Here is a 113,638-nt window from a genome sequence, read left to right as displayed (position 1 = left end):
AAATATACCCGCCATCTGCAATAGAGATCGGTGGGTGTACGATTGTTCGGTCCCTGCGAAAATATCGCCTGATTATATCTCTGGAATTCAGACTTTATTTCTGTTCGAACAGAAGGAGAATTCCGGAAAGCAACCGGACATTCTGTGGCAGTGCAAAGCAGTCATGCCATTTCTCCCGCCGTTACAGTCTAGCAGGGAGAATATTTCCAAATAGTACAGCTATAGACACCGGATGGCAACCTGCGCGGCCATCGATCGCAATGGGCAACAGGGCGCTCGCAATCTGGTCGGAAAGACGAGGCCCATCGCAAGCGTGCCTTTCCGGCAACCATTCCTGACAACATCATGAAATAACCGGATGACGTGAATTAGTGCCTTCGAAATGTCCCAATGGGGCTGAACCGTAGGCATGTTTGTCGCTTGTGCCCTCCCATGGCACTTCGACAGGCGATGCGAAAAGGATGCCGGTTCCGGATCGTTTTGCGGTTCCGCCGGTTATCTGTAGCCGAATCTGGTGGCGAGTAGCCGGGTATTTTGCTCCCGTCACGATTTGAGAAGGAGACACTTATGAATAAGACTTTTGCGACGGCGTTTGCCGCGGTATCGTTGAGCCTCATCGGCGCGGCGGCGGTCAACGCCGCCGACCCGGTCACCAGGACCTATGAAGAACCGGACCTGCGCAACGGCGTGAAGATCGGTTACCTCACCTGCGATATCGGCGGCGGCACGGGTTATGTGCTCGGTTCCTCCAAGGAGGCCGATTGCATCTTCCAGTCGACCGTCGGCAACGAGCTCACGGATCGTTATACCGGCGAAGTGAGAAAACTCGGCATCGATCTCGGTTTCACCACGCGCAGCCGGCTGATCTGGGCCGTGTTTGCGCCGACGGCCGGTTATCATCGCGGATCGCTCGCCGGCCTTTATGTCGGCGCCACCGCCGAAGCGACACTGGGCGCCGGCGTCGGCGCCAATCTTTTGGTCGGCGGTACCTCGGGCTCGATTCATCTGCAGACGGTCAGCCTGACCGGCCAGCTCGGCCTCAATGTTGCCGCCGGCAGCGCATCGATGACGCTGACGTCAGCGAATTGATCTATCTTTTGACGCTCCCTGCCGCGCCGCGGCGGGGGCGTCACCTCCTCCGAGGTTCGATTTCTCACCTTTCATACCGAGAGCATTTTGCTTTATTCAAGTCATCGAAATGCTCTATCTGTTTGTCTTACGCAAAACGCCGAGCGTTTTTGGCTGCTCCAAGCCGGATTGAGATGATGGATATTCGCATGGCAACGCCCGGCGAGGACGAAGTCCTGGTGGGGCACTATTTGAAGATCTGGGACAGCTACGGCACGCCACCGGAGCACTACCGGCCGGATGCGGCCACGCGGATATTGTCTTTCATCAGAAGCGGCCGCGCAGAGCGCCGCCTGGCCACGTTCCTTGCCGTCGTCGAGGGTGAAATCGCCGGTTCCGTATCCTGCCAGCTGCACCAATCGCCGTTTCCCGAAATCATCCGGGAAGAACAGCGGCTGCACGGTTACATCTGGTCCGTCTATGTTGCGGACGCCTTCCGCCGGCGCGGCATCGCGCAGGCGCTGACCAGCAAGGCGGCCGACTATCTGAAATCGATCGGCTGCACCACCGCTGTCCTCCATGCCTCGGATGCCGGCGAACCAGTCTATCGGACCGTCGGTTTCGAATTGGCGAAGGAAATGCGCCTGCAGTTTCCAACCGAGTAGCGAGCAGCGAATGCCGCCCCGCATGTGGCTTACGCTTTCGCGCGGCCGGGCGCCGTAAAGGCGGCAATCGTCGCCTCGTCATGGCCGGCCTCGCGCAGGAAGCGGCCGGCAAATTCGATGGCCGGGCTTCTCAGCGCATCGTCCGGCCGGATCAGATGAAAGGCCACATGATAGTCGAGTGTGCGCTCCGACACGGCAACAACGCGCCCGGTCGCCAACGCTGCATCCGATAACGGCGGCCGGGCGAGCGCAATGCCGAGCCCTTGCGCGCAGGCATCGATCACCAGATTATAGTCCTCGAAGCGCCGGTCCTGGCCACGCGGAATATAGTCGACGCCCTCGCGGGAAAGCCAGCGGCGCCAGCCTTCGATATTCGAATCGTGGAGGATCGGCAGATCGAGCAGCGAAAGAGCGTCGGAACGCTGGCCGAGCCGTTCCGCCAACACCGGGGCGGCGATCGGAAACGACTTCTCCTGCCAGAGCGGCAGGGCGCGCACGCCGGCCCACGGCCCCTTGCCGCAGCGGATGGCAAGGTCCGTGCCTTCGCCGAAATCCGCCAGCCGGTGTTCGAGCGTCAGTTCGACATGCAACTCGTTCCCTTCGAGCTTCGGCAGACGTTGAAACAGCCACAACGAGGCGACGGAGGGCGTTACCGAAAGACGCACCACCGCCTTGTTGCGACGAGGCAGCCAGCGCTCGCCGCTATTGCCGAGCAGGGCAAGCGCTTCCTCCGCCCGCGCGAAAAACCGCATGCCCTCCGGCGTCAGGCGAACGCCGCGGGGCTCGCGGGCAAACAGGCGCACACCCATCCAGCGCTCGAGGCGCGACACCTGCCGCGACACCGCGCCATGGGTGATGCCGCTTTCCTCGGCCGCGGCAGAAAACGAGCCGAGCCGGGCGGCGCGGGCAAAGGTCTCGAGCGTGTCTAGGGGCGGCAGAACCGGTGAGCTGTGAACCATAGGCACATTTGATCATCGATTGCGATGCTTTTCAAGCACGCATCGAAGGCCTATCCATTGGCGCAGGCACATATGGAGGCGAAAATGAGCATGGCTGCAAGCGCACCGATTTCGGCGAAAGAGCAAGGCAAGTTCGACCTGGTGGCCTTTGCGGCGATCGTCGTCACCATCCTCTTCTGGGCGTCCTCCTTCGTGGTGATCCGCATCTGTCTCGGACCGCTGACGCCGATCGAACTAGCGACGGCGCGTTATGTGGCAGCCGGCGCCATTGCGCTGATCTATCTCGCCATCTACCGGCCGATGCCGGAAAAACGCGATTTCGTCCGCCTTTCCATTGCCGCCGTGCTCTTCATCGCCGCCTATGCGGTTCTGCTAAACACCGGCGAGCAGACTGTTGCGGCGGGGCCGGCGAGCTTCATCATCAACACCATGCCGGTCTTCACCGCTCTCATCGCGACGTTCGCGCTCGGCGAGCGCTTCGGTCGCTGGGGCTGGGCGGGCACTGCGGTTTCCTTCGGCGGCGTGGCGCTGATCGCGGTTGCCTCGGATGACGGCTTCAAGCTCGATCCGAACGCCGTGATGATCCTTGGTGCAGCGCTCTGCTCGGCGATCGCCAGCGTGCTGCAGAAGCCGCTGCTCGGGCGGCTGCCCGCACTGGCCGTCACCGCCTGGATCCTGCTGATCGGTTCCGTGCCGCTGTTTCCGGCCGTTCCCGCGACGATCCTGGCGCTGGCCGCCGCACCGGCTGAAGTGAACTGGGGTGTCGCCTATCTCGTCATCTTCCCGACGGCGATCGGCTATCTCACCTGGGCGATCGCATTGAAGCGGCTGTCGGCCGCCCGCGCTTCGAATTTCCTCTATGGCGTCCCGCCGGTCGCAACGCTGATCGGATTCGTCTGGCTGGGCGAAACGCCGACGGTGCTCGGTGCTGTCGGCGGCGTTATGGCGATCCTCGGCGTGCTCGTCGTCAACGTGATGCGGAAGCGATAGACGCAAATTCGCCGCGGGACGGTATCAGGTCTCGCCCAGACCTAGCGGAGCAGCCCGTCCCGCCCAAACTCTTCCCAACCCCGTAGCTTCGCGGAGGCTTCTTCGGCGAGGTCTGGCGATGCCGCAGTCGTCTTACGGTCCTTCTTCAGTGAACGCGTCAGCTTTGCCTTGTAGGCCGCCCTCCGCCTATTCTCCGTGGCGGCCGCGGTGTCCTTCTCACGCCACTCTTCGACAGCGCCCCGGTCGAGCAGGTCCTCGACCATCCGTGGTTCGAAGACATGGAAGGTGATCTGCCTGGCGCGGCCGCGAAGCTTTACCGTTCGCGTCCCGGCGCTGGGCAGGCGGCCGTCCTCCAGCCAGCGGCGTCTCTCGGTCGTTGAGATCGTGAGGATGTCCTCGATTTCGCGCGGGATGACCGGCAGGCTTTCGATGCCTTCGAGCGATTTCGCAATTACCGCCGAGGCATGACGAAACTCATTCCTCATGCTTTCAGGCATTGTCAGCGTGAAAACCCTCCCGCTGATGTCGAGCGATTTTCGCAGGGACGACGGGAGGCGCGCACGGATTTCCAAGAGGATTCCCTTGGCGCGCACCGAAGAGCCTAGAGTGGCCGCGGGCGGTAGCGTCCACGTTTCCACAAGCGCAGGAGTTTCAGTCTTCTTGTTTTTCGCCATTCGCACATAAATGGGATCAAGACGCGGCCCGGTCAACGATCACGGCGTTTAGACCTCCTCGATACCCGTCAAAACGAACAGCTCCTGCGCACAGCGTGGTACGATGCCGGCGTTCGTGGTATTTTTGAGAACGGTGGAGCGGGATCAACGTCGATGCAGACGATTGAGAATTGGCTAGGTCAACTCGGTCTCGGCAAGTACGCCGACGCCTTCATCGAGAATGACGTCGATCTGAGAGCGCTGCCTCATCTTGCCGAATCCGACCTCCAGGAACTCGGCGTCTCGCTTGGGCATCGGAAGATTATTCTGGCTGCCATAGACCGGCTTGCGCATCAAGGTTCCGACGAACAGCCTCCTGCCTCGGCCACTGCTGTATCCGAAGCTGCGGTTGACCGGCGATTGCTTAGCGTGCTGTTCTGCGACCTGGTCGGGTCGACAGCGCTGTCAGCGCAGTTAGACCCGGAAGACATGCACGAGTTGACCCGCCGCTATCAGGAGAGCGTCGCCGGCGCCGTCACGCGCTTCGGGGGCTACGTCGCCAAATATCTCGGAGATGGCGTGCTTGCCTATTTCGGATGGCCGATGGCCTACGAGGATCATGCCGAGCGTTCAATCCGGGCCGGCCTCGAGGCGATGGCCGCCGTCGACGCCCTGCAGTCGCCCAACGCGCAGCAATTGAAGGCTCGCATCGGCATCGCATCCGGGCGCGTGGTCGTTGGCGACACCGACGGCAGCGCGAAGGAACGTGCATCGATCGCCGGAGACACTCCAAACCTGGCCGCACGCCTGCAGGCGGCGGCCGCCCCAGGTCAGATCGTGGTCTCCGACAGCACCCGACGCCTCGCCGGGCAGTCGTTCGAAATCAATAGCCTTGGCACGCGGGAGCTCAAAGGCTTCACTTCGCCCATTGCGCTGTTCGAAGTTCTCGGTCAGCGAGAGGTGGATAGCCGTTTCGAAGCCGCGCATGCGAGCGGGCTTTCGAAATTTGTTGGCCGCGTCAGTGAGATCGGCATGCTGCTCGACCGGTGGGAGTTGGCGAAGGCCGGGCAAGGCCAGGCGGTCTTCCTGTCGGGGGAGGCTGGTATCGGGAAATCGCGCCTTGTCGAGGCTTTCGAAGAGCAGTTGCAAGAGACACAGCATGAACTCATTCGATTGCAGTGTTCGCCCTATCACGTGACATCGGCCTTTTACCCGATCGTCGAGCGACTGAGCCGTGTCGCGTCGTTTTCGCCGGCTGATGACCGGAACACGCGCGTCGAAAAGTTTCTCACCCTGGTTCGCCGCTACGGCGAAAATCCCTCCGAAGTTGGAGCGATCTATGCCGAGCTGCTGTCGCTCGACGTCGGCGACGAGTTTAGGCCGCCGGATCTGTCAGCCCACCAGCGCAAGGAACTTCTCGTCCGCACATTGGTGAACCGTTTGCTGCGTGCGGCGAGGATCGCACCGGTGCTCATGGTTTTCGAGGATGCGCACTGGATGGACCCGTCCACCAGCGAAGTGCTGAGAGAACTCGTGAGCCGGCTTCACGGCGCCGCCGCCCTTGTCGTTGTCACCCATCGACCGGAATGGACCGCGGCCTGGGCAAGCGGCCTGGCGCAGGCGACGACGCTATCCGTCGGGCGCCTGACCAGACAACAGATGCGCGAGCTGATCAAATCCATGGCTTCCGACATTCCCGAACAGCTCGCCGAAAGGATTGCAGAGCGAACGGACGGAGTGCCGCTGTTCGTCGAGGAGTTGACCCGTTCGGTCGTGGAGAGCGGAAAACCGTCGTCGCTTAACGCAGAGATCCCGGACAGCCTGCAAGGCTCGCTGATGACACGTCTCGATCATTTGGCGACGACCGCCAAGGAAATCGCGCAAATTGCCGCCGTCATAGGCAGGGAATTCGATCGGGGCCTTCTTTCCAAGATCACAGGCGTCGACGACCGGGCGCTCGAAAAGGCACTGTACCAGCTCGAGTCCAGCCAGATCGTCGTCGAAGGCGGCGTCTTGCACGATGCTCTCGTTTTTCGACATGCGCTCATTCAGGATGCGGCCTACCAATCGCTCCTCAAGCGGCGCCGGCGCCATTTCCACGAGAAGATCGCCAGGGTGCTCGCCGAACAGTATGACGATGTCGCTGCCACGCAGCCCGAGCTCATCGCCCAGCACTACGGGAAAGCGCAACGGATCGAGCTCGCGCTCCCCTACTGGATGAAGGCGGGAGAACGCGCCCTCGCACAATCAGCCAACTACGAGGCGGTCGACCATTTCCAGAATGCCTTGGCAATCGCAGAGCAGTTGCCTGAAGGACCTGAGCGGCAAAGGGACCTGCTCACCGCCATCCTGAAACTCGGCGACGCTCTATTCGCTGCGGGTCGCATGACGGATTCGTTGGCGAAATACAGGCTGGCCGCCCCATTGGCACGCAAAGCGGCCGACACGCAAGCCTTTGTGCGCGCGGTGATTGGTCTTGACGGCTCCAAATTCCTCTCCTCGAATTCGCTTGCCGAAACGGTGCCGCTTCTTGAGGAAGCCCTCGAGATGGTCGAACCAGCGGATAAGAGTTCACGGTGTCAGCTTCTCAGCCGCCTTGCACGGGCATACACCTACCTGAGCGACAGCAAGAACGCCGCAAAGTGCCATGGTGAAGGTATCGAACTGGCCCGACGAGTTGGCGACAAGACTGCGCTCGTGGAGCTTTCCGCACTGCCATTCCTGACGCCGGCACCCGTCAAGTCCGTTAGCGAGAGAAACGACCGGATCGCTCGCATAGATGAAATAAGACGCCTCGCGGGTGAGATCGACGACGACGATGTGCAAAGCCGAGCGCTTTCAGTCGACGCCTATGTCTCCACGGAGCTCGGGGATCGCGCTCGCGCCGATCGGGCGGTTGACGCGCTGGACGAACTTGGCACCAAACGGCAGCATCTCAACGTCCAGTTCTACGCTCGCATCGCAAGAGCGATGATGGCCATACTCGATGGAAGGTTCGCGGCTGCGGAAGAGCTTGCTGAAGAAGCGCTGAAGCTCGGCATGCAGACCCTTGGCGCTGCGCCCGAGGGCGTTTACGGCATGCAGATGTTCGCGATCCGACGGGAGCAGAGCCGCCTCTCGGAGGTCGCACCGGTCATGAAACTGTTGATTGAGGAACACCCGGAGGAAAGCACCTGGCTGCCAGGTTTTGCGTTGGTTGCCTTTGACCTGGGCTACCGGGATGCGGCCCAACGAAGGTTGAGCGAACTTGCCCGCACGCGCTTCGCCCTTCCGCTTGACGGAAAGCGGAGTGCGTCCCTCTCGTTCCTGACAGAAGTCGCCGCCGGTCTCGGCGACGCGGACGCTGCCAAAACCCTCTATAAGCTTATGCTCGACTACAAGGAGATGACCGTCACGATCGGTATGGCAACCGTTTGCTTCGGCGCGGCCAGCCGCTATCTGGGCGTGTTGGCAGCGGCGCTGGGTGAATTCGACAAAGCGTCGGAGCACTTTGAGCATGCGCTCGAAATGAACGCGGCGATCGGCTCGCGGCCGTGGCTCGCGCACACACAGGCAGATTATGCAGACTTGCTAATGAAAATAGGTAGCCGGGCCGCGATAAAGAGAGCAATGTTGCTATCCGAGGATGCCCGGTCAACCGCAGCCGAGCTGGGAATGGTCCGGCTGCAACAGCGACTGAAGCCAACGATGCACTAAGACCAACAGTTCGCTGCTTTGGTGGGAGGAAGGTCTCGTCATGCCACGCTACATCATTGAAAGAAACTTTGCAGAACAACTCGATCTATCGAAAGAGGGGGTCGAGGAAATCAACCTGATCAACGATCAGGAAGGAGTGAAGTGGATTTTTTCGTTCCTCAGCGCGGACAGAAAAAAGACTTACTGCCTTTACGAGGCGCCCAGTACGCAGGCCATTCTCGCCGCGGCCCGGAGGAACAATGTCCCTGCGGATGTGATCATAGAAGTTAGCGAGGAGATCGGTCCCAATATGTTTGCTTAGCGCTCCTCGGCCAAGCACAGACGTGAGGCGCTTTTTGCGCATGCTGTCTGGTTGGAAGACGCAAAGCGAGATATGCGCCAAATCATAATGGCCGCTCGGGCGGCGAGCGGTCGCTGCGATTGCCGGCGATCTAGTCCTGCCAGGGGCTCGACCTGCCCTGCCAGGCTTCCGATGGGGCCGCGAACGCTGCCAGAAGGGAGTGTTTGTTGGTCGACATCCCCCAGCGTGCTCTCGCCAGACCACCTTCTCGGGCAGGTGCGCGATCGGGTCCTTCCCTAAAAGCTGCGACAGCCGCCCGAGCTTCCAGGCTATCCGATATCGCGATTTTCGTGTCTGCCGAAATCCTTCGTGGCGATGCCCGTAGAGATTGTTCGTCCGACTTCACGAGATGTCCGGTTCGTACAAAGCGCGAAATCGAAAATTTTCTAATGGCAATCTTGAAACCGAAAATGCGGAAAACCAAATCGATGCCGTCGGCAGCCCAGAAGGGGGCCGAAAGCCGGGGACGCAGGTTTCCGCCGCGTTCCTTTCCATCTCGCTTCTAGGAGGTTTTGGTCATGAGAACCGAGTTTGACTTCGCACCGCTCTACCGGTCCAGCATCGGCTTCGACCGTGTTTTTTCGCTGCTCAACAATCCGCAGCGCCTGCAGGCCGCCGACGCCTGGCCGCCCTACGACATCATCAAGGTTGGCGACAACGAGTACCGCATTGTCATGGCGGTCGCCGGCTTCGAGGATGGCGACCTCGACATCGCGCAGGAACGAAACGTGCTTCTCGTCAAGGGCGGCAAGGCCGACGACGTCAAAGTGGAATACCTGCACCGCGGCATCGCCACGCGCGGCTTCGAGCGCCGTTTTGAGCTTGCGGACCATGTGAGCGTGGAAAACGCTTCTCTGAAGAACGGACTGCTGCACATCGAGCTGAAGCGCGAGATTCCGGAGGCGATGAAGCCACGCAAGATCGCGATTGGCCATGGCGCGCCGACACAGGTGCCCCTGCAGATCGAAGGTGAGAAGCAGATCGCGTAAGCGTCGATCGATGGAGGACGCGGGCGAATCCTATGGCGTCGCCCGCGGAAAAACGATGAAAGCCCCCGATTTCGATAAGTCAGATTACTTCGGCGCTGCCGACCTGCGTGTCTGCCAGAGTGTTTTCGACATCGTCGCGTCAGAAGCAGGAGTGGAGCCGACGTCCGAGGAGGGCGAGCGCATCGCCGCCATTCTCGTGCAGCTCTATCGCCAAGGAGTGAAAGAGCCAGACAGCTTGCGGATTATGGTTGAGGCCGCCCGCGGAATTAATCGTCCAAGAGCTGCGTAAAGGATGGGACGCCGCACGACAGCGGCGTCCTTCGTCCGCCTGATTATATCCGTCACCTTCCTTGGCGGCCCGTCGGAGCGGATACGTCCGGTGGCGTCGATCCTTGCGTTGATCGCAAAGCCGCATATCGTCGTGGCTTGGCTACCCCAGGTTGTCCGTGACGCAAGGTTTAAAGTGATGAGTTTTGCATGACAAAAAGGGCGAGTTCCGCTGAAATGCCGAGAGCAGGTGACAGATAGGCATTGCGCAGGCGTTCACTTTCTTTAAAACGAAAGTAGATCGAAAGGTGCGTGCTCATGTTCTTGACCGACCGGCAAACGGAAATCGTCGCAATAGCGAAATCGAGCGGCAGGGTCCTGGTCGAGGAGCTCGCTTCCCGCTTTTCGGTGACGCCGCAGACGATCCGCAAGGACTTGAACGATCTCTGCGATGCGCAGGTGCTGACACGCATCCATGGCGGCGCCACATTCCCGAGCGGCACCGAAAACGTCAAATACGAGGCGCGCCGTCAGATCGCCGCTTCCGAGAAACAGGCGATCGGCATGGCTGCGGTCGAACTGATCCCGAGCGGCGCCTCGCTTTTCATCAATATCGGGACGACGACCGAGGCGGTGGGCGAGGCGCTCGCCAATCATCACGAGTTGATGGTCATCACCAATAACATCAACGTCGCCAATAGGTTGCGCTTGCTGCCGGCGATCGAGGTGGTGATCGCCGGCGGGGTCGTGCGCGGCTCGGACGGCGGCATTGTCGGCGAGGCGGCCGTCGATTTCATCCGCCAGTTCAAGGTCGATTACGCCGTGATCGGCGCGTCGGCGATCGATATGGACGGCGCGCTGCTCGACTATGATTTTCGTGAGGTCAAGGTCGCCCAGGCGATCATCGCCAATGCCCGGCATGTCATTCTCGTTGCCGATTCGACCAAGTTCGAGCGCACAGCACCGGTCAGGATTGGCCAGCTTTCGCAGGTTCATACCTTCATCACCGATCACTGTCCGGCGCCGTCGATCCGCAATCTCTGCCTCGAAAATAATGTGAAGCTGATCGAAACGAACGCAAGATCACACTAGGTCGCCAAGCCGCGGCAAACATTCGTTTGACATTCGTATCTCTTTCGTTTTAACTGCTGTTACTTTCGCAATTGCGCAAGTTTTGTGCGATGCGAAATCGGCATTGGGCTCGGAGGGGTAATGGGCCGGGAGATTCACGACATATTCGTCATCGGAGGCGGCATCAACGGCTGCGGCATTGCGCGCGATGCCGTCGGCCGCGGTTATTCCGTGGCGCTGGCGGAGATGAACGATTTTGCCTCCGGCACCTCGTCGGGCGCCACCAAGCTGATCCATGGCGGCCTGCGTTATCTCGAGCATTACGAGTTCCGCCTGGTGCGTGAATCGCTGATGGAGCGCGAGATCCTCTGGGCGATGGCGCCGCACATCATCTGGCCGCTGCGCTTCGTGCTGCCCTACCACAAGGGCGGTATCCGCCCGGCCTGGCTGATCCGCCTCGGCCTGTTTCTCTACGACCATCTCGGCGGCCGCAAGCTGCTGCCGGCGACATCGGTGCTCGACATGCGCCGCGATCCGGCCGGCAAGCCGCTGAAGGCGCTGTTTGCCAAAGCTTTCGAATATTCCGACGGCTGGGTCGACGATGCCCGCATGGTGGTGCTGAACGCCCGCGACGCCGCCGACAAGGGGGCGACGATCATGCCCCGCACCAAAGTGGTGTCGGCAAGGCGCGAGAATGGCCTGTGGCAGATCGAGACGACCGATACGGTCACCGGCCATAACGACAGCCATCAGGCAAGGATGCTGGTCAATGCCGCCGGTCCCTGGGTCGATCATGTCATCCGTTCCGCCTTCGGCCAGAACGAAGCCCATCATGTCCGCCTCGTCCAGGGCAGCCACATCATCGTCAAGAAGAAGTTCGACGATCCGCGTGCCTATTTCTTCCAGAATCCCGACAACCGCATCATCTTCGCCATCCCCTATGAGGGCGACTTCACGCTGATCGGCACCACCGACCGCGATTACACCGCCGATCCCAAGGATGTCCGGATCTCCGAGGAGGAGACCGTCTATCTCTGCAATGCGGCGTCGGAATATTTCAAGGAGCCGGTCAGACCTGAGGATATCGTCTGGACCTATTCGGCCGTCAGGCCGCTTTATGACGACGGCGCCTCGAAGGCGCAGGAGGCAACGCGCGATTACGTGCTGAAGCTGGAAGGCGAGGGGAGTGCTGCGCCGCTGCTCAACGTGTTCGGCGGCAAGCTCACCACCTATCGCCGGCTTTCCGAACATGCGCTGGAAAAGATCGGTGCCGCAATCGGCGTCAAGGGCGCCCCGTGGACGGCAAATAGCCATCTGCCGGGCGGCGATTTTCCAGTCAAGGGTTACGAGGCCGAGGTCGCCAGGCTGAAACGGCGTTATCCGTTCCTGACGGATTCGCATGCTCGCCGACTGGTGCGCCGCTACGGCACCAAGGCCGAGATGCTGCTGGGCGACGCCAGCGGGGCCGAGGACCTTGGACGGCTGTTCGGCGGCGATCTCTACGAGGCCGAAGTCAAATACCTCGTCGAACATGAATGGGCCCGGCACGGCGAAGACGTGCTGTGGAGGAGAACAAAGGATGGTCTGCGCCTTTCCAAGGAGCAGGCTCAGTCACTGGAGGAGTACATGGCTGCCATACCGGCAATGGCCGGATAAGGCGACGTGTGGTCCCCGCTGCGTGGAGGCACGGGAATCGGAATGCTGGAACTGCGAAACGCCGCCAAGATGGTGGGCGCGGACTATCATATCTATCCGACCGATCTGGTTCTCGAGCGCGGCACGCTGAACGTGCTGCTCGGGCCGACGCTGTCTGGCAAGACATCGCTGATGCGGCTGATGGCCGGCCTCGATCGTCCCACAGGCGGCTCGGTGCATTTCGACGGCGCCGATGTCACCGGCATGCCGGTGCAGAAGCGCAACGTCGCCATGGTCTACCAGCAATTCATCAACTATCCGGCGCTGACCGTTTATGAGAACATCGCGTCGCCAATGCGCATCTCCGGCAAGGATGCCGCAACGATCGACCGTGACGTGCGCAAGGCGGCAGAGCTTTTGAAGCTGACGCCCTATCTCGATCGCACGCCGCTCAATCTGTCCGGCGGTCAGCAGCAGCGCACCGCGTTGGCGCGCGCCCTTGTCAAGAATGCCAGCCTTGTGCTGATGGACGAGCCGCTCGCCAATCTCGACTACAAGCTGCGCGAGGAACTGCGGCAGGAATTGCCGCGCATCTTCGCCCAGTCCGGCGCGATCTTCGTCTATGCCACGACGGAACCCTCCGAAGCCTTGTTGCTAGGCGGCAATACGGCTGCGCTCAACGAGGGCCGGATCACACAGTTCGGCCCGACGATCGAGGTCTACCGCAATCCAATCGATCTGACGACGGCGAAAACCTTCGCCGATCCGCCGTTGAATTTTATTGATCTGGTCAAATCGGCAGGCAAATTCCTGCGCGACGGCGCTGTGATTTTTGCCGTGCCGCCGCATCTTCAGAACGTGCCGGACGGGCCGGCAACGATCGCTTTTCACCCGCATCATCTTGCACCCACCGCCCAGACGGATGATTCGGCGCGGCTGACAGCACGGACCCAGATTTCGGAGATCACCGGGTCGGAAAGTTTCGTGCATCTGCAATTTGCCGACACCCGCTGGGTCATGCTTGCGCACGGCATTCACAATATCGACCCGGACACGGACATCTCCGTTTTCATCGATACGCGCCATCTGATGGCATTCGGCGCGGACGGCCAGGCGATCACCACTGCCAGGCAGAGGGGCTAGGAGAAGATCATGGCACGTATCACCCTCGATCATATTCGACACGCCTATGGGCCGAACCCGAAGAGCGAGAAGGACTACGCTCTCAAGGAAGTGCATCACGAGTGGAACGATGGCGGCGCCTATGCGCTGCTTGGACCTTCGGGCTGCGGAAAGACCTCGCTGCTTAATATCATTTCCGGCCTTATTCAGCCGTCCGAAGGGCGTATCCTGTTTGATGGACAGGATGTCACGAACCTGCCAACACAGCAGCGAAATATTGCGCAGGTATTCCAGTTTCCGGTCATCTACGACACGATGACCGTCTATGACAATCTGGCTTTCCCCTTGCGCAACCGCGGGGTCGCGGAGGCGGATGTTGATCGTCGTGTCCGCGAAATATTGGAGATGATTGATCTTGCAGACTGGGCGAAGCGGCGCGCCCGCGGTTTGACGGCGGACCAAAAGCAGAAGATTTCGCTCGGCCGCGGCCTGGTGCGCTCGGATGTGAACGCGATTCTCTTCGATGAGCCGCTCACTGTTATCGATCCGCATATGAAATGGGTGCTGCGATCGCAGCTGAAGCGGCTGCACAAGCAGTTCGGTTTTACGATGGTCTATGTCACACATGACCAGACGGAGGCGCTGACCTTCGCCGACAAGGTGGTGGTGATGTACGATGGCGAGATCGTGCAGATCGGCACGCCGGCCGAACTCTTCGAGCGTCCGAGCCATACCTTCGTCGGCTACTTCATCGGTTCGCCGGGCATGAATTTCATGCCGGCAAAGGTAGAAGGCAGCACGGTTCGGGTCGGTGATCACGCGCTGTCGCTCGACTATGCGCCAAAGACTTCGCAGGCGGCCAAGGTAGAGCTTGGAATCCGGCCCGAGTTTATCAGGGTCGGCCGCGAGGGCATGCCTGTGACGGTCAGCAAGGTGGAAGATATCGGCCGGCAGAGGATCGTCCGCGCCCAGTTTGCCGGCCAGCCGATCGCGATCGTCATCCCTGAAGACGGGGAGATTCCGGCTGATCCCAGGGTGACCTTTGAGCCATCGGCGATCAGCATTTATGCAGACTCTTGGCGCGCCGGACGGGAGGCTTGATCATGGAAAAAACCTGGAACAACAAAGCCTGGTTTCTGGTTCTGCCGGTCCTCGTGCTGGTGGCGTTCTCAGCTGTCATTCCCTTGATGACGGTCGTGAATTATTCCGTCCAGGACACTTTCGGAAACAACCAGTTCTTCTGGAACGGAACGGATTGGTTTACCGAAATCCTGCATTCCGACCGGTTCTGGGCCGCCCTGCAGCGAAACCTGATTTTTTCGTTGATCATTCTCGCTCTTGAGATTCCGCTCGGTATCTTCATTGCGCTCAACATGCCGAAATCAGGCATCGGCGTGCCGGTGTGCCTGGTTCTGATGGCACTGCCACTGCTGATCCCGTGGAACGTTGTCGGCACGATCTGGCAGGTGTTCGGCCGCAACGACATTGGGTTGTTCGGCTATTATATCAATGCCATCGGCTTCGATTACAACTATGTGCAGGATCCGCTCGACGCCTGGGTCACGATCATCATCATGGATGTCTGGCACTGGACGAGCCTGGTCGTCTTGCTCTGCTATGCCGGCCTCGTTTCCATTCCGGATGCTTTTTATCAGGCAGCCAAGATCGACGGTGCGTCCCGTTGGGCGGTGTTCCGCTATATCCAGCTGCCGAAGATGAAGCGTGTTCTTCTGATCGCCGTGCTGCTGCGTTTCATGGATAGTTTCATGATCTACACCGAACCGTTTGTCGTCACGGGCGGCGGTCCGGGCAACTCGACCACTTTCCTGTCGATCGATCTGGTCAAGACCGCGCTCGGACAGTTCGACCTCGGTCCGGCCGCTGCCATGTCGCTGATTTATTTCCTGATCATCCTGCTGCTTTCGTGGGTGTTCTACACCGTCATGACAAGCCACGACGCGGAGAATTGAAATGAGCGCCTCCAACGAAACGACAGCGAGCCGAAAGATCTCAGGCGTTACCAGTGTCGCAAGCGGTCTCTCCTCCGATGAAGTCAGCCGTCTGATGCGCCGGCGCGGCGAGGAATCGCGGTGGTGGTGGCTGGTTCCGACGATCTATATCATCGTGCTCCTGCTGCCGATCTATTGGCTCGTCAACATGAGCTTCAAGACCAACGCGGAAATCGTCAATTCTCTGACGCTTTATCCTCATAACCCGACAATCGCTAATTACGTGACGATCTTCACGGAGAAGGCGTGGTATTCCGGCTATATCAATTCCATCACCTATGTCGTCATGAACATGGTGATCTCGGTGGCAGCGGCGCTGCCGGCGGCCTATGCCTTCTCCCGGTATCGGTTCCTCGGCGACAAGCACCTGTTCTTCTGGTTGCTGACGAACCGGATGGCGCCGCCGGCAGTTTTTGCCCTGCCGTTCTTCCAGCTCTACTCGGCCTTTGGACTGATCGACACGCATATCGCGGTGGCGCTTGCCCACTGCTTGTTCAACGTGCCGCTGGCGGTCTGGATCCTTGAAGGCTTCATGTCCGGGGTGCCGAAGGAAATCGACGAGACGGCCTATATCGATGGCTACTCGTTCCCGCGGTTTTTCCTGAAGATATTCACGCCGCTGATTGCGAGCGGCATAGGTGTCGCCTGCTTCTTCTGCTTCATGTTCTCCTGGGTCGAGCTGCTGATCGCACGAACGCTGACGACGACAGACGCGAAGCCGATCGCTGCCACCATGACCCGTACCGTCTCTGCATCCGGCATGGATTGGGGTCTGCTGGCCGCCGCAGGTGTTCTGACCTTGATCCCGGGGGCGCTGGTGATCTGGTTTGTGCGTAATTACATCGCCAAGGGCTTCGCCCTGGGGAGGGTTTGATGAGCTTTTCGCTTCCCGATTTTTCATGGATGGCGTGGACGTGGCCGACGGCTGCTTTCTTCATCGTCATCGTATTGCTGCTGATTGGTATGGGGGCATGGGAGTATGCCGTGCCGGGCGGCAATCCGCGGATCGGAATCCTGCGCTTCGAGACGACGCGCGGGGACCGGCTTTTCCTTTCGCTGCTCGGCAGCGCCTTTATCCATCTTGCCTGGCTCGGTCTCGTTGGATCAAGCCTCTGGTGGGCTCTTGCTCTCTCCGTTGTCTACGCCGTCGGCGTATTCCGTTACGTGTGAGCAAACTGATGCAGATGGCCGGGGGTTTCTGGCCGCCTGATACGTGAAGACTGCAATCGCAAACCCTGGGAGGATATCATGCGAAGGCATTTATTGACGACGACAGCAGCGGTACTGCTGGCCATGACCGGGTCGGCCTATGCCGGCATGGACGAGGCAAAGACGTTCCTGGATAAAGAGATCGGCGACGTGTCGACGCTCTCTCGCGCTGACCAGGAAAAGGAAATGCAGTGGTTCATCGATGCTGCAAAGCCCCTCCAGGGGATGGACATCAAGGTTGTTTCTGAAACCTTGACCACTCACCAGTACGAGTCCCAGGTGCTGGCTCCGGCCTTTACGGCAATCACCGGGATCAAGGTCACGCACGACGTCATTCAGGAAGGTGACGTTGTCGAGAAGATCCAGACCCAGATGCAGACCGGTCAGAACCTTTATGACGGCTGGGTCAACGACTCCGACTTGATCGGTACGCATTGGCGTTATCAGCAGGTGCGCAACCTGACCGACTGGATGGCCGGCGAAGGCAAGGACGTTACCAACCCCGGCCTCGATATCGACGACTTCATTGGCACCAAGTTTACCACGGCACCGGACAAGAAGCTTTATCAACTTCCCGACCAGCAGTTCGCCAACCTCTACTGGTTCCGCTACGACTGGTTCAACGACGAGAAGAACAAGGCCGATTTCAAGGCAAAATACGGCTACGATCTCGGCGTTCCGGTCAACTGGTCGGCCTATGAGGACATTGCCGAATTCTTTACCGGCCGCGATGTGAACGGCAAGAAGGTCTTCGGCCATATGGACTACGGCAAGAAGGACCCGTCGCTCGGCTGGCGCTTCACCGATGCCTGGTTGTCGATGGCCGGCAACGGCGACAAGGGCCTGCCGAACGGTCTTCCGGTCGATGAATGGGGCATCAAGGTCGACGAGAAGTCGCGCCCGGTCGGATCATGCGTTGCCCGTGGTGGTGACACCAACGGCCCAGCGTCCGTCTACTCGATCCAGAAGTATCTCGATTGGTTGAAGGCCTATGCTCCGCCGGAAGCTCAGGGCATGACCTTCTCGGAATCCGGTCCGGTGCCGGCACAGGGTAACGTCGCGCAGCAAATCTTCTGGTACACCGCATTTACCGCAGACATGGTCAAGCCTGGCCTGCCTGTCATGAATGAAGACGGGACGCCGAAATGGCGCATGGCGCCGAGCCCGCATGGCGTTTACTGGAAAGACGGCATGAAGCTCGGTTATCAGGACGTCGGTTCCTGGACGCTGATGAAATCGACGCCGACGGATCGCGCGAAAGCCGCCTGGCTCTATGCACAGTTCGTGACTTCCAAGACGGTCGACGTGAAGAAGAGCCAGCTCGGTCTTACCTTCATCCGCGAATCCACCATTCGCGACAAGAGCTTTACGGAGCGCGCTCCGAAGCTCGGCGGTCTGATCGAGTTCTATCGTTCGCCGGCTCGTGTTCAGTGGTCGCCAACCGGCACCAACGTTCCCGATTATCCGAAGCTGGCTCAGCTTTGGTGGCAGGCTATCGGTGACGCCGCTGCCGGCGCCAAGACGCCGCAGGAAGCCATGGATTCTCTTTGCGGCGAGCAGGAGAAGGTCATGGGTCGCATCGAGAAATCGGGCGTCCAGGGCGATATCGGACCGAAACTCGCCGAAGAGCATGATCTCGACTACTGGAACAAGGATGCTGTTGCAAAGGGCAATCTTGCGCCGCAGCTGAAGATCGAGAACGAGAAGGAAAAGCCGGTCACGGTCAACTACGACGAACTCGTCAAGAGCTGGCAGTCGAAGTAAGGCGGACCTTGGCCGGAGGCAACGAGACTTCCGGCCACCACATCTAGCCACCGGCATCCAGCCGGTGGCACCCACAATCTTTCTCTCATGAAACGTCCGAGTCCTGCCGACCAACTGCAGGCTGAGCGATTTCGTGCGAGCCGGAGACGGATATGAGCGGCTATATTCTTTCAATCGACCAGGGCACGACGTCGTCGCGCGCGATCATTTTCGATGGTGACATGAAAATGGCCGGCTCGGCGCAGACGGAGATCACCCAATATTATCCGCAGCCCGGATGGGTTGAACATGACGCCGCCGAAATCTGGCAGTCGGTTGTCGACACTGCGCGCAAGGCGATCACTGACGCCGGTCTTGATGCCGCCGACATTGCCGCGATCGGCATCACCAATCAGCGCGAAACAGCTGTCGTCTGGGACCGCAGCTCAGGAACGCCGCTTCACCGCGCGATCGTCTGGCAGGATAGGCGCACGGCCGAAATGTGCGAGAGTCTGAAGGCCGACGGATATGAGAAGCTGTTCAGCGCCAAGACCGGCCTGCTGCTCGATCCCTACTTCTCCGGAACCAAGCTGCGCTGGCTGCTCGACAATGTAGGAGGCCTGCGGGAGAAGGCAGAGGCGGGCGAGGTCTGCTTCGGCACGATCGACAGCTGGCTGATCTACAGGCTGACGGATGGTCGCGTGCATGCCACCGATGCGACCAATGCTTCGCGAACGCTGCTCTACAACATCGATGACGGCGCCTGGGACGAAGAGCTTCTCGGCATTCTTGGCATTCCTTCTGCCATGCTTCCGGAGGTCAAGGAATGCGCCGACGATTTCGGCCGCGTTGACAAGGCTCTGCTGGGTGCCGAGCTTCCGATCCTCGGCGTTGCCGGTGACCAGCAGGCGGCCGCCGTCGGCAATGCCTGCTTCGATCCCGGCATGATGAAATCCACTTATGGCACCGGCTGCTTCGCCCTCTTGAACACTGGCAAGGACCGTGTTTCCTCCTCCAACCGGATGCTGACGACCATTGCCTGCCGCCTCGACGGCGAGACGACCTATGCGCTCGAGGGTTCGATCTTTATCGCCGGTGCCGCAGTGCAATGGCTGCGCGACGGCCTCGGCATCATCGATCAGGCGTCGCAGGCTGGGGTGCTTGCGGCCAAGGCCGATCCCGAACAGCAGGTCTATATCGTCCCGGCCTTCACCGGCCTTGGCGCGCCCTATTGGGATCCGGCTGCACGCGGCGCGATCTTCGGCCTGACTAGAAACAGCGGGCCGGCGGAATTTGCCCGCGCCGTGCTCGAATCCGTCGCCTATCAGACGCTCGACCTGCTGGTGGCGATGAAGAAGGACTGGGGCGTCAACCAGCTGGAAACCGTGCTGCGCGTCGATGGCGGTATGGCGGCTTCTGACTGGACGATGCAGTGCCTGGCCGACATGACCGGAAATCCCGTCGACCGCTCGGCGATCCGCGAGACGACGGCGCTGGGAGCCGCCTGGCTTGCCGGCTCGAAAGCCGGCATCTGGCCCGGCAAGCAGGATTTCGCCAAAGCCTGGGCCTGCGACCGCCGCTTCAGTCCCTCGATGGAGGAGACCGAGCGCCAGGCGAAAATCATCGGCTGGAAGAATGCCGTCTCGCGAATGATTTCCGACGCCTCAGTGGGCTGACACGTATCCTCGCTACGGCTTCCTCTTATGCGCTGCCGGCGGCCTTCCTGTTGAGGAAGCTCAGCGCGAGCACGGCGAAGATCAGTGTTCCCGTGCCGACCTGCTGCCAGTAGAAGTTCAGATCGGTGAGCAGCAGCCCGTTGGCGACGATGCTGAGCAGCAGCGCGCCGAGAACGGTCCCGCCGACGTTCGGCCGCCCGAGTGGGCTGAGCGTCGTGCCGATGAAGGTGGCGCCGATGGCGTTCAGCAGAAAGGCATTGCCCGAGGAGGGGATGTAGGTGGTGACCGTCGCAGTCAGGATCAGGCCGGCGATTGCCGCGATCAACCCGACCAGAATGAAGGTCACGGCGACATGGGCTGGTGCGGCAATGCCGGAATAGCGCACGACGCCCGGCTGGATGCCGATCGACAGAATGACGCGGCCGAACCGGGTGCGGGCAAAAACGACCGCGGCGGCGGTGATGACGACAGTAGCAACGGCAAGCGGCACCGGAAAGCCGGCGATGGCGCCGTGGCCGAGAAAACGGAAGGCTTCCGGCACGCCGTTCGGCGGAAGATAGACCGGATTGCCGCCATTGGTCAGCAATTGCTGGACGCTGCGGCCGATGAACAGCGTGCCGAGCGTGGCGAGGAATGGCGACACGCCGATCCCGGAAATCAAAAGCGCGTTGAAGGCGCCGACGAACGCCCCGGCCGCCAGCCCCGCGAGTGCGGCGATCGCCACCGGCTGGCCGGCAAGCACCAGCGAGACGAAGGCGAAACTGGCAAAATCCATCGCGGTTCCCACCGAGAGATCGATGCCACCCGATGCGACGGCAAAGGTCATGGCGATAGACACGATGGCAAGCAGCGTGAAATTATTGACCAGGATGCTTTGCAGGTTCGCAGGCGTCATGAAGGTCGGCGTTGCCACGGAAAAGGCGGCAAAGACCGCGACCAAAGCCAGGATCAGCCCATAGCGCACCAGGCCGCCGGCGATAAGACGCGGCAAGCCGATGGATGCGGGGCTCGGGGTCTGGAGCGACATGATCAGGCCTCCTGTCGGCGCAACAGCGTGGTCGCGGAGACCACGATCAGAATAAGCACGCCCTGGACACCGCTGACCAGCGTGCTCGAAATGTTCAGCAGCTGGAAACCGTTGATGAGGAAGCCGACCAGCAGAGCTGACAGCAGCGTCCCGGGGACCGTCGGAACCAGCCGGCGCGAAAAGACCGAGCCGAGCAGGGCGGTCACGACGACGGGCAACAGCATCTCGCCGGAGCCGGTCGTGCTGCCGCTCAGATAGGAAACGGAGAGGATACCGGCGATGCCACCGGTGACGCCGCTGGCGACGAAGGCGCCGGCGAGCAGGCGGCGAAGCGGCAGACCGGCCGCTCGCGCCGCGTCCGGAAACTCACCGACGGCATAAAGGCGCAGGCCGAGCGGGGTGTGCTGGACGACCGCTGCTGTGATCGCCGTGAAACCCAGGAGCACATAGGCGAGAACAGGAATGCCGAAAGCGTCCGAGGCCGAAAGCAAGGAGAGGAAGGGCGTGGAGGCGGGCAGGACGGTATTTCCGGTCAGCACCAATTCAAGGCCAGCGACGATATTCATCACGGCGAGCGTGGCGAGCAGCGGCACGATGCCGGCATAGACGACGGCAATGGCATTGACCGTGCCGATCAGTGTGCCGGTCAGGATCGCCGCTGCAATTGCTGTCACATCGCCATAGCCGAGTTGCATCACGCTCGCATAGACGGCGGCGCTGAGGCCCATATTGGCGGCCACCGACAGATCGATACCACCGGTGACGACATTGGAGCCGCCGGCAATCAGCACGACCGTCAGCCCGATGGCCAACACGCCCGAGATGGCGGATTGACCGAGCACATTGCCGATATTGCCGATGCTGAGGAAATAGGGTGCGGTCAGCGAGAAGATGATGAGGATGACGGCAAAGGTGACCAGCGATCCGAAACGCAATGCCGTCGCGCCAATATTGCCGGCCGGGCGGTGAGGCGGTTCTGCGGCTGAAAAGCCGGAAGGCGCAAATTCCACTTCAGCCGACATGGCGTTGTCTCTCCGATGATCCCGTCGATTGAGCCAGCACGGCATCCGCAGTGGTCTCCGACGAGATGAATTCCCGCACCACGCGCCCGCGGAAGAGCACCAGGATGCGATCGGTGATGCCGACGAGTTCGGGCAGATCCGAAGACAGCACGATGACGCCGGCGCCGCGCGCCGCGAGTTCGCCGATCAGCGTATAGATCTCGACCTTGGAGCCGATATCGACGCCGACCGTCGGCTCGTCGAGGAGATAGACCTCCGAATGGCGGCTCAGCCATTTGGCGATGGCCACCTTCTGCTGGTTGCCGCCTGAAAGCGTGCGCAGCAAAGCGTCGCGTCCGTTGGTTTTCACCTGAAGCCGGGTGATCAGGGCATCGACCTCGCGCCGCTCGCGTTTGCGATCGAGAAAGCCGAACCGCGTGAAGCGGCCAAGGCTGGAAAGGCTGGTATTTTCTCCAACGCTGAGGTCGAGTGCGACGCCGTGGCGACGTCGATCTTCCGGCACCAGCGCGATCTCGTGGCCGGCAGCCTGCCTCGGATTGGCAAAACGGACAGGTTTGCCGTTGATCTCGATGCGGCCGGACGCTGGTGTCTCCAGACCGAAGAGGGTGCGCACCAGCTCCTTGGCGCCGGAGCCGAGCAGGCCGGTGAGTCCGAGCACCTCGCCGCGGCGGAGCGTGAAACTGATGTGGCTGTATTTTCCCGGCGCCGACAGCTGCTCGACCTTCAGGATTTCTTCGCCCGGGGTGACTTCAGGCTTCGGAAACATGTCCTTGATGCCGCGTTCGACCATCAGCCGGGCAATCGCTGCGGCAGAGGTCTCGCCGATCGGCACGGAGCCAACGTCCTGTCCGTTGCGCAGAACGGTGACGTGGTCGCAGAGCTCTTCGATTTCGTTGAGATAATGCGAGATATAGATGATGGTGACGCCTTCGTCGCGCAGGCGACGGATCAGCCGGAAGAGGATATCGGCCTCGCGGCGCACCAGTGCAGCCGTCGGTTCGTCGAAGACGAGCACCTTGGGCTGATTGAGGAGCGCACGGGTGATCTGGACGATCTGCTTTTCGGCAGTCGACAATTCGCCGATCAGGGCGGCGTTCGGCAATCGGATGCCGAAATAGTCGTTGAGAATGGCAGAGGCGCGGCGCTGCATCAGACGCCGGTCGAGAAACGGCGTGCCCGCAATGCTGGGTTCCCGGCCGAGAAACAGAGCTTCGCCGACGGTGAAGGTCGACACCAGCAACCGGTCCTGGTGAATGAAGTGGATGCCGAGCTCTTCGGCGAGATGCGGCGTCAACCGGTCGAATGCCTGTCCTTCGATCTCGATCCGGCCGCCATCCGGCCGGTGAAGGCCGGCCAGCAGCTTGATCAGCGTCGACTTGCCGGCGCCATTCTGGCCGACAAGTCCGTGGATGGTTCCGCGCCTGACGATCAGCGACGCACCGGCCAGCGCTTGCGCGCCGCCGAAGTGCTTGACGATGCCTTCGAAGCGGATGATGTCGGCTGCCGTCACCGGCTGCGTTAACGAAATGGCCGTCATGTCGATCTCTCCGGGTGGATAGATTGCGAACGATCCAGTCACGACCGGATCGTTCGTAAGTCTTGTCAGCCGATACCGAGTTTCTTGCTGACTTCGCCGACATTGGTCTTGTTGGCGAGCAGAGCCGGCACATAGGTTTCGCGCGGTAGCGTCTGGCCGGCGAGCAGCTTGGCGACGTTGCGGATGGCAGTGCGGCCGATTTCCGCCGGCTGTTGCGCGACGTCGGCGCCGGCAGGCGAATTCGGATCGGCGATAAGCTGCAGGACCTCAGGGCTGCCGTCGACGCCGTAGGTACGGATCTCGGTCCGACCGGCAGCGGCCAGTGCCTGGGTCGCGCCAAGCTGCGGAATATCCCAGGCCGACCAGATCGCCTTGATCGAACCCTTTTCCGGATATTTGTTGAGGATTGCCGTGATCTGCGTGAAGGCGTCCTGCACCGTGTTCGGGATCACGTCGCGCAATTCCGGCTGGAGGATTTTCACCTTCGGGAAATATTTGACGACATTGACCAGCTGATCGTAGCGGATCGCGCAAGGGGTCACGCCGTAGAAGCCGTTGAAGACAACGATATTGCCTTCGCCGCCGATATCGGAAACGAGCTGCAGCGCCAGATCCTTGCCGATACCCCAATTGTCGGAGGTGGTGTTGTTGATCGAGTTGGTCGAGCCGACATCGACGGTCAGAACCGGGATCCCGGCATCGCGCGCCTTCTTCAGCCAGGGGTCGATAACGCTGAGCGTGCCGAGGATCTGAACGATCGCATCCGGCTTCTGGGCGATCAGCGTCTGCAGCTGCGAAACCAGCTTACCGTCGTTGCGTCCGGCATCGACGGCGATTGGCTCGCCCCCGAGGCGCTTTACCTCTTCGATCTGGGCGTTATAGGCCTGCAGGTCGAAGAAGTGATCTGTGCCGGTCGCGCTGATGGCGATGCGTTTGCCCTTCAGCGACTGCTCGTCGCCGGCTGCAAAAACCGGCTTCAGCCCGACGAGCGATGCACCGGCGACGGCGACCCCGGCCGCGGCGGACAGTTTCAGCAGATCTCGTCTTCCAAGACCGTTTCCAGACGTTTCGATACTCATCGTTCTCTCCAATTAATTATGTCTATAGATTAAATGGATTAAGGCGGATGAATAGGAACGAATTTCCAAAAGAACGATCTCCTGGGAAAAGAGTGGACGGAACGAAAGCTCATCCCTGGCCGCGGTTTGCCGCGACTGGGACCGATTTCGGATGCCCCGACGATCTATCGGATATGTCTACCGCCACTGATCAAGAAGAAGGATGCAGTGCATAATTCTTGCGCACGCGGCCAAATTTGCCGAGGATAAATTCCCGCTAAACCGCGGTGCAGTGTGGCGCGACAGCGGGCGTGAAATCACGATTTAGATGGGCACGATCTGGCTTTATGCTGCGACGTTGATATCGAACGCGAAGCTTGGCTTCCACTTGGCGCGCAACTTGCCTCTCGCCTGCCAGGGAGAGTGAAACAATGCCCGATATCGACCCGACGATTTTCTCAATAAGCCGGCCATCCCTTGGAGGCTACAAGGCCTTCGTTCAGCGCGACATGATCGTCGAGAGCTATCGCAGCGCCGCGGGGCAAATGGTTTCGAGGGGCTCCCTTCATAGAATTTCGATCAATCGAACGGCGCATGGCAAATATGCCTATCGGCTTGGAAGCGGGGCATTCCGCAAAGTTGAGCGGCCGCCGTTCACCCTGGGATTTCAACCCGCCGCCACGGTTCTTGAAGTCGATGGTGATGCGGCGGATTATATCTCGATCTTCCAGTCACCTGCGCTCTACAGCAGCATTGGCGGCTCTCGCTTTGATCCCGAGCATTGGGATAATGATGCACTCAGCGCCACGGCTGATTCGACAACACTGCAGGTCGCGCTCTCCCTTGCATTTGTCGCCGGCAAGACCGAGCGCGACGACCCGCTTTTGATGCAGCACCTGGGGATGGCACTCGCCTGTTGCGTTGTAAAGCTTCTGGGCGCCAAACCTGAAGCCGGCGATCGTCCTCTGACGTCAGACAATCTCCGGCGTGTGATCGACTACATCGAGAGCCTGCTTGGCAAATCCGATCTTAGTGTCGAGGAACTGGCCGGGGTGGCCCATATGAGCCCCTTTCACTTCAGCCGGGAATTCAAACGGGCGGCAGGGATGGCTCCGCATCGCTTCGTCCTGGAACGCAGGATAGAGCGGGCGCGACTTTACCTCGCAGATGGCAAGGAAACGCTCGCAAACATCGCTTACGCCACAGGCTTTTCGAGCCAGGCGCATTTCTCCAGCGTCTTCCGCCGTCTGATAGGGGCGACACCGAAGGAATACCGACGATCGGTCCGTCTTTGAGCCGGCGGCGGCCGATCGCAAATCAGCAATTTTTCGAAAGACAACCGCACGAATTTGAAATCTCTTGAGGCTGCGGTCTGCGAGGCTTCTTCCATCAGGAGGCCTATATGACCGCTTTTGCCCAAGCCAATCCGATTACCGACATCTGCTTTTTGGTCGAGGACATCGACCGGGCGTCGGACTTCTATGTCGAACGGCTTGGCTTCAAACCACGCCGCCGGGCTCCCGGCTTTGCCGATTTCAAAGGAGCGGGTGTGACGCTGGCACTCTGGCAGATCGAGCATATTGCCGAGTTTACCGGCGTCTCGGGCTGTCGCGCGCCCCCAGGCGTGCATAAGGCTTGCGCGGCCATCGAGCTCGCCTCGCCGGAGCAGGTCGATGCTGCTTATGCGGAGCTGAAGGCCGCGGGCGTGCTCTTCCAGGCGCCACCACAGGACTATGTCTGGAACGCAAGATGCTGCTATTTCGCCGATCCCGATGACAATCTCTGGGAAATTTATGCGTGGTCCGCAGGCGGCCCGATCGGCGACATCGACCCGCAACAGCGAGCGTAAGCGGCCCGGCCAGCCGTCCAACAATTCAACAACGGGAAGGCAAGCAAATGAACCGGGATGACAAGAAAATCGTGGTCGATAGGCGCGCTGTCCTGAAGGGAGCCTTTGCCCTTGCTGCTGCGTCGGCGGGGATCAGCGTGTTTGTGCCTCGTCATTCGAACGCCGCCGCATCCAAGGTCGTCATCAAATACGATTGGCTGATGAGCAACGGACAGATCGGCGATATCGTCGCAGTCAAGCAAGGTCTGTTCGAGGCCGAGGGGCTCGACGTCGAGTTTTCTCCTGGCGGTCCCAATTCGGCAACGGTGCCGCCCGTGATTACGGGTGATGCGCAGCTCGGCCAATTCTCCGATTCGGCACAGCTTCTTCTTGCCCGGTCATCAGGCGTGCCGATCAAGATCTTCGCCTGCGGTTTCCGCATGGCGCCTTTCGCCTTTTATTCACTGCCCAAGGCGCCGATCCGCACTGTCAAGGATATGGTCGGCAAGCGCATCGGCAAGCCGACGGCCCGTTACGTGCTTGATGCTATCCTGCTGAAGAACAATATCGATCCCTCGAGCCTAACCATCGCCAATATCGGCTTCGACATGACGCCGCTGATGACCGGCCAGGTCGATGCGGTGACCGGATGGATCACCAACACGCAGGCCCTTTCCATCATCGGCCCCGACCGCATCGATCTGATGATGAAGGATACAGGCCTGCCCTCCTACGCGAACGTCTATTTTGCCACCGACGATGCGGTGAGCGGCCATGCGGAGACGCTGGCAAAGGTGCTGCGTGCCGTCGCCAAGGGCTGGGCCTGGACGCATGAACATCCTGAAGAGGCGGTCAAATTGATGGTGGAGGCGTATCCGCAGCTCGACCTTGCCGTGGAGCTGAAGACAGTACCGCGGATATTGTCGCTGAGCTTCGACGCAGCGACCGGTAAGGATGGCTGGGGCAGCTTCGATCCGGCCGCTCTTGCCGAGCAGATTTCGGTCTACGACAAGATCGGCCAGTTCAAGAGCGGCGCGCCGAAGCTGGAGGACTGCTATACGACCAGGATCCTGGACATGACGGCAGACGACCGTCCGAAGATTGCGTGAGAGAGCGGATTTGCCCGAAGCAGTGGCTATCGAAACCAAGGATCTGGCTATCGGCTATGCCGGCGCCGCCGAGACGACCCGCATTCTGTCCGGCGTCGACATCAGCGTCGGCAGGGGCGAATTTCTGACCATTCTGGGTCCTTCCGGCTGCGGCAAGTCGACCTTCCTGCGTGCGGTGGCGGATCTTCTCCCGCCGCTTGACGGGCAGCTGTCGGTGCTCGGCGGGACAGCGTCGGAGGCGCGCCGGCGGCGCGAAGTCGCCTTCGTCTTTCAGGACGCAACGCTGTTGCCCTGGCGGACCGTGAGGGAGAATGTCGAGCTGCCGCTGCAGGTGGGGAAGAAGAATGTCTCGCGATCGGTGGATGCGCGGCCCGACCATTGGATCGAGCTGGTCGGCCTGTCGCATCTGGCCGACCGGTATCCGCATCAACTGTCAGGGGGCCAGCGCCAGCGCGTCGCCATAGCGCGGGCGCTTCAATGCGAGCCGGATATCCTGCTCATGGACGAGCCCTTCGGTGCGCTCGACGAGATAACCCGCGAGCGACTGAACGACGAGCTTCTGGAGGTCTGGCGCCGCACCGGCACGACCATCCTGTTCGTCACCCATAGTGTTGTCGAGGCGATCTATCTCGGCGGACGCGTGCTGGTCCTGGCGGCCAATCCGGGCCGCGTCCAGGCGCTCATCGACCTTACGCCGCTGAAAGACGAGCGCGGGCTCTGTCGGCGCGAGAGCCTGGATGTCCAGGAGACCGCAGCCCATCTACGCCAATTGCTCCAGCAGGGGAGTTCGGCTGCATGAGGCATCGTCCGCTGTCCCTTGCCGAGGCCCTCGGCCTTCCTGTTATTGGCGCCCTTTCGCTGCTCCTTGCCTGGCAATGGCTCGTGCCGGCGCTGGGTATTCCCAGCTATATCGTCCCGACGCCGCTGGCGATCCTGCGTACGCTTGCAAGCGAATGGCGCTTCCTGCTGTCGAACGCCATTCCGACATGGGGCGAGGCGGGCCTCGGTTTCCTGTTGGGCAATAGTCTCGCTGTGATCCTGGCGGTTGCCTTCGTCTATAATCCGCGGTTCCAAGCCGCCTATTTCCCCGTTGTCCTGCTGTTCAATACGATTCCGGTGCTTGCGCTCGCGCCGATCATTATCCTCATCTTCGGCCTCGGCATGCTTCCGAAAGTCATCATCGCTGCTCTCATCTGCTTCTTCCCAACCTTGGTGAATACCGCCCGGGGCCTCAATCTGGCGACTGCGAGCGAGCTCGACCTGATGCATGTGCTTTCGGCGAGCGGCTGGGAGACGTTCTGGCGCCTGCGCGCTCCACGGTCGGCCCCATTGCTCTTTGCGTCGCTGCGCATTTCCGCAACCACCTGTGTGATCGGCGCGATCGTCGGGGAGTGGATCGGCTCGAACCAGGGGCTGGGCGCTGTCATCATCCAGTCGACATTCAATTATCAGGCCGAAAGGCTTTTTGCCGCGGTCGTACTTGCCTCTTTCTCCGGCATCATTTTTTTTGCGGGTGTGGCCCAGATCGAAAGGGTTTTCCGTCGGCTGCAGCTGGGGCCAAGCTGAAAAGCGTTCAATGCGGTCAACACATCTCTATGATTCTAGCTCGTCGTCTGGGGTGCCGTTGGCGACCAGGTCGAGACGTTCGGTGCAGAAGCCGACGTCGATGCAGGTTCCGAGCGGATTGACGATGTTGCCGATCTCGACGCCATGCTTGTAATCCGCCTCCCTCGGCAAGCAAGCAAAGGATGCTCTTGATCGCCGGCCCACTTGAGACCAAATATAACCTCAAGTGATTGGGGCCATTGTCATGATGGGATTTGCTGCCGTTGCCGACGTTCTGGGGCTACCCTCCACGGAGCCGGCGTCGCGCTCGGCCTTCGGGCTGCTCTCCAGCATTGAGGCGGGACTGCCGGTCAAGGCGCTTGACCGCATGGCGCTGCTTCTGGCGCCGAGCGACGCCCAGTTCAAATACCGGCTCGTTCCCAAGGCCACCTATGAGCGGCGCAAGGCCAAGCATCGGCTCTCTTCCGACGAGGGCGTAAGGCTCGCCCGTCTCGCGCGCGTCTGGGGCCTGGCGCTCGATGTCTGGCAGGCCGAGGCCGAGGCGCGTGATTTCCTGTTTCGTCCGCATGCGATGCTGGAGGACAGGCGGCCGATCGATGTCGTCATCCAGAGCGAGATCGGCGGCGAGCTCGTGCTTGATATCCTTGGAAGCCTGAAATACGGCAGCGCTGCGTGAGCGCACAGCTTCTCGACTGCACGCTGATATCCGTCCGTTTCGGTGATCCCGCCGGAACCTACCCGATCTTCGATGCCACCGGCTCGACCATCGCGCCGGGGCGGTGGAATACGTAGGGCAGCCCGATCATCTATACGAGCGAGCACTATTCGACTGCGCTGCTCGAAAAGCTCGTCCACGGCAGCGGCAGCCTGCCGCCCAACCAGCATTACGTCACGATCACCATACCGCGCGGGCTCAGCTACGAGGTCTTGTCAGAGCCGGCGCTCTCAGGCTGGGACGGCATGCCGGCTGGGGTCAGCAAGGCTTTCGGCGAAAAGTGGTGCCAGGAGAAGCGCAGCGCCATCCTGCTGGTGCCAAGCGTCGTCGCCCGCGTCGACCGTAACGTGCTGATCAATCCGGCCCACCCGGAATTCTCATCGATCACGGTCAGCCTCCCCCAGCCGGTCTTCTGGGATCGCCGCCTGTTCGGCCTGTGATGGGCTCGGCCGTTTAGGCCGAGGTTGCCGCATCGGCCCGGAACCGGTCTCGGCGAGCGGCTATCCGATGATTTCTTTGAAGCTGTCTGGACGGGTCGTTGCTGAGCCGGAGCCGGCAGCGTCCGAACCTCATCATCATTTGCTAAGATAAGGTGGTGCGTATCTATGACGCAGTGCAGTGCAATTGACTTGTCGAACTTGGAGATGTAGATCCTGTTCATTTTTTAAAAGACAAGTAGAATATATGCATCATCTCGGTGAAGTTGTACTACGGCGACAACAAGAAAAGTTGATTAGATCGGTAAGGAAATTTATTAGTAGGGGACAGCCCTACATTATAATGGATTTTCCATCAAACAAAGATCCTGGCCATCATGCAAGTTGGTTGGGATTGGCAAAGGTATTGTGGGAGGTAACGGGGCGTCTACCGGTGCTTACCGGTAGCTCTCTTGAAAGTATTAACCAAATAAAAGCCGCTCCCGGCGACGCTCCAATCTTCATTTGCGGGTGGGCGGACTTCGGAGATGCACGGATCGGCAGAGATGATATTCGTTACCGTTTGGCGTGCAAATATCCGGATCGAACCATCATTCAGATGCCTCAAACAATCGATTTCGCGAACGACGCACTGATGGAGTACGCGAAGCGTACGATTGGTAGGCATCGCAAATTTTTCTTCATGACCCGCGATGAGCGGAGTTTCGAACTGGCAAAAGCGAACTTCGATTGCGATGTCGAGGCGGGGCCGGATACGGCATTCGGGATCGAGCTGCTTAAACCGTTCGAAGCTGATCCTCTCCGGGTATTATACGTCATGCAGCCCTCCGGAGAGGACGACGTTGATATCGCTGAAGCCCGAGCGATCGTTGAGGGACCCCTTACCAATTGGATCAACGGTCCGGATAATTTGTCGCACCTGCACAAGTCGAGTGTCGTCAAGGCAGCCATGCGGCGCGGCTTTAGCCGTCCCGAGATGGTTGCCCAGCATCACGAGGATGTCGCTGCTCGGTATGTCGATTATGGCGTGAAGATGCTGTCCGGCGCGCAACGGATAATCACCAACCGTTTACATGGTCATATTCTTTGTCTTTTGCTCAATAAACCGCATGTCGCGGTTGCGAGAAGCGGAAGCAAGCTGCACGACTTCATCAGCAGCTGGAGTAGCGACGCTCTCCTGGTGGAGCAAGCGACAAATGCCAATGAGCTTTTGGCGGCCATGTCCCGCCTTCCGTATGAGATGAACGGCGCTTGGTACAAGTCTAGCAGACCGATCGATCTGCGTCCCGGTCTTCCTGCCCCAGACCTCGTCCCTCATCCCTCTATCGTTTGATTGTCCGTAGGAGTTCAGTTTTGTCGGTTGCACGAGACGATGATATTCTATTCAGCCATGTCAATAAGAACCGATCGGCCGCAGCCGTAACGGGTGCCTTTTGGTCGGCGATGAGTACGCTCATCCCGACGGTCCTCACCTTCGCAGTTTTCGTGGTGACGTCCCGCGTTCTCCAGCCTCAGGATTTCGGTCTTGTCGCCCTGGCATTCAGTATCGTGTCATTTGCAGGTAGTTTTGGACCGACTGCATTTGGTGAAGCAATCATACAGAGAGCCGAAATAAGGCGTAGCCACCTCGATACCATCTTCGCACTTTCCCTTGCCTTCTCGTTTTTGATCTATGGAGTGCTGTGTATCGCCGCCTCGCCAATCGCGGCATACGTGGGGCATAAGGAAGTCACCTCCCTTATCTACATCATGGGGCTGAAGGTCTTCTTCGATTTCACGGCCGTCGTTCCGAATGCGATTGTCAATAGAAAGATGTCATTCCACCTGGTGGCGGTCCGTACCGTGATAGCCACGATCACTTCTGCTTGCATTTGCCTTGTATTGGTTCTGGCGGGCTTCGGCTTGTGGGCGCTCGCGATTGCACAGATCGCGGCCACAGCGGCATCCTGCGGCGCTGCATTCTGGGGTGCTGGCTGGTCGCCCGGCCTTCACTTAAAGAGAGAAAGCCTGAACGACCTTCTTCACTATGGCTTTTTCGCTTCTGGCACTCGGTTTTTACAGACCATGAGCTTGGACAACCTGATCATCGGCGTGCTCTTGAGCCCATCGGCACTCGGTATCTATAACTTTTCGAAGCGCTTGTTCGATATGATCAATAACGTTATTGCGGGGGGCTTAACATCTGTCACGCACGTCTTGCTTTCCTCCTTGCGAAGCGATCCGAAGAAAGTTCGAGAAGCATTCCTGATGGCCACGTTTGGCTGCTCTCTGGTTTCGTATCCGGTATTCATTGGCCTTGCCGCAGTCGCCGGTGATGCGATCACCACCATTTTCGGCGCGCATTGGATCGAGGCCGTTTGGCCAGTTCGTTTCTACTGCGTCATAGGGTTGATGGCTGGGATCGGCTACGTGCAGGCATCCTTGATAAAGAGCCAAGGGGAGATGGATTGGTGGTTTTACTACCAGGTGGCACGCAATCTGCTCACGCTCGTGACCATCGCAGTTCTTTATCCTTACGGCGTCACAACCATTGTTTTCGCCATTATGATCGAAGTTCTGTTGTTTTGGCCGATCACCAGCTGGAAGGTTTCGCGGCATATAGAGTTGAGCGTCGGGGCCTATCTGATGCAATTCCTTCGGCCAAGTCTGGCATGTGCGGGAATGGTTGCTGTCGTTTTGCTCCTGCACGAACCGCTCGTTCATTGGTCGCCTTATCCACGGTTGGCCGTGGAAATCGTTGCGGGCGGGATGGCGTATTGCTGCCTGATATTTGCCCTTTGCAGGGCTCGTTTGAACGTCTTGATCGGCAGCATAAAGCAGGTACGGCAGCGCAAGAAAAATAAGGACGCAATTGTAGACACTATCGCCCAGCAATCGTGATATCGGGCGCTCCTGCGCAGCGACCTGTGCAGCGGTTCAAGCCGACCGCTGCGCACGCCCCTCAGATAAAGTGTCATAGGATGATCGATAGATGACCAGTCTCGACCGCGATTATGCGCCATCGGCAATCGACAACGCGGGAGTCTCGATTTCCGACCGTAGCCGCTACTATTCGCTCGATGCGATGCGCGGCTTTGCCGCCATTTGTGTTGTCGCTACACATTTCCAAGAGAGATACGCCCCGTCAGCCTATCTCGCAGTCGACTTTTTCTTCGTTCTCAGCGGGTTTATTATCGCCGACATTTACGGAAAAAGGCTTTCGCGCGGTCTGCCATTCCAGTCGTTCATGACGGCACGAATCAAGCGTCTTTATCCGCTCTATCTGATCGGAATTTTGGTTGGTCTCGTCCAGATCATTCTGCTGACAAGCTGGGGGCTGCGAGGTCAAAGTGTCATTGACCTGCTGGTGTCGACAGTTGCTAATGGGGCTTTTCTGCCCAGCCCGATGTATTTCCTTCAAGCCAACTCGATGCAGGGGATGTTTCCAATCAACGGCCCAGCGTGGTCGATGTTCTGGGAACTGTTGGTGAACATACTCTTCGCATTGTGGCTGTTTCGGCTCTCCATCCGCGCCCTTTGCCTCGTTGCCTTGGTCTCAGCTGCGCTATTGGTTTGTGTCGGTCTTCACTACGGTCTGTTGAATATTGGCTGGGAGTGGCCTTCCGCGGTCGGGGGACTGCCAAGGGTGATGTTTTCATTTACGGCAGGGGTTGTGATCAGCCGTTTATTCGGTGGCATGCCGGCCTGGAGAAAGGGTTGGATCGCCTTGGTGCCATGCCTGCTTCTGATGATCTGCATCGCGGCGCCGGTTCCGTCCGTGCTGCGGCCTTACTATGATTTGATGTTCGCGATGGCCTTGGCGCCGCTCATTGTGATGCTTGGCCTCTTTTTGGAAATGCCTGCCAAATTAGAGGCGTTGGCGACGTGGGTCGGGTATATCTCCTACCCCGTCTACATCTTGCACCGAGGTGTGATCGGTGTATTCAAGCCGGTTGCCGGGTCGATCGGGGTGAATGGCCCTCTCGCTTTCTTCGTGCTTCTGAGCGCAGTCGTCTGTTTCGCTTATGTAACTGCTCGTTTCGTAGACAAAATTATCGCTGTCCGGACCCGCCCAGCTCACTGACATCCCGCCGCGGCGAGCGCGCCATCAGCCGGGCATAGGCGATGGCCGACAACATGTTGACGTGGTTCGCCTTTCCCGTGCCGGCGATGTCGAAGGCGGTGCCGTGATCGACAGAGACGCGGTCGATCGGCAGGCCGAGCGAGACGTTGACCGCCGTCTCGAAGGCGACGAGCTTGATGGGGATATGGCCCTGGTCATGATACTGGGCGATAACCAGATCGAAGGCGCCGTTATAGGCGCGGGCGAAAACCGTATCGGCCGAGATCGGTCCGACGACGTCGATGCCCTTTGCCTGCGCCTGCTCCACGGCGGGTACCAGGAATTCCGTGTCCTCGGTGCCGAACAGGCCATTTTCGCCGCAATGCGGATTGAGTCCGGCAACGGCGATGCGAGCCTTTTTGCCAAGGCGCAGGAAATGCCTGTGGCCGGCTTCGATGGTGGCCAGCACCCGTTCGGTCTTGGCGCGTTCGATTGCACCTTTCAGGGAGATGTGGGTCGACACATGGATAGTGTTCAGCCGCTCGGAGGCAAGCAGCATGAAGGAACTCTTCGAACCGGTGAGATGGGCGAGAAGCCCGGTGTGGCCGTCATGGTGATGGCCGGCAAGGTTCATCGCCTCCTTGTTGATCGGCGCGGTGACGATCACATCGGCTTCACCCGACATGGCAAGATCGACGGCACGGGTGATATAGCGCACCGAGGCGTCGCCGGCGACGGGGCTGACCTTGCCGATCTCCGGCAGAGCGGCGCCGAGCAGAACTTCGTCGACGGCAATCCTGTCATCGCCGCCGGCATCGGCAGGCGCGAATTTCAGGCCGGTGCCGCAGACGCGATCGGCGCGCTCCAGCGCTTCGACATTGCCGACGATGACGAAATCGCGGCGCTCTTCGCTCGGAAGGGCCGCCAGGGCCTTGACGATCACTTCGGGGCCGACGCCGGAGGGATCGCCGAGCGTCACCGCGACTTTCGCATTCCTGTCCATCATCAAAATCCCTTCTAGAACGCAGCTGTGTAGATCGAGCGAATGTCGGCGCGCGTGAGATCGCGCGGATTGTTATCGAGCAGACGGCGAATGGCAAAGGCGTCGTCGGCCATGGCGTCGAGATCGCTTTCCGGCACACCGAGCCCGGAAAGCTTCATCTCGATCCCGAGGGCGGCGCAGAAAGCGTAAGCCGCATCGAAGACGGATGCTGTTTCCTCCGAAGTCTGACGCCCAAGCGCTTGCATCACTGCTTTCGTCTTTTCCGGGGCCGACGGCGCGTTGAAGGCGAGCACATGCGGGAAGATCAGCGCATTCGCAGCACCATGTGCCACATGCCAGCGCGTGCCGAGGGGATAGGCAAGCGCATGGCCGCCGGCGGTATTGACCGGGCCGAGGCAGAAGCCGCCGTAAAGCGATGCGAGCGACAGGCCAGCGCGTGCCTCCGCATCGTTGCCGTCTTTGACGGCGCGGGCGAGATATTTGCCGACCAGCCGCGTTCCCTCGATCGCATAGATATCGACCATCGGATGGGCCTTGCGGTTGGTGAAGGCCTCGACGCAATGAGCCATCGCGTCGATGCCGGTGGCAGCTGTGGTGCGGGCCGGCACGGTGAAGGTCAGGGCCGGATCGATGACAGCGATGTCGGCCAGCATGTGCAGACTTTCGACGGCAAGCTTCGCCATCGTCTTGGGATCGGTGACGAGCGCGCGGATGCCGGCCTCGCTGCCGGTGCCCGAGGTCGTCGGCACCTGGGCGAGCGCCACCTTGCGCGGCCCATGCACCTTGTTCGGGCCGACAACGTCATGCAGGGTCTGCGCCGAGCCGGCAAGAACTGCGGCAAGTTTTGCCAGATCCATGGCGCTGCCGCCGCCGAAGCCGACGATCAGTTCGGCGTTGGCGCCATTGGCCGCCGCCAGGACTTTTTCGAGGTTGGCGGTATCCGGCTCCGGCGTCACTTCAGAAAAGACGGTGACTTCGCCCGTGAGTTCCAGCACATCGATGCGCGATGCGTTGAAAGCATCGGAGATGACAAGCGTGCGCCGATAGCCTTGGTCTGCAGCCCATTTACCGAGCTTTCCCGCCGTGCCGATGCCGAATTCAATTAGATGCGGCCGGACGATCGTAATTGGCGAATCCAAGCTGGCCATGAACCAGTCCTCCCTGCAAGACCTTGCGGCGATATCGTCTCTCTTTAATGTAAAGTTGTAAGATCAATGTCAAGCCAGCATTCCAGGACAGCGAAATTTTTAGAGCCCAACATGTCCGCCGAATACGCTTTCAAAGCGGTGCCACGTTCCAATATCCCGTTGAAATTCAAATAAATATGATAAATTCAACGATGTAAATCGGCATTCCGAACACGGAGTATAGTGTCATCGCTGCGCCGGCGACGAACGGCCGGGCTGTTGTCAAATCCTCTCGCAACGACGACCAATGCCCTTCCGGCCGACGTCCTTTCGCGCGCGATCGGACGCAGGTTTTTCCACCGGCGGCGCTCTTACGACAGTGATTGCGGGGCAAGCCGCACATATTTGATGGCGCGCCGGTAATAGGTGTAGGCGATATGGAGTGTGCCGTCGTCGCCCTCTATGATCGAGGGATAGGAGAATTCGCGGTTCAGCGAATCCTTCGAGTTGTTGCTGAGGCAGAAGCCGTCGCCGGTATCGAGATCCACGCGATGCGGAAAGCTCCTGCCGCCATCCCTCGAGATCGCCAGGCTCAGCGGCGCCCGCGGAACCCCCCAGACCGCCTTGCGGCCGATATCGGCGGCGACAACAGTGAATTCTTTGGTCTCGCCGCCCTCGATTTCGTCATAGAGAGACTGGCGCCTCGCATCCGATGTGCTTGCATTCGAGTGGTTATAAACCATTGCAATCGCTCCATCATTCAGGATCGTGGCCTGGATCGAGGAGTTGTTGTTCGGCAGTTCGGTCGGCTCGGGCGCGCTCCACGTTTCGCCGCTATCGGACGATCGGCTGGAAAGAATGCTCTCGGCGAAACGATTGCGGTAGAAGGCGACCATTTTGTCGCCTCCGAGCGGCAGGATGTTCATGTGTACGGCGCCGATGCTGTCTGGAATATCGTGCATCCGCCAGCTCGCGCCGCCGTCCCGCGAGATCAGCACCGCTGCCGTATCGGCGTCGCCGCTCCAGCGCTGGCCGTTGCGACCGACGCAGCGGAAGACCGGTAACAGCCAGTCGCCCTTGCCGTTGACGACGAGCGGTTGGCGAACGAAGGTGCCGGGGCTGTCGCAGAGGACGCTGACCGGCCCGAAGCTTTTGCCGCCATCGTCTGATGTGCGGCATTTGACAACGGAACCGTCCTGATTGCCTGAGGTCTGCGAGGTATAGAGCAGCCAAATCTTTCCGTCAGGAGCGTTGAAAATCAACGGGTTCTGCTCTGATTTCTGCGGGTCGTCGCTCATCTTGTCTGGTTCGGACCAGCGCTCGGCGCCGGGGGCCAACCGCGACATGTAAATCGAAATGTCGCCCATGCCCTCCATCGTGCCGCCGAACCAGACGCAGCTGAGCGTGCCGTCGGGCAGAAAGGCGAGATTTGCCGCATGGTTCTGGATGCAGGGTGAGGGCAGATAGGCATCGGCCCGGCCATTCATGGCTGGGCGAGGGGTGATAAGCCCAGTCATCATGGCGGGCACGACTTCCGAAGGCAGGCCGGTAAAACTCATGGGCGATCTCCTCAAGGCAGCTTGGCATAGCTTTCGGCAAGTGCGGCGTAATCCGCCTCGCCGAGCGGCATCAGCGGTGCGCGCGTGCGCTTCCAGGCGGGGTTGCCGGTCTTCAATCCGACCATTGCCTTGATGGTCGGGATCTGGACGTAGGAGTTGGAAAGCGTGCGATAGGCGTTGATACGCGCCTGTGCCGCCTCGACATCGCCAGCGCGCGCCTCATCATGGACATGGTCGTAAACTGTGCGCAGCGAATCCGCCACCAGATTGGAAGTGGCGGTGATGCAGCCAGCGCCGCCGGCCTTCATCAGCGGCAGCAGCAGCGGGTCGGCGCCGGCCAGCACCGAAAAGCCGGGATAGGCGGCGATGATTGCCTGCATGTTGTTGAAATCGCCGGCCGATTCCTTGATGCCGACCACCGTTTCCGGAAAGGCTGCAATCAGCCGGCCGATCAGCGGGATGGACAGTGGAACGCCCGAGACCTGCGGGATATGATAGAGGATCACCTTCAGGCGAGTGTCGGCGACCTTTTCCAGCACTTGCGAATAGGCGGCAAAGAGGCCGTCGTCGGAGACGCCCTTGTAATAGAAGGGCGGCAGCATAACCACCTTGGTGACACCGAGCGACAGCGCGTGCCGGGTCAGTTCCACGGTCTCCGGAATGGCGACGACGCCGGTGCCCGGCAGAAGCCTGTCGGCGGGAATGCCGGCCCTCACAGCCGCTTCCAGAATGGCGCGGCGCTCAGTGCCGGAGAAGGAATTGGCCTCGCCCGTCGTGCCGAGCAGCGCCACGCCATGGCATCCCTCGGCCAGCAACTGCCGGCAATGGTCGGTGAAAAGGACGAAATCAGGCGTATTGTCCGCCGTCAGCGGCGTTGCGGCCGCGCTGAAAACGCCTGTGATCCTATGTTGGCTCATTCCGCCCTCCTCGGCGCGTCGGTCTGCCGATCCATGTTTGAACCGCCCCGCTGCGCATGAATTCTCATCCGTCTGCCGCTATGAAGTGCCAAGAACTTCCATTGCAGGTCTTTTGTCAAGAAGACAAAATGCTGTGACGCGAAGGTGGAAATTTAACTAGTTGATATTATTTGATTATTTTTGCGACGAAATTTTGTTCGAACTAAAACAGTGATTTTTTGTTGACATATTTACAATAACGAGGGAACCATAAGGAACGGATTGTGCTGCGCCTGGCAGGTGCGGGGAGAGCGCTGCCGAATTCACCGTGGGAGGAATGCCATGTCTTTTGATCAATCTGAGAAAACCAATTTATCGCGCCGCAATGCGCTGAAGCTCGGTCTTGCGGCCGGCGTCGGCCTGACCGTATTCGGGATGAATGCCCGCATCGTGATGGCTGATGAGGGCCAGGTCCTGAAAGTCGCACATCCGGCCTTCGACCAGGACTGGTCACCGCTGCGCGGCGGCGGCAGGACATTCCGCTGGAATTCGATCTGGTGGGCCTCACCGATGTATTTCGATAGCGAAGGCAATATCAAGCCCTACGTCTTCACCAGCTGGGAATCGGCCGACAATACCGTCTGGACATTCAAGATCGATCCCAAGGCGGTTTTCTCAGACGGCAGTAAGATCACCTCGGCCGACGTCAAGGGATCGTGGGAAGTCTCCTCGATGCCGAACACCAAGAACCAGCGCGCCGACCAGGTGCTGAGCAAGGTCAAGGGTTATGCCGAAATCGCCGCGGGTTCCGGCAATGAGTTGACCGGTGTCGCAGCACCCGACGAGGGGACGGTGGTCGTGACGCTTGCCGCCGCCGATCCGATCTTCTTCATGCGCCTTGCAAACCACATCGCGCCGATCACCAAGGCGGCGCAGTCGCGCGGCAGCGACGGCGAGGAGATCGTCGACTGGTACAAGCCTGAGAACAAGCCGGTCTTCTCCGGTCCGTTCAAGCTGGCGAGCATCGATATCGATGCCGGCAAGCTCTCTTTCGAGCCGAATGAAAAATTCTTCGGGCCCAAGCCGAAGCTTGCGCGCATCGACATCACCTCGATCGAGGACAATGTGACGGCGACGTCCCTGATCAAATCCGGCGAGTTCAACGCTCACACCGAGCTGATCACCTCGACGATCATCCAGGATCTCGGTCCGGAATTCTCGGCCGGCCCGCTGATCCCGACCAGCCAGCATTTCTGGTTCAATATCTCCCGCGCGCCGATGGACGATCCGAAGGTTCGCCAGGCACTGATCATGGCGGTCGACCGCGACGGCCTGTTCAAGGCGTCCTATCCGGATGGGCCGCACAAGAAGGCCGACCAGATCCTCAACGCAGTTCCAGGTGCCGAAAATTCCGGTTTCGAGCCATATCCCTTTGATCCGGCGGCCGCCAAGAAGCTGCTTTCTGAATCCACCTATGGGGGGCCTGAGCGCCTGCCGAAGATCCTGTTCGTCGGTATCTCGGGACCGGCCATTCAGGCCGCCGCCCAGTTCATCGCCGAGCAGTGGCGCCAGAATCTCGGCATAACAGCCGTCGACATGAAGCCGCAGCAGGACGCCTATGCCGGTCCGGATCAGAATTCCGTCCAGATCTTCCGCGACGACGTCGGCACCCGTGTTCCTGATGCCGTGTCCTATCTCGCGGGCTCCATCGCCTCGACCTCGTCGAACGCTCAAAACAAGCTCGGCGGATACAAGAACGACAAGGTCGACAGCGCCCTTGCCGAAGCGACGACCAAAGCTGCGGATGATCCGCAGCGCGTTGCTCTCGCCCAGCAAGCCCAGAAGGCGTTCCGCGACGATTGGGCGTTCATCCCGTGGTATTCTCAGGCGATGTCGCGCTGGGCCACCAAGGAGGTCAAGGGCCTGGACAAGAACCTCGACTGGCAGGTCGTCGAGCCCTGGAACATTTCCATCGGTTGATCCGGGGAAGGTCGTTCCAATTGCCAATAAGCGCGCGGAGGCTGCAAGGCCTTCGCGCAAGTTTCAAGAAGAAGAGATGCGATCTGCCGGGCTTCTGAGAGAGGCGGACCGCATCGAACAACAGGTGAGAGGTGGCCATGCTGCGCTACGTGCTAACCCGGTTTGTCATCTGGATTCCGTCCGTCCTTGTGGTGATGCTGGCCGTCTATGCGCTGGCCTTCTATGGCGCCGGCGATCCGATAAAACTCATTTTCCTGCGCGCGCCGGGCGATGTCGCCTATAATCCGCAGCGCATCGAAGCCATCCGCGAAAGCGCCGGCCTCAACAGACCCTTCATCGAGCAGTTCGGTCTTTACATCTGGAACCTGCTGCACGGCCGGTTCGGCAATTCGCTGACCTCGGGCCGCGCCGTCTGGGCGATGGTCTCGGCCGCTGCCCCCGTCTCCTTTCAGCTCGCCCTCTGTTCCATCATCCTGACGACCGTCGTCGCGATCCCGCTCGGCATGATCGCCGCGCTGAACCAGAATTCCCGGCTCGACTACGCCATTCTGGGGTCGGCGCTTTTCCTCTGGGCGATCCCGGCCTATGTTGCAGGTCCCTTGCTGATGGTCGGCCTGATCGTACTGCTACCGGGCGCAAGCGTACCCTATGGCTGGGGCGGCATTTTCGATGTGCGGATCCTGCTGCCGCTGCTCGTGCTTTCCTTCCAGCCGATCGCGCTGATCGTGCGCCAGACCCGTGCGGCCGTCATCGAGGTGCTATCGGAGGATTTCGTGCGGACCGCACGCGCCAAGGGCGTGCCCGAGATCATCGTGGCGCTCCGCCATATCCTGAGGCCGGTGCTGACGCCTGTCGTGACCCAGCTCGGTCTGATCATGATCACCATCGTCAATGGCGCGATCTTCGTCGAACTGGTTTTCGGCCTGCCTGGCCTCGGCCGCCTGACGGTGCAGGCGCTGATCAATTCCGATTATCCGGTCATTCTGGCGATTACGCTGATCGGGTCGTTCCTGGTGATGGTGTCGAACCTTTTGGTCGACGTGCTTTATCCGCTGCTCGATCCGCGCGCCAATGATGCAAGACGGAGCCGCTGACCATGTCCGCAATTCCTCTTTCCACCCCTGAAACCATCGAGGAACAGCCGGTCAGCCTGTGGCGTGATGCCTGGTATCGGTTGAAGCGCAACAAGCTCGCCATCTTCGGGCTCGTCGTCGTGCTGATCCTCGCCTTCACGGCAATCTTCGGGCCTTACCTGACGCCTTACGACTATCTGAGCCAGGATCTCAACGCCCGCAACGCGCTGCCGTCGATGAGCCATCTCTTCGGAACCGACGACCTTGGCCGCGATGTCTTCAGCCGCGTGGTCTTCGGCACGCGGACCGCCTTTCTCGTCGCCGTCATCGTCACCTTCTTCGCGGTGCTGATCGGCCTCACGCTCGGTGCCGTGGCCGGCTTCTTCGGCAATCCCTTCGACCGCATCATCATGTGGCTGACCGACGTGACGATGTCGGTTCCGAACCTTCTGCTCGTCGTCGTCATCAATGCATCGCTGAAAACGCCGATCACCCGATGGATGGAGGCGCGTTACCTCGAGACCCTCAATCCCTTCTACCGACAGACGATATGGGTGGATTTCATCCTCGTCTTCGGATCGATGGCGCTGATCTCCTGGCCGCCCTATGCCCGCCTGGTGCGCGCCCAGGTGCTGTCGATCCGCAGCCGGCCCTATATCACCGCGGCACAGGCGCTCGGCCTGTCGAACTGGGTCATCATCAAGCGGTATGTCGTGCCGAATGCGCTCGGGCCGCTGATCGTCTCGGTCAGCGCCGGTCTCGGCACGGCGATGGTGCTGGAAAGCGCCTTCAGCTTTCTGGGCGTCGGCGTCAATCCGCCGACACCGAGCTGGGGCAACATGATTTCGGACGGCCTTCGCGTCTGGCAGCATTATCCGCATCTTCTCGCCGCTCCGGCGGCGGTGCTCGGCCTTGCCTCGGTTGCCTTCAGCTTCCTCGGCGACGGCCTCAACGACGCGCTCAATCCGCGGGGCAACAAATGATCGACACGCAAAACACCGAACGCCTGCTCGATGTCAGGGGCCTCACCGTCGAGATCGACGGCCGCAACGGCCCCGCCGTCGTCGTCGACGGCATCGATCTCCATGTCGACAGGGGCGAGACGCTGGGTATCGTCGGCGAATCCGGCTGCGGCAAAAGCCTCACCATGCTGAGCCTGATGCGGCTGCTGCCGAACAAGATCAAGGTCACCAAGGGAACGGCAACCTTCAATGGTCGCGACCTGCAGACGATGTCGAATGCCGAACTGCGCAAGGTGCGCGGCGGCGATATCGGCTTCGTCTTCCAGGATCCGATGACCTCGCTCAATCCCGTCATGCGGGTCGGCGCCCAGATCTGCGAGCCGCTGATCTATCACCGCGGGATGAAAAAGGCAGAAGCGCGCGCCCGCGCTGTCGAGCTTCTGCGCCTCGTCGGCATTCCAGGCCCGGAAGAGCGGCTGCAGGCCTTTCCGCACGAACTATCAGGCGGCATGCGCCAGCGGGTGATGATCGCCATCGGTCTTGCCTGCAATCCGAAACTGCTGATCGCCGATGAGCCGACGACGGCGCTCGACGTCACCATCCAGGCCCAGATCGTCGATCTGGTGAAGCATCTCAGAACCAAGCTCGGCATGTCGGTCGTCTGGATCACCCACGACCTGGCGTTGATCGCCGGCCTCGTCGATCGCGTCGCCGTTCTCTATGCCGGTATGGTCGTCGAAGACGCGCCGGTCGATGATCTCTATGCCCGTCCGAGCCATCCCTATACACGCGGTCTGCTCTCCTCGATCCCGAAACTATCAGATCCGCCGGCAAGCCGGCTGAGCTCGATCGGCGGCACGCCGCCGGAGCCCGGCCGCCGGCCGAAGGGCTGCCCGTTTGCACCACGCTGCCCATTGGTTGAAGCGATCTGTCACGAGAACGTGCCGCAGCTTGAACCTTTGAGCGGCAGCAGCAATCACCGCGCCGCCTGTTTCGTCGTCCAGAGAATGCAGGAGGCGGCATGATGGGTGCTCAACCGCTGCTCAAGATCGAAAACCTGGTCAAGCATTTCCACGTCAAGCTCGGCGCCTTCGGTGAGCGCTCGGCGACCGTCTATGCGCTCGACAATGTCAACCTCGATATCATGGAAGGCGAGACGCTGAGCCTCGTCGGCGAATCCGGCTGCGGCAAATCGACGACCGGCTTCACCATCCTCAATCTCTACAAGGCGACCAGCGGCAAGGTCGTCTACAAGGGCCAGGATCTGGCCACGCTCGACGAAAAGCAGATGCGGCCGTTCCGCCGCGACCTGCAGATCGTCTTCCAGGATCCCTATTCGACGCTCAATCCGCGCATGACGGTGGGCGAGGCGATCGGCGAGCCGATCCTCTTCCACAAGCTCTGCGCAAAAACTGAACTCAAGGACCGGGTGGCCGCGCTGCTGACCGATGTCGGCTTGTCGACCCGCTTTGCCCAGCGTTACCCGCATGAGCTTTCCGGCGGCCAGCGCCAGCGCGTCGTTATTGCCCGCGCACTCGCCTGCCAGCCGAAATTCATCGTCTGCGACGAGGCGATCTCGGCGCTCGACGTGTCGATTCAGGCGCAGATCATCAACCTGCTCCTCGATCTGCAGGAAAAATACGGGCTGACCTATCTCTTCATCGCTCATGATCTGGCGGTGGTGCGACACATCAGCACCCGCGTCGGCGTCATGTATCTCGGGCGGCTCGCCGAACTTGCCAGCCGTGAGGAACTCTTCGACAATCCGCTGCATCCCTATACCAGGGCGCTTCTGTCGGCCGTTCCGGAGACCGATCCGGAGCATGAGCGCACCCGGCAGCGGCAGATCCTGCAGGGCGACGTGCCGAGCCCCCTGAACCCACCGTCGGGCTGCCGTTTCCACACGCGCTGCCCGATCGCCATGGATGTCTGCAGCAAGGTCATCCCGGAGTGGAAAACGGCCAAACCCGGCCATCTTGTCGCCTGCCACGCCGTGAATACGGAGCAGATCGCATGACGCTGAAGGCCGCGATCATCGCCGATGACCTGACGGGTGCGCTCGATACCGGCACGCCATTCGTCACGGCCGGCCTTTCGGTTGCGGTCGCCGTTAGTGTCGAGGCGACGCGGGATGCGATCGCCACCGGCTGCGATGTCGTCGTCGTCAACACCGCTTCGCGCGCGCTGAACGAGCGCGAGGCTGCCGAAAGGATTCGACTGGCTGTGGAAATGCTTGGCGGCGCGAAGCCCGCCATCGTCATGAAGAAGATCGACTCCCGGCTGAAGGGCAATGTCGCTGCGGAAAGCCTGGCACTGGCAGGTGCGCTCGGCCTGAAGAACATTCTTGTCGCGCCTGCCATTCCCGATCAGGAGCGCCTGACCTACCGCGGCTGCGTCGTCGGCCGCGGTGTCGACAGGCCGTTGCCGATCGCCGATCTTTTCACGGGCGTGGACAATGTTGCCGTCGCGGATGCCGAAGACGATACCGATCTCGATCAAATCGTCGAGGGTCATGTCTGGCGGACGACGCTTGGGGTCGGTGCGCGCGGCCTTGGTGCTGCATTCGCCCGTCGGCTCGGTGAAACAGGGGGGCGGACGGTAACTGAATTTACGCCAACCCGGCGCACGCTGTTTGCCTTCGGCTCGCGCGATCCGATCACCTCAGCCCAGATGAACCGGCTCGAAGCCTCGGGCGCCTTACGTATGGTGGTGGATGCGCCGATGGGCGAGATCGAATGCGGAGAGGGCCTGGCGCTGCCGGTGCTGTTGCGCTGCAGCGGCGACATGGCAGCCGATGCGGCGCTCGTCGCCGTTGATTTTGCCGCGGGCGTCAAAAGGGTGATCGACGATACCAGGCCCGATATGCTGATGGTCGGCGGCGGTGATACCGCGCTTGCGGTTTTCCGTGCATTGGGGGTGAGGGTGCTCACGCCAAAGGGCGAGATCGAGGCCGGCATTCCATGGTTCGACGTTGCGGCCGAAGGCGGACGGCATTTTCGGTGCGCCGTCAAGTCGGGGGGCTTCGGGAACCCGGATAGTTTGTTAAAACTGGTTCTTCGGAATCAGGCGGCATAAGATACCGCCGGGGAGAATGACGTGGTTGAAGTGAATGGCGAATCTTTGAACGCGGAAGCCGGCCCGCCGGGCAAGCCCGAACGCGGCAAGGCCGTCAAGCTGGTCGACCGCGTCTTCGACCAACTGCTCGAGCGTATCCGCGGCGGCAACTATCCGCCGGATTCACGCCTTCCCGGCGAACATGAGCTTGCTTCGATGCTGGGTGTTTCGAGGCCGATCGTCCGCGACGCGCTGGCGCGCCTGCGCGATCAGGGCATGGTCTATGCCCGCCAAGGTGCCGGCACCTTCGTCAGTGCGCATGGGTCGCCAACGACACAGCTGGCCTATTCGCCTGTTAAGACCATTGCCGACATTCAGCGCTGCTACGAATTCCGCCTGACCATCGAGCCGGCCGCCGCCTATTTTGCAGCCAAGCGCCGCAATGAGCAGGCGATCCAGAAGATCGCCAGCGCGCTTGCCGATCTGCGCGAGGCGACCAGCCATCAGCTTCACCGCACGGATGCCGATTTCATCTTTCACCGCGCGGTCACGGAGGCTGCCAACAATCATTATTACACGGCCTCGATCGATGCGCTGAAAGCCCATATCGCCGTCGGTATGCATCTCCATGGCCTTTCCCTGCTTGGCCCACGGCAGGGGCTGGAACAGGTCTATGAAGAGCATAACGCCATCTACAAGGCGATCGCCGATGGCCAGGCTGACGATGCGCAAAGGCTGATGAAGGCGCATCTCGAAGGCTCCCGTGACCGTCTGTTCGAAGGCAGGGCACTCGACCTTTCCTTCTGACCGCTTCCCGAGGAGCTATGCGCGCGACCTCACGGATCGCGCTGAAACTCAAACCATGGGATGCAACAGTGGCCGAGGAGCCGCCACAGACGTCACAGCCGGTCGATAGCCGTTGACCTGACGACGATCTCGTCTTGCTTAAAACGGATCTGCAACGCCTTTCGATAGGATCTCCACCATTCGCGGTCGATATCGTCCGCCATCACTTCGACGACAACGATACGGTCTTCCTCGATGGCGCCGCCATCGTTCCAAAGGCCCTCCGCCGGGGCGTTGGTAAAAAGGGTCGCGCCTCCGAACTTGTCGGTCAGCTCGCTGCGGACCGCATCGAACCGACTATGGGCGTCGTCCGTTAGCGGGAGTAGGATCTCGATCAAGAAAGCCATGTCGCTGCTTTCGTTCGCGTTCGAACCGAGTTTGGATCGGACGGTTTCCCGGCGACAAGAGATACCGACACTGAGTTCGGAACGCGATGCCGGGCCCTGCTACCTCGGCATCGCGGCTTCGAAACCGAGGCGCTGTCGTTCTATTTGTTGAGATCCTTGGCCATCTGAAGATGATGTTCCAGTGCGGGCCGGGTGCTTGCTGCCCATGCCTTCAGCTGGGGATCGTCCCCTTCGTCGCCGTAGCGCTTGAAGAGATCGACGGCGTCTTCATGGGCGGATTCCTGGTCGGAATGATATTGCTTGTTAAAATCGGCTCCCTGCAGGCCGTTCAGCTTGTCGAGCATGCTCTGCTGAGCCGACGTCATGGCCCCCGGAAGGGTCGCTTTGACCTTGCCGCCGGAGACCAGTGCCTTCAACTCCTCGCTGGTCTTCTGATGGTCGGTGACCATCTGCTGGGCAAAGGCCTTGGTCGCATCGTCGCCGCGCTCGACAGCGAGCTTGCTGGAGGCGATTTCGAACATATCGCTGGTGGCTGCTTCCTTGACGAAATCCTCGGTTTTCGGCGGGACGCCCATCAGGGAATTGACACCGGTCTTTTCGGCCGCGGATTGGGCGAAGGCCGGGACGGCAAGCGAGAGGGCGAGCGAGGCGATAACAAGGCGTTTCATGGGGATCTCCTGGGTTGATCGTCCGCTAACTCCAGGACAGGCTGAGAGTTCCCCTTTTTGTCAGCCGGATTTCTGCTTCTTGATGATGCTGATGTTGCCGCTCACTTCGACGATGGCAAATTTTATCTCCGTCACGCTCTCGATGCCCTCCTGGCTTCGAGCCGCTTGCATGACATCTTCCTTCTGCAGGCGGGCTCCTTTGAGCGCGCCTTCGTCGTAGACGCCATCCGTCACCAGGACGGTCGGAACGCCATCGATGATATGAGCTGCGCGAGGCCACCACCGCTTCACATAGGAGAGGCCGATGTCGGTCGTAAACAGCGTCAGGATCAGAATGACGGCGTTGGTCAGAGAGAAGTCGTCGCCAAGCATTGCCTGCTGCGTGGTTTCGGAGATCACCAGCACGATGACCAGGTCGAAAGGCGTCATCTGGGCCAACGTCCGCCTTCCCGAGAGACGGATGATCAGGAGAAGCGTGAAATAGATTGCCAGTCCGCGTAAAACTGCATCCACGGCGACGCCCTCATGGAAAAATGAAAGTGGATTGCGCGCGGGTCTCACCGCCGATGCCGATGGTGGTGCGGCAAAGGCCGGGGAGCTGCGTCTGCAGACGAAACACGATCTGCGTCGCCCTTGCCGGATCGCTGTGGAATACGTAGCCTATCCGCCCCTCCCGGGCGAAGGTCGCCTTCTGAGGCGGATCGATGCCTTGAACCGAAAAGGTTTGAAGAAAGGCGGCATCGATTGTGAAGACCCGGTCCTCGGGCGAAGGCGCAAAGTTCACTGTCAGATTTTCGGGAGCATTCCATCGGGAGATGAGGGGAAAGTCCACGGCGCCTTCGGGAAACAAGACAGTTTGCCGCGAAAACGGACCGCCTCTTCCAAGGAGACCCAGCAAGCAGGTGGCCAGAAGTAGCGTGAACATGATCCAGGACAGACGTTGCACTGCCCAGAACTTTCTCTGGAACCCGTCATGATCGAGCACGCCTTCTGGCAGGGCAGGCAAATTTTGCGCTTTTTCCATGACCTCTCCGTCGGTGTTTGGCAGAGAACTCGGGCCGGACGCAACGGTTCCCCGCGACGGGGCGGCCTCTGTGTACATCGAATGTGCAGCAGTCCAGGCGGCTTCGCCGATCAAGGGAACGAAGACCACTCCCCCGAGATCTTCTTCCTCGAACGTAGTAGCTCCGGTGCGGGTAACGCGTATCAGGCGCTGCGTATCGCCATGGCCGACCGGGATGATAAGCCGCCCCCCGACGTCCAGCTGCTCCTTCAACGCGGGAGGAACCTCAGGTGCCGCCGCAGAGACGATAATGGCATCGAACGGAGCTGCGTTTGCCCAGCCCTTGCTGCCGTCGCCAATTCGGACGTCGATGTTATGATATCCGAGCGTTTCGAACCGTTCCCGGGCCCGAAGCGCCAACCGCTCATGGCGCTCAATGGAATAGACGTGCTTGACGATCAGGCTGATGAGAGCAGAAGCATAGCCGGAGCCCGTTCCGACCTCGAGCACTTTGTCGCCGGCTTTCAGATCGGCCTTTTCGAGCATCAGGGCCACAATGAACGGCTGCGAAATCGTTTGGCCCTCGCCGATCGACAGCGGCGCATCCTCATAGGCGAATTCCTCGAAGCCTAGAGCGACGAATTTTTCGCGAGGCACCGTGCGCATCGCCTCGATGACGCTTCGATCGCCAATGCCACGTCGCGTCAGCTGATGCTCAACCATGCGATCTCGGATGCCCGTCATATCCATGGATCGGTTCCATTGTCGGCGGTTGTAGCTTGGCTTATGGGCCGGGCAGTGGAAAACAAGGGGAGAGCCTCGTCATTCCGATCGTTGCCGGTCTCCATTTGGGAACTTAGTGTGAAGAGCGAAGTTCGACAGGCATATGCAAACAGAAAATACCATTCACCTGAGGCGTCAGTGTCCACGAACCCACTCATCAACGAACCCGTCGAAGACCTTTCTTCCCGCCTCGGGGCGATGACCGACGACGAAGTGTTCGCGACCATGACCGAGTTGGAAAAGGCCAGCGACGCTGCCGGGGACGACGCGGCAGAAGAGATCCTTGCCCGGATTGCTTTGACCGAAAGCGAGATCGAGCGGCGCTATCCAGGCGAACTGCTCGCGCCCTATCGCAATTGGAAGCAACGACAGCCGCTGCTCTGAGGACTTCGCCACGGACGATCTTCCGCCGACTACGAAACAGAGATTGGAGGTTTCAATGAGCAGTTCCGAGACGACGACGGACCACAAGGTGATCCAGAAATGGGCGGAGAAAAGGGACGGTAAACCGGCGGTGATCCGCGCCGGCGGTAAAGGCGGCGGCGTGTTGCGCATCGATTTCGGAGAAAAGGAAGAGGAGTTCGACGAGATCGGCTGGGACGAATTCTTCAAGATCTTCGACGACAACAAGCTGGCTTTTCTCTACCAGGACAAGACCAAGGACGGAAAGACGAGCCGTTTCAACAAATTCGTCGAGCGCAGTTAACCGCTGGACGCGGCTGTAGAGATCCGATCGCCGCGGCGCCGTCGCTTTCTCTCCTTATCCCGCGCGTCATAGCCGATCCCTGCGATGTCGTCGGCTTCGTCTTCCCTGCCAGCCGATCGCCATGCCCATGAAATCGAGCGGGATGGCGCCGGATCATGGCGTCGCGCCCGTCGGCGCTTTCACGACGCTTCTCCTCGCCAGCCGTCGATGGCGCCTCAACCTCAGCTATGAAGAAATGCTCCGTCAAGAGAGCGACATCAAAGTGTCGCGGGATTTATCGCTCGGAAGGACGAGAGGACCGTGTTTCCGACCGCCCCGATGCGGATGGGCCGTGTCGAAACGTTTGTAAATCACGCTCCCGCGACTACCTTATGTGAAGTTCCCTTCTCTCCGCAGGAGAGAGGAGACGAACCGGGAGCAAGTCATGTGCAGAAATATCAAGCCTCTCTTCAATTTCGATCCGCCAGCGACGCACGTGGAGATTCATGACGCGGCGCTTCAATTCGTGCGCAAGTTGAGCGGAACCACTAAGCCGTCGAAACGCAATGAGGCGGCGTTTGACCAGGCGGTTATCTCAATCGCCAAGTGCGCCCACGAGCTGCTCAGTTCGCTTGAGACCTCCCAACCTCCTCGTGATCGAGAGGAAGTTGCCGCAAAGGCGCGCGCGAGAACAGCGATCCGCTTCGCGTAAGAGCTCCGGCTTACCCTGCCGCATAGCCCGAGCAGATGAGGGCTGCGCTTCAACGTCCTTCGGTCGTTAACGGTCCACCGTTTTGCGTTTTGAACGAGAGCATATAAAGCCCGCTGTGCACCCAGCGCCCTCGCTCTGGTCCCGACTTCCCGTAGAATGGCTGACGAGAAAACGCCCGCATGAAAGCGCCGCGTCGATTGTCTGCCTGACGTCCATGGTTCTGGCCTTTAGGGAGCTTCAAGGCAGATAAGGCGTCGAAACGAACTTTGGTCAAATGCATCCGAGCGGGGATCGAGCGGCGGCTGGAGGACTACCGCCATTTCTCGATGAGAAATCCCGACAGGCCCTGAACGGGATCGCTGTGGGGTATAGGTACGGACGAGATTTTCACCAGCATTTCGCTTGAAGCAGCCGAGGTCTGAATGTCGGCTTGCTGTCCCTTAGGATAAGCGCCGACCACCTGGAAGTCCGAAGTGCACCCGAGATTTTGGTGCCCCGTTCCGGCTGGAAGCACCAGACAGTCTCCCGCCGCGACCTTTAGTGCTTGACCGCCGGGACCGCCGATCAGCAGGGTGGCGGTACCAACTGAAATTCCAAGCACCTCATGGGCGCCGGAATGGTAGTGCTGATAATCGAATACACCGTTTGTCCAGATGCCTGTCCAACCGTTGGCTGCGAAGCGACTTTTAAAATCAGTTGCTTCACCGTCGGCAAAAAGCCCCCTGTAAACCACTACAGGAAGACGCTGATTGTTCGGAACCCAATCACTCGGCTCGAACATTATCGTCTCGGCGTTCATGTTGAATGCGCCGGTGATGACGGCGAGGCCTTTGCCCGATTGACTGTGCGCCATGACGCGTCTCCTTACGGTTTCAAAACGACCTTGATGCATCCGTCCTGCTTATCTCGAAAGGTCTTGTAGAGAGCCGGACCGTCTTCGAGCGTACCGCGATGGGTGATGACGAAGGAGGGATCGATTTCCCCCGTTTGAATGCGCTCCAGCAGTATCGGCAGGTAATGCTGGACCGGCGTCTGGGCCATCTTGAAGGTCAGGCCGCGATTTATCGCCGAGCCCATTGGGATCTTGTCCAGGAAACCACCATAAACTCCGACGATCGAGACCGTGCCGAAATTGCGGCAGCAATGGATGGCCTGGCGCAACACGTGCGGACGGTCGGTTCCCATGAACATCGCGACCTTGATGCGGTCGAGGCGCGAATCCCAGCTGGCAGCCGCCTCTGCTTCGGTCCCGACGGCATCGATGCAGGCGTCGGCGCCACGACCGTCGGTCAAATCCATGATCTGGTCGTAGATATCCTTGTCCATGAAATCGAGCGGTATGGCGCCGGCCGCTTTCGCGAGCGCCATGCGCTCAGGCACGGCATCGATGGCAATCACCCGCGCGGCACCGAGCAGGAAAGCCGAACGAATGGCCATCTGGCCGACCGGTCCGCAGCCCCAGATCGCGATCGTATCGCCCGGCTGGATGTTGCAAAACTCCGCGGCCATGTAGCCGGTCGGGAAAATATCCGACAGGAAGAGCACTTGCTCGTCGGAAAGCCCGTCAGGCACCTTGATCGGTCCGACGTCGGCATAGGGCACTCGCAGATATTCCGCCTGCCCGCCGGCATAACCGCCGAGCAGATGTGAATAGCCGAAAAGGCCGGCCGGTGAATTGCCCCATAATTTGGCGACTTTCGCGCGATCAGGGTTGGAGCGTTCGCACCCCGAATAGAAGCCGCGCTTGCAAAAGAAACATTCGCCGCAGGAGATGGTAAAGGGGACGACGACGCGATCACCAACCTTGAGCTTGGTATTGTCCTTGCCGACCTCTACAACCTCGCCCATGGTCTCGTGGCCCATGACGTCGCCGCTGTGCATCTCCGGCATAACGCCGTCGTAAAGATGCAGATCCGATCCGCAGATTGCGCAGGCGGTAACCTTGATGATGGCGTCTCGCCCGTCCTCAATGCGAGGATCCGGGACGCTGTCGCAACGGATATCATGCTTGCCATGCCAGGTAAGGGCTCTCACAATGGTTTCTCCTCAGCAATCCTCAACGGCGCCCCAACCCCAGCTTTCCGCAAAAGTTCCAATGGGGAAGGTGGCGTGCCGGATCAAAGAGGTGCACGCCAACTGGCAGCCTCGACGAGTTGGATATTGCGACCATTGCCGTCGACGGATGCCTGCTGCTGCGAAGCCCTAAAGCTGCTGGCGGCCGGAACATTCACGGTCGTCCGTTGTTTGGCGACGTGGTTTCGCGTTGAAAAGTAACCTTCCCTTGGGCATTGATTGGAGAATGCCGTGCACAGACGAGCGAAGATCTCGGCCGGCGCCAACGGCAGGCCGGGACACGAGACACAAGAAAACGGTCCTGATGATGGTGATCGTTTGGTTGAGCTGCAGGCTGTGGAAATCCAACGCGCGAAAACAAGGCTGTTGGTGCGTTGGCGCGACGTACTGAACGACAAGCTGGATGAGATCGGTCTTGTGCAACGGGGACTGTCTCGCCACCACCGGAAGCCGACAGAACCGCAAGGCGCGGGCGCACAAGGTGCCGGTCGAGGCGCGCAGGTCCGGCTCTTTGGTGGAGGCTCTATTCTGCGCGAGACCTTTACTTTTGCCGCGGCGGACGGGGCCCGTCTATCGTCGAGCCTCCGCCAGCTCGAAAGGATCTTTCAACAACCTGCTGGTTCGAAATGCTGAAAGGTACTGTCCGGCTATTTTCGATTACCATTGCCGCCGTCGTGGTAGTCTCTTCGGTGACTTGGCTGGTGACAAGGCCCCACCCGCCGTTCGCTGCCGGAGATCCGAGGCTGACTCCGGGCGATGTTGAGCGCGGCCGGCTGGTATTTGCCGCGGGCGGTTGCGCGTCGTGCCATGCCTCTCCCGGCCAGTCGGATCGCCTGAAACTAGGGGGCGATCTCGCCTTAGCCTCGCCTTACGGAACGTTCAGGACTCCCAATATTTCGCCCGACCGCCAAGCCGGCATAGGCTCGTGGTCGGTGGTCGACCTGGCCAACGCGCTGATTGCAGGCGTGTCGCCGGAAGGGCAGCATTATTATCCAGTCTTTCCCTACGCGAGCTATACCGGAATGACACTCGACGACGTAAAGGATCTCTACGCCTTTCTGCATACGCTCGAGCCGGTCGCCGATCGACCGCAACCGCATGACATCAACCTGTTGTTCCGCATCCGGCGGTTCGTCGGCCTCTGGAAGTTTCTGTTCTTTTACGAGGGCCAGTCCGAGGGGATGCTCAACGTAAATCCCGAGCATCATCGAGGCGCTTATCTTGTCGAGGTACTCGGCCATTGCGCCGAATGCCATGCCTCCCGCAACGTCTTTGGGGCGATAAAGCCGAAAACACGGCTCGCGGGCGGGGTAAGCTCGGAAGGTGTCGGCTTCAACCCGAATATCACGCCGGCGGGTATCGGCTCCTGGTCGGAGAATGATATCGTGGAGATGCTGAAAAGCGGCAAAACGCGGGATCATGGTTATGTCGGCTGGTCGATGGCGGATGTCGTCAAAAATACGGCCGAACTTCCTGAGGAGGACCGTATTGCCATCGCTCGATACCTAAAGTCGCTGCCGCCGCGCCCGACACCCCATCCCTAGCTTCTTATGGCTATCGAAACCAAGGAATGGGGGCCCTCGATGATGCTGTGGGGGTCGCGTTGGAACCGGTGGATAAGCCAAACGTTTCCTAATGGAACAGAAATCTCGGGACGCAAATGGCATGAATACGGCTTTTAACAAGCCCGCGCCAAGGGTGGCCCTGGTCGTCGAGGACGATTACCTCCTGGCCAGCGACCTTGCGTCAAAGCTGTCGGAAGTCGGAGTGAAAGTCATCGGGCCGGCATCCAACGTTCCGCAAGCGCTGAAGTATATTGAAGATTTTTCCCAAATCGACGTCGCCATCTTGGATATCAATCTCAGTGGAACGATGGTGTTCCCGGTCGCCGATGAGCTATCAAGGCGCAATATTCCGTTTTTCTTTGCAACGGGCTATAGCCGGGACGTCGTTCCGCCCCGTTTCGCCGATCGGATTTTCGTGCAAAAGCCGCTGGATGACGGCGCGATCTACGGAGCGCTTTCCCAATGCCGGGGTCGAGCGGAAAGGGCATCGGCCGACCATGAAAATCTCATTCTTTCCGCGCTTTCGCCCCGCGAGCACGACCTCCTCCAGCCGCATCTGAAATCGGTTCGACTGGTACAAGGCGATATCCTCGAGCATCAGTTTGGAGAGATTACGGCAGTCTCCTTTGTCGAAACCGGAATTGTATCTTTGGTCGCCGTATCTCTCGATGGCTCACAGGCAGAAGCGGGCCTGATTGGGCGGGAAGGGATGACGGGAACCGGATTGCTCGACGGAGATTGGCGCACGCCTTACAAACTGGTTGTACAGATCGAAGGAACCGCTCAGCGCATCGACGTCGACAGGCTCCTTCGTCTTATGCAGAGAGCGCCGCAATTGCGCTCTCTTGCATCATCGTTTTCGAGGTCGCTCGCAATTCAGATCAGTTATACGGCCTTGGCCAACGGGCGGTATTCGATAGAGCAAAGGCTGGCGCGTTGGCTTCTTATGCTCAATGATCGCGTCGGCGGCAAAGTGCTGCACATCACCCACCAATATATGTCTTTCATGCTGGGCGTGCGACGTCCGGGCGTGACGGGAGCACTTCACGTCCTGGAAGGTGAGAAGCTCATCAGATCCACGCGAGGAACGGTCGTGGTGCTCGATCGGGACGGCCTCATTCTGAAGGCCCATGGTTCTTACGGCATCCCGGAGGCGGAATACGAGCGTTTGATGGGTTTTTCCTTGCGCGCCCGGAGCATCGAGATCAGCACGGCCGATCGTTCTTCACTTTTGGAGCCGCGCAATTCCAGGGACGATAGTAAAGCCGTTAATTCTCCGTAAACGGTCAACACCTCGTCGCAGCATTTAATCCAGCCGAGGGTCGCAACTTTTGCCTTTAGCGATAGTTCGAGAGGCAAAGGAGCCAGATCATGCATAAACCTCTCGCGCTCGCTCAACGTTGTATCAGCTGGCGCGGCTAGCATGATAGCGCATTTGAGCGAAGCCATCACCCCCAACCGAATATTGTCGCTGGTTTTGGAGTTCGGCCTGTCAACCTGGGTCTAACACCGACGGGGCGCGGAACGATGGATTCCAATTCGTTTGGCCGGCGGCTATGGGTGTTGTGCGGTGACAGCGGCCTGATGCATCCGGTGACTTAAAGCCCAATGACGCCCGCCTCGAAAGGTGCCCGGTGAAAAAAAGCGATCAAACGAGACTGTTTTCTGGAAAGCACATCCTGATCGTTGAAGACGAGTACTTCCTCGCCGATGAGACCCGCCGTAAGCTTGAGGATCTCGGGGCGATCGTCATCGGCCCAACGTCAAGCGCTCGCCGTGCCCTCGAGCTTCTCGACCACGAACACGTCGACGCGGCAATCCTCGACGTTTCTCTTGGCGACCAGCTTTTGTTGGCCCTTGCCGATGGACTGGATGCCAGAGATATCAATTTCGTCTTTGCCACTCGCTACGACCCCACCCTCATCCCCGTCAGGTACAAGGGATTTGTGCTCTGCGAAAAACTGTCCAGTCTCGGGCAGATCGCCCTTGCTCTTTTTGGCCCGGAAGATGGTTTGGAGCGGCTCAACTGATCGACGGCCCGACCCGTTGGCGCCGCGTGGACCATTGGGGCCTCCGATAACGGGAAAACCGGACGCGCATCAATGAGCGTAGAGATAAGCCGCCAAGTCCCGCGCTTCCTTTTCCGATATTCCGGTGGCCGGCATTGCGGTCTTGGGAGAATAGGCCTGGGGGGCGACGATCCAGCCGACGAGATTGTCGGCGGAGTTGTTGAGGACGCCGGCGATATAGACCCGCTCGCGCAGACCGGAAAGATCGCCGCCAACCTTGCCGTCGGCACCTTCGATGCCCGGAATTGTATGACATCCACTGCATCCATATCGGCGAAAGATTACCGCCGCGCGGGATGGGTTACCTTTCGTCATGGCGATCGCACTGGCTTGCCTTTCGGACCGCCCACGATAGAAGTCTGTCAATGCCAATGCCGCCGTCAGGCTGAGCGCACAGGCGCCGACGACGACGAAGGGGCGAAGGGAGTTACGGGGCGACGATGCGGGTTCCACTTGCGCCTCCCTTGCCTGAATCCCTGATCCAGAGAGCGGTCAACGCCAGCGCGACGGCGGCATAGATGACCCCTGCAGGCACCCACATCACCAGGCCTGCCATCTGCTGGTCTTCGAGCGGTAACAGCCCCCAATCCCCTGAGACTCGCGTCTGCAATCCGTAGAGCACGTTCGGCGAAAGTGCGATCAAGGCGCCGAGAATGCTCATATGCAGCATGGTCACGAAGAGATGCAAGGCAGCAAGTCCCCTGTTGGTCTTCCAGAAGACCGACCACCAGAACAGGATGGCGGTCGAAAAAAAGCAAAGATGCTGCAGGCGATGCAGGGACGTGTATTCGACAGCGGCGTCGAAGAGCACGGGTGCGTGCCATGCCCAGATCGCCATGCCGTGCAGCAGTGTAGTGATGGTGCCGTTGCTGAGAAACGCCCAGGTCCTGCGCACACCGTTTGCGGCAAGGGCCCCTCCTGTCCGACGCCTGATGGTCTTCGGAAGGCCCCAGAGCAGCACCGCCGACGGGCGCGCCAACACGAGAAGCGGTGCGGAAACCGCCATGACAAGTTCGTGCTCGATCATATGGACGGTAAAAAGCTGTTCCCCCAACCAATGCAGCGGCGAGACAAGGGCGCTGGCAAGGACGAGCCACCCGGTCCAGAAGGTCAAGCTCCGGCGCGCGAAGGCAACACGGCTTGCAGCTGATCGCGGTCGGAAGCGAATATTGCCGCAGCCATAGAGGATTGCGATGAGACCGAGCGGCACAAGTATCCAGGGATCGGCCGTCCATGGAAGGGAAGTCAAATGGGCATGGTGATCATGCGCCACCGCCGGGTTGCTCCTTGCAATGGCCAGAAGAAAGACGAGCGCGTTTCCTGTTTTCATAGCCGCGGCACCCAATAGATGCATCCGTAAAGGGGAAGCCAGGCAAGCACGACAAAGTTCCAGTAGAGCGCGTTGTCCTCGACGTCGCCGTATCGCCGCGCATTGTCTCCGTGTTTTGAAAACATCACGCAGGCAAGGACGACGGTATCAACGAGATCGGTGACGATATGGGTCGTATGCAGGCCGAGCATGGTCCAGACGATGGATCCATACGCGTCGTCGTCCCAACCTATGTGAAGGCCAGGAAATTCGAAGGCGCGGGGTATAAGCGGAAGGACCCCCAAAATGGTCATGACGATCAGGCCCGCCCGCACCTTGCGAAGGTCCCGCTGCTTCGCCCATCGCGAGACCAGCATGTTCGGCACAACGCTGGCAAGAAGCAAAACAGTCAGGATGGTGCCGGCAAGAAGGTCCGGAGGAGGGGCTTCAATCGGCCACCGCGGCGCCAGGCTCATCAGATAGAAGTAGACGGCGATCGCCAGAGCAAATCCCGTGCCTTCGATAAGCATGAAGGCGCTGGTACCCCAAAAGGTCAGGCTGGCACTGCCCATCCCATGCGGGGGAAGTTTCGACAGATCCAGCGCTATGCGTTCCTTCACGATTCGTCCTCCGGCGTATGCTTCGGCCAGAACCATCCGGTCAACGTAATCGCCACTGGTATCGCTCCCCAGATGACCGCCCAGGGGCTGAAGATCGAGGCGATCAACATGATGCTTGTGGCGATGGCTGCCAGAAACGGCCATATGGAATCGGCGGGCGAAGATTCCCTGGCTTCAGGATCGCCTGATGTGACGGTGCTGACGATGAGTTCGCGCCGGTCAAGCCGCAATCCCGTTGCGACCGGCAACGTCTCGCCCGACGTCCAGAGCGGCTCCCGGGACTCGACCACGGGAATATGCCGGAAATTATAGGGAGGCGGGGGCGAGGCCATCGCCCATTCCAATGTCGACGCGTTCCAAGGATTCGAGCCGGCTGGTGGGCCGTGCCGGAAACTGCGCAGGACATCGATGAAGAACACCAGGAAGCCGGCGGCGAGGATGACCGCGCTGAGGCTGACAAACAGGTTCAAGCCCGCCCAGGGCAGTTCTGGCGGATAGGTGTAGACGCGCCGCGGCATGCCTTGCAAGCCGAGGATGTGCATCGGGAAAAAGGTGAGGTGGAAGCCGGTGAAGATCAGCCCGAAAGCCCAGCGGCCGAGCCTCTCGCTCATCATCCGGCCGGTCATCTTCGGAAACCAGTAGTAGATCGCGCCGATGAGCGGGAAGACGGAACCGCCGATCAGCACGTAGTGAAAATGGGCCACCACGAAATAGGTGTCGTGGACCTGGGTATCGAACGGTACCGATGCGACCATGACGCCGGTCAGCCCGCCGATGACGAAGGTAATGAGGAAGCCGATGATGAAAAGCATCGGCGTCTTGAAGACGGGGCGTCCATCCCAAAGCGTTGCCAGCCAGCAGAAAATCTGCGTTCCGGCAGGAATAGCGATTGCCATGCTTGATGCGGTGAAGAAGCTGCTGCCCAAGCGCGGTAGGCCCGCCACGAACATGTGGTGCACCCACAGGCCGAATGCGAGAATACCGGTTGCAATCATCGCCAGCACCAGCGGCAAATAGCCGAAGGTCGGGCGCTGCGTGAATGTGGAGATCATGGCGGAGACCATGCCGACGGCAGGCAGGAAGATGATATAGACTTCCGGGTGCCCGAAAAACCAGAACAGATGCTGCCAGAGGAGGGCATCGCCGCCTTCTGCAGGGTTGAAAAATTGCGTGCCGACCAGGCGATCGAGAATGAGCGATGAACTGGCGAGCATGATCGCCGGCATTGCCATGATGACCAGAAAGGCGGTGATCAGCATCGACCAGACGAAGATCGGGATACGGTCGAGCGACATGCCAGGGGCTCGAAGCTTGAAGACGGTTACGACGATTTCGACGGCAACGGCAAGGGCAGAAACCTCGGTGAAGGTTATCATCTGGGCCCAGATGTCTACACGCTTGCCGGCCCCATATTGCGGGCCGGAAAGCGGCACGTAAGCGAACCATCCGACATCGGGCGCGCTATCAAGAGCAAGCGAGATCCACAGAACCAACCCTCCGGCGACAAACATCCAGTAGGAGAAGGCGTTCAGCCTGGGAAAGGCGATGTTGCGGGTTCCCACCATCAGGGGAACGAGATAGACCGCCATCGCCTCCATCACCGGCACGGCGAAGAGGAACATCATGTTGCTCCCATGCACGGTAAAGATCTGGTTATATCGGTCCGCGCTGATAAAGCGCGCCTCCGGGAAGGCGAGCTGCAAACGCATCGCGAGCGCCAGCATGCCGCCGAGCATCAGGAAGACGAAGGCTGTGGCGATGTAGCGACGGCCGATGATCTTGTGATCGACCGTGGAGAACGCCCCGAGCAGCCCGGATGGCGTCGACCAGGTGCGACGCAGAAAGCCCTCGGCCTTTTCGTCGCCGGCAGCCAGATCAGCGGGGGAGGGAGTTTTACCGTGCCATGTCATTGGAGCTCCCTCATATAGGCACTCAATTGGCGCAGCTCTTCGCTGGTGACGGGGACCAACGGCATGTTGTTCCCGGGCTTCAGCGTTTGCGGATCGGCGATCCATGCGGCAACTGAGCCCCGCGTATTTTCGAGCAGTCCCGCGCCGATCGTGCTTCGGCTGCCGACATGGGTGAGATCCGGGCCTGTGGTGCCAGATGCTTCGGTGCCGCGGATCGTGTGGCATGCGGCGCAGGGCTTGCTCATGAAGACCAGCTTCCCGGCGGCCGCATCGCCATCTACTGGTGCGGCTGCGGCACCCCTTTGCGCTTCCAGCCATCGGGCGTAGTCCTCCGGCGCTTCGGCGACAACCAGCAATGCCATGTGGCTATGCTGCAAGCCGCAGAATTCCGCACACTGCCCGCGGTAGACGCCGGGCCTGCTGGCATGAAGCGTCAGCGCATTTTCGCGTCCGGGCACCAGATCCTGTTTCCCGGTGAGGTTGGGCACCCAAAAGGAATGGATGACGTCACTTGCCTCCAGCCGCAGGCGGACGTCAGCCCCGACTGGGATATGCAGCTCGTTGGCCGTCTGGAAGGTCTTTGCAGGGTTGGCATCGAGATAGGTGAACTGCCACCACCATTGCTGGCCCCGAACGACGATCATCGCAGGATTGGCCTTCGCGCGATCGAGGCTCGCCGTTGCGTAAAAGCTGGCGGCGGTCAGGAAGGTTATGACGGCGAAAGTCGCAACGACTGCGCCGGCTACGACCCTGCCCATGGAACGCTCGGTCTGGAGCCCGCCGGGGGGCCGCGTCGCCCGACGAAGCAGAGCCCATGTCATGACGCCCATGACCAGTACGAAGACGATGCCGCAGACAGCGACGAAAAGAAATATGAGGTTTTCCAGGGCCAAAGCGGACGGCCCGTTCGCATCGAGCGCCGATTGCGGACCCGCACAACCGGAAAGAAACAGGATACATGCCAGGGCGACTTTCAAGGCTGGACACCTCGATCGGAGCGGACGCCGGCCGGTCCGACCTGGAAAAGACCTGCGGCGGGTGCGCGGTTTTCCGCCGGCCGCGTATGCTTGTCGTCGTTCCGGCTGGGCGCTGTATAGGGAGCGGAATAAGCGCCGATCGACCTCACATAGCCGGCAAGCTGCCAGATCTGGTCGCTCGTCATGTTGTTTTTGTAAGACGGCATGCCGTGAGGCCGCCCGTCCCGAATGGATGCCACGACCGATACCATTTCGGAGCCATAGAACCACCAGCCGTCGAGGAAGGATGGACCTGTTCCACCGCGTCCATCTCCATGACAAGTAGGACAGCCGAACCAGGAATAAAGGCGCTTGCCCTGGCTCAAGTCATAAGCCGTCGTCTCATAGGGTTTGCTGAGCGCGAAATAGACATCCGGCGGCGTGCCGCCGATGCGGTCGGGCAGCAGGCGGAACTGGTCGAGCGCTGAAGTGACCGGCGGATCGGCCCGGTATTGGCGTGGATGTCTTGCCCATCCGAGGGCGACCCCGATCAGCGACATGCAGAGGAGCAGCGTTCCTGCCGCAAGCCAACTGAAATGTCTGGTCGCGCTCATTGTCGTCGCCCTTGGATTAGGATGGCGCGCCCGTGGGGCTGAGGCTCACCGGCAACAGCTTGTAGGATGGGGTCTTGGCTTTGGCGTCGTGATGGGCGAGCGGAAAGAGTGGGTTCGCCTCTGGGTAATAGGCAGCGCAACATCCCTTGGGCATGTCGTGCCGTGCGATCCTGAAGCCCGTGACACGGCGCGTCGTGGCGAAATCGATGGCAGTCGTCAGATCGACGAAGTCGCCGTCCTTAAAGCCCAGCCGCTCGATATCCTCCTCGTTCATGAAGACGACTTTCCTGGTGCCGTCCACGCCGCGGTAGCGATCGCCATAGCCGTAGATTGTCGTGTTGAACTGATCGTTCGAGCGCAGTGTCGCAAGATTGAGTACCTCGCCGGCGGCTGGGTCGATGTCGAACTCCGGAAAGAGCCGCGGCGGCGTTATGAAATTGGCCTTCTTGTTGGAGGTCGCCCATTTGCGCTGCCGTGCCGGGACTGGTCTTGGAATGCCGCCAGGCTGGAACAGACGCTTGTTGAAATCCCTGAAGGTTTCAGGGTAGGTCCCTTCGATCGCATCGCGGATTTTCGAATAGTCGCCGACCCATTCATCCCAGGGCACACGGCCATTTGTCAGCGTCGCCTTGGCAAGGCCTGCGATGATCGCGGGCTCTGACAGGAGTTCCTTGCTGGCGGGCTTTGCCCTTCCGCGTGATCCGTGGAAATGGGCCACCGAGCTTTCGATCGACACGGCTTGCGGACCGCTTGCCTGTTCATCGATTTCGAGGCGGCCGAGACAGGGTAGGAGATAGGCAATCTCGCCATGGATGACATGGCTGCGGTTGAGCTTCGTGGCGATCTGAACGCTCAGTCGCAGCTTCCGCCATGCTTCTTCCATCGCGTCAGTTTCCGGGATGGCGCGCAGGAAATTGCCGCCGAGGCTGATAAAAGCCTTGGCTTCGCCTTCCATGATCGCCTTGCAGGTATCGACCGTCGAGCGGCCCTCCCAGGTCGGCGGCTCGAACTGATAGAGCTCCGACAACTTGCCGAGCGGCGCCAGGCCCGGCTTTTCGGTTATTCCGACCGTGCGTTGGCCCTGAACGTTCGAGTGACCTCGCACGGCACAGATATTGGCGCCGGGTTTGCCGATATTTCCCCGCAAAAGAGCGAGATTGACAACCATATGAACATTATGAACACCCATCACATGCTGGGTCAGCCCCATGCCGTAGATCATCAGGACGGATTCCGCCTTGGCATACGTGTCTGCGGCCTGGGTCATCTGTTGGCGGGTCAGACCCGAAACCCGCTCCAGTTCGGCCCAGTCATGTCGGCGCGCGGCATTGGCAAATTCCTCAAAGCCCGCCGTGTGGGTCTGGATGAAATCGTGGTCCAGCACATGCCTCCTGTCGGCCGCCGCCATCGAGGCGGCGAAGGCGACCATTGCAGCATTCGATGGATCTTTGGGCACGGCATCACTCCCCGCGACCTTGCTCGTTCCAGATGCCTTCAGCGCATCGTCAGCTTCGATCAGCGCCTTGCACACGCCGAAGAGTGCAGCAATGTCGCCACCGTTCCTGACCTGATAATACTCCGATGAGATCGGTGTCGAGCGGCCGGTCAGCATTTGGCTCGGCAGTTGCGGATTGATGAAATGTTCAAGACCGGGTTCGCGCAACGGATTGAAGGTGACGATCTTCACGCCCCTGTCGACGGCATCTTGCAGGTCGTGAAGCATCCGCGGCGAAGAGGTGTTGACGTTCTGGGCCATATAGAAAATGCAATCGCAATTTTCGAAATCGGAAAGTATAGCGGTGCCGACGGAAGAGCCGATACTTTCCGGGAGAGCTACCGACGAGCTTTCGTGGCACATGTTGGAGGAGTCGGGCAGATTGTTGCTGCCGAAGATGCGGGCAAAGAGCTGATACATATAAGCGGTTTCGAGAGACGCGCGGCCGGAGGTATAAAAATCGACCTGCTGCGGAGGGGTGGCTCGTAGCTCCCTGCCGATTTCCTCGAAGGCTTCGTCCCAGCTGACCGGTTCGTACTTATCGGTCGCGCTGTTCCAGCGCATCGGGTGAGTGAGACGGCCCTGCTCTTCGAGATCGTGATCGCTCCACTCTTCCAGTTCATGCAGCGTATGGCCTGAAAAAAATGCGCGGTCTGCACGGCGGGTGGTGATTTCCCAGGCGGTCGCCTTTGCGCCGTTCTCGCAAAATTCCATCGGATGGGGTTTGGCAGGCTTGGCCCAGGCGCAGCTGACGCACATATAGCCGTCAGCCTTGTTTTGATGGGCAAGTAGTGAGGGCCCGGACCCCGGTACGTGCTCGCGCAGAAGAATTTCTCCGAGCGCTCTCGCAGCGCCCCATCCGCCCGCTACATGGCTGCCTTCACCGATTTTCGGATTTTTTCTCGATCTAGCTGACATTTTCGCCTCGCGACATTTCTCTGCAGGATTTCCGGGCCGATGCTTCGCCACGCCGAACTCCGACAGGGACAAACTGTTCCACGCGGAGAGGTGTGCTCGCCTTTGGCGTCCATCTACGAGCGCTCGCCTTGACGAGTGGCTTTCGGTCCAATGCCGCGGATCTCCCTTCAGCATGTGCAACGCCAGCTTGCACCCACTTGCGCATAGATGATCAGTCGATGGGGTTGGGTCCGAGGAGCGACAACAAGGACCCGCGTGCTCGGTTGACCCGGCTTTTCAATGTGCCGATCCTGCACCCGCACAGCCTTGCAGCGTCCTCGTAACTCGTTCCGGTCGCCACCAGTATCAGCGCGCGGCGCCTGTCGTCCGGAAGTTTCGCCATTGCTTTTTGTATCTCGCGCTCCCGCAGCACCCACTCCTGGGCAGGTGCAACTGCGATTTGTCCCACCGTCGCGTCCATTCCGGTCGGTTCGCGTTGCTGCCGGCGATAGTTGGAGCAGAATGTGTTTCGTAGGATTGTAAACAGCCACGACCGGAGCGAGGTGCCGGGCTGGTAATGATGGATCGACTTCAACGCCTTCAGCAGCGTTTCCTGCACGAGATCATCGATGTCATCCTTGCTTCGTAAGAACCTCCGGGCAAAGCAATGCAACGCAGGCGTTAATTGGATGATCTCCATCTGGATGATGGATGTATCCTTGGTATCCAAGTCGGAGTGTACTGAGAAAGAGGACGTCATTTTTTCTCTCCTGTAATGGGAAGAAAAGCCGAACGCGTGCTCTTCGTTGCTGTACGATACCGGACAGATGGATCGTTTTGCTCCGCCCCCTCGTTTTCCACGGAGGTGCGCGTAAAGGCTTGGCACCTGCCGGAACAACAGAGATCATGAGCCAGAATGAGGAGCCCGAAGCGCTGAGGCGGCTCGTCGTCAGCGGACGACGTGCCTTTCAACCATCTGGCAAATTGGTCGGATCCAATCAAATCCAATCGGTGTTTACCTAGATTGGGTGGCGAAGGATTGGTGTATAAGCCTTTCAACTGCGAGGTCCTCAACCACTCCGGCGCCGCCTCGTCGTGTTGCTGACAACCAGCCGGCGCAAGTGCGGACTATCGCACGCTGCGCCATTTCGGCTTTATCCTTCCACTTCGCCATAGAGCTGGCCGCACATCGTCAGCGATCGCCGCATCGCCGCCACGCGCTCTTCGGCATCTTTGACAGAATAGGCCCAGACGTCTGTCGCCCAGCTCTTGCCGTCCATGTCGTATTGCAGAGCGAACCTATAGAGCTTCCGATGATCACTGTCGGTCGTGACGAAACCAGCATCCGGATCGTCGCGATCGTTTCTCACTCTGCTGAATATCAGGACGTTCACGACATACTCCTCCCCTAGTGTCATCGGCAGCGCCCTGAATCAGACGCCGCGTACCGAGGCTTAAACCAAGGGCCATGGCTTTCGTTCCCTCCGACCAGCAGTCCTTGCAACCGCGACCGGCCATCCCGCCGTTCTCATCGGTCGCCTCTGCGAGGGAACGATCTGGCGTTCGCGGACGTCATGGCGGAGCTAATCGATGGGCAAAGCGTCTGGGCGAAGGAAGCTGATGTTGAGGCTCCCCGAGATCCGTCGACCCCGACTGCTACCGCGTCAACCGTCTGCAGTTCGCATCACCAGAAACCGTCGGAAGGCCTCGCAGTCGCTGGGGTCTTTTTGCCGCTGCCAGGGGGACCTTTTTGCACCGCCAACGTTGTCTTCCTACGAGAAGAGGAGAACGAGATGTCATCGAAAGCCACCAGCGCGAAGCAGCGCGATATCCAGGGTCAGGTCGAAAAGGCCGACGAGAAAGCGAAATCGAAGGCGACCGGTGCGATGCAGGCTGGCGCTCGGCACTATCCCGAACCACCGTTTCCGAAAGTTCATCAGGACAAGCCCGGCTCGGAAGCCGATCTTCCGCTCCCCCCAATGTACGACGCACCGTTCTACAAGGGCTCCGGAAAGCTTAAAGACAAGGTCGCCCTTATAACAGGTGGCGATTCCGGCATCGGCCGTTCCGTGGCGATCCTCTTCGCAAGGGAGGGCGCCGACATCGCCATCGTTCATCTCGACGAGGATCAGGATGCGGCGGACACGAAGGCGGCTGTCGAAAAGGAGGGCCGCCAATGCCTCGTCATCAAGGGCGACGTCAAGGATCCGAAGTTCTGCCGCGACGCTGTCCAAAGGACTACCAAGCAGTTCTCGCGCCTCGATGTACTCGTAAACAATGCCGCGTTCCAGGTTCACACCGCGGACATCCAGGACCTGACCGACGAGCACTTCGATGAGACGCTGAAAACCAACCTTTACGGCTACTTCTACATGGCGAAGGCGGCCATACCTCACTTGACGAACGGGTCGGCGATCATCAACACCGGATCGGTCACAGGACTGGAAGGTTCGAAGGATCTGCTGGACTACTCGATGACGAAGGGTGGAATCCACGCTTTCACAAAGGCTCTCTCAAGCCAACTCGTTGCAAAGGGAATTCGCGTTAACGCCGTGGCGCCGGGACCCGTCTGGACACCATTAAATCCTTCGGACAAGCAGGCCGATGACGTTGCGAAGTTCGGCAGTCAGACGCCAATGAAGCGTGCGGCGCAGCCCGAGGAGATCGCGCCCGCATACGTCTTCCTCGCGTCCCCGCAGATGTCGAGTTACATCACCGGCGAGATTTTGCCGATCGTCGGCGGATATTGAGAGGGTGGGCAGACGAGTTTCCGGCCGCGGTGTTTGAAACGTCGGCGATCAGACGCATTCGTTGCAGATCTCGTTACGCCGGCGTGTTTAGTCGAAATTTATTCGGGAACTCGATCTTCTAATCAAAGTTCATTCCCCGAGGTCATCAAGATCTCTCGAGAGGAGTACAATCATGGCATCCACTGGAACAGATACATCGCATTCCAAAGGCGGCTCGAAGTCGGGCGCAGCCAAGGGTGCTTCGTCGGCAAAGACAGGCACCTCGTCAGGCAAGCAGGGTGGCTCGCACGAGCAGCACGTCAAGGCCGGCGAGCAGAGCCACAAGAACTCGAAGTAACTTCGAATTCTTCATTCGAATGTCGACGGGCGCGGATCACTCCGCGCCCGAACTGTATCAGGCGGTTGTCGGAGACGCCTTGCCGGTCTTGCTGGACAGGCTCACTCATCACTGCGAGATCATCGAAACCGGAAACGATTCCTGGCGCTTCAAGAACCGATCTCAAAGCTAACCAACAACCTCATCACCCGCACTTGGCCCACCCTCTGCAACCTCGACCAGCGCCGGGCGTGCCAGGTAGGCTTGCCTTGATCCGCGAGGCGGGCGGGGTCATGCTACCCTATCGTGCCGGCGGCTGGCTGCTTGCTTCCGGCGGGCTGGGGCAGGCAAGCGCCCCTCGCTTTTTCCGGCGCTGAACGATATGCACGATCTTGCCTGATCAAACATGAGGAGCATCCGGTGATCCACGAGTTGCGCATCTATACATGTCTGCCGGGGAGGCTGCCGGCACTGCAGCAGCGTTTCGAGACCGCAACGCTGGCGATCTGGGAACGCCTCGGCATCCGCTCACTAGGCTTCTGGACGACGATGATCGGTTCTTGCAGCAACGACCTGACCTACCTGCTGGAATGGCGGTCGCTGGCGGAGCGCGAGCAGAAATGGGCCGAGTTCATAGCCGATTGCGAGTGGCAGGAAGCGAGGGCCAAGAGCGAGGCGGATGGGCCGATCGTCGCCAACATCGTCAGTTCACTGCTCCAGCCGACACGCTTCTACCGCGGCTTCTCCAAGCCATCGGAGTAACGGCCAGAAACTCCGCACGCAATTGATTGAGCAGGGATTTCGGTTGTGTTTCGGCGCAGAATATTGATCGGTGTCCCTTTTTGACCCCTCTCAGATTTCGTCCGACCATCCGTCTTTCGGCGGCGGAAACGCCCGCTCTGATGGACAGGCTCAGTCATCCCGCGAGATCATTGAGACCGCAAACGATTCCTGGCCCTTCAAGAACCGATCTCGGAGCCAAAGCCGTCAGTCCCCATCACCTGCACTTGATCCACCCTCTGCAACCCCGGCCAGCATGGAGCGCGCCCAAATGCTGATCGCTTACAAAGGGAATACTGGACGCCAATAGGCGGTCGGTTTCTGTTCGCCGTTGACACGCATCGCTACTTCAGCCCGATGCCGGGCGATCACTTCCTCATAAGCTCGGGGGCGCCCGTCCCTCTAGCGAAAGCGGAGGTCGACAAGCACGCCCGTGGCTGGAACATAGGAGCGATCATGTGCCGGTCTGGATCGAGCGAGAAACCGGAGCCGCTACCGGATCTATCGCCTGGTAAACGACTAAGCATCCAAGAAATTCGTCAGATTGGAGTCGTGGTATCTCGACTATTTGCTCCGCTTTTCAACGCGTCAACTTGCTCCGCAAGACGATCCTTGATCTCGTCGTGAGCGTCCGGTGCCACTCCGACAGCGCGCTCATAAACGTCCGATGCAGCGGCTTTCCCGCGGTCGACGAGTTGGGAGGTCTGAGCGCCCAACGCTTCCTTGGCGGCATCTGAGGCTTCTCCTGCGAATTCATCTTCCGCTTCAGTGCTCGGGAGCACTGCACCGATAGCAGCCCCGACCGCAAAGGCCAGGGCGCCTCCAACCAGCGGCTGATCGCGAAACTGTCTGAGGATCAACGTGTTGAGCCTGGTAGTCTGTTCGCTCAGGTTTGCCGCAGCGTAAGAGGTTTGGTTGGTCAATGAACTGGCAGTTCCCGCCGCGCGGTCGGCAATCTCTTTCGCAGCATTCTTGGCCTGTTCCCACTTTTCGGCGGCCCAGCCAGACGCTGCGTCAAACATCGCCCCGGTCTCGTCGAGGATTTGATCGACCTGCTTGCCGCTCGCATCAACGAAACCGCGATATGTCTTGCCTGATTCGTCCATGAAATGGCCGGCTCGGCGTCCTGTCTCGTCGGTCAGGGCCCTCAGTTGTTTGCCAGACCCGTCGCCAAAATGGCTATAACGCACTCCCCCGATCGACGTCGGCGGGCCTAGGCGGCGCACCGGTCCTTGAACGGGATAAAGCGCATAGTCGGGCTCCACCGAAGCCGGTGAAGTAGACGATGAGGGAGCGCCCTTGGCCATCAACCAAGCCAGGCTAACACCCATCAACGCGACAGGAAGCGGATTTTCCTTTAGCGCCAGGCCAAGGTTTCCAACGAACTCGTTGCCGCCGCTGTTCTTGGCATAGGCCAGAACCTCATCGACCAATTGCCCTGGCGACATTCGCTCCTGGATGGCGTCGATGCGATCTCCAAGGCGTTGTCGATCATGCTCGATTTCTCGCTGAAGCTCGGCGGATGTTCTGTCTGTAGACGTTTCCATCAGAGTTTATCCTTCACGGTTTGCACGTCACTGCGGAGCGATGTTGTCGTCCGTGCGAGTGTCAGATTGCTGCGTCTGAAGGCGGCCAGGCCCCGTGCGATCAACGCCCACGCAATGATGCCGATCATCGCCCCGACGATAATCGAAGCAAGCGCATTGGCGGTCGGCTCGGCAAATCCTTGTGCTACGAGCAACGCGGCCAGACCACTCACGATGGCGCCCAACAGGACGCCGACAGCTCCGATCGCCATGACCAATCCGATAAGAAGGATTTCAGCGCCGCTTAAAACATCCGATAGTTTTTCGGATGCTTCGGTTTTGGCTAAATCGATCTCCTTGCGCAAAAGACCGGTGACATCACGTAGAAGTCCGCCGATCAATTCGGAAAGAGGCGCATTCTCTGGGGTTTTAGTCATTTGAGGCGCCCCCGCTTGCAGAAGCAGCTCTCATCTTGGCCGATGTTTCGATTGGGCGAACTTCATCGCCTCGTTTGGCGGAAGCGATCAAAAATCGACTTGCTGATAGTCCGGCAAGCGCCGCGATTGCGAGGAAGGCGATCGGCTGCTTGCGTCCGAAGTTCTCGGCCAGAGTGGCAATCTCGCCAAGGTCCTTGCCCTCGATCTTTTCGGCGACAGCTGCGACGCTTCGGCCGATCTCGCGGGCGTAGCGGCCGACCTGTCGCTGATCAGAGCTTTCGAGCTCTGCCCCGACCTTCTCCAAGGCGGCCGCGACGCCACTAACCTGATGACCGACAAAGTGGGTTTGTTCGGAAACCACCTCGTCCACCTGCTGAATAACGGCTCCGGAGCCCTCCTTGATTATCTGCCTCGTCGAGCTGATGTCTTCGCTCAGCTTGTTTTTAAAGTCAGTGACGGGTGAGGTGTCTGGAGAAGGACTGGGTTCCGCTGATGGAAGGGAAAATTCGTTAGTCATCGAGGGCCTCCATAGATGATTGTGGTGCCGAACCTCGATCTTGTAGTTTTGTTCCCGATGACAAACTTTGTGTGGGAAAGAGCTTCGGTGCCGACCGCCTGGGGCGTGTGATCACTCACTGGCGGCGGAGGTCGCGTCTCCAGTTGGAACGAGTATTGTCAGATTCGGAGATAGTTGAGTTTGCACCCCTGGCAAATTTGTCCTCCGGGCATCCGACCTCTTTTGCGAGCTTCGCGAGGGCGGATGGCCTAGGAGCCTTGCCATGTTCTGGCGACCGCGGTGCCGGCGGAAATCCTGGGTTCTCGGCGTCCTGCCACATCACTCGAAGCCGCTCGCCTGCAGGTTGGTTTCTGCCTTCGTTTTGCTATCTAACTGGTCTTTGACACCTATGGGCCCATTTGCCCTCATTAGAGGGTCACGGCGACGTCCCTCAGAGACGCCGCCATGACTGACCTTTAGCTCTTGATTGCGATGCGCTTGACCTGCGACTGCGCTTTCTCGCTCTTCGGCAAGGTCACGGTGAGCACACCATTCTTGAAGATGGCATCGACTTGATCTTCCTTGACCTCGACGCCGAGCGGAATGCGGCGCTCGAAGCGGCCGTAGTAGCGCTCAGAAAATTGGCGGTCCTTGTCCTCGGTTTCCGACTGCTTTTCGCCTTTCAGCGTCAGCACGCCATCATTGAGCAGGACTTCGATGTCCTTCTCCTGAAGGCCGGGGACCTCGGCCGTCACCTTAATCTCCTTTTCGTTATTGGAGACCTCGACGCTCGGCCATCCGCCACCGAAGGTATTGGCGCTACTCAATGACGGCAGGCCCGAACCGAAGCCACGCAACACGTCGTCGAACAACCGGTTTACCTCGCGATGCAATGACAGGAACGTATCCCGGTCGTCATCACGCAAAAGGCTTGGAACCTGATGGCCGTTGGTCCGGCTCCAAGGTATTAGATCACGGACACCCATGTCTTTACTCCTTTCTATTGGCTCGGCCTCTTCCATCGGTGCCGGGCATCGCCCGCACCTTTGCCTTTCCCGGAAGGCTTACGCCGCTTGTTTCTCTGCTTCGATCTGCTTCGTCTCGACCTTGGGCAGCGCCTGATCTGTCTTGATCTCGATCTGACGCGGCTTCATCTCCTCGGGGATTTCGCGCTTGAGATCGATGCTCAAGAGACCGTTTGCGAGACCGGCACCCACGACCCAGACGTGGTCGGCAAGCTCAAACCGGCGCTCGAAGCTCCGGCCGGCGATGCCATGGTGCAGATACTGGACGTCTTCGGCGCTCGGCTTCTGCCCCGCAACGACAAGCATGTTCTGCTCCTGAGTCATCGTCAGTTCGTCCTGGGAGAAGCCTGCTACCGCCATTGTGACGCGGTAGGCGTCATCGCCGGTTTTTACGATGTCATAGGCTGGCCAATTATCCCTGGTCTCGATGCGACTTGCCGGTTCGAGGGCGTTCAACATTCGCTCAAAGCCGATGCTTGAGCGAAACAGGGGCGAGAAGTCGAGGTTTGTCCTCATAGCCATATCCTCCTTTGAAGCAACATGGATACAAGGAGGCGCCAAAAAGCATTAGCGCCTCCTGGACTTTTTGCCGATTCTTTCGGAATTGATTAATATAATTCAGCTGGTTACGGATTCAAGAGGAGCGGAATTCCGCCCAAAAAAAATGGACGTTTTTGCCTTCTCCTCCATATGAACCAGATCAATGCTTTTCGCGAGAAAGGAGCCAATCAGACATGACCATGACTTTGCAAGACGTCGTCGCTGTCCTTGGTCCAGTCGACGAAACTCTCGTGAGCGCGGTTATCGCGACCGGTGCCACTCAAGCCGAACTGGCGGAGGCGTGGGCCTGGATTAGCAACGACGAGGCCTTAATGGGAGAAGGGCGCCGTCTGCCCACGGGAAGGGTCGCTACGCTTGCCGATCTACTGAAGGATGACGAAGACGAAGAAATAGAATAGCTCGCTGGATCGGAGCAATAATCGTAAGGCAGGCCAGCCAAGATCAAGCGGTTCGCATCCACATGCGTTGGCGATCGTCAGCTCGGATAGAGTTGCCGGCCGAGGTGGTTGACGAGCGATTGAAGATCTGGCGGCAATGTTGCAACGTTTTTTCTTTCACGGGCCGCCTGCAGCCGGATCATGTCGAACGCGAGGACATGAATAGTCGAAATCTCGCGGTTTCCGGATTCCAACTGCTGGATTTCCACCAACGGCAGGCCAAGCCGGTTCGCGAGCTCCGCCTGCGTAAAATCCAGTTGCTCACGGGCTTGGATAAGTTCTGACGCTTTCATCGCGGCACCTCCGTCATTACCGCTTCTGGGTGTTTCAGTGCCTCAGCTCAAGGTTTGGCTTTTAGCGCTGAAACCTGATGAAGCTCTCGGAGCAGATCTTGAATCACATCATTTGAATCCCCCGGGACCGCGAAGGCAGGCAGCCTGCGCAACTGCCGCTTGACAACGGGATGGGACGCGTACCGGATCACGAGATGTGTCAGTGCTTCATGGTGCTTCTCTGTCATGGCTTGGCAACGCGGCAAAGGCAAGACTGTTCCACATCTCACGAACCATCCGCCTCACAAGATGAGGGTGATCTCCGAGGGCGCCGTTTGAGAAGAGCCGCAAGTCAATGTCTGTTGACCGCGCCAGCCGGCCGTCGTCGCTCGCAATTGCGAGACGATAGGGCCAACCGAACATTACCAAACGTTAGGTGGCCGTCTGAATTCGGATATCGCCCCGACGATCGATTACCTCCACGACGACATTTCGGCCGGAGCGGCGGAGGCTAACATCGGCCGAACCCGATCCGATCAGCAGGTGTCGCAATGTCACCTCGTCGAGGAAGGTTGGAAGCCGCGGTTCCCTAAAGCTGATCTGCAGCGCATTTGGATCGAAATCGAGACCAAGGCAGGATTGCAGGAGTGATAGGGAAGCTGCCGCCGCCCATGCCTGCGGAGAGCAGGCGACCGGATAGAAAGTCGGTCCCTGCGCCCGCTGACGTGGCATCCCGCAGAAGAGTTCGGGAAGACGCCGCAGGTCGATATAGGTCGAAGCTGCAAACAGTCCTTCGAATATCCGTGCCGCTTCCGCCCGATAGCCGTAGCGCGCAAGGCCGCTGGCAATCAGAGCATTATCATGCGGCCAGATCGAGCCGTTGTGGTAGCTCATGGGATTGAAGCGCGTCTCTGTGGCGGCGATGGTGCGGATGCCCCAGCCGCAGAATGAGGAACCGCTCATCAACGTGCGGGCGACCTGTTTTGCGCGCTCCGGATAGGAAATACCAGTGAAGAGGGCATGTCCTGCGTTGGAGGAGCGGACCCGGCACGGCCTCTTGTCGCCATCGAGTGCCAAAACGTAGGTTCCGAGCTCCTCGTCGAAAAAGGCAGCATCGAATGCTTGGCGCAGACCTTCTGCCCTTGCGATGAACCTTGCAGCACGGTCCGGCCGGCCGAGCCGACGGAAGATCTCGGCGGCGCACTGCCAGGCGCCGTACACATAGGCCTGCACCTCGGCGATGGCGATCGGCCCGCTGGCGAGCGTTCCATCAGCATGAAAAACGGAATCGTGGCTGTCTTTCCAAGCTTGGTTAATCAGTCCTTCTGCGGTCAGTCGTCCATATTCAACGAAGCCGTCGCCGTCGCGATCGCCATGCTCGTCAATCCATGTCAGCGCCGCCTCGACATGCGGCAAAAGACGACTGGTGGTAGCAAGATCACCGGTCCTTTTGAGATATTCGCCAGCCAGCACGACAAACAGAGGGGTCGAATCGACGCTGCCGTAATAGCGCCGAAAGGGCACCTCTCCGAGTTCGGCCATCTCCCCACACCGGACTTCATGAAGGATCTTGCCTGGTTCGGCATCTGACGCTGGATCCACCTCCGTCGCCTGATTGGCAGCCAAATGACCAAGAACGCCGCGAGCAATCTCGGGATCCAGCCAAAGGGTTTCGAGCGCGGTGATGAGCGCGTCGCGTCCGAACACTGTGCTGAACCAGGGGATGCCGGCATAAGGATAAGGCCCCTCAGGTTTATCGGTCATCAGCATATAGAGGTCGGAGATGCTGCGGCGCGCAACTTCATTGAAGATTTCATTTGACGTTATGACCGACGCCGCACGCGAGGAAGATTTCTGTAACGCCCTACGCGCATCCCGCAGTGCAACGAAAAAGGAGCGAAAGCTCGGGCTCAGTGCTTCGCCTTGGTCACAGCCAATTTCGATGAACAGCGAGCGGGTCTCATGGGGCGCGAGATCGAGTTCATAGGTTAGCAGATCGCTTCGAACCGCATCCGGCTGTGGATCGAAGGACAGGCGCGTCGACCGTTTGCGCCCGTCCAGGCCAATATAGGAGAGAAGGACGCGGTCCTGCTCAATAACAGTTGGAAAACGGCGTCCTTTTTTTGCCCTGACGGTTCCTCGAACCTCGAATAGATCGGCGAAGTCTGCGCCGAACGCGATATCGATGCGGATACGTTGCGGTCGCTCGTCAAAGTTCTTCACAGTCAGTCGCTCGTAGCAATGGGCCTGCCAAAGAAAGCGGGTCCTGCGCAGATGAACAAGGTCGTGGCCGAGGAGGAGCTTGCCGTTGTCGTCGAAGAGATCGGGGTTGGTGAGGTCGCAGGTCAGGGTGGCGTTGTCATCGCGCAACGTCGACGACAAAAGCATCGGCCGCTTACCGTTGACCGTCAGATAGAGGTGCGAGAGATAACGCGTATCCCGATGGAACAGGCCCTCCGGGCTGCCAGGCCCGGAAAGCGCGTCCCCATTGTGGTCGAAGACAGCAAAGGTGTCGCCGTGCTTCAGCGTGCGTGGCCGGCGTTCCTGCAACGACGCGGCAGCCGGAATGAAGAACTGCGCGATGGGCGCTGCCGGACCTGCCGACGCGGCGGGCGGATCGTTCGTGGAGGCGGTCGACATAGTTTCTCCTCAAGGCTCAGGCGACGATCTGAAGGTCGGGCGCGCGACGGTTTGGCCGGTGAAGCGGAGCTGCGTTGGCACGAACCCCCGGCAGGCTGCGGTAGATGTCGAGATAGTCCCGCGCCATCCGTTCCGCCGTAAAGCGCTTCTCGAAGGTCGCCCGGACCTTTCGCCGATCAAGCCGAAGCGCCCATTCAACGTTCTCGACCGCCTCGGTAACACTGTCGACCAGTATGCCGGACAACCCATTGTCGATAACTTCCGGGGCCGATCCACAATTGAAGGCGATGACCGGTGTGCCGCAGGCCATTGCCTCGATCATCACCAGTCCGAAGGGTTCGGGCCAGTCGATCGGGAATAGCAGCGCGCCGGCATTGCCGAGGAATTCAGCCTTTTCGAGCTCATTGATCTCGCCGATAAATTCGACATTCGCGTGGCTGTTCACCATCGGTTCGATCACTGTCTCCCAATAGGCTTTGTCCGCATTGTCTATTTTGGCCGCCATTTTCAGCGGCATGCCGACCTTTGCGGCGATCTCGATCGCCCGATCCGGACGCTTTTCCGGCGAGATGCGCCCAAGGAACGCAAGGTAGTTGCCTGTGGGTTTCGCGGTAAAGGGGAGGATATCGCTGGCAAGCCCGTGGTAGACCGTTCCTACCCACTTGACCGGTGGCATCGGTCGGCGCTGATCGTTCGAGATCGAAACCAGCGGAATATCAGGGAAGGCTTTGTAGAACGGCTTGAGGTCGGGTAGGTCGAGCCGCCCATGCAGCGTCGTGACCGTGCGGTCCGCAAACTCCCCAATCAACGGGAAATGCAGGAGGTCCGTGTGGAAATGGAGGACATCGAACTGATGCGCCTCCCGGCGGACTTGCTCGAGCATCACGACGTGGTGCGGCAGATGTTCCTTGACCGCAGGGTCAAGCCGCAGCGCGACGTCCGAACATGTCACCAGTCTGGCATTGGTGACGGAATCGCCGCTGGCAAAGAGTGTGACCTCGTGGCCTTGGGCGACAAGTTCTTGGGTAAGGTAGGAAACGATACGCTCGGTTCCCCCATAAAGCTTCGGTGGAACACTTTCAGCAAGCGGTGCGATCTGGGCGATCTTCATCGGCAAAACCTCCTCAGTTGAGCAAAGAGTCGACGGCAAAAATCATGCATTTGGAGCGGTCAGGTTTCAAATCGGTGTGGGCGACGTCCTCCTTTCCAGTAGCTGCACAGCCCACTGCCTCCAAAGCGGAGCGCCTGCGGTCTGCGGCGAGTTCTGTGGTTTTTGAAAGACTCGAAAGGACATTGATCCTGCGACTGCGGACCGTCCTTGTCCAACATCTTCAGTGCTTGGATGATCTCATCATATGACACCGGTTTATCCGTTCCCGGATAAAGGCGAAGCGCTGGCGTTGACTCGATGGCAAAGCAGTCGGATGCCCACGAAGCCAGGATCGCCCGCTTCTCGTCAACGCTGATGTCGTTGATCGCCAGCACGTCAAGGGGGTGATCGAAATGTTCAGCCGGATGGAGCAACTGCGCGGCAGCGATCGCCGCCGGCGCTTGCTCCGAATTGATGACATTTTCCTTTCTCATAGCTTGCTCCATTGATCTTGACCGATGGAACTGATGGATTGGTGAAGGGGAGGCCGGCAGTCGTCGGACCGCGCGGACCTCTCCCCTGTTAGCCTTAGAAGTCCATACCGGCACCTGCAGGCATGACCGGAGCGGGTTCCTTCTTTGGCTTTTCAGCAATCATTGCTTCCGTCGTCACCAGAAGGCCGGCGACCGAAGCCGCATCTTGAAGAGCAGTGCGAACGACCTTGGCCGGATCGATGACACCGTCAGCATAGAGATCACCATAGTTGCCGGTTTGGGCGTTCCAGCCATACGAGTAGTCGCTCTTCTCGCGCAGCTTGCCCACGATCACCGAGCCTTCGGCCCCGGCATTCTCAGCGATCTGGCGCACCGGGGCTTCGATTGCACGGCGGACGATCTCGACGCCGACCCTTTGATCCTCGTTCGGCGTATCGAGATGGTCGAGCGCTTTAACAGCACGCAGCAGCGCAACGCCGCCGCCAGGGAGGATGCCTTCCTCGACGGCTGCGCGCGTCGCATGCAGTGCATCGTCCACCCGATCCTTCCGTTCCTTGACTTCCACTTCCGTCGAGCCACCGACACGGATCACGGCAACGCCGCCGGCGAGCTTGGCAAGGCGTTCCTGCAGCTTCTCGCGGTCGTAGTCGGAGGTCGTTTCTTCAATCTGGGCCCGGATCTGCGCGACGCGGCCATCAATCTCGCTTTTCGAACCAACACCATCGATGATGGTGGTATTCTCCTTCTCGATCGACACCTTCTTTGCCCGGCCGAGCATGTTCAACGTCACATTCTCGAGCTTGATGCCGAGGTCCTCCGAGATGACAGTGCCGCCCGTCAAGATGGCGATGTCTTCGAGCATTGCCTTGCGGCGATCGCCAAAGCCGGGTGCCTTGACGGCAGCGATTTTAAGCCCGCCGCGCAGCTTGTTGACGACAAGGGTCGCAAGCGCTTCTCCTTCGACGTCCTCAGCAATGATCAGGAGCGGCTTGGCCGACTGCACGACAGCTTCCAGGACGGGCAGCATCGACTGCAGGTTGGAGAGCTTCTTCTCGTGGATGAGGATATAAGGGTCCTCGAACTCGACGCGCATCTTCTCCGCATTTGTAACGAAGTAGGGGCTAAGATAACCGCGATCGAACTGCATGCCTTCGACCACTTCGAGTTCCGTCTCCGCCGTCTTGGCTTCCTCGACGGTGATGACACCTTCGTTGCCGACCTTTTCCATCGCTTCTGCAAGATAACGGCCGATCTCGGAATCGCCGTTGGCCGAAATGGTGCCGACCTGAGCGATTTCGGAATTGTTGGAGACTTTGCGGGCGTTGGTCCTTAGTTCCTTGACGACGGCGTCGACGGCAAGGTCGATGCCGCGTTTCAGATCCATCGGATTCATGCCCGCCGCCACGGCTTTGGCGCCTTCTTTGACGATCGCCTGGGCCAGAACCGTGGCGGTCGTGGTGCCGTCGCCGGCAAGATCGTTGGTTTTTGAGGCGACCTCGCGCAACATCTGTGCGCCCATGTTTTCGAACTTGTCTTCAAGCTCGACTTCTTTTGCCACGGTAACGCCATCCTTTGTGATGCGCGGAGCACCAAAGGACTTGTCGATGACGACGTTGCGACCTTTCGGGCCGAGCGTCACCTTGACCGCATTGGCGAGTATGTCGACGCCGCGAAGCATCTTATCCCGGGCTTCAGCATTAAACTTGACTTCCTTGGCAGCCATTTCGGCACTCCTTTCTCGGCAGCTCTTGACTGTTTAAGTCGCTTACGCGGCTTTCTTCTCCGTGGCCTGGGCTTCGATAACGCCCATCACATCGCTCTCCTTCATGATCAGAAGGTCCTCACCGTTGATCTTGATCTCGGTCCCCGACCATTTGCCAAAAAGGATGCGATCACCGGTTTTCACGTCGAGCGCCTCGATTTGACCTGCATCATTGCGCGCGCCGGGGCCGACGGCGATGACCTCGCCTTGCTGAGGTTTTTCCTTTGCAGTATCGGGAATGATGATGCCGCCTTTGGTCTTCTCTGCGGATTCGACCCGGCGGACGAGAATGCGGTCATGAAGCGGTCGGAACGACATGTTTCCTCCAACGGCAAAACAATGATGATGTTGTTCCCCTACCGAACCGGATGACCAGTCCGGGCGGGTGCCAATCCTCATCTTCGGAGCAATCGGCGCGATCGATTTGGTTTCGAATAAATCCGGTTTCAAGAGGGTAGCCAGAAAAAATTAGCACTCCCAGTTATTGACTGCTAAGTTCCTGTAATTAAATAATGATTTCAATTTTGGGCCAAGAAGGCGGGCGCAGTCAAGGAAGCAACCGCATGGGAGTCATCCGGTTTTGCGGGGTGTTTTGCGGAGACAACCGAAGCTGGTTTGCCGTTGCACCCAGGATGATGCCGGCAGGTCTAAGGTCCGAGAAAATATTCAGATAGCTTGTCGGCGCCGTCGCGGCAGGGAAACTTGAATGGTCGCGTTGGCTTCGTTGGCGAAGATCAGCTGCCGGTTTCGGCGTCTACACCGGTTACATGAACCCCCCACAAGAGCCGGATGCTTCGCCGGCGGGCTCGTCGATCGCCATCTGCACATCTCCCAAATGGCACTCGCTGGGAGCGTCACATTTCGGCTTTCAATTGTCGGTTTGATGTTCTTTTTATGTTCGCCCATGGCAGGAAGTCACTCATCAAGAGTGCACAACAGCTTTTAGCATGGCTGCGGACCGCAACAAAAAAGCCCCGCGACACGGGTAGTTAGGGAAGTGAGACCACGCGGGGGAACGGACAGAAGTGAGAGGCTTGCGAACAGGCCCCTCTCGCATGGTCCCAGCGCGATAACGATAGGCGATGCGTCTGGTTCCGCAATTGCGGACATGGCTTCGTCAGAGGGTTACGCGTTGCTTATCCGGGCCGTTGTTCCCGTATGCCGCAGCCCCTCATACGTACGCTTCCGTACTCGCGGTTGAAATCGCAGGTTCGCCGGTTAGGATCGGCTGACCCAATCGGGAGGAATGCGGATGACCCAGCATTCGGGGATTACGAAGCCGGCGCTGCAGCCTGATGACGTCGCCATGCTGAAAGCTGTTCTCAGGCAGTGGTGTCAGGAAAATTCATGTGACATTGACAGTTCGGCGGCGCAGCACGTCGCAAGGGAGCTCGTTTCCTGGTTCGAATGTGGTATTCGCAGTCAGCATAAACTCAGCGGCCTGATGCGGCACATGCATCTGGAGTCGAGAAGTTCCCCGATTTCCACGCGTTAGTGGGTCAGCGGCCAGCCATGCAATGGCGAGTTGATGGCTATAATGGAAAAAGCCGGCGCAATTCTTCGATCGCTGCCGCATGTGGTACGGCCGCGCCTGCCACTTTACCACGGCGGTGGTCGTCCTCAGTTGAAGGCAATCGCGCCGACCCTGACGTGGGCTATCTGCGCAATAGAGCGACAAGCGATGTCGGTATCTCGACTGAAAAAAAATTCATTGCCGCACCGATGATCACCGCCCACACGACTATCAGGAAAATGAGCGCCGCAATCCTGATTTCGACTGGTTGCATGTATTGCTCCATCCCAGCATATGCGTCCCCCCGGACCAATCCTTTTATCCCTCGCGCAAATTCGCTATGCCCGAGGATGATGCGCGACCGCAGAGCGCGCCGGCGCGTGCGGCGCCGAAGTCTTGGCCTTCCCCAAGCTGATGTCGCTTTGACCGGTCAGATCGCCGGACATCGCCCTGTTGCTGCGTTCGAGATAATGCCCATCAAGGAAGGAGCTGTAGGCGTCTGCGATGCCCTCCTTCAGACCGATCTTGGGAGACCAGCCGAGACTGCGAAGCTTGTCGACGCTCAAGAGTTTACGCGGCGTGCCATCTGGCTTGGTAAGGTCGCGCGTGATCTTGCCTTCGAAACCAACGACCTTGGAAACGAGGTGTGCCAAATCAAGGATGGCAATGTCTTCGCCAGAACCGACGTTGACATGACTTTCGGCAGAATAGGTCTTCATGAGATGGAGGCAGGCGTCGGCGCAATCGTCGACATGCAGGAATTCGCGGCGCGGCGTGCCAGTACCCCAGATGCATATCTCTCGCTGCCTGTTGATCTTGGCCTCATGCGCCTTGCGTATGAGCGCCGGCATGACGTGGCTTGAGTCGAGGTCAAAATTGTCGCCTGGACCATAGAGATTGGTCGGCATGGCCGAGACGAAATCCTTGCCGTGCTGTTTGCGATAGGCAGCGCAGAGCTTTAAGCCGGCGATCTTGGCGATCGCATACCATTCATTCGTCGCCTCCAGCGATCCCGTCAGCAGTGCCTCTTCAACGATCGGCTGATCGGCCAATTTCGGATAGATACAGGACGAGCCGAGAAACATCAGTTTTTCGACGTCAGCATTATGGGCCGCGTGGATGACGTTCGCTTGAAGAACCAGGTTGTCGTAAAGGAAGTCGGCCGGATAGGTCGCGTTGGCAAGAATACCGCCCACCCGCGCAGCCGCCAGGAAGACGGCGTCGGGACGATTCGTGCTCATCCAGGCCTCTACCTGCTCTTGACGTCTGAGATCGACCTCGGCGCGGGTGGCAGTCAAAATCTCGCAGCCCTCGGAGGCGAGACGCCGCACGATCGCAGAGCCCACCATGCCGCGGTGGCCCGCGACATAGACCCTTTTTCCGGCAAGGCTGTAGATCACCTCAGGCATAGGCAAATCCCCTGGTGACACCGACCGACGGGACATTTCGTGCCATGACTTTCAGATCCTCGCGAACCATCTCCGCCACCAGCTGATCAAGACTGGTCTCATGTTTCCAGCCAAGCTTCGTGTGCGCCTTCGTCGGATCGCCGATCAGAAGATCAACTTCTGTCGGACGGAAATAAGCGGGATCGATCTCCACCACACATCGGCCGGATGTCTTGTCGTACCCCTTTTCCTCGACCCCCAGGCCACGCCAATCGATCGGCATGCCCACCCTGGCGAAGGCCTTGTCGACAAAGGAACGAACCGAGTGCGTTTCGCCGGTCGCAAGGACGTAGTCCTCCGGTTCGTCCTGTTGCAGCATCAGCCACATGCCGCGGACATATTCACGTGCATGTCCCCAGTCGCGCTTGGCATCCAGATTGCCGAGATAGAGCCGTTCCTGCAGTCCGAGATGGATCGCAGCCGCCGCCCTGGTGATCTTGCGGGTCACGAATGTTTCGCCGCGGATCGGGCTTTCATGATTGAACAGAATGCCGTTCGAGGCGTGCATGCCATAGGCCTCGCGATAATTGACCACGATCCAATAGGCGTAGAGCTTGGCCGCCGCATAGGGTGAGCGAGGGTAAAAAGGCGTCGTTTCGCTCTGCGGGACTTCCTGGACTTTGCCGTAGAGCTCTGAGGTGGACGCCTGATAGAAGCGGGTCTTCCTGGTCAGGCCCAGGAGGCGAATGGCTTCAAGCAGTCGAAGGGTGCCGGTTCCATCGGCGTTCGCCGTATATTCCGGCGTCTCGAAGGAGACTTGAACGTGGCTTTGTGCGGCAAGATTATAGATCTCGTCGGGCTGCGTTTCCTGAACGACCCGGATAAGATTGGTTGAATCCGTCATGTCCCCGAAATGCAGGATAAAGCGGGGGTTCTCGATATGCGGATCCTCGTAGAGATGCTCGATGCGGCTGGTATTGAAGGACGACGAACGCCGCTTCAGGCCGTGAACGATATAGCCTTTCTCCAAGAGCAATTCGGCCAGATACGCACCGTCCTGACCTGTTATGCCCGTAATCAGTGCAACTTTTCGATTGTCTCTCATTCCTGTATCCATGATTGCCCTCTAACTCGAATACCAATGCAGAAGAAAATGATGTTTCACGGTTCGGACAATCTCAAGAATTGAGAGATTACCTTTATGTGTGTTGTATTCAGGCTTTTGATCGTAGTATTTCATCAGAGATTTCGAAAAAAGCTCCGAGTCACTGAAGTTATACAATGCGTGAGTTTTGGGATTTACGTTGTTGATCGCGACAAGGATTTCCGAGTTTCGCGAGCTTTTCATTTGCTGGAGGCCGAATTCGAACGCGCGGCGGCTCGTCCTTCCCCATCTGACAACTGCCAATGTTCTTTCCGTCAGGGCAGTCAAATGCACGGTATCTGTCGAGACGAGCACAGGCGCGCTGTCGAAGATGACAATATGGCCGGCCGCGCCTGCCATCTCGATGATTTCTGCCATGCCATTCGAACGGGTGCGCCGCTGGAGACGGGATTTGCCCGATGGAATGAAGTGGATACCGCTTGGATGGCGGTAGACGATGTCGCGGATATCCGCCTGCCCATTCAGGAATTCGCTCAATCCGTGCGTTAGTTCCGACCGGAAAAACGAATCGAGCTTTCCCCGGCGAAAATCGGCATCAACCAGGAGCACCGGAATTGCTGCTGCGGCAAGTTCAATAGCCAGCGATCTCGCGACAAGCGACTTGCCTTCTCCGCTGTGAGCCGACGTAACGACGATACTGTTCGGCAACTTGCCGCCACTGGACTGTTTGAGTGAAAGTACCACGGTACGGATTGCTTCGTCGAACATCGGGACCGGCATATGGTCGAACATCGTTTTCGAATTTTCCCTCCGTGCCAGACGCGGGATAAGTCCAGCCGGTATCGTGCGCGGTGTTCGAGCGATTTGGTCGAAACTCCGGACCGTCCGGTCCCACATTTCGATCACGAAAGCAGCCGTTACGGCTGCTGAGATGGCAGCCAGGAGGGCGCCCACCAGATAGAAAAGCCGTCCACGTCCCTGTGACACGAGCGGCACTGAAGCCGGTGAGAAAACCTCCAATTCCGCCCCAGGCAGCTTGGCCTTGGCGGCAAGGTCACGGCGCTGGTCCTCAAGCTTGTCGAGAGCCGCTTGCTCCTTTTCGGCAATACGCTGCAGGCGCGTCAATTCCGTCTGCGCCAGAGCGTCGCGTGTGCGTTTTTCCTGGGCGACTGCCAAGATGGATTGCACTGCGTTGGCTTCACGATCAAGCGCGACCAGCTTGGCACGCATTGTTTGAAGATATTGCTTGTTCGCAAGGTCGAGATCGAGACGGGATTGTTGGATCTTCTCGCGTAAATCCACCACGGCCTCGGCGTTGCCGTCATACGTCTGAAGAAGACGGGCGAGATCTTGCTCCTGAGCGTGCAGATCGCGCTGCTTTGTGGCAATGCTGTCTGGGACGACGATATTCTGCACTGCGACCGAAGCGTCATTCGCTGCTGCCAGCATGGATATCGTCGCCTTTACCTCCATCCGGCTTTCCTCGATTTTCCCTTGGCGGCCAGTGACTTCCAGCAGTGTTTTTATACGTTCATCCTGAGCGTCTTCTCTCGATACGATGTCCATCGATTCTTGATAGTTGCGGGCAGTGTCGCGAGCAATATCCGAGCGAACCTGCTGTTCGGTGATGCGCTGTCGAATCCATTCTTCCGCTGCATCGAGGCGGCCACTGACACTGTCCTTGCGCTCATCGAGGTAAATGCTGACGACCCGATTCGGAACCGCGGCTGCGAGTTCAGCATCAGTCGCAGTGAAGCTGATCTGGATAACTTCACTCTTCTCTTCGTGCCAGACGCCGAGCGCTTGATAAAATTCCGGGATAGTGGCTTCGAGGCCGTCTCCCACCGGAGCGGATTTTTTCGTGTCGAACAGGCCGCGCAACTTCGCCCGGATCCTCTCAATGAACGAGATTTTCCGCAGCGCTGGATTGAATTCCGGTAGCGCGTTAAGCCGCATTTCGCGGACGACTCGCTCTGCGATGCTTCTGGATAGAAGCCGCTCAGTCTCCGACTTCACGTCAAGGAGATCACCGCGGCTGGTGTCGTCTGCACCAAGCGCGTTCGCGAGGGGCTGGTGGACAATCAATCGGGCCCAGGCCTGATAGGTGGGCTTCAACCCAGAGATCATATTCACCGCGGGCACCATCAGCAGCACGGTTATCGTGATGATCATGATCATTCTGCGCCGGACGAGGCCAATAGCGGATGCCAGATCGAAGTGGTCTGCCTTGGTCTCGGCCTGAAAGCGAGGATCATAGCGCATCGGTGAGATCGGAAGGTTGCGGTCCGGTGGAACAGTTGAAATCGTCATCGTGCGCCAACCATTGCTTGAGGTTTGGCGGAAACGGTTTCGTAAAGTTTCTCGAGTGACCGCATATATGCCCTCATGCTGAAATGGTTGAGATAATGCGTGCGCCCCTGGACGGCGAGGCGGATGCAGATTTCAGGATCGGAAACCAGCTTGGCCAGGGCCGAAGCCAGGGCATTCTGGTCTCCGACGGGGACGAAGATCCCGGTTTCACCGTCGGTTATGACTTCATCATGTGCCCCAACCCGCGTGGTAACGACCGCGAGCCCGTGGGACAGCCCTTCGAGCACCGCCATCGCCAGACCTTCGGCGTGCGAGGGCAAAACCAGGATATCTGCGCGCGCGCACAGGGCCCGTGCCTCACCGGCGTCAAGCCAGCCGGGCATCTCTACCAGATCTGAAAGCGCCATAGCGTCGGCCTGACGGCGATAATCCTCGACAGGGCCGTCACCTGCCAGCACAGCCCGCCACTGAAGTTCCTTCATGACCGGGTGGCTCAGGGCCGATAGAAGCTCGGGGACACCTTTGCGTTCGCTCAACCGGCCTAGGAATACGATCAACGGCGTCTGGCCGACGCGAATATTGTGCGCCCCGGGGTCGGGAACGCAATTATGGGCCACAAGCGTGCGAGCTTCGTCAACGCCAAGAAGTGCCGTCAGCGTCATGCGGTCGCGCTTGCCCAGGGCCACAACGCAATCGGCTTTCTGAAACATCCGACGAATAAGTCGCTTTTGACGGGGCGAGCGTTGCGCAAAGTCGCCGGCGTAATCGTAGTCGTGCAGGTGCAATATGTGGCTGCACCCGAACAAGCGGGCAGCCTCCGTCAGGATCAGTTTTCGCGACGTGCTGCCGCGGCCAGCGATATGGACATGGTGAATGCGGGCTGGCGCAACAATCCGGTCCTTTGCCATCGTCAGGATGGCGCCGAGCAGGCGGGCGGGGGACGTCAGCTTGGACCATCGAGCCCCTCTGGTATCGGTCACGAAATGTTTCGTGCCGGTCTCTTTCGCTGTCTCTGTTATATAGCCGACCAGCCTGCCAATGCCGCCGCCGTTCTCGCAGCCGCCTGGAACATAGTGGCGGACGCTAGCCGCGCTCCGTGCAGCCATTCGATTTCTGTCCGTAAGGGCCTCCGTCAGCATGAACCGACCACCTCCCGATAAACCGCCGCAGCCTGAGCGCCGACCCGTTCGGGCGAATTCGGTCCGTTGGCCCATTTGAGCGCCCGGTCACCGAAGCGATTTCTAAGCTCGCCGTTGTCCGCCAATGTCCTGATCGCTGCCGCAAGCTCTGTGGCATCGCCTGGAGGCACCACCAATCCCAACCCGTTGGGCTCAACGGTGCTCCGCAACTCGCCGACATCCGTAACGATGACCGGTTTGCCAAACGCGGCGGCAAGGTTGAGCACTCCGCTTTGCGACGCTTCCGTGTAGGGAAGCACGACGATGTCGGTGTCCAGGAAAAGCTGGGCGACCTCTGCATCCTCGATAAAGCGATTGCGAATATCATAGCGGCCGGGATCCCCCATAAGCGGCTTGAATATCGCCGGATCGTCGCCGCGGCCTGCGACCGTGATGCGCAGGTCGGGAAGCGCGTCCTTTAGCATCGCCTCGGCCCTGACCAGATGTTCCAGGCCCTTGTAGGCAAAAATCCGTCCGAAGAGCAGGACGCGCGTAGTTCCATCGGCTTCACGCGGCGTCATCTTCTGTCGCCGGGCGATTTCCGCATAACGAAGGATGGAGGGATGAGACAGGACATGGACGTGATCTGCGGATTTCGCGTATCGATCGAGAAGCAGCTGCTTCAGTCCCTCGCCGTGGACGACAAGATGTCCGGATTGCTTCACCATCAATTCGGGAGCCCAGACGGGCAGCGTACGCGTATCGGAATCGCCGGGATGGACTTCCACATCATGAACGGTTGTCACGAGCGGAATCGGGCGCCAGAACGGCACGGCAAGGTTCAGCCAAAGTGTAGAATTGCTGAGGAGGTGAATGAGATTCGGCTGCTCTCTCCGGATCAGAAGCGTAAGCTGGTACAGAAACCAGGGATTGGAGAGAGAACGGTGTCTCGGCCAGTCCAGAAGGTGCAGGTCGACAGCCGGATCGATGGAAGAGGCGAGATGCGCATAGCGCCGGCGTGGCACTGCCAGCACAACGTCCAGGTGTTGAGCAACGCCGCTGGCGAAGGCGATGGTATAGTCTTCCAATTCTGAAACCAGTAACAGCGCCTTCATTTCGCTGCCTCCGACAAGCCGGCGTCGAGGGCGAGCCGTGACAGGCCGCGTGCCGAGCGGAAACTATCGCGGATCCGCCTGAGCAGGTTCGGTTCGCCGGCAAAGAAAAGGCCTTCGACGGCAAGCTTGAGCCGGGTGCGTGCATCGGCTCCCTGCAGCTTTGCCGACGCAATGCGATAGGGATGGTGATCCGTCAGATGTAGTCTTGCCGGCAGTTCATGGGCTGAGAGAAACTGGTTCGTTGCTTCAACGGTATGCTGCCAGTGCGTCATCCGCCTCCTTAGTGTGGCGGCGTCTTCGGTCGATCGATACCAGTTGTTGTTGTGGATGCGATAGAATCCAAGCGGATCCGGCATGGCAATGACGTCCCCCAGAAACGGATAGATCCCCACGAGCCAGGCGTCGGCCGATATGCGGAATTGTTCGGGAATGTTCCCTGCAAAATTCCATGCGCTGCGGCGTACCGCGACGGCTGACGTCATCGGAAAAGGCCACCAGCCGGCCGAGCTGGTCAGGAGCGGCGACAAGGCGCCCGAGCACAGGGTTCGAGGGATCGGCTTAGACGTCGGCGTGCCATCGAGAAGCGTTGGCTGCAGTCGGTGATAAACGAGCGATGCTTGAGGGTTTGCCCGGAATGCTGCAGCAGTCGCCGACAGCTTGCCCGGAGCCCACCAGTCGTCGGCATCCAGAAAACAGAGGATCTCCCCTGTGCTTGATTCCACAGCGGTATTGATCGCAGCCGCCTGTCCTGCGTTCTCCTGAAAGATCACCTTCACTCGGCGGTCATACGCTTCCAGAACGGACCGCGACTGGTCGGTAGAGCCGTCATCGACGACGATTATCTCGACGTTACCTGCGTCTTGACTCAACACGCTATCTATCGCCCGCCCAACGAAGCGCGCGTAGTTGTAATTATTGATCAGGACACTGAGGGCCGATATCTCCATGACGCGCTCAGGCAGTTTGCCGCGATGCACCGCTGTAGAGCAGTGCAAAGTTGCTTAAGGGGTCGAGCTTTACGCAGCCAGTGAGCTTTGAAGCCAAAATACCTTGTCGGCCGAACAGGATCTTGCGAAGAGCCGATGAGATCGCTGCTGACAATGTCACGACGAGTAGAGCGCCCGTTGTGTTGCGCAGAGAACTAGGATTATGACGCAGAAACATAGAAATCCTAACCTTCCAGGCTTCGACTGCAGAGATCGCCTCTGTCAGAATTGTTGCCCCATTCCAGTGAAACCGCGGTTTACCCACCACGCTGCACAAGACATTCATCGGCACGGTAGCGGTGAACGGACACGCGCAACATCTGCTCTTAAGGGCAATTAGCGGACATGAAGACCCGTCTTTTGGGTACATGCCGGCTGAAAGTTTAGGTGCAACATCGTCTTTGGGTGTAGCCAGGGTGCATTGGGCTTAGCCCGCACCTCCCTAGGATAGGTTGACTGCGGATGTGGCTGAGTGATTGCTTGAGAGTATCGCAGCCATAAAGGCCGACACTTGTTTTTGATGTGCCGCGATCAACGGTCGCTTGTCTGTTCAATTCAGTCGGGACGGATAATGAGAGTAGATAGCCTCACAACTGCCAGCGGACCAACCATCAGTTGGCGGGCTATAGAATGCTGGGGTGCCGGGATATCCCTTTTTGTTCAGGCAGGCGCCTTTCTGCCTCTTATTCTTGCAAATGCCGACGGAGCGCTCAGCGATTCTGCCAGATCTATACTGCGCCTTACTTGCTTTCCGGTGTACTTATTTACAATTGTAATTTTGATACGAAATTTTCCGCAATTTATACTGGCAATAAAGCGAAATTTTATTATTCCCCTGATCCTCGCCGCGCCATTTCTGTCTACGTTGTGGTCAATAGATCCTACAACGAGCTTGCGGCGCGCAATCGGCCTTCTGTTTTGCCTGCTTCTTTCCTATGTCCTGGCGATACGTTTCACGCCTAGGCAGTTGCTGTTCCTGTTATTCGTGACCTTCGGAGCCTGTATCGTCCTCAGTGTGATTATGTCCGTGGTGTCACCAAACCTCGCCAACATGCCAGATGGTGCTATGCGGGGCGTCTTCATCCATAAGAACGTCCTAGGCTGGTACGCGTGTTTAATGATTTTGGTGGCGACGGCTGTGCTGATCGACGGGACGCTCGGTCTGCGGCGAACCGCATTCGTCTTGTTGGCTGCGGGTATCATCTGCCTTGCAAGCTCTGGATCGATGACCGCTATCATTGCAACGTCAGCGGCGTTTTGCCTGAGCGGCTTTTATTCCCTCCTGCAACGAAGCAGCAGCATCGGCCGCGTCGTCGTCGTCCTGCTTTTCGTTCAACTGTCTATCGGCATACTGATTTCGCTGCACGAGTTCCTGGTTCCAGCCCTCGAAGCGCTCGGCAAGGATGCGACTTTGACGGGCCGGGTGCCATTGTGGGAACTGGTTGATCGCGAAATATCCGATCGTTGGATGCTTGGCTATGGTTACCAGGCTTTCTGGACAACTGAGAATCCCGAAGCGACGCACATATGGTTAAAGTTGGGGTGGGCAGCACCCCACGCGCATAATGGATATCGCGATATCTTGTTGAGCTTTGGAATAATGGGAATGATCCCGTTTGCTCTGATGCTTCTCCATGCAATCCACCAGGGCGCGGTTCTTCAATGTCATGACCCGCAGTACGGGTGGCTGTGGCTCAATGTCCTTACGATCATGATCCTGGTGATGAATCTGACCGAGAGTTTTTTTCTGGTTCAGAATGACACCATCTTCATCCTCTTTACCGCAACCATCATTATGTTTTCGCTATACGCGCCCGTCGTTTCGAGCAGACATTCTCCACTTTGGCAGGCGCCCTCGCGAGACGTGACGAGCGGGGTGCAGATGTCATGAGGCGGTGGCGTTTTGGAGTGATCCTCAACTTTTTGCCTGTCCTGATCTTTCCGCAGCCCGCCAATCCGGCTTCAGTCGGGACAGAAATAGATGCGCCGGAGCGCCTTCAGATTCTTGTCAGGGAGGCGACTTGTGCGGAAGCTTCCGCGACCTTGCCAGCCAGGTTGAATGAGACTTCTTTAAGCGGCGTATTGAGCGGCGGCACCGGGGCGCGGACGGTATTTTACGTCTCTCCCGATGGCAAAGACACCTGGAGCGGCCTTCTTCCCGCAGCAAATCAGCAAGGGGGCGATGGCCCTTTCGCCAGCATTGAAAAAGCTCGTGACGCTGCCCGCGCGAAGGGCGGCACCAACACAATCGCGCTGGGTAAAGGCGATTACTACTTGACTCAGCCGATCGTCTTTGACTCTCGCGATACGGGCTTGATCCTCACGGCAAGATGCAATGAAGCGCCGATTTTGCATGGGGGACTACGCGTGGGCGACTGGGTGCAGCAGGCCGATGGTCGCTGGATGGCGCCTCTGAAATTGCCACCGGGTGAAGGGGTCGGTGACCTTTTCGTCAATGGGATACGACAAACCAGGGCTCGATTCCCGAACGCCCCCGCTGATGGCGATCCACGCAAGGGATGGTTGTTTGCTGCAAAGTGCCAGCCTGCCATCGACGTGTCGACAGCAAACACGCGCTTTTGTTTCCATGCCGGCGATCTGCCGGCAGTGAATGATATAAGTGGACTGGTCGCAGACATCGTTGGAGGGTATCAACCCGGAAGCCAGTGGGGCAATGATACGCTCCCAGTTGTCTCCATCGATGACGCCGGCCGGACCATCCATACCAAAGGCACAGGCTATTTCTTTACCGCAGAAGGCAGCCGCTATTTCCTTACCGGGGCCGAGGTCTTGCTCGATGCTCCTGAAGAGTGGTGGTACGACCTTGCCGCGGGCCAGCTTCACTATATCCCTGTCGATGGGTCGCTACCCAATTCCGTCGTCGTTGCTGGCATTCTGCCGACATTCTTCAAGCTGGATGGGGCTAATGGGATGGTCGTATCCGGGCTCGAGTTTAGAGATGGAGCGCCTGACGGCAGCGGCAAGTTCTATACCGAAACCAGAGGATTTGGCGCCATACGGATCGAACACGCTGACGGCGTCAAGATAGTCGGCAACAGCATCCAGAATGTTGGGGTCGGAGTCCATGTGACGGAGAGCAAGGATGCATTGATTGCCGGCAATGTGATTGCGGAAGTGGCTGGCAACGGGATCTACGTCGGCACAAACTATGGCACGTTCCTTAAGTCGAACGGCGCCAGGATCCTTTCAAACCATATCCATGACATCGGAAAGGTTTACATTGAAACCGCCGGAATATGGTTCCAGGCGGCCGACAATGTAAGGATCGCCGACAACCTGATCGAAAACACGGCGCAATTCGGAATCGCCGGCGGTTCGCTGTGGGGTTCCAGTGACGCCGTCTATAACGCTGTCATTGAGCACAACATCATCCGTAATGCCAATCGGCAGACGGCAGATGGCGGCGCCATCAAGATGATGGGCGAGCAGGCCGACTCTCTGAACAGCACCATCCGCTCCAATCTCGTGACCGGGACCGGTCATCTGATGAACAGGGCCGATGGGACCTTCTGGCCTTCCGGTTATGAGAATACCAGGGAGTGGCCGTCTCCAGTCAGCTGGGCGATCTATACGGATGGGAAGGCAAGCGGGATTCGTATCGAGGGAAATACGCTCTCGGGTAATGTCACGGCGATCGGTATCAACGGCGGTTGGAGCAACCTGGTGACAGGAAACGTCATCACACACGGATCGGGCGCGGCTTTTCGTGTTGATGATGGCACCGGCAGGGGTTGGCGTCCGCCATGGGCACGCCCCAATCGTATTGAGGAGAATATTGTATCGGTTGACAGTGACAGCGGCATGGCCGCGTATGTCAACGCTCCCGATCTTGGGCTTGGATTTGTGCAATTCGCGCGCAACCGCTACAGCGGCAACTTGAACAACCAGAGCTTTCGAATAGATCCGAGGATCATGCGTTCGGGAGAATTTGGTAGTCTAGGTGATCTTCAAAAGGCTGGGGCGGACACCGGAAGCATGGTCGCGCCCTCCGAGCAATAAAAGGCGCCGGGACGAGGGGTGTTCTGCGGCTATAAAGTCCGCAGAAGCCCTGCCGATCCGCGAATGAACGATCGCGTCAAGGTGAAAGTCATCTGAGGGTCAGGCGAAGTTGCAGCCAGATCGCTTTGGAGATCTTCTGGCTCCTGTCAACCAGCGTCGGCATTTGCCCGCATGTTCGTTCCGCACATTAAATGATGGCATTGCCGCGCGCACGCGCGGGCCCCTTTCGGACATGCTCTTTACCAGGCAGTGGAGATGAGATTTCGGTCGAAGCTTCAATTCGCGGGCGGCCCTTCATTCCGATATTGGTGCGTAATTTCCTTGAGATGATTGAGGATTGTATCGGAGTCAGAATCTAGCGACTTCCTCGGCGGCATGCTGGGCATGACGCTGTAATTTTTCACCGTGCTGATACCGACTTCCGTCCTCAGCGATTGTTCGTCGACCAACTCCAAGCGTTCATCTGCTCAGGGGGCAGGGCTTCCGTGATCTATACATAGCCCTCAAGACTTCGGTCTTTCCGTAGCTGATTGGGGCATCTCTTAAGGTTTGCCGGCCGGGGCCTTCATTTCGCGATTGGTTTGAACATGTCTCTCTTCCGGCTTTGTCCGCGCTAAACCTCACGAGCTTTGTTCGAGCCATGGCGAATATCTTCTGCGGCTCTGCAGTCATCAAAAAGAGCAGCATGGCAGGTGGTGGGGTACATACACTTACTTCGAATATCGTACGCCATCCCGGCGTAAGACGTAAATGTGAAGTCTCTTCTACGTCCAATAGCTGGAGCCGCAAGTATGGAGGCAATCGACCTGCCGGGATATTCTGATGACAGTTTCAGTCGCGAGAGCGCAGGTCATGAGAAAACAACCAGTAGGCAGAATTCCAACTTCACTTCTTCATCCGGGTGGCTCTTCAGGATGGACGAATGTCCTTGGTGTTCGCGTCTCGGCAGTAAATCTCAAAAGCGCGACCGGATTTATTCAAGCAGCGATCGAAGACGGCAGGAAGGAATATGTGTGCGTTCGCGACGCGCACGGCATCGTCCGATGCCAGGATGACCCCGAGCTGCGGTCGATACATAACCGGGCGTTCCTCGTGACCCCCGATGGCATGCCGTTGGTATGGGCATTGAAACGTGCTGGTCATTTGGAGAGCGACAGGGTCTACGGACCGGATCTGATGTTATCCGTTTTCGATGCCGGCAGATCAACAGGCGTGCGCCACTTCCTTTATGGCGCAACAGCCGAGACATTGGAGCAGTTGCAGGCACGCCTTCTCGCAAAATTTCCGCAGGCTCGGATCGTCGGCTCCTATGCGCCGCCTTTTCATAAACTGTCGCTGCAAGAGGAAACGGATATTGCCGACCGGCTCAATCGGTCGGGCGCCGATATCATCTGGGTCGGGCTGAGTAGTCCCAAGCAGGAACTCTGGATGGCGCGCATGCGCGATCGTCTGGAAGCATCGATGCTCATCGGTGTCGGAGCCGCATTCGATTTCCACGCCGGCCTCAAGCGGCAGGCTCCGAGATTCATTCAAAGAAGCGGCTTCGAATGGGCGTTTCGTCTTCTGTGCGAGCCGCGGCGGCTGTGGCGGCGTTATGCGCTCGTCGTGCCGACCTTCATCTCGCTGACAGCGTTCCAGAGACTGGGACTTCGGAAGTTTCCGATTGAAGACGCGATTTCTGGATCGGGTGCGTCGGGACAAATGCAGTAGGGGGTAAAAGCGTCATGTCCTTATTTATGCCGTCAGCGATGACACCGGGTCCGTCGAAGGCATCCACATCAAATGACATGACATCGCGGGCGATTTCGGCAGGGTCCGTGCCGCCCATAGGAGCCAGGACTGCCGATGCCTCCGTACCGGCAGGGCTGACTGTGCCCGTCGCATTGCGGCGCCGGCTTCCACGGCTTGCAACGTCGTCCTTGCTGATCGCCGGCGACGCCGCCAGCTATTTGATTGCCTATTTCGTTCTCCTGTCCTTTCTTCCCGGTGGTTCGGAAGGCACGATTATGGAGCGTGCGTTCGCGGTCGCCGCACTGGCTGCGATTGTTCTTTACGCATCGGCCGGCCTCTATCCTGGATATCGGCTGCATGATCACGAACATCTGCGGCGGCGCACGATAGCTACCGTCAAGGTGGCCGTCCTTGCGGCATTTGGAGCGGTTATCCTGCCGGAGGGGGAAGGACTGCTGCTTGCCATTATTGTGTTCCTCGGTCTCGGGCTGGTTGCTCAGCCGCTTGTGCATTGGTTTGCACGAGGCCTTTGCTGGAGACTTGGAATTTGGGGGGAGCGCGCGGTTGTCGTAGGGGCTGGCAACCTTGCTCCAGCGATCGTGGCACATTTCACCGACCGCTGGCAGTATGGCATCAGGCCCGAGCCATTTGCCCCCGATACTTTGGACGCATTGCCGGGTGGCGGGCCATCCATTGCGCTGATTGCCGGTGACAAAGGCTCGCTTGTGTCCGACCTGGCGGCGATGCGCGGCAAGTTCGCCGAAGTCATTTTGCTTTCCGACACGCCGAGCCTCAAGGTCAGTGGATTGCGACCTGCCGATATCGGCGGAGAGATCGGCATTCGCCTCACCACCGGAGGGGGTTCGGTCAACTCGGATCCGGTTCGCCGGATCCTCGATCTCGCAATCGCCGTTCCTGCAACGATCGTGGTCGCGCCATTCGTCGCAATTGCAGCGGCCGCAATCTATGCCATCGATCCAGGTCCTGTCTTTTTTCGCCATGCCAGGGAAGGACGGTCCGGCAAGACGGTGCGCGTCCTGAAATTGCGGACGATGTACCAAGATGCAGAACAGCGCCTCGAAGCACTCTTCCGAGACAACCCCACTATGCGCGCCGAGTGGTTGAGCCACTTCAAGCTCAAGGACGATCCGCGCATTCTTCCGGTTATAGGACATATGTTGCGCTCTTCGAGTATCGACGAGCTCCCGCAATTGGCCAACATCATTGCGGGCGAGATGGCCATCGTCGGACCGCGTCCGTTTCCGGAATATCACCTCCTGGCTATGGACAGCGAATTTCGAGACAAGCGCCGTTCCGTCACGCCGGGGCTCACGGGCCTTTGGCAGATATCCGAACGAAGCGATGCGGATATCGAGCTGCAGCAGCAACTCGACGAGTTCTACATCGACAACCGGTCCCTGTGGTTCGACTGCCAAATTCTTCTCGGCACAATCCCTGCGGTCTTCAAGCGCAGGGGAGCCTGCTGACCACTTCCACGAGCCAACCATCAACAACGGAGCACATCAATGCACGGACACAAGCGAATTATGGTTACCGGCGGCACCGGGTTTCTGGGATCATTCCTGTGCGAAAGGCTTTTGCGAGAGGGCAATGACGTCCTCTGCGTGGACAACTACTACACCGGTTCGCGCGACAATGTGCTGCACCTCCTCGACGACCCACGCTTTGAGATTCTTCGCCATGACATTACCTTCCCGCTTTATGTGGAGGTCGACGAGATCTATAACCTCGCTTGCCCGGCATCTCCCGTCCACTATCAGCACGACCCCGTGCAGACGGTGAAGACCAATGTGCACGGGGCCATCAATATGCTCGGCTTGGCTAAACGCACCAAGGCGAAGATCTTTCAGGCCTCCACCAGCGAAGTTTATGGCGATCCGGCAGTCCATCCTCAGCCCGAAGAGTATCGAGGCAGCGTCAACCCCATTGGCCCGCGGGCATGTTATGACGAAGGCAAGCGGTGTGCCGAAACATTGTTCTTCGACTATCATCGTCAATACGGTGTGGAAATCCGGGTGGCGCGGATCTTCAATACTTATGGGCCGCGCATGCAGACCAATGACGGTCGCGTCGTCTCGAACTTCATCGTTCAGGCTCTTCAAAACGAACCGATCACTATCTTCGGCAACGGCACGCAGACGCGTTCCTTCTGCTATGTAGACGATCTGATCGAGGGCTTCATCCGCCTGATGGGGGCGCCGGCCGGCGTTACGGGTCCTATCAATCTCGGTAACCCGGGAGAATTCCAGGTCCGGGAACTCGCCGAAATGGTCATCGAGATGACGGGATCGAAATCAAGCATCGTATACAATCCTCTGCCGATTGACGATCCGACACAGCGCAAGCCCGACATCCGCCGTGCAAAGGAGGACCTGGGCTGGCAGCCGACGGTGAACCTGCGAGAGGGGCTCGAGAAAACGATCGCGTATTTCGAGTGGAAGCTTGCCGCCGGAGCCAAGACCACGCCCGCAATCCGGTCCTCGCGAACGCCTTACACCTATCTGCCTACTCCGGCTGTCGGCCTTCCCGTTCAGGAAACCGCACGATAGGGACATGGATAGGATCGAACACCGCAAACCAAGGCTGGTATTCTTCCAGTGGGACCATCAGCCCAATGCGAAGGCGGCCGGTTACCTGCTGCTGCACATGCAGCAGCAGGTCAAATGCCTCGCCACCCACTTCGATGTTGTCGTCGTCAACCGCGACTGTGATTATGCGGAAATATGCGATCGCTATGAGCCGGATCTGACGCTGTTTGAAAGCGGCTACCGGTCACATGGATCACAGCGGATAAAAATCACCAACATCAATGCCCAAGTTCCCAAGCTTGGCCTTCACAACGCCGATCCATGGTGCGACCGGCGCAGTGGCTTCCTTTCCGATATGGAGCAGTGGGGCATCGAGACATATTTCTCGATTGGAACCATGACTCCTGAATATATGCCGGAGCTCAAGGATAGCCTGTTCGTCTGGCCAAACTTCATCGACCCCGAAGTCTATCACGACTATGGTCAGCAGAAGATCATACCGGTCACGCTTACGGGCCAAGTCTACGGTCTTTATCCGTGGCGGCAGAATGTCTTTCCAATAATTCGCGACCGCTATCCCTGCCTGGTCTCGCCGCAACACAGCTATGAGAGCAAGCTTGCTTCTCAATTGTTGTCGGGAGAGGCTTATGCGCGCGTGCTCAACGCAAGCTTCGTCGTCCCCACATGTGGCACCGCGGGAGGCGAGATCGTGCGAAAGCACTTCGAGATCCCCGGTGCAAACGCCTGTCTATTGACGGAACGTACGGCAGCAGTGGAGGCCGCCGGCTTTGCAGACATGGAGAGCTGTATCTTTGCCGACCACCACAACGTGGTTGATCGATTGGAATATCTCTTTGCTCATCCCGACGAAATACAGCGCATCGCGACAGCCGGTTATAATTTGGTCCACTCGCGTCATACGCTGAAGCACAGAGCGCAGATATATCAATGGTTCATGCTGAACCGAGGCCTGCAATTCGGCGAAAAGATCATCCAACCCGGGCCTTTCGACGATCTCATAAAGGTCGACCGTATCTCACAGCAGGGGAGCATCCACGTTGTCGGTGAGGCGAGAGATCGCGCTTTGCTGAAGCAGGGCGATTTGTTTCTTGAGCAGGGCAGGGTTGAGGAGGCCAAGCACTGTTATGTCCGCTGCCTGGACTATGTGTCCTACCTGCCTGAAGCCAAACTGCGTCTTGCCATCTGCGCATTGCGTGACGGCGATGCCGATCGCGCCTATGACCTTTTAGTGAACTTGGTCAAGATAACGATGATCGACTATGGTGCAACCGACCCGGATCCGGTCGAATGGGCATATTTTCTGCTTGCTTCGGTCTGCAAGGGGGATTTCGAGCAGGGGCGGAGGTTACGGTACTTTTATCCATCTTTGTCTCATGAGGAACTCAGGCGCGTGTGCCTCATCCTCGATCTACCGCGTCGAGAAGGCAATCCGGCTGCCTCGGAACGGCACTCCAGCGATCGAAAAAGCATTCACCAGCTTCCTAAGCGGAGCGATCACGAGTGGCTTTCATGGGTTGCCGATATTCTTGAGCGTTGTCAGAAGTCAGATCTTGCGAATGCCGTTCGTTATGTCCCACTTCCCGTGAACAAGACGGGCGAGCGTGAGGCACCTTTACGCGTTGAACGTCATCTTCGTTGGCGCCTGCGATTTTATCTGGGCATTGATAGCCTATTGATGAAAATGCGTCTGACCAGCGTAAGGCCGAACGTGCCACCTCTGCCGGAGTTCGAATATTTTCGGCACCTTGCACGGGGTCTGGTTCCCCGTTCGCGAAGAGGTCAGTTGCGCAGGATCCGAATGGCGCTCTCCAGGCCAACGTTTGGACGTTAGCGATTGCCACATGTGTGCGAGGCCTTGCAGCCGAAGGCGCTCGTCAAAATTTCCGCAGATTTCGGCGGCTACCGCACGGCCTGAGGTGCCGTGTGACGAAATCGCTGCGTCGATGGCCGATTTGCTTTGCGGCCACCAACGAGAATTTAAGGCAGTTTCGCTTGTGCAATGAAGAGAAAGATTTGCCCCAACAATGATGTCAGAACAACACCTTACTCACGCTCATGCCGGAATACCTGTTTGGAACAAGTCGTTGAGCTTGAACACAACTTCCGTCCTGTTGGTTGCCTTGACCTTTTTCATGATGTTGCGAACATGCACCTTGACGGTACTCTCCCGCAGATTGAGCTCATAGGCAATGATCTTGTTTGCCTTTCCGCGCCGCAGTGCTGCTACGACTTCGGCCTGGCGATCCGTGAATATCCCGGCGAGCGGGTGCGTTGTCGGGTTGTTCGACTGCAGCAAGTGACGCATGGCGAACAGAGCGCTTGCGGGCACGAAAAGTCCTCCTGCTACCGATAGCGCAATCAGTTCCATGCAGACGCTAATGCTGACGGAGGCCGGTATGTAACCCTTTGCTCCGTAATCGATAGCCCTGACGATCTGGGTAAAGTCGTCACTATCGGACAATATGACGACCGGTGTCGACACGAATTCCGACGAAAGACTCTTGATCTGTTCCGAAACGACAGGGTCGTCGACCGTCTTGCCACCGACGTTCAAGAGGATTGCCGAAAGCGGAGGATATTCTTCACGCTTTTGCTTCCACTCTTCAATCGATCCGAACGCCAGAATAACAAAATCCGCCGTATGGGCGGCCATGCATTGCGCAAGGCAGTGCCGATCAAGTTCCCTCTTGTCAAGAATGACCAGCGAATGCTTTGATTTTGATGGTCCGGCAAATGCCGGCGAACCGTCTTCTATCTCCAACGGAAGAGATACGTTTTCCTGCCTGTGGCTTATATTTATTGTATCCAAAGCCTTGTCCTCCCAGCCTTTTTTTACGCGGTACTTCAAAGTCGAATATTAAACTCCTCTGTAAATAAGGGAGTTTAATTACCAGAAGTGCTAATTTAATACCACAGTTCCGAGGATGTTAAACTAATTAATAGTGGTTACCCCAGTACATAAGTTCCATCGGCAGATACAAATGGTTACATCGCCGAAACTGATCAATCTGCAGCTAATTCATTTGTATATCGGACCACCAGGTTGCTGCATATATTCGGCCGAACTCGCTAAACCCATGTAAACTATGCCGTCTTCAACGTGGAGAGTCAGGATGAGTCGGCGCATGGTCTGCCGCTGCTGACGAGCGATGACCTTAGACGTTCGCATGCGATCGTCATCCTATTTTCGTAAGCAGATACTCCTTTAGGTGGATGAGCTTCAACGTTTTGTCCCTTTACTCAGATGAAGAAAACAATTCTTTTTGAAGGGGAAGAAATATTTGCTCTGGTGAAACGAAACCTTGGATCCAATCTTGCGATTGCCGGTTTCACCCACATCAGGGTCTGTTCAAGAGTAGGGGGCGAGTTGGGATGATTGCATCGAACGTCAACCTGGGTGACGGTTGCGTTATCCACCATCGGGATCTTGTGAATCTCTACGGCTGCACGATCGGTGCGGGAACGCGCATCGGCACCTTTGTTGAAATCCAGAAAAACGTCCTTGTCGGAAAAGACTGCAAGATCTCCAGCCATTCCTTCCTCTGTGAAGGCGTGACGCTGGAAGACGGCGTTTTTATCGGCCACGGGGTGATGTTCACCAATGATACCTACCCGCGCGCCGTCAATTCGGATGGCAGCCTGCAGACGGAGGCCGACTGGGTCGTCATCCCCACTCTGGTCAAGCGCCATGCGTCGATCGGCAGCAACGCCACCATTCTGCCGGGCGTGACCGTCGGAGTGGCTGCACAAGTCGGCGCCGGCGCGGTTGTAACCAAAGATGTGCCTGACGGCGCCATTGTTGCCGGCGTTCCGGCGAGAATCACCGGTCGCGTTCATGACCGGACAGTTGACATACAAGCGTTGGGAGGAATGCGATGATCGGCATTGCTGTTGTTGGGTATGGGTATTGGGGTCCAAACCTGGTTCGTAACATCTCGGAAGCGGCCGGCGCGCAGCTCCTTTCAGTCTGTGATCTGAATGTCGAACGGTTGGCGGCGGTTAAAAGCCGGTACCCCGCGGTAACCATCACCGACAATTTCGAGGAAGTTCTGCGCGATCCGAGAGTGGATGCAATCGCCATTGCAACGCCGGTCTCGACCCATTTCAAACTCGCAATGCAGGCTATGATGGCCGGAAAGCATGTCTTTGTCGAAAAGCCCATGGCATCGACGACGGAGGAAGCTTCGCGGATGGTCGAGGAAGCCGCCCGCCGCCGCCTGGTGTTGGCCGTGGACCACACCTTCGTTCACACCGGGGCCGTGCGCAAGATGTGCGAACTGGTCGAAAGCGGCCTGGGCGACATGTATTATTACGACTCGGTTCGGGTCAATCTCGGGCTCTTCCAGCACGATGTCAGCGTCATCTGGGACCTCGCGGTGCATGATCTCTCCATCCTGGACCATGTTGTGCAGGAAAGGCCGGTGGCTGTTTCTGCGACGGGCATGAGCCACGTGCTCGGCGAGCCGGAGAACATCGCCTATCTGACGCTCTTCTTCGAAAGCAAGCTTATCGCCCACATCCACGTCAACTGGCTGGCGCCGGTCAAGGTGCGCCGCACATTGATCGGTGGCAGCAACAAGATGGTCGTCTACGACGATCTCGAACCCAGCGAAAAAATCAAGGTTTACGACAAAGGCATCACACTGAACCCGAATTCCCACGCCTACGGCGAGAAGGTGCACCAGATGATGGTCGGCTATCGCAGCGGCGATATGTGGGCACCCAAGCTCGATATGACCGAAGCATTGAAACGCGAACTGGATCAGTTCGTCGATTGCATCGACCAGGGTACGCGTCCCATTACCGATGGCCAAGCCGGGCTGCGTGTCGTTCGTATCCTTGAAGCAGCAAGCCGGTCGCTCGCCCAGCGCGGTCGCATCATCGAGCTGGAAGAGGCGAGGCGCATCGCATGATCCCGTTCCTGGACCTCAAAGCACAATATCAATCCATCAAGAGCGAAATCGACGCCGCAGTTCTCGGCGTGCTCGCCTCGGGGCAATACATACTGGGCGAGGAAGTCGCCCGCCTCGAGCAGGAATTCGCGGAATATTGCAACGTCAAACATGCGATAGCGGTCAACACCGGGACGAGTGCTCTGCACCTGTCGCTGCTTGCGGCAGGCGTCGGCCCCGGCGATGAAGTCATCACCGTGCCGTTTACCTTTGTCGCGACCGTATCGGCAATCTGCTACGCAGGTGCACGACCGGTCTTCGTCGATGTCGAGCCCGTGACGCTGACAATGGATCCGGCTCAACTCGAGGCAAAGATTACGCCGCGAACCAAGGCCATTATTCCCGTCCATCTCTATGGTCAGATGGCCGATATGGACGCGATCAAGACGATTGCCGACCACTACCGGATACCGGTCATCGAGGACGCCTGCCAGGCGCACGGAGCGCAGTACAGAGGCGCGCGCGCCGGCAGCATCGGCGCATCCGGCTGCTTCAGCTTCTATCCCGGCAAAAATCTCGGCGCCTGCGGCGAGGGCGGTATCGTCGTCACAAACAGCGACGATCAGGCCAAGACGATGCGCATGCTGCGCGACTGGGGCCAGGAACAGCGTTATCACCATCTGCTGAAGGGCTTCAACTACCGGATGGATGCCATTCAGGGTGCGATCCTGCGCATCAAGCTCCGCCATCTCGAAGCCTGGACCGAAGCGCGGCGCGCCCATGGCCGCCGCTACTCATTGCTGCTGGGCGGTTCGCCGAATTTGACGATGCCTGTCGAAATCGCCGACCGGCGCCACGTCTACCATGTTTATGCCATCAGAAGCCGCGATCGCGACGAGCTTCAGCGCCTGCTGACCGCAGAGGGCATTCAGTCCGGGCTGCACTATCCGATCCCTGTTCACCTGCAGAAGGCGCATGCCGATCTCGGCCACCGGGCCGGCGACTTTCCGGTCTCTGAAGTTGCAGCACGGGAGGTCCTCTCACTGCCGATCTATCCCGAGATGCCGGCTTGGCATGTCGATCAGGTGGCCGCAGCGCTGGAATACGCCTATGTCAGTTGATCGTGTGGGCGAGGTCCGGATCGTGCAAGCGGTCCACGGCCGTCATGAAAGGCCGGCAGATCCAGCATACCAGGCCGGTCTGGCCGAAGAGCTCAGGCAATCATACGGGCGCGCCGGCCTGATCGAACTCTACGGTCGTTTCGCGACGGGCGACGGGGTTGTCGACACGATGATGCGCAAAGCCATTTGGCAAGCGATCACGCGGAGTTGCGGCACAGGACTGCAGGTCGCAGGCGGCGCCGGCTTCAAACATCCGGAGACGTTCGAGATCGGCAATGGCGTGTTCATCGGGTCTCAGGCTTATATCCAGGGACGCTTCGACGGGCGATGCAGGATCGGCGACAATGTTTGGATCGGGCCGATGGCCTATTTCGACGCGCGCGACTTGGTGATCGAGGATTCTGTCGGCTGGGGGCCAGGCGCTAAGGTGCTTGGCTCGACCCACACGGCACTGCCGGTGGATGTGCCGATCATCCGCACCGATCTCGAAATCAAGCCGGTCCGTATCGGCGCATGGGCCGACATTGGCACGAACGCCACAATCCTTCCCGGCGTGAGCATAGGCAAAGGCGCGATCGTCGGTGCGGGCGCCGTTGTCGTCTCAGATGTCGAGCCGTTTTCAGTTGTCGCCGGCGTGCCGGCGAAGTTCATACGCTGGCGCACGGAAGCCGATCCTGTGCTGGATATATCGCATGGAGGAAGAGCGTGAGAAATCAACGGGTGCTCATTACCGGCGGCGCCGGTCTGATCGGGTCGCATATTGCCGATCTTGTCGCATTGGAAAAACCGCGCGAGATCATCATCCTCGACAATTTCGTGCGCGGAGGCCGGGATAATCTCAGCACGGCAATAGCCAGCGGGTCCGTTAATATCATCGAGGGAGATATCCGCGACAGGGCGCTTCTGGCAAAAGTCTTTGAAGGCGTCGATATCGTGTTTCATCAGGCCGCCATCCGCATCACGCAATGCGCGGAAGAGCCACGATTGGCTTTTGAGGTTCTGGCAGAGGGGACGTTCAACGTTCTCGAATCTGCCGTCAAGGCAGGTGTCTCGAAGGTGGTTGCTGCGTCCTCGGCTTCCGTTCTGGGGCTGGCCGAGAGCTTCCCGACGACCGAAGAGCATCATCCCTACAATAACCGGACGATTTACGGTGCGGCAAAGACCTTCAACGAGGGGCTGCTGCGCAGCTTTGCGGAAATGTATGGCTTGCGTTACGTCGCGCTGCGTTATTTCAACGTCTATGGGCCGCGCATGGATGTTTACGGCGCCTATACGGAAGTTTTGATCCGTTGGATGGAGCGTCTTATGGCCGGAATGCCGCCGCTGATCTATGGGGACGGCAGCCAGACGATGGACTTCGTCGATGCACGCGACATCGCCCGCGCAAACATTCTGGCCGCCAAAAGCGATGTCACGGACGAGGTGTTCAACGTTGCCAGCGGCAAGGAAATAAGCCTGCTGGAACTCGCCAAGTTGCTGAGCGACATTATGGGTTCTTCACTCGAGCCGGAGCACAAGGAAGCCCGCACGGTCAACGGCGTGACTCGTCGTCTTGCCGACATCAGCAAGGCCGAACGGCTGCTCGGCTTCAAGGCGGAGATCTCCATGGAGCAAGGGCTTCGTGATCTCGTTGCCTGGTGGCAAAAGCAGACCGACGCCGGAGGGCGGGCAGCATGAGCTCGTCTCAATCCACAATTCTGGCTACAATTCCGGTCGCCAAACCCGTTCTTGGTGAAGAAGAGGCTGAGGCTGCACGCCGCGTCATTCTGTCGGGATGGGTGACGCAGGGGCCGGAAGTCGCCGCTTTCGAGCGTGAATTCGCGGCCTTTGTCGGCGCCGCACATGCCTGCGCCATGTCCAACTGCACGACCGCGTTGCATCTGGCGCTGAAGGCGGTCGGCGTAACCGCTGGTGATGAAGTCGTCACTGTCAGCCATTCTTTCATCGCGACCGCAAACGCGGTTCGATACTGCGATGCGGTGCCCGTTTTCGTCGATATAGAAGACGATGGTTACAACATCGACGCCAATCTGATCGAACGGGCAATCACGCCCCGCACCAAGGCAATTCTCTGCGTGCACCAACTCGGCATGCCTTGCGATCTCCGCGCCATCGTCGGAATCGGCAAGCGCCATCAGATACCGGTTATCGAGGATGCGGCCTGTGCGACGGGAAGCGAAATCCTGTGGGACGGGCGTTGGGAAAAGATCGGCAAAGCGCATGGCGACATCGCCTGCTTCTCCTTCCACCCGAGAAAGGTGGTCACGACAGGCGATGGCGGGATGTTGACCACGGCCAATCCCGAATATGACCGAAAGTTCCGGCTCTGGCGCCAGCATGGCATGAGCGTCACCGATGCCGTTCGTCACGGCTCGAAACAGGTCATCTTCGAAGACTATGACGAGTTGGGTTACAATTACCGCATGACCGATCTCCAGGCCGCCGTCGGACGCGAGCAGTTGCGTCGGCTGCCGGAACTGGTTGCCCAGCGCAGGATGCTTGCCGAGCAATATTGCGAACGTCTGTCGACCATTGCCGGGCTTTCTCTGCCGGCCGAGCCCCGCTGGGCTCGCAGCAACTGGCAGAGCTTCTGTGTGAGATTGCCTGCTACGGTCGACCAGCGGGCCGTCATGCAGACCCTGCTCGATCAGGGCATCTCGACCCGGCGTGGTGTGATGAACATCCATCTGGAGGGCGCCTATTCGGGTGAGAGCTCCCACCGCGCTGCCACGAGCCTGATGCGGAGCGTATCTGCGCAGCAACAAACGATCATCCTGCCGCTTTATGCCCAGATGACGGAGGTTGATATCGTCCGGGTGGTCGAGACATTGCGCCAGGCCATTGCTGAGGCCACCACCGGGCGTGTCGTCCATCAGCCCGAGCAGGACGTCGTCCCTGCCTGAAGAGACACCGTGCGGCATGTGGACCCAACATCATTGAGCGCGCATCATCTGATGCGCGCTCAATTCGTTGACAAAGTCTCCGCTCTCCTGGGTAGTGCCGAGCCTCTAATCACTGCATCAGGTAAAAAATCGTTTCAGTGGTTTAGTCTGTGCTCGTAGATCGTCGGCAAAAGGCGCAAAAGGCCGGGGGTGACGTTGCGAGTTTTGCAGTGGTTTGTCTGCGGTTTCAGCCCGCCTCATCTTGCGCGCTTTTTCTTATGCGGATTTCACGATCCATCCTCTGACGATTGCGGGCACCGACTCCGGCGGAAGCAGGTCGACCAGCATGCGCAGCGAGTAAAGCCCGGTCACGACCACGGCGAGGCAGCCAATCACCATCGCCGACCATTCCGGTAAGAGGAAAAAGGCCGAGACTACCAATCCTGAAGCAGGCAGAAAAAGAAGCGCGTGCCTGCGATTGGCGGGCGACCAGCGAAATCCGGTGAGCCGACGCACGATCACGTAAATCAGAATACTATGCCAGACGTAAAGGCCGAAGAACGCCATGCCGGCCCCTGGCGTGCCGAGCTTCGATACGAAGAGCCACGCCAGCCCCACATGCACCAGCGTTGCTGCGACCTCCGTCCAAAAGAAGATCGTCTGCGCACCCTTCGCCAGGACGATGAAACCCATCGGCCAGGCGACGATCCTGAGCATCATCCCAAGGCAGATCCAGCGCAGAAGATCCACGGCGCCATGGAATTGCGCGGAATAGAACAAACTCATCACGAGTGGCGCCAGGGTCAACGTGGCAATCAGACCAGGGCCGGCCAGCAATATGCTAATTTCCGCCTGCTCATTGACCAGCCGGTTGCACTCGGCATTGTTGTTGGCGATTGCGGTCAAGCGCGGATAGAAGTCCGTTCCCATCGCCTGCAGGATGAAGCCGGCGTAAAGACCGCCAAGCGCCCAGGCTGCCTGATACAATCCCGCCGCTACGACGCCCCCTTCATTCAGCACGATAATGCGGATGGCATAGGCCGCGCCGAAAGTCAGAAGTCCGCTTGCCATGAAAGCAACACCCAGCCTGAACAGAGCTGTCGCTTCCCGGCCGAACTGGCGCGCCGACATCGCCGGCGGCTGCGTGGATATTTGTTTGCTGTACCACCAGGTGGGAAGGAGCGAGACGGCTGCGATCGCCACGAGAGAGGGTGCAATCGCCTTTTCGCCGAACAGATAGATCAGCGGGATGCTGACGATCGTGCCGAACAGTCCTGAAAGCACGTTGATGCGGGCAAGATTTGCAATGCCCCGCAAGCCCTGGATCAACGCAGCCTGTCCGGCAGCGACAAGCCGAAAGAATACGGCCAGGGAGAGCAGCACAATGCCGCCGGAGTGCTGGTAGTCGCCGAAGGTGAATTTCGAGACCGGAAACGCCAGCGCCGCAAGCAAAAGCCCGCCAAGCAACCCGAGCACCAATGAGATGCGTCTGAGCGCTGTCGCCGACCGGGCGATCTTTTCGTCGTCGCCGGCGCCCGCCGCCTCAGCGACCCGGCGCACACCGCTGCTGCTCACGCCGAGACCGGCAATCGCTTGCGCGATGTCGAGGATTGCCCCGTAAAGGCCGAGAAGCCCCACGCCTTCCGGACCGAGCAGAACGGCGAGCGCCTTGTTGCGAATGATGCTCAGGGCGACATTGATCAGCGAGGAACCGCCCATCAGCATCGTCGATTTCAGGATTTGGGTATAAGTCTGATCGCTGGGGGGGATCATGCGCAAGGTCATCACTCAACCCTAGCTGCCAGGTGAGATACAGGCTGGTCCATATCAAGGGCGATTTCTTTGGGGCAGGCGGCCTGAGCGCCTCGATGGCGCTCGAACCTCCGCTTCAATTTTGTTGAGAACACGCGCACCTCGCGGGTCACTGGCCGGCTCGATCTGCGAGCGCTTGGGTCTCGAAAGACGGGCTTGTGTTGGCCTGAGGCGTATTATCCAAAATGTGCGGCTGAACGACTCTCACCACATCGCCTGGTGCCAGCATCGTCGTTTCCGAGGCTTGGAACTGATTGATTTGTCCATCGTTGCGACGGGTCACGCTAAAGGTAAGCGGGAGGTCCTCGACGAGGGTCTTGACGCCGTCATTGCTCCCCAGGTCTGCGATGAGTAGCTTCTGAAGTGTTTCGCGCTTCAGCTTGAATTGATCGAGACTTGCCCGTTCGGACTGTGCTTCGGTTGCCACTTCGCTCCGGCGTGCGTCGTAAAGTCCCTCAAGGTTCCGCGTCGTCTCACTGACCGCCTGCCGGCCGCGCATGACGGCGGTGAGAAGGTCGAGCTTGTCGGAGCGGTAAGTCGTCAGCAACCGTTCCAGATCCATCTGCCTCGACGAGATCGTCAGGCCTTTCTGGACCAGGGACTTGACGCTGACCAGTTGGTCCTCGACGGATTTGATATTGTCGTCGGCGCCCGTCAGTTTCTCTTCCAACGTCGATATCTCAGTGGTCAAAAGATCGCGTAATTCCGTGAACGCCCTCGATTGCCTCTCCAACGCATTGGCGCGAGCCCGAAAGATTATCCTCTCCTCATTGTATATGCCGGCGGCAAATTGCTGATCGGCGCCGGTCATCTGATCGAAGGTAATCGCGTCGGCTCCGTCCATCTCCGCCTGCAGCCGCGCCAGCCTCGCAGTGCTGCGCAGGATCGAGTGATCGATTTCGCGCAATTCTCCGACGATCTGGATCGAGTGCGTTTGCTGCTCATCTTTGGCGCGACGCGGCCCGCCGCTCATTGCCAGGGATTTCAGGACGGTCAATCCGGGGCGGAAACTGTACTGCCCAGGCGTGGTGACGTCTCCCACGACGTAGATTGGCGGGTATTCTAGAATTTCGATGTTGACCGCCGGTGCCTGAACCAAACCGATCTTTTCCTGCAGACGCTTGCCAATCTCGTTTGTGAGGTCGGCGTTTGTCCGATTGCCGACGGAAAGGGATCCAAGAAACGGCAGAAAGACCGTGCCGTCATCCGAGACGGTGTATTCGCCGCCGAGCGCATCCCATCGTTCATATTGGCCCCTGGACTGCATCCATTGGACGATCGTCAGGCGGATTTTCGTTTGTGGAGCTAAGGTTTGTGAAGCCGGGGGGACGCTGTTGGCGAGAGCCGGCGGCACGGCTCCGGCGAGAAAGACGAGGGCGCCGATGACAGCCGTCGCGCGGAAGAACAGGTAAGCGGCCCGGTGCGATGAATTCATATACATATCTCGCCTGCAAAACATCCTTAAACGGATGCCAGTCCAATGCCTTGATTCTGTTCGACGGCCGGACGACAGGTCCGAAGCCGCATCGCTAGTGTGCAGTCTGGCGAAGCCTTGAGGAAGGTGGAGCTCGCTTGCTTTGCCTCATCATTATTGATGAGGTGGGGGCGGGGGCCTCAGCCCAATCGGGCAGGAGCGCATATCCCCGCGGCCCAGAAGTAACATACCGGAAGATCAAAGGTTTGCACGGAGGAATAGGCGCGCTGGGCGAGAAGGACGGCGACCGGCTCCGGCGTGAAACCAGCTCGTGTCCGATCGAAGATGTCGCAATTCCAACGGCCTTTGCCATGCCTCGAATAGTCCAGTGCGCGGCTTCCGCCCAGGCAACACGGCCGCTTGCCCAAAGGATGCCGCCAGTAGGGCGAAAGGCGTAGGATATACTCTGCTCATTTTCGATTATACTTGAGAACTTCGTGTTTAAGCGATCCTCATAGACGATCCTGACAATCTCGCGAGAGGTACCTGCCATGTATCGCAACGCTCGCCGCTGGACTGCGCGCTCACTCCTGGTGGATACGTTGATCCCCCGATGGTTCACTGTCGGCGCGGGCGGAAAGGGAAGGCCGCGCAAGCCTGCCGAAGGACACTGGGATAGCGCCCAACTTGCGGCATCGGTGCAAACTGCGGCAGGAAACAATCAAAGCGCCCTTGTCGACGATCCCCATAAGGACGCGGTGCTCAGCGAGCATGATGTGGGACAGAAAGAGGCCTTGAACGGCGACGCGGACGGTCGGGTCGACGATAGGCTCGCAGCGCCGCCCTTGCCTGACGCTTTCACAACCAATCTCGAAATGGGATCGCGAAGTGGTGATCTGGCCGCAATTGTACCCTCCGCTTATACGCCAAGTTTTGTGAATTTCGTGCCGGATGCGGACGGAGTTGCATTCAGGGCCGCATCGACCCTTCCGCACACCTACGCTGGAATGAGCGTCATAGGCGACGATCCTCTGGCTCCGTATTTGCCGCAAAGCCCTGCACCAACCGCTTCGGGGCCAGATTCCGCTACCGTGGGGGGCGAGCGTTCTCACTCGGGCAAGGTCGTCATTCTCGAGTCGACGCCGTCAGCGCAGTCGACTGCGCATCATGCTGGGCCGAATGCACTGGCGGTTGGCATGCCCTTTGGCGTGTGCGGATGCGGCTACTATACCTCCCCGACGCGGATTCTCGATTGGGCCCATGGCAGCGGCCTGCTTCAGCAGGACGGTCAGTTGCCGGGAACCAAATTTACCGACGGGCCGGACTATGTGTCGACGATCAAGAAGGCCATCGGCGCCTCGGTCAGCGATCCGCTTCTCGATCGTGACGTATCGTCGTTCGCGGGCTGGCGCGCAACCGCAGACCTGATGAACTCGGCGATGACAGACGGATCATTGCCCGGCGGCGGAGAGTTGGGAACGGGAACCGGCACCAAGGGTATCGCTGTCCTTTCCGGCTCGGTGACGAAGCCACCCCAACCTTCTGCGCAGCGGTCGTTGGCAACGCAAGATCTGGCAGCCGCCGCGGCGGTGGCGAGCAACGCGATCGTGCTGGAAAACCAGAAGCAGGGCAATCCGGAGAGTGAGTGGGGCCTCAGCGGCTCCGGCAGCACCAACATCGAGGGGTTTGCGACCGACATCAGCGTTGACAACGGCGCGACCGTCAGCTTCAAGATCAATACCAATTCCACCAACTACCGGATCGATATCTATCGGCTCGGCTATTATGGCGGCATGGGCGCCCGCAAGGTCACGACCATACAGCATACCGGATTGCAGACGCAGCCCAATCCGCTGCGCAATGCTACGACCGGCACGGTGGACGCCGGCAACTGGGCCGTCTCGGCGTCGTGGGCCGTACCGGATGATGCCGTCTCCGGCGTGTATATCGCCAAGCTCGTGCGTCAGGACGGCACCTTCGGCGAAAATCAAATTCCGTTCATCGTGCGCGACGACGCTAGTCACAGCGACATCGTCTTCCAGACCGCAGACGAGACCTGGCAAGCTTACAACGGCTGGGGTGGCGCAAACTTCTATGGCGGCAACGGCCCAGCGACGGGGCAGGGGGCAGGCCGTGCCTATGCGGTCAGCTACAACAGGCCGATTGCGACCCGCGACGGGGTCGGCACCTATGCCGGCCCGCAGGACTATCTGTTCGGCGCCGAATATGCAGGCATCTACTGGCTGGAACAGAACGGTTATGACGTCTCCTATCTGTCGGGCGTCGACGCCGACCGCTATGGCAGTCTGTTGCTCAATCACAAGACCTATGTCGATGCCGGGCACGACGAGTACTGGTCGGGACAGCAGCGGACCAATGTCGAAGCCGCACGCGATGCGGGCGTCAACCTGATGTTTTGGAGCGGTAACGAGGTCTATTGGCGTACCCGTTGGGGCAATGCCTACAGCGCCGACGGAACGCCCTATCGCACTCTCATCTCCTACAAGGAGACGTGGGCCAACAGCGGCATCGATCCTTCCAACGAATGGACCGGCACATTCCGTGATCCGCGTTTCAGTCCACCCGCTATCGGCGGCGGCAATCCTGAGAACTCGCTAACCGGCCAATTATTCAAGGTCGACGACGTCGGCGGCAATCTTGGTGCGATCAAGGTCGCTTATGATGACGCCAATCTGCGCTTCTGGCGCAATACGAGCGTCGCAAACCTTCAGCCTGGCCAGACGGCAACGCTTACCAAGAATTATCTTGGCTACGAGTGGGATGAAGCGCCTGACAATGGCTTCGATCCGGCCGGCCTCGTCAAGCTGTCGTCGACGACGCTGCCCGTCACCACCTACTTGCTCGACTACGGAAACACGACTGGGGATGCCACCGCGACCCACAATCTGACACTCTATCGCGCCCCCAGCGGTGCGCTGGTGTTCGGCGCCGGCACGGTCTATTGGACATGGGGCCTGAGCGATAATCACGATAACGAGGCGACCCCGACCGATCCTCGCGTACAGCAGGCAATGGTCAATTTGCTTGCCGATATGGGCATTCAGCCGGGAACGCTGCAATCCGGGCTTACCGCGGCGACCGCTTCGTCGGACCATGCTGCACCGACCTCCGTCATCACGGTACCCGCCACGGTGACCGCTGGGTCCACCGTGACGATTTCAGGCACCGCTGCCGACACGGGCGGCGGGGTCATTGCCAGCGTCGAGGTCTCGACCGACAACGGTGCGAGCTGGCATCCGGCGACGGGCGACGAGAACTGGACCTATACATGGCAGCCGTCGATTGCAGGCACTTATACAATCCGGTCGCGGGCGGTGGACGACAACATCAATCTCGAGACACCCTCAGCGGGACGCACTGTCACCGTCACCGGGCCGACTTTTACATCACTCTTCGGTGGCGCGACGCCCGCGGTCGTCAACACCAACGATACTGCAGCAGTCGAACTCGGGGTCAAATTCCAATCCTCCGCGGCGGGCACGGTGAGCGGTATCCGGTTTTACAAGGGCAGCCTGGATACCGGCACACATACCGGATCGCTCTGGTCAAGCACGGGGACGCGACTTGCGACCCTCACCTTTACCAACGAAACTGCCAGCGGCTGGCAGACCGCCTATTTCACCAGCCCGGTGTCGTTGACCCCCGGGCAGACCTATACGGCATCTTACCATACGAATGTCGGCAACTATTCGACGACCGCCAACTACTTCCTGTCCAATGTGACCAGTGGCCCGCTGACGGCACCGGCAAGCGGCAACGGCGTCTATAATTATGGCGCCTCCAGCGCATTCCCGACGAGCAGCTTCGACCAGACGAACTATTGGGTCGATGTGATGTTCAACCCCTCGAATGCAAACAACACGGCGCCGACGGCAGTTGCCGATACGGGGAATGCGACCGAGAAGGGCGGTGTTGCCAATGGTTCGGGCGGTGTGGTTGCCAGCGGCAACGTACTGACCAACGACACCGATCCGGATGCCGGCGACACCAAGACGGTGACGGCAATCAGCTTCGGTGCCACATCGGGCACCCTCGGCTCGGCGCTGAACGGCACCTATGGCAGTCTCGTTCTCAATGCAGCTGGTGCTTATACCTATACGATCAACGAGAACAATTCCGCCGTCCAGGCGCTGCGCCTGTCGACCAACACGCTGAACGATGTCTTCAGCTATACGATGCGTGATGCCGCCGGGGCCACCTCCACGACAAACCTGACCGTCACCATCCATGGCGCCAATGACGCACCGGTGCTCGCCGTCCAGACGGCGACGCAGAACGCCACCCTCGGCTCGGCCTTCTCCTTCGTGCTGCCGACGACCACCTTCACCGATGTCGATAGCGGCGAGACGCTGACCTATTCGGCAACGGCTGCCGACGGCACGGCGCTTCCGAGCTGGCTCGCCTTCAACGCCTCG

At 59.1% G+C, this 113,638-nt stretch carries 102 protein-coding genes and 2 pseudogenes; 58 read left to right on the top strand and 46 right to left on the bottom strand.

What is annotated here, in order from left to right:
- Positions 1–567: 567 nt before the first annotated feature.
- On the top strand, positions 568–1,089 hold the full coding sequence (locus tag RLEG4DRAFT_RS60440) for a DUF992 domain-containing protein (RefSeq protein WP_003576659.1): 522 nt from the start codon (positions 568–570) through the stop codon (positions 1,087–1,089).
- A 176-nt stretch (positions 1,090–1,265) separates the two neighbouring features.
- On the top strand, positions 1,266–1,733 hold the full coding sequence (locus RLEG4DRAFT_RS60435; protein WP_003576661.1) for a GNAT family N-acetyltransferase: 468 nt from the start codon (positions 1,266–1,268) through the stop codon (positions 1,731–1,733).
- A 29-nt stretch (positions 1,734–1,762) separates the two neighbouring features.
- Here RLEG4DRAFT_RS60435 and RLEG4DRAFT_RS60430 read toward each other — a convergent pair whose 3' ends face one another.
- Positions 1,763–2,692 (bottom strand): LysR family transcriptional regulator, encoded by a 930-nt coding sequence (locus tag RLEG4DRAFT_RS60430; RefSeq protein ID WP_003576663.1) that lies wholly within the window; start codon positions 2,690–2,692, stop codon positions 1,763–1,765.
- A gap of 72 nt (positions 2,693–2,764) precedes the next feature.
- On the opposite strand from RLEG4DRAFT_RS60430, the gene RLEG4DRAFT_RS60425 reads away from it, so the two are divergent.
- Entirely contained in the window at positions 2,765–3,682 is a 918-nt protein-coding gene (locus RLEG4DRAFT_RS60425; protein WP_171898196.1) for a DMT family transporter, read from the top strand.
- A gap of 41 nt (positions 3,683–3,723) precedes the next feature.
- Here RLEG4DRAFT_RS60425 and RLEG4DRAFT_RS60420 read toward each other — a convergent pair whose 3' ends face one another.
- Complete coding sequence (locus RLEG4DRAFT_RS60420) at positions 3,724–4,356, bottom strand: hypothetical protein (RefSeq protein WP_003576666.1); 633 nt, start codon at positions 4,354–4,356, stop codon at positions 3,724–3,726.
- A gap of 153 nt (positions 4,357–4,509) precedes the next feature.
- Here RLEG4DRAFT_RS60420 and RLEG4DRAFT_RS60415 point away from each other — a divergent pair, with 153 nt between their 5' ends.
- The 13 genes from RLEG4DRAFT_RS60415 (at position 4,510) to glpK (ending at position 20,092) form a co-directional block, all read left to right on the top strand.
- The gene (locus tag RLEG4DRAFT_RS60415; RefSeq protein WP_003576667.1) at positions 4,510–8,031 is read left to right on the top strand and encodes an ATP-binding protein; all 3,522 of its coding nucleotides are present in this window, start codon (positions 4,510–4,512) and stop codon (positions 8,029–8,031) included.
- Between the two features lie 40 nt (positions 8,032–8,071).
- Positions 8,072–8,332, top strand: coding sequence for a DUF4242 domain-containing protein (locus RLEG4DRAFT_RS60410; RefSeq protein ID WP_003571824.1), 261 nt, complete (start codon positions 8,072–8,074; stop codon positions 8,330–8,332).
- Between the two features lie 557 nt (positions 8,333–8,889).
- The gene (locus tag RLEG4DRAFT_RS60405; RefSeq protein WP_003576668.1) at positions 8,890–9,360 is read left to right on the top strand and encodes an Hsp20 family protein; all 471 of its coding nucleotides are present in this window, start codon (positions 8,890–8,892) and stop codon (positions 9,358–9,360) included.
- A gap of 55 nt (positions 9,361–9,415) precedes the next feature.
- Complete coding sequence (locus RLEG4DRAFT_RS60400) at positions 9,416–9,649, top strand: hypothetical protein (RefSeq protein ID WP_037093469.1); 234 nt, start codon at positions 9,416–9,418, stop codon at positions 9,647–9,649.
- Positions 9,650–9,945: 296 nt separating this feature from the next.
- Positions 9,946–10,719, top strand: a complete 774-nt coding sequence (locus RLEG4DRAFT_RS60395; RefSeq protein WP_003576671.1) for a DeoR/GlpR family DNA-binding transcription regulator — start codon at positions 9,946–9,948, stop codon at positions 10,717–10,719.
- 120 nt (positions 10,720–10,839) lie between these two features.
- Positions 10,840–12,354, top strand: a complete 1,515-nt coding sequence (glpD, locus tag RLEG4DRAFT_RS60390) for a glycerol-3-phosphate dehydrogenase (RefSeq protein WP_003576672.1) — start codon at positions 10,840–10,842, stop codon at positions 12,352–12,354.
- A gap of 42 nt (positions 12,355–12,396) precedes the next feature.
- The gene (locus tag RLEG4DRAFT_RS60385; RefSeq protein WP_003576673.1) at positions 12,397–13,476 is read left to right on the top strand and encodes an ABC transporter ATP-binding protein; all 1,080 of its coding nucleotides are present in this window, start codon (positions 12,397–12,399) and stop codon (positions 13,474–13,476) included.
- Between the two features lie 9 nt (positions 13,477–13,485).
- Entirely contained in the window at positions 13,486–14,556 is a 1,071-nt protein-coding gene (locus RLEG4DRAFT_RS60380; protein ID WP_003576674.1) for an ABC transporter ATP-binding protein, read from the top strand.
- A gap of 2 nt (positions 14,557–14,558) precedes the next feature.
- Entirely contained in the window at positions 14,559–15,425 is an 867-nt protein-coding gene (locus tag RLEG4DRAFT_RS60375; protein WP_003571814.1) for a carbohydrate ABC transporter permease, read from the top strand.
- 1 nt (position 15,426) lies between these two features.
- Positions 15,427–16,338, top strand: coding sequence for a carbohydrate ABC transporter permease (locus RLEG4DRAFT_RS60370; RefSeq protein WP_003576675.1), 912 nt, complete (start codon positions 15,427–15,429; stop codon positions 16,336–16,338).
- A complete protein-coding gene (locus RLEG4DRAFT_RS60365) occupies positions 16,338–16,634 on the top strand; it encodes a DUF2160 domain-containing protein (protein WP_003576676.1) in 297 nt (98 codons plus the stop codon). The genes RLEG4DRAFT_RS60370 and RLEG4DRAFT_RS60365 overlap by 1 nt, the downstream gene beginning before the upstream one ends.
- Positions 16,635–16,712: 78 nt before the next feature.
- Entirely contained in the window at positions 16,713–18,437 is a 1,725-nt protein-coding gene (locus RLEG4DRAFT_RS60360; protein ID WP_003571810.1) for an ABC transporter substrate-binding protein, read from the top strand.
- A 152-nt stretch (positions 18,438–18,589) separates the two neighbouring features.
- On the top strand, positions 18,590–20,092 hold the full coding sequence (glpK, locus tag RLEG4DRAFT_RS60355; RefSeq protein ID WP_003576677.1) for a glycerol kinase GlpK: 1,503 nt from the start codon (positions 18,590–18,592) through the stop codon (positions 20,090–20,092).
- A 25-nt stretch (positions 20,093–20,117) separates the two neighbouring features.
- Here the strand turns inward: glpK and RLEG4DRAFT_RS60350 are convergent, their stop codons facing one another.
- The 4 genes from RLEG4DRAFT_RS60350 to RLEG4DRAFT_RS60335 form a co-directional block, all read right to left on the bottom strand.
- Positions 20,118–21,119 carry an ABC transporter permease gene (locus RLEG4DRAFT_RS60350; protein ID WP_003576678.1) on the bottom strand — a complete coding sequence of 334 codons (1,002 nt, stop codon included), beginning with the start codon at positions 21,117–21,119 and terminating at the stop codon, positions 20,118–20,120.
- A gap of 2 nt (positions 21,120–21,121) precedes the next feature.
- The gene (locus RLEG4DRAFT_RS60345; RefSeq protein ID WP_003576679.1) at positions 21,122–22,141 is read right to left on the bottom strand and encodes an ABC transporter permease; all 1,020 of its coding nucleotides are present in this window, start codon (positions 22,139–22,141) and stop codon (positions 21,122–21,124) included.
- Entirely contained in the window at positions 22,131–23,678 is a 1,548-nt protein-coding gene (locus RLEG4DRAFT_RS60340; protein ID WP_003576681.1) for a sugar ABC transporter ATP-binding protein, read from the bottom strand. Before RLEG4DRAFT_RS60340 ends, RLEG4DRAFT_RS60345 begins: the two co-directional genes overlap by 11 nt.
- 65 nt (positions 23,679–23,743) lie before the next feature.
- On the bottom strand, positions 23,744–24,757 hold the full coding sequence (locus tag RLEG4DRAFT_RS60335) for a sugar ABC transporter substrate-binding protein (RefSeq protein WP_003576683.1): 1,014 nt from the start codon (positions 24,755–24,757) through the stop codon (positions 23,744–23,746).
- 410 nt (positions 24,758–25,167) lie between these two features.
- On the opposite strand from RLEG4DRAFT_RS60335, the gene RLEG4DRAFT_RS60330 reads away from it, so the two are divergent.
- The 5 genes from RLEG4DRAFT_RS60330 to RLEG4DRAFT_RS60310 all read left to right on the top strand — a co-directional run bounded on the left by RLEG4DRAFT_RS60330 (position 25,168) and on the right by RLEG4DRAFT_RS60310 (position 29,239).
- The gene (locus tag RLEG4DRAFT_RS60330) at positions 25,168–26,031 is read left to right on the top strand and encodes a helix-turn-helix domain-containing protein (RefSeq protein ID WP_003576684.1); all 864 of its coding nucleotides are present in this window, start codon (positions 25,168–25,170) and stop codon (positions 26,029–26,031) included.
- A 107-nt stretch (positions 26,032–26,138) separates the two neighbouring features.
- On the top strand, positions 26,139–26,585 hold the full coding sequence (locus tag RLEG4DRAFT_RS60325) for a VOC family protein (protein WP_003576686.1): 447 nt from the start codon (positions 26,139–26,141) through the stop codon (positions 26,583–26,585).
- A gap of 47 nt (positions 26,586–26,632) precedes the next feature.
- On the top strand, positions 26,633–27,673 hold the full coding sequence (locus tag RLEG4DRAFT_RS60320; RefSeq protein WP_003576688.1) for an ABC transporter substrate-binding protein: 1,041 nt from the start codon (positions 26,633–26,635) through the stop codon (positions 27,671–27,673).
- Between the two features lie 10 nt (positions 27,674–27,683).
- Positions 27,684–28,472 carry an ABC transporter ATP-binding protein gene (locus RLEG4DRAFT_RS60315; protein WP_003576690.1) on the top strand — a complete coding sequence of 263 codons (789 nt, stop codon included), beginning with the start codon at positions 27,684–27,686 and terminating at the stop codon, positions 28,470–28,472.
- Positions 28,469–29,239, top strand: coding sequence for an ABC transporter permease (locus tag RLEG4DRAFT_RS60310; protein ID WP_003576692.1), 771 nt, complete (start codon positions 28,469–28,471; stop codon positions 29,237–29,239). The genes RLEG4DRAFT_RS60315 and RLEG4DRAFT_RS60310 overlap by 4 nt, the downstream gene beginning before the upstream one ends.
- A gap of 27 nt (positions 29,240–29,266) precedes the next feature.
- On the opposite strand, the gene RLEG4DRAFT_RS60305 is transcribed toward RLEG4DRAFT_RS60310, so the two are convergent.
- Positions 29,267–29,410 (bottom strand): hypothetical protein, encoded by a 144-nt coding sequence (locus RLEG4DRAFT_RS60305; protein ID WP_171898176.1) that lies wholly within the window; start codon positions 29,408–29,410, stop codon positions 29,267–29,269.
- Positions 29,411–29,483: 73 nt separating this feature from the next.
- Between RLEG4DRAFT_RS60305 and RLEG4DRAFT_RS60300 the strand changes: the two genes are divergently transcribed.
- The 5 genes and pseudogenes from RLEG4DRAFT_RS60300 to RLEG4DRAFT_RS60280 all read left to right on the top strand — a co-directional run bounded on the left by RLEG4DRAFT_RS60300 (position 29,484) and on the right by RLEG4DRAFT_RS60280 (position 34,454).
- The gene (locus RLEG4DRAFT_RS60300; RefSeq protein WP_003576694.1) at positions 29,484–29,915 is read left to right on the top strand and encodes an antitoxin Xre-like helix-turn-helix domain-containing protein; all 432 of its coding nucleotides are present in this window, start codon (positions 29,484–29,486) and stop codon (positions 29,913–29,915) included.
- Positions 29,912–30,394 (top strand): annotated as a pseudogene (locus tag RLEG4DRAFT_RS60295) (RES family NAD+ phosphorylase). Before RLEG4DRAFT_RS60300 ends, RLEG4DRAFT_RS60295 begins: the two are co-directional and overlap by 4 nt.
- A gap of 244 nt (positions 30,395–30,638) precedes the next feature.
- Positions 30,639–31,724 (top strand): polysaccharide pyruvyl transferase family protein, encoded by a 1,086-nt coding sequence (locus RLEG4DRAFT_RS60290; RefSeq protein ID WP_003576698.1) that lies wholly within the window; start codon positions 30,639–30,641, stop codon positions 31,722–31,724.
- A 20-nt stretch (positions 31,725–31,744) separates the two neighbouring features.
- The gene (locus RLEG4DRAFT_RS60285; protein ID WP_003576700.1) at positions 31,745–33,271 is read left to right on the top strand and encodes a lipopolysaccharide biosynthesis protein; all 1,527 of its coding nucleotides are present in this window, start codon (positions 31,745–31,747) and stop codon (positions 33,269–33,271) included.
- A 91-nt stretch (positions 33,272–33,362) separates the two neighbouring features.
- On the top strand, positions 33,363–34,454 hold the full coding sequence (locus RLEG4DRAFT_RS60280) for an acyltransferase family protein (protein ID WP_003576702.1): 1,092 nt from the start codon (positions 33,363–33,365) through the stop codon (positions 34,452–34,454).
- On the opposite strand, the gene pdxA is transcribed toward RLEG4DRAFT_RS60280, so the two are convergent.
- The 4 genes from pdxA to RLEG4DRAFT_RS60260 all read right to left on the bottom strand — a co-directional run bounded on the left by pdxA (position 34,423) and on the right by RLEG4DRAFT_RS60260 (position 39,039).
- Complete coding sequence (gene pdxA, locus RLEG4DRAFT_RS60275; protein ID WP_037093339.1) at positions 34,423–35,436, bottom strand: 4-hydroxythreonine-4-phosphate dehydrogenase PdxA; 1,014 nt, start codon at positions 35,434–35,436, stop codon at positions 34,423–34,425. The two genes, RLEG4DRAFT_RS60280 and pdxA, sit on opposite strands and share 32 nt — an antisense overlap.
- A gap of 14 nt (positions 35,437–35,450) precedes the next feature.
- Positions 35,451–36,584: an iron-containing alcohol dehydrogenase gene (locus RLEG4DRAFT_RS60270; protein ID WP_003576707.1), complete on the bottom strand. Its 1,134-nt coding sequence runs from the start codon at positions 36,582–36,584 to the stop codon at positions 35,451–35,453.
- 350 nt (positions 36,585–36,934) lie between these two features.
- Positions 36,935–38,122 (bottom strand): sialidase family protein, encoded by a 1,188-nt coding sequence (locus tag RLEG4DRAFT_RS60265; RefSeq protein ID WP_003576708.1) that lies wholly within the window; start codon positions 38,120–38,122, stop codon positions 36,935–36,937.
- 11 nt (positions 38,123–38,133) lie between these two features.
- A complete protein-coding gene (locus RLEG4DRAFT_RS60260) occupies positions 38,134–39,039 on the bottom strand; it encodes a dihydrodipicolinate synthase family protein (RefSeq protein WP_003576710.1) in 906 nt (301 codons plus the stop codon).
- 321 nt (positions 39,040–39,360) lie between these two features.
- Here RLEG4DRAFT_RS60260 and RLEG4DRAFT_RS60255 point away from each other — a divergent pair, with 321 nt between their 5' ends.
- From RLEG4DRAFT_RS60255 to RLEG4DRAFT_RS60225, 7 genes are all read left to right on the top strand, one after another.
- Positions 39,361–40,998: an ABC transporter substrate-binding protein gene (locus RLEG4DRAFT_RS60255; RefSeq protein ID WP_003576712.1), complete on the top strand. Its 1,638-nt coding sequence runs from the start codon at positions 39,361–39,363 to the stop codon at positions 40,996–40,998.
- Between the two features lie 137 nt (positions 40,999–41,135).
- On the top strand, positions 41,136–42,092 hold the full coding sequence (locus tag RLEG4DRAFT_RS60250) for an ABC transporter permease (protein ID WP_003576714.1): 957 nt from the start codon (positions 41,136–41,138) through the stop codon (positions 42,090–42,092).
- A gap of 2 nt (positions 42,093–42,094) precedes the next feature.
- Positions 42,095–43,054: an ABC transporter permease gene (locus RLEG4DRAFT_RS60245; protein ID WP_003576716.1), complete on the top strand. Its 960-nt coding sequence runs from the start codon at positions 42,095–42,097 to the stop codon at positions 43,052–43,054.
- A complete protein-coding gene (locus tag RLEG4DRAFT_RS60240; protein ID WP_003576718.1) occupies positions 43,051–44,058 on the top strand; it encodes an ABC transporter ATP-binding protein in 1,008 nt (335 codons plus the stop codon). Before RLEG4DRAFT_RS60245 ends, RLEG4DRAFT_RS60240 begins: the two co-directional genes overlap by 4 nt.
- Entirely contained in the window at positions 44,058–45,050 is a 993-nt protein-coding gene (locus RLEG4DRAFT_RS60235; RefSeq protein WP_037093342.1) for an ABC transporter ATP-binding protein, read from the top strand. Before RLEG4DRAFT_RS60240 ends, RLEG4DRAFT_RS60235 begins: the two co-directional genes overlap by 1 nt.
- Complete coding sequence (locus RLEG4DRAFT_RS60230; RefSeq protein WP_003576722.1) at positions 45,047–46,108, top strand: four-carbon acid sugar kinase family protein; 1,062 nt, start codon at positions 45,047–45,049, stop codon at positions 46,106–46,108. Before RLEG4DRAFT_RS60235 ends, RLEG4DRAFT_RS60230 begins: the two co-directional genes overlap by 4 nt.
- 21 nt (positions 46,109–46,129) lie before the next feature.
- Complete coding sequence (locus RLEG4DRAFT_RS60225; protein WP_003576724.1) at positions 46,130–46,894, top strand: FadR/GntR family transcriptional regulator; 765 nt, start codon at positions 46,130–46,132, stop codon at positions 46,892–46,894.
- A gap of 92 nt (positions 46,895–46,986) precedes the next feature.
- Here the strand turns inward: RLEG4DRAFT_RS60225 and RLEG4DRAFT_RS60220 are convergent, their stop codons facing one another.
- The 4 genes from RLEG4DRAFT_RS60220 to RLEG4DRAFT_RS60205 all read right to left on the bottom strand — a co-directional run bounded on the left by RLEG4DRAFT_RS60220 (position 46,987) and on the right by RLEG4DRAFT_RS60205 (position 49,701).
- On the bottom strand, positions 46,987–47,280 hold the full coding sequence (locus tag RLEG4DRAFT_RS60220) for a hypothetical protein (RefSeq protein ID WP_003576726.1): 294 nt from the start codon (positions 47,278–47,280) through the stop codon (positions 46,987–46,989).
- Between the two features lie 140 nt (positions 47,281–47,420).
- Positions 47,421–47,948, bottom strand: a complete 528-nt coding sequence (locus RLEG4DRAFT_RS60215; RefSeq protein WP_003576728.1) for a DUF4142 domain-containing protein — start codon at positions 47,946–47,948, stop codon at positions 47,421–47,423.
- Between the two features lie 60 nt (positions 47,949–48,008).
- Complete coding sequence (locus RLEG4DRAFT_RS60210; RefSeq protein WP_003576729.1) at positions 48,009–48,461, bottom strand: DUF421 domain-containing protein; 453 nt, start codon at positions 48,459–48,461, stop codon at positions 48,009–48,011.
- Between the two features lie 10 nt (positions 48,462–48,471).
- Positions 48,472–49,701 carry a protein-L-isoaspartate(D-aspartate) O-methyltransferase gene (locus tag RLEG4DRAFT_RS60205; RefSeq protein ID WP_003576730.1) on the bottom strand — a complete coding sequence of 410 codons (1,230 nt, stop codon included), beginning with the start codon at positions 49,699–49,701 and terminating at the stop codon, positions 48,472–48,474.
- Positions 49,702–49,872: 171 nt separating this feature from the next.
- Here RLEG4DRAFT_RS60205 and RLEG4DRAFT_RS60200 point away from each other — a divergent pair, with 171 nt between their 5' ends.
- The 3 genes from RLEG4DRAFT_RS60200 (at position 49,873) to RLEG4DRAFT_RS60190 (ending at position 51,131) form a co-directional block, all read left to right on the top strand.
- Positions 49,873–50,118, top strand: a complete 246-nt coding sequence (locus RLEG4DRAFT_RS60200) for a hypothetical protein (RefSeq protein ID WP_003576731.1) — start codon at positions 49,873–49,875, stop codon at positions 50,116–50,118.
- 55 nt (positions 50,119–50,173) lie between these two features.
- Positions 50,174–50,440, top strand: a complete 267-nt coding sequence (locus RLEG4DRAFT_RS60195; protein ID WP_003576733.1) for a hypothetical protein — start codon at positions 50,174–50,176, stop codon at positions 50,438–50,440.
- 424 nt (positions 50,441–50,864) lie between these two features.
- A complete protein-coding gene (locus RLEG4DRAFT_RS60190) occupies positions 50,865–51,131 on the top strand; it encodes a DUF2277 domain-containing protein (protein WP_003576735.1) in 267 nt (88 codons plus the stop codon).
- A gap of 310 nt (positions 51,132–51,441) precedes the next feature.
- Here the strand turns inward: RLEG4DRAFT_RS60190 and RLEG4DRAFT_RS60185 are convergent, their stop codons facing one another.
- Together RLEG4DRAFT_RS60185 and RLEG4DRAFT_RS60180 are read right to left on the bottom strand one after the other, a co-directional pair.
- Positions 51,442–51,930 carry a cupin gene (locus RLEG4DRAFT_RS60185; RefSeq protein WP_037093471.1) on the bottom strand — a complete coding sequence of 163 codons (489 nt, stop codon included), beginning with the start codon at positions 51,928–51,930 and terminating at the stop codon, positions 51,442–51,444.
- A 65-nt stretch (positions 51,931–51,995) separates the two neighbouring features.
- Positions 51,996–53,165 (bottom strand): zinc-dependent alcohol dehydrogenase, encoded by a 1,170-nt coding sequence (locus tag RLEG4DRAFT_RS60180; RefSeq protein WP_003576739.1) that lies wholly within the window; start codon positions 53,163–53,165, stop codon positions 51,996–51,998.
- 270 nt (positions 53,166–53,435) lie between these two features.
- On the opposite strand from RLEG4DRAFT_RS60180, the gene RLEG4DRAFT_RS60175 reads away from it, so the two are divergent.
- From RLEG4DRAFT_RS60175 to RLEG4DRAFT_RS60160, 4 genes are all read left to right on the top strand, one after another.
- Positions 53,436–53,837: a hypothetical protein gene (locus RLEG4DRAFT_RS60175; protein ID WP_210161324.1), complete on the top strand. Its 402-nt coding sequence runs from the start codon at positions 53,436–53,438 to the stop codon at positions 53,835–53,837.
- Positions 53,831–54,748: a c-type cytochrome gene (locus tag RLEG4DRAFT_RS60170; RefSeq protein ID WP_003576740.1), complete on the top strand. Its 918-nt coding sequence runs from the start codon at positions 53,831–53,833 to the stop codon at positions 54,746–54,748. Before RLEG4DRAFT_RS60175 ends, RLEG4DRAFT_RS60170 begins: the two co-directional genes overlap by 7 nt.
- Before the next feature lie 121 nt (positions 54,749–54,869).
- Positions 54,870–56,051, top strand: a complete 1,182-nt coding sequence (locus RLEG4DRAFT_RS60165; protein WP_003576742.1) for a helix-turn-helix domain-containing protein — start codon at positions 54,870–54,872, stop codon at positions 56,049–56,051.
- A 352-nt stretch (positions 56,052–56,403) separates the two neighbouring features.
- On the top strand, positions 56,404–56,799 hold the full coding sequence (locus RLEG4DRAFT_RS60160; protein ID WP_003576745.1) for a response regulator: 396 nt from the start codon (positions 56,404–56,406) through the stop codon (positions 56,797–56,799).
- Between the two features lie 69 nt (positions 56,800–56,868).
- On the opposite strand, the gene RLEG4DRAFT_RS60155 is transcribed toward RLEG4DRAFT_RS60160, so the two are convergent.
- From RLEG4DRAFT_RS60155 to RLEG4DRAFT_RS60115, 9 genes are all read right to left on the bottom strand, one after another.
- Positions 56,869–57,291, bottom strand: a complete 423-nt coding sequence (locus RLEG4DRAFT_RS60155) for a c-type cytochrome (RefSeq protein WP_003576747.1) — start codon at positions 57,289–57,291, stop codon at positions 56,869–56,871.
- Complete coding sequence (locus RLEG4DRAFT_RS60150) at positions 57,266–58,168, bottom strand: cytochrome c oxidase assembly protein (RefSeq protein WP_003576748.1); 903 nt, start codon at positions 58,166–58,168, stop codon at positions 57,266–57,268. Before RLEG4DRAFT_RS60150 ends, RLEG4DRAFT_RS60155 begins: the two co-directional genes overlap by 26 nt.
- A complete protein-coding gene (locus RLEG4DRAFT_RS60145; protein WP_003576750.1) occupies positions 58,165–58,767 on the bottom strand; it encodes a cytochrome c oxidase subunit 3 in 603 nt (200 codons plus the stop codon). The genes RLEG4DRAFT_RS60150 and RLEG4DRAFT_RS60145 overlap by 4 nt, the downstream gene beginning before the upstream one ends.
- On the bottom strand, positions 58,764–60,677 hold the full coding sequence (gene ctaD, locus RLEG4DRAFT_RS60140; protein ID WP_003576752.1) for a cytochrome c oxidase subunit I: 1,914 nt from the start codon (positions 60,675–60,677) through the stop codon (positions 58,764–58,766). Before ctaD ends, RLEG4DRAFT_RS60145 begins: the two co-directional genes overlap by 4 nt.
- Complete coding sequence (gene coxB, locus RLEG4DRAFT_RS60135) at positions 60,674–61,654, bottom strand: cytochrome c oxidase subunit II (protein ID WP_003576754.1); 981 nt, start codon at positions 61,652–61,654, stop codon at positions 60,674–60,676. Before coxB ends, ctaD begins: the two co-directional genes overlap by 4 nt.
- Positions 61,651–62,247 (bottom strand): c-type cytochrome, encoded by a 597-nt coding sequence (locus tag RLEG4DRAFT_RS60130; protein ID WP_003576756.1) that lies wholly within the window; start codon positions 62,245–62,247, stop codon positions 61,651–61,653. Before RLEG4DRAFT_RS60130 ends, coxB begins: the two co-directional genes overlap by 4 nt.
- 16 nt (positions 62,248–62,263) lie before the next feature.
- Positions 62,264–64,660, bottom strand: a complete 2,397-nt coding sequence (locus RLEG4DRAFT_RS60125) for an FdhF/YdeP family oxidoreductase (protein ID WP_003576758.1) — start codon at positions 64,658–64,660, stop codon at positions 62,264–62,266.
- 211 nt (positions 64,661–64,871) lie between these two features.
- Positions 64,872–65,399 carry a sigma-70 family RNA polymerase sigma factor gene (locus RLEG4DRAFT_RS60120; RefSeq protein WP_003576760.1) on the bottom strand — a complete coding sequence of 176 codons (528 nt, stop codon included), beginning with the start codon at positions 65,397–65,399 and terminating at the stop codon, positions 64,872–64,874.
- A 394-nt stretch (positions 65,400–65,793) separates the two neighbouring features.
- Positions 65,794–66,033 carry a hypothetical protein gene (locus RLEG4DRAFT_RS60115; protein ID WP_171898188.1) on the bottom strand — a complete coding sequence of 80 codons (240 nt, stop codon included), beginning with the start codon at positions 66,031–66,033 and terminating at the stop codon, positions 65,794–65,796.
- Between the two features lie 399 nt (positions 66,034–66,432).
- On the opposite strand from RLEG4DRAFT_RS60115, the gene RLEG4DRAFT_RS60110 reads away from it, so the two are divergent.
- The 4 genes and pseudogenes from RLEG4DRAFT_RS60110 (at position 66,433) to RLEG4DRAFT_RS60095 (ending at position 68,467) form a co-directional block, all read left to right on the top strand.
- Entirely contained in the window at positions 66,433–67,389 is a 957-nt protein-coding gene (locus RLEG4DRAFT_RS60110; protein WP_003576764.1) for an SDR family oxidoreductase, read from the top strand.
- Between the two features lie 172 nt (positions 67,390–67,561).
- Positions 67,562–67,726, top strand: coding sequence for a hypothetical protein (locus RLEG4DRAFT_RS60105; RefSeq protein ID WP_003576766.1), 165 nt, complete (start codon positions 67,562–67,564; stop codon positions 67,724–67,726).
- Positions 67,727–67,781: 55 nt separating this feature from the next.
- Positions 67,782–67,898 (top strand): annotated as a pseudogene (locus RLEG4DRAFT_RS60100) (ATP-binding protein); the annotation flags it as partial.
- A gap of 227 nt (positions 67,899–68,125) precedes the next feature.
- Positions 68,126–68,467, top strand: a complete 342-nt coding sequence (locus RLEG4DRAFT_RS60095) for an NIPSNAP family protein (protein WP_003576768.1) — start codon at positions 68,126–68,128, stop codon at positions 68,465–68,467.
- Between the two features lie 557 nt (positions 68,468–69,024).
- Here the strand turns inward: RLEG4DRAFT_RS60095 and RLEG4DRAFT_RS60090 are convergent.
- The 5 genes from RLEG4DRAFT_RS60090 to RLEG4DRAFT_RS60070 form a co-directional block, all read right to left on the bottom strand.
- Positions 69,025–70,032, bottom strand: coding sequence for a DUF3618 domain-containing protein (locus RLEG4DRAFT_RS60090; protein WP_003576770.1), 1,008 nt, complete (start codon positions 70,030–70,032; stop codon positions 69,025–69,027).
- Complete coding sequence (locus tag RLEG4DRAFT_RS60085; protein ID WP_003576772.1) at positions 70,032–70,448, bottom strand: phage holin family protein; 417 nt, start codon at positions 70,446–70,448, stop codon at positions 70,032–70,034. Before RLEG4DRAFT_RS60085 ends, RLEG4DRAFT_RS60090 begins: the two co-directional genes overlap by 1 nt.
- Positions 70,441–70,965: a hypothetical protein gene (locus tag RLEG4DRAFT_RS60080; protein WP_003576774.1), complete on the bottom strand. Its 525-nt coding sequence runs from the start codon at positions 70,963–70,965 to the stop codon at positions 70,441–70,443. The genes RLEG4DRAFT_RS60085 and RLEG4DRAFT_RS60080 overlap by 8 nt, the downstream gene beginning before the upstream one ends.
- A 455-nt stretch (positions 70,966–71,420) precedes the next feature.
- Complete coding sequence (locus tag RLEG4DRAFT_RS60075; RefSeq protein ID WP_003576778.1) at positions 71,421–71,930, bottom strand: Hsp20/alpha crystallin family protein; 510 nt, start codon at positions 71,928–71,930, stop codon at positions 71,421–71,423.
- A gap of 78 nt (positions 71,931–72,008) precedes the next feature.
- Positions 72,009–72,485 carry an Hsp20 family protein gene (locus RLEG4DRAFT_RS60070; protein ID WP_003576780.1) on the bottom strand — a complete coding sequence of 159 codons (477 nt, stop codon included), beginning with the start codon at positions 72,483–72,485 and terminating at the stop codon, positions 72,009–72,011.
- 218 nt (positions 72,486–72,703) lie between these two features.
- Here RLEG4DRAFT_RS60070 and RLEG4DRAFT_RS60065 point away from each other — a divergent pair, with 218 nt between their 5' ends.
- The gene (locus tag RLEG4DRAFT_RS60065; RefSeq protein WP_003576782.1) at positions 72,704–72,928 is read left to right on the top strand and encodes a hypothetical protein; all 225 of its coding nucleotides are present in this window, start codon (positions 72,704–72,706) and stop codon (positions 72,926–72,928) included.
- A 77-nt stretch (positions 72,929–73,005) separates the two neighbouring features.
- Here the strand turns inward: RLEG4DRAFT_RS60065 and RLEG4DRAFT_RS60060 are convergent, their stop codons facing one another.
- From RLEG4DRAFT_RS60060 to RLEG4DRAFT_RS60005, 12 genes are all read right to left on the bottom strand, one after another.
- The gene (locus RLEG4DRAFT_RS60060; RefSeq protein WP_003576784.1) at positions 73,006–73,260 is read right to left on the bottom strand and encodes a helix-turn-helix domain-containing protein; all 255 of its coding nucleotides are present in this window, start codon (positions 73,258–73,260) and stop codon (positions 73,006–73,008) included.
- A 411-nt stretch (positions 73,261–73,671) separates the two neighbouring features.
- Complete coding sequence (locus RLEG4DRAFT_RS60055) at positions 73,672–75,879, bottom strand: amylo-alpha-1,6-glucosidase (RefSeq protein ID WP_003576786.1); 2,208 nt, start codon at positions 75,877–75,879, stop codon at positions 73,672–73,674.
- A gap of 16 nt (positions 75,880–75,895) precedes the next feature.
- Positions 75,896–76,990, bottom strand: coding sequence for a glycosyltransferase family 4 protein (locus tag RLEG4DRAFT_RS60050; protein WP_003576789.1), 1,095 nt, complete (start codon positions 76,988–76,990; stop codon positions 75,896–75,898).
- Between the two features lie 59 nt (positions 76,991–77,049).
- On the bottom strand, positions 77,050–77,463 hold the full coding sequence (locus RLEG4DRAFT_RS60045) for a hypothetical protein (protein ID WP_003576791.1): 414 nt from the start codon (positions 77,461–77,463) through the stop codon (positions 77,050–77,052).
- A 94-nt stretch (positions 77,464–77,557) separates the two neighbouring features.
- Positions 77,558–79,186, bottom strand: coding sequence for a chaperonin GroEL (gene groL / locus RLEG4DRAFT_RS60040; protein ID WP_003576792.1), 1,629 nt, complete (start codon positions 79,184–79,186; stop codon positions 77,558–77,560).
- Between the two features lie 42 nt (positions 79,187–79,228).
- Complete coding sequence (locus RLEG4DRAFT_RS60035; RefSeq protein ID WP_003576794.1) at positions 79,229–79,543, bottom strand: co-chaperone GroES; 315 nt, start codon at positions 79,541–79,543, stop codon at positions 79,229–79,231.
- 1,533 nt (positions 79,544–81,076) lie between these two features.
- The gene (fcl, locus tag RLEG4DRAFT_RS60030; protein WP_003576798.1) at positions 81,077–82,147 is read right to left on the bottom strand and encodes a GDP-L-fucose synthase; all 1,071 of its coding nucleotides are present in this window, start codon (positions 82,145–82,147) and stop codon (positions 81,077–81,079) included.
- Positions 82,140–83,243 (bottom strand): GDP-mannose 4,6-dehydratase, encoded by a 1,104-nt coding sequence (gene gmd, locus RLEG4DRAFT_RS60025; protein ID WP_003576800.1) that lies wholly within the window; start codon positions 83,241–83,243, stop codon positions 82,140–82,142. The genes fcl and gmd overlap by 8 nt, the downstream gene beginning before the upstream one ends.
- A gap of 9 nt (positions 83,244–83,252) precedes the next feature.
- Positions 83,253–85,541, bottom strand: coding sequence for a GumC family protein (locus tag RLEG4DRAFT_RS60020; protein ID WP_003576802.1), 2,289 nt, complete (start codon positions 85,539–85,541; stop codon positions 83,253–83,255).
- The gene (locus RLEG4DRAFT_RS60015) at positions 85,538–86,680 is read right to left on the bottom strand and encodes a glycosyltransferase family 4 protein (RefSeq protein WP_003576804.1); all 1,143 of its coding nucleotides are present in this window, start codon (positions 86,678–86,680) and stop codon (positions 85,538–85,540) included. The genes RLEG4DRAFT_RS60020 and RLEG4DRAFT_RS60015 overlap by 4 nt, the downstream gene beginning before the upstream one ends.
- Positions 86,674–87,774 carry a glycosyltransferase family 4 protein gene (locus RLEG4DRAFT_RS60010; RefSeq protein ID WP_003576806.1) on the bottom strand — a complete coding sequence of 367 codons (1,101 nt, stop codon included), beginning with the start codon at positions 87,772–87,774 and terminating at the stop codon, positions 86,674–86,676. Before RLEG4DRAFT_RS60010 ends, RLEG4DRAFT_RS60015 begins: the two co-directional genes overlap by 7 nt.
- Positions 87,771–88,721 carry a glycosyltransferase family 2 protein gene (locus tag RLEG4DRAFT_RS60005; protein ID WP_003576808.1) on the bottom strand — a complete coding sequence of 317 codons (951 nt, stop codon included), beginning with the start codon at positions 88,719–88,721 and terminating at the stop codon, positions 87,771–87,773. Before RLEG4DRAFT_RS60005 ends, RLEG4DRAFT_RS60010 begins: the two co-directional genes overlap by 4 nt.
- Positions 88,722–89,331: 610 nt before the next feature.
- On the opposite strand from RLEG4DRAFT_RS60005, the gene RLEG4DRAFT_RS60000 reads away from it, so the two are divergent.
- The 6 genes from RLEG4DRAFT_RS60000 to RLEG4DRAFT_RS59975 all read left to right on the top strand — a co-directional run bounded on the left by RLEG4DRAFT_RS60000 (position 89,332) and on the right by RLEG4DRAFT_RS59975 (position 98,912).
- Complete coding sequence (locus tag RLEG4DRAFT_RS60000; RefSeq protein WP_003576811.1) at positions 89,332–90,651, top strand: O-antigen ligase family protein; 1,320 nt, start codon at positions 89,332–89,334, stop codon at positions 90,649–90,651.
- Positions 90,648–92,780, top strand: a complete 2,133-nt coding sequence (locus tag RLEG4DRAFT_RS59995) for a right-handed parallel beta-helix repeat-containing protein (protein WP_003576813.1) — start codon at positions 90,648–90,650, stop codon at positions 92,778–92,780. The genes RLEG4DRAFT_RS60000 and RLEG4DRAFT_RS59995 overlap by 4 nt, the downstream gene beginning before the upstream one ends.
- An 822-nt stretch (positions 92,781–93,602) precedes the next feature.
- Positions 93,603–94,490, top strand: a complete 888-nt coding sequence (locus RLEG4DRAFT_RS59990; protein WP_432416790.1) for a WecB/TagA/CpsF family glycosyltransferase — start codon at positions 93,603–93,605, stop codon at positions 94,488–94,490.
- Positions 94,491–94,504: 14 nt separating this feature from the next.
- The gene (locus tag RLEG4DRAFT_RS59985; protein ID WP_003576817.1) at positions 94,505–95,998 is read left to right on the top strand and encodes a sugar transferase; all 1,494 of its coding nucleotides are present in this window, start codon (positions 94,505–94,507) and stop codon (positions 95,996–95,998) included.
- Between the two features lie 39 nt (positions 95,999–96,037).
- Complete coding sequence (locus RLEG4DRAFT_RS59980) at positions 96,038–97,081, top strand: UDP-glucuronic acid decarboxylase family protein (protein WP_003576819.1); 1,044 nt, start codon at positions 96,038–96,040, stop codon at positions 97,079–97,081.
- A gap of 4 nt (positions 97,082–97,085) precedes the next feature.
- Positions 97,086–98,912: a glycosyltransferase family protein gene (locus RLEG4DRAFT_RS59975; RefSeq protein WP_003576820.1), complete on the top strand. Its 1,827-nt coding sequence runs from the start codon at positions 97,086–97,088 to the stop codon at positions 98,910–98,912.
- A gap of 222 nt (positions 98,913–99,134) precedes the next feature.
- Here the strand turns inward: RLEG4DRAFT_RS59975 and RLEG4DRAFT_RS59970 are convergent, their stop codons facing one another.
- Positions 99,135–99,890, bottom strand: coding sequence for a response regulator transcription factor (locus tag RLEG4DRAFT_RS59970; protein ID WP_037093347.1), 756 nt, complete (start codon positions 99,888–99,890; stop codon positions 99,135–99,137).
- A gap of 563 nt (positions 99,891–100,453) precedes the next feature.
- On the opposite strand from RLEG4DRAFT_RS59970, the gene RLEG4DRAFT_RS59965 reads away from it, so the two are divergent.
- The 6 genes from RLEG4DRAFT_RS59965 to RLEG4DRAFT_RS59940 are packed head-to-tail and all read left to right on the top strand — an operon-like array spanning position 100,454 to position 105,997.
- On the top strand, positions 100,454–100,960 hold the full coding sequence (locus RLEG4DRAFT_RS59965) for an acyltransferase (RefSeq protein ID WP_003576826.1): 507 nt from the start codon (positions 100,454–100,456) through the stop codon (positions 100,958–100,960).
- Positions 100,957–101,994, top strand: coding sequence for a Gfo/Idh/MocA family protein (locus tag RLEG4DRAFT_RS59960; protein WP_003576829.1), 1,038 nt, complete (start codon positions 100,957–100,959; stop codon positions 101,992–101,994). The genes RLEG4DRAFT_RS59965 and RLEG4DRAFT_RS59960 overlap by 4 nt, the downstream gene beginning before the upstream one ends.
- Positions 101,991–103,094, top strand: a complete 1,104-nt coding sequence (locus tag RLEG4DRAFT_RS59955; RefSeq protein ID WP_003576830.1) for a DegT/DnrJ/EryC1/StrS family aminotransferase — start codon at positions 101,991–101,993, stop codon at positions 103,092–103,094. Before RLEG4DRAFT_RS59960 ends, RLEG4DRAFT_RS59955 begins: the two co-directional genes overlap by 4 nt.
- Positions 103,084–103,803, top strand: coding sequence for an acyltransferase (locus tag RLEG4DRAFT_RS59950; protein WP_003576832.1), 720 nt, complete (start codon positions 103,084–103,086; stop codon positions 103,801–103,803). Before RLEG4DRAFT_RS59955 ends, RLEG4DRAFT_RS59950 begins: the two co-directional genes overlap by 11 nt.
- The gene (locus RLEG4DRAFT_RS59945) at positions 103,800–104,771 is read left to right on the top strand and encodes an NAD-dependent epimerase/dehydratase family protein (RefSeq protein ID WP_003576834.1); all 972 of its coding nucleotides are present in this window, start codon (positions 103,800–103,802) and stop codon (positions 104,769–104,771) included. Before RLEG4DRAFT_RS59950 ends, RLEG4DRAFT_RS59945 begins: the two co-directional genes overlap by 4 nt.
- The gene (locus tag RLEG4DRAFT_RS59940; RefSeq protein WP_003576836.1) at positions 104,768–105,997 is read left to right on the top strand and encodes a DegT/DnrJ/EryC1/StrS family aminotransferase; all 1,230 of its coding nucleotides are present in this window, start codon (positions 104,768–104,770) and stop codon (positions 105,995–105,997) included. The genes RLEG4DRAFT_RS59945 and RLEG4DRAFT_RS59940 overlap by 4 nt, the downstream gene beginning before the upstream one ends.
- A gap of 255 nt (positions 105,998–106,252) precedes the next feature.
- Here the strand turns inward: RLEG4DRAFT_RS59940 and RLEG4DRAFT_RS59935 are convergent, their stop codons facing one another.
- Both RLEG4DRAFT_RS59935 and RLEG4DRAFT_RS59930 read right to left on the bottom strand, forming a co-directional pair.
- Complete coding sequence (locus RLEG4DRAFT_RS59935; RefSeq protein WP_003576838.1) at positions 106,253–107,761, bottom strand: O-antigen translocase; 1,509 nt, start codon at positions 107,759–107,761, stop codon at positions 106,253–106,255.
- Positions 107,762–107,897: 136 nt separating this feature from the next.
- On the bottom strand, positions 107,898–109,223 hold the full coding sequence (locus tag RLEG4DRAFT_RS59930) for a polysaccharide biosynthesis/export family protein (RefSeq protein ID WP_245277935.1): 1,326 nt from the start codon (positions 109,221–109,223) through the stop codon (positions 107,898–107,900).
- A gap of 530 nt (positions 109,224–109,753) precedes the next feature.
- Between RLEG4DRAFT_RS59930 and RLEG4DRAFT_RS59925 the strand changes: the two genes are divergently transcribed.
- Positions 109,754–113,638: N,N-dimethylformamidase beta subunit family domain-containing protein (locus tag RLEG4DRAFT_RS59925; protein ID WP_003576842.1), on the top strand; the 3,885-nt coding region annotated here is incomplete at its 3' end.

The sequence above is a fragment of the Rhizobium leguminosarum bv. trifolii WSM2297 genome (assembly GCF_000271845.1).
The sequence above is the reverse complement of the archived record's forward strand: the minus strand, read 5'-3'. Positions and strand labels throughout refer to the sequence as shown.

Excerpts from the sequence above, each read along its gene's own strand:
- RLEG4DRAFT_RS60240 (WP_003576718.1), top strand. The coding sequence starts at position 43,051 with ATGATCGACACGCAAAACACCGAACGCCTGCTCGATGTCAGGGGCCTC.
- RLEG4DRAFT_RS60150 (WP_003576748.1), bottom strand. The coding sequence starts at position 58,168 with ATGAAAACAGGAAACGCGCTCGTCTTTCTTCTGGCCATTGCAAGGAGC.
- RLEG4DRAFT_RS60405 (WP_003576668.1), top strand. The coding sequence starts at position 8,890 with ATGAGAACCGAGTTTGACTTCGCACCGCTCTACCGGTCCAGCATCGGC.
- RLEG4DRAFT_RS60055 (WP_003576786.1), bottom strand. The coding sequence starts at position 75,879 with ATGTCGACCGCCTCCACGAACGATCCGCCCGCCGCGTCGGCAGGTCCG.
- RLEG4DRAFT_RS60290 (WP_003576698.1), top strand. The coding sequence starts at position 30,639 with ATGCATCATCTCGGTGAAGTTGTACTACGGCGACAACAAGAAAAGTTG.
- RLEG4DRAFT_RS59950 (WP_003576832.1), top strand. The coding sequence starts at position 103,084 with ATGTCAGTTGATCGTGTGGGCGAGGTCCGGATCGTGCAAGCGGTCCAC.
- RLEG4DRAFT_RS59960 (WP_003576829.1), top strand. The coding sequence starts at position 100,957 with ATGATCGGCATTGCTGTTGTTGGGTATGGGTATTGGGGTCCAAACCTG.
- RLEG4DRAFT_RS60245 (WP_003576716.1), top strand. The coding sequence starts at position 42,095 with ATGTCCGCAATTCCTCTTTCCACCCCTGAAACCATCGAGGAACAGCCG.
- RLEG4DRAFT_RS60015 (WP_003576804.1), bottom strand. The coding sequence starts at position 86,680 with ATGCTGACGGAGGCCCTTACGGACAGAAATCGAATGGCTGCACGGAGC.
- RLEG4DRAFT_RS60050 (WP_003576789.1), bottom strand. The coding sequence starts at position 76,990 with ATGAAGATCGCCCAGATCGCACCGCTTGCTGAAAGTGTTCCACCGAAG.
- RLEG4DRAFT_RS60110 (WP_003576764.1), top strand. The coding sequence starts at position 66,433 with ATGTCATCGAAAGCCACCAGCGCGAAGCAGCGCGATATCCAGGGTCAG.
- ctaD (WP_003576752.1), bottom strand. The coding sequence starts at position 60,677 with ATGACATGGCACGGTAAAACTCCCTCCCCCGCTGATCTGGCTGCCGGC.
- RLEG4DRAFT_RS60380 (WP_003576674.1), top strand. The coding sequence starts at position 13,486 with ATGGCACGTATCACCCTCGATCATATTCGACACGCCTATGGGCCGAAC.
- RLEG4DRAFT_RS60370 (WP_003576675.1), top strand. The coding sequence starts at position 15,427 with ATGAGCGCCTCCAACGAAACGACAGCGAGCCGAAAGATCTCAGGCGTT.
- RLEG4DRAFT_RS60060 (WP_003576784.1), bottom strand. The coding sequence starts at position 73,260 with ATGAAAGCGTCAGAACTTATCCAAGCCCGTGAGCAACTGGATTTTACG.
- RLEG4DRAFT_RS59930 (WP_245277935.1), bottom strand. The coding sequence starts at position 109,223 with ATGAATTCATCGCACCGGGCCGCTTACCTGTTCTTCCGCGCGACGGCT.
- RLEG4DRAFT_RS60130 (WP_003576756.1), bottom strand. The coding sequence starts at position 62,247 with ATGAGCGCGACCAGACATTTCAGTTGGCTTGCGGCAGGAACGCTGCTC.
- RLEG4DRAFT_RS60005 (WP_003576808.1), bottom strand. The coding sequence starts at position 88,721 with ATGGAGATATCGGCCCTCAGTGTCCTGATCAATAATTACAACTACGCG.
- RLEG4DRAFT_RS60260 (WP_003576710.1), bottom strand. The coding sequence starts at position 39,039 with ATGAGCCAACATAGGATCACAGGCGTTTTCAGCGCGGCCGCAACGCCG.
- RLEG4DRAFT_RS60035 (WP_003576794.1), bottom strand. The coding sequence starts at position 79,543 with ATGTCGTTCCGACCGCTTCATGACCGCATTCTCGTCCGCCGGGTCGAA.
- RLEG4DRAFT_RS60215 (WP_003576728.1), bottom strand. The coding sequence starts at position 47,948 with ATGAAACGCCTTGTTATCGCCTCGCTCGCCCTCTCGCTTGCCGTCCCG.
- RLEG4DRAFT_RS60420 (WP_003576666.1), bottom strand. The coding sequence starts at position 4,356 with ATGGCGAAAAACAAGAAGACTGAAACTCCTGCGCTTGTGGAAACGTGG.
- RLEG4DRAFT_RS59975 (WP_003576820.1), top strand. The coding sequence starts at position 97,086 with ATGGATAGGATCGAACACCGCAAACCAAGGCTGGTATTCTTCCAGTGG.
- RLEG4DRAFT_RS60170 (WP_003576740.1), top strand. The coding sequence starts at position 53,831 with ATGCTGAAAGGTACTGTCCGGCTATTTTCGATTACCATTGCCGCCGTC.
- RLEG4DRAFT_RS60365 (WP_003576676.1), top strand. The coding sequence starts at position 16,338 with ATGAGCTTTTCGCTTCCCGATTTTTCATGGATGGCGTGGACGTGGCCG.
- RLEG4DRAFT_RS60310 (WP_003576692.1), top strand. The coding sequence starts at position 28,469 with ATGAGGCATCGTCCGCTGTCCCTTGCCGAGGCCCTCGGCCTTCCTGTT.
- glpD (WP_003576672.1), top strand. The coding sequence starts at position 10,840 with ATGGGCCGGGAGATTCACGACATATTCGTCATCGGAGGCGGCATCAAC.
- RLEG4DRAFT_RS60425 (WP_171898196.1), top strand. The coding sequence starts at position 2,765 with ATGGAGGCGAAAATGAGCATGGCTGCAAGCGCACCGATTTCGGCGAAA.
- RLEG4DRAFT_RS59990 (WP_432416790.1), top strand. The coding sequence starts at position 93,603 with ATGACAGTTTCAGTCGCGAGAGCGCAGGTCATGAGAAAACAACCAGTA.
- RLEG4DRAFT_RS60300 (WP_003576694.1), top strand. The coding sequence starts at position 29,484 with ATGATGGGATTTGCTGCCGTTGCCGACGTTCTGGGGCTACCCTCCACG.
- RLEG4DRAFT_RS59995 (WP_003576813.1), top strand. The coding sequence starts at position 90,648 with ATGAGGCGGTGGCGTTTTGGAGTGATCCTCAACTTTTTGCCTGTCCTG.
- RLEG4DRAFT_RS60045 (WP_003576791.1), bottom strand. The coding sequence starts at position 77,463 with ATGAGAAAGGAAAATGTCATCAATTCGGAGCAAGCGCCGGCGGCGATC.
- RLEG4DRAFT_RS60320 (WP_003576688.1), top strand. The coding sequence starts at position 26,633 with ATGAACCGGGATGACAAGAAAATCGTGGTCGATAGGCGCGCTGTCCTG.
- RLEG4DRAFT_RS60205 (WP_003576730.1), bottom strand. The coding sequence starts at position 49,701 with ATGGATATGACGGGCATCCGAGATCGCATGGTTGAGCATCAGCTGACG.
- RLEG4DRAFT_RS60090 (WP_003576770.1), bottom strand. The coding sequence starts at position 70,032 with ATGGAAACGTCTACAGACAGAACATCCGCCGAGCTTCAGCGAGAAATC.
- RLEG4DRAFT_RS60105 (WP_003576766.1), top strand. The coding sequence starts at position 67,562 with ATGGCATCCACTGGAACAGATACATCGCATTCCAAAGGCGGCTCGAAG.
- RLEG4DRAFT_RS59935 (WP_003576838.1), bottom strand. The coding sequence starts at position 107,761 with ATGACCTTGCGCATGATCCCCCCCAGCGATCAGACTTATACCCAAATC.
- RLEG4DRAFT_RS60195 (WP_003576733.1), top strand. The coding sequence starts at position 50,174 with ATGAGCAGTTCCGAGACGACGACGGACCACAAGGTGATCCAGAAATGG.
- RLEG4DRAFT_RS60335 (WP_003576683.1), bottom strand. The coding sequence starts at position 24,757 with ATGAGTATCGAAACGTCTGGAAACGGTCTTGGAAGACGAGATCTGCTG.
- RLEG4DRAFT_RS60360 (WP_003571810.1), top strand. The coding sequence starts at position 16,713 with ATGCGAAGGCATTTATTGACGACGACAGCAGCGGTACTGCTGGCCATG.
- RLEG4DRAFT_RS60280 (WP_003576702.1), top strand. The coding sequence starts at position 33,363 with ATGACCAGTCTCGACCGCGATTATGCGCCATCGGCAATCGACAACGCG.
- RLEG4DRAFT_RS60340 (WP_003576681.1), bottom strand. The coding sequence starts at position 23,678 with ATGACGGCCATTTCGTTAACGCAGCCGGTGACGGCAGCCGACATCATC.
- RLEG4DRAFT_RS60250 (WP_003576714.1), top strand. The coding sequence starts at position 41,136 with ATGCTGCGCTACGTGCTAACCCGGTTTGTCATCTGGATTCCGTCCGTC.
- RLEG4DRAFT_RS60000 (WP_003576811.1), top strand. The coding sequence starts at position 89,332 with ATGAGAGTAGATAGCCTCACAACTGCCAGCGGACCAACCATCAGTTGG.
- fcl (WP_003576798.1), bottom strand. The coding sequence starts at position 82,147 with ATGCCTGAGGTGATCTACAGCCTTGCCGGAAAAAGGGTCTATGTCGCG.
- RLEG4DRAFT_RS60435 (WP_003576661.1), top strand. The coding sequence starts at position 1,266 with ATGGATATTCGCATGGCAACGCCCGGCGAGGACGAAGTCCTGGTGGGG.
- gmd (WP_003576800.1), bottom strand. The coding sequence starts at position 83,243 with ATGGATACAGGAATGAGAGACAATCGAAAAGTTGCACTGATTACGGGC.
- RLEG4DRAFT_RS60330 (WP_003576684.1), top strand. The coding sequence starts at position 25,168 with ATGCCCGATATCGACCCGACGATTTTCTCAATAAGCCGGCCATCCCTT.
- RLEG4DRAFT_RS60385 (WP_003576673.1), top strand. The coding sequence starts at position 12,397 with ATGCTGGAACTGCGAAACGCCGCCAAGATGGTGGGCGCGGACTATCAT.
- glpK (WP_003576677.1), top strand. The coding sequence starts at position 18,590 with ATGAGCGGCTATATTCTTTCAATCGACCAGGGCACGACGTCGTCGCGC.
- pdxA (WP_037093339.1), bottom strand. The coding sequence starts at position 35,436 with ATGGACAGGAATGCGAAAGTCGCGGTGACGCTCGGCGATCCCTCCGGC.
- RLEG4DRAFT_RS60190 (WP_003576735.1), top strand. The coding sequence starts at position 50,865 with ATGTGCAGAAATATCAAGCCTCTCTTCAATTTCGATCCGCCAGCGACG.
- RLEG4DRAFT_RS60080 (WP_003576774.1), bottom strand. The coding sequence starts at position 70,965 with ATGACTAACGAATTTTCCCTTCCATCAGCGGAACCCAGTCCTTCTCCA.
- RLEG4DRAFT_RS60085 (WP_003576772.1), bottom strand. The coding sequence starts at position 70,448 with ATGACTAAAACCCCAGAGAATGCGCCTCTTTCCGAATTGATCGGCGGA.
- RLEG4DRAFT_RS60400 (WP_037093469.1), top strand. The coding sequence starts at position 9,416 with ATGAAAGCCCCCGATTTCGATAAGTCAGATTACTTCGGCGCTGCCGAC.
- RLEG4DRAFT_RS60265 (WP_003576708.1), bottom strand. The coding sequence starts at position 38,122 with ATGAGTTTTACCGGCCTGCCTTCGGAAGTCGTGCCCGCCATGATGACT.
- RLEG4DRAFT_RS59940 (WP_003576836.1), top strand. The coding sequence starts at position 104,768 with ATGAGCTCGTCTCAATCCACAATTCTGGCTACAATTCCGGTCGCCAAA.
- RLEG4DRAFT_RS60010 (WP_003576806.1), bottom strand. The coding sequence starts at position 87,774 with ATGAAGGCGCTGTTACTGGTTTCAGAATTGGAAGACTATACCATCGCC.
- RLEG4DRAFT_RS60165 (WP_003576742.1), top strand. The coding sequence starts at position 54,870 with ATGAATACGGCTTTTAACAAGCCCGCGCCAAGGGTGGCCCTGGTCGTC.
- RLEG4DRAFT_RS60350 (WP_003576678.1), bottom strand. The coding sequence starts at position 21,119 with ATGTCGCTCCAGACCCCGAGCCCCGCATCCATCGGCTTGCCGCGTCTT.
- RLEG4DRAFT_RS60415 (WP_003576667.1), top strand. The coding sequence starts at position 4,510 with ATGCAGACGATTGAGAATTGGCTAGGTCAACTCGGTCTCGGCAAGTAC.
- RLEG4DRAFT_RS60120 (WP_003576760.1), bottom strand. The coding sequence starts at position 65,399 with ATGACGTCCTCTTTCTCAGTACACTCCGACTTGGATACCAAGGATACA.
- RLEG4DRAFT_RS60410 (WP_003571824.1), top strand. The coding sequence starts at position 8,072 with ATGCCACGCTACATCATTGAAAGAAACTTTGCAGAACAACTCGATCTA.
- RLEG4DRAFT_RS60125 (WP_003576758.1), bottom strand. The coding sequence starts at position 64,660 with ATGTCAGCTAGATCGAGAAAAAATCCGAAAATCGGTGAAGGCAGCCAT.
- RLEG4DRAFT_RS60020 (WP_003576802.1), bottom strand. The coding sequence starts at position 85,541 with ATGACGATTTCAACTGTTCCACCGGACCGCAACCTTCCGATCTCACCG.
- RLEG4DRAFT_RS60070 (WP_003576780.1), bottom strand. The coding sequence starts at position 72,485 with ATGAGGACAAACCTCGACTTCTCGCCCCTGTTTCGCTCAAGCATCGGC.
- RLEG4DRAFT_RS60325 (WP_003576686.1), top strand. The coding sequence starts at position 26,139 with ATGACCGCTTTTGCCCAAGCCAATCCGATTACCGACATCTGCTTTTTG.
- RLEG4DRAFT_RS60430 (WP_003576663.1), bottom strand. The coding sequence starts at position 2,692 with ATGGTTCACAGCTCACCGGTTCTGCCGCCCCTAGACACGCTCGAGACC.
- RLEG4DRAFT_RS60345 (WP_003576679.1), bottom strand. The coding sequence starts at position 22,141 with ATGTCGGCTGAAGTGGAATTTGCGCCTTCCGGCTTTTCAGCCGCAGAA.
- RLEG4DRAFT_RS59965 (WP_003576826.1), top strand. The coding sequence starts at position 100,454 with ATGATTGCATCGAACGTCAACCTGGGTGACGGTTGCGTTATCCACCAT.
- RLEG4DRAFT_RS60375 (WP_003571814.1), top strand. The coding sequence starts at position 14,559 with ATGGAAAAAACCTGGAACAACAAAGCCTGGTTTCTGGTTCTGCCGGTC.
- RLEG4DRAFT_RS59955 (WP_003576830.1), top strand. The coding sequence starts at position 101,991 with ATGATCCCGTTCCTGGACCTCAAAGCACAATATCAATCCATCAAGAGC.
- RLEG4DRAFT_RS60220 (WP_003576726.1), bottom strand. The coding sequence starts at position 47,280 with ATGGCTTTCTTGATCGAGATCCTACTCCCGCTAACGGACGACGCCCAT.
- RLEG4DRAFT_RS59980 (WP_003576819.1), top strand. The coding sequence starts at position 96,038 with ATGCACGGACACAAGCGAATTATGGTTACCGGCGGCACCGGGTTTCTG.
- RLEG4DRAFT_RS60185 (WP_037093471.1), bottom strand. The coding sequence starts at position 51,930 with ATGAACGCCGAGACGATAATGTTCGAGCCGAGTGATTGGGTTCCGAAC.
- RLEG4DRAFT_RS60065 (WP_003576782.1), top strand. The coding sequence starts at position 72,704 with ATGACCATGACTTTGCAAGACGTCGTCGCTGTCCTTGGTCCAGTCGAC.
- RLEG4DRAFT_RS60395 (WP_003576671.1), top strand. The coding sequence starts at position 9,946 with ATGTTCTTGACCGACCGGCAAACGGAAATCGTCGCAATAGCGAAATCG.
- RLEG4DRAFT_RS60235 (WP_037093342.1), top strand. The coding sequence starts at position 44,058 with ATGGGTGCTCAACCGCTGCTCAAGATCGAAAACCTGGTCAAGCATTTC.
- RLEG4DRAFT_RS60440 (WP_003576659.1), top strand. The coding sequence starts at position 568 with ATGAATAAGACTTTTGCGACGGCGTTTGCCGCGGTATCGTTGAGCCTC.
- RLEG4DRAFT_RS60075 (WP_003576778.1), bottom strand. The coding sequence starts at position 71,930 with ATGGGTGTCCGTGATCTAATACCTTGGAGCCGGACCAACGGCCATCAG.
- RLEG4DRAFT_RS60230 (WP_003576722.1), top strand. The coding sequence starts at position 45,047 with ATGACGCTGAAGGCCGCGATCATCGCCGATGACCTGACGGGTGCGCTC.
- RLEG4DRAFT_RS59985 (WP_003576817.1), top strand. The coding sequence starts at position 94,505 with ATGTCCTTATTTATGCCGTCAGCGATGACACCGGGTCCGTCGAAGGCA.
- groL (WP_003576792.1), bottom strand. The coding sequence starts at position 79,186 with ATGGCTGCCAAGGAAGTCAAGTTTAATGCTGAAGCCCGGGATAAGATG.
- RLEG4DRAFT_RS60255 (WP_003576712.1), top strand. The coding sequence starts at position 39,361 with ATGTCTTTTGATCAATCTGAGAAAACCAATTTATCGCGCCGCAATGCG.
- RLEG4DRAFT_RS60270 (WP_003576707.1), bottom strand. The coding sequence starts at position 36,584 with ATGGCCAGCTTGGATTCGCCAATTACGATCGTCCGGCCGCATCTAATT.